General features: G+C 69.7%; 68 protein-coding genes and 5 pseudogenes. 46 read left to right on the top strand and 27 right to left on the bottom strand.

Features of this window, described 5'->3' with window-relative positions; translation table 11 throughout:
- The 10 genes and pseudogenes from tnpA to ACFY3J_RS33810 form a co-directional block, all read left to right on the top strand.
- On the top strand, positions 1-246 hold a 246-nt coding region (gene tnpA, locus ACFY3J_RS33765), incomplete at its 5' end, for an IS200/IS605 family transposase (protein ID WP_390842422.1).
- A gap of 379 nt (positions 247-625) precedes the next feature.
- A complete protein-coding gene (locus tag ACFY3J_RS33770; protein ID WP_384187776.1) occupies positions 626-1,714 on the top strand; it encodes a sulfite oxidase in 1,089 nt (362 codons plus the stop codon).
- Between the two features lie 52 nt (positions 1,715-1,766).
- Positions 1,767-2,378: a TetR/AcrR family transcriptional regulator gene (locus ACFY3J_RS33775; RefSeq protein WP_390842423.1), complete on the top strand. Its 612-nt coding sequence runs from the start codon at positions 1,767-1,769 to the stop codon at positions 2,376-2,378.
- A gap of 115 nt (positions 2,379-2,493) precedes the next feature.
- Entirely contained in the window at positions 2,494-3,201 is a 708-nt protein-coding gene (locus ACFY3J_RS33780) for a cysteine hydrolase (protein ID WP_390842424.1), read from the top strand.
- Between the two features lie 217 nt (positions 3,202-3,418).
- Positions 3,419-3,958: pseudogene (locus ACFY3J_RS33785) on the top strand (GNAT family N-acetyltransferase); the annotation flags it as partial.
- A gap of 427 nt (positions 3,959-4,385) precedes the next feature.
- A complete protein-coding gene (locus ACFY3J_RS33790) occupies positions 4,386-5,363 on the top strand; it encodes a DUF4129 domain-containing protein (protein WP_390842425.1) in 978 nt (325 codons plus the stop codon).
- Complete coding sequence (locus tag ACFY3J_RS33795; RefSeq protein ID WP_390842426.1) at positions 5,360-5,896, top strand: hypothetical protein; 537 nt, start codon at positions 5,360-5,362, stop codon at positions 5,894-5,896. The genes ACFY3J_RS33790 and ACFY3J_RS33795 overlap by 4 nt, the downstream gene beginning before the upstream one ends.
- Before the next feature lie 109 nt (positions 5,897-6,005).
- Positions 6,006-7,013 carry an AAA family ATPase gene (locus ACFY3J_RS33800; RefSeq protein ID WP_384187803.1) on the top strand — a complete coding sequence of 336 codons (1,008 nt, stop codon included), beginning with the start codon at positions 6,006-6,008 and terminating at the stop codon, positions 7,011-7,013.
- Entirely contained in the window at positions 7,010-8,356 is a 1,347-nt protein-coding gene (locus ACFY3J_RS33805; protein WP_390842427.1) for a DUF58 domain-containing protein, read from the top strand. The genes ACFY3J_RS33800 and ACFY3J_RS33805 overlap by 4 nt, the downstream gene beginning before the upstream one ends.
- The gene (locus tag ACFY3J_RS33810) at positions 8,353-8,955 is read left to right on the top strand and encodes a hypothetical protein (RefSeq protein WP_384187793.1); all 603 of its coding nucleotides are present in this window, start codon (positions 8,353-8,355) and stop codon (positions 8,953-8,955) included. The genes ACFY3J_RS33805 and ACFY3J_RS33810 overlap by 4 nt, the downstream gene beginning before the upstream one ends.
- Before the next feature lie 298 nt (positions 8,956-9,253).
- On the opposite strand, the gene ACFY3J_RS33815 is transcribed toward ACFY3J_RS33810, so the two are convergent.
- The 3 genes from ACFY3J_RS33815 to ACFY3J_RS33825 form a co-directional block, all read right to left on the bottom strand.
- Positions 9,254-10,048 carry a carbon-nitrogen hydrolase family protein gene (locus ACFY3J_RS33815; RefSeq protein ID WP_384187795.1) on the bottom strand — a complete coding sequence of 265 codons (795 nt, stop codon included), beginning with the start codon at positions 10,046-10,048 and terminating at the stop codon, positions 9,254-9,256.
- 310 nt (positions 10,049-10,358) lie between these two features.
- On the bottom strand, positions 10,359-11,033 hold the full coding sequence (locus ACFY3J_RS33820; RefSeq protein WP_384187798.1) for a pyridoxamine 5'-phosphate oxidase family protein: 675 nt from the start codon (positions 11,031-11,033) through the stop codon (positions 10,359-10,361).
- A gap of 326 nt (positions 11,034-11,359) precedes the next feature.
- Positions 11,360-11,578 (bottom strand): hypothetical protein, encoded by a 219-nt coding sequence (locus ACFY3J_RS33825; RefSeq protein WP_390842428.1) that lies wholly within the window; start codon positions 11,576-11,578, stop codon positions 11,360-11,362.
- Positions 11,579-11,779: 201 nt separating this feature from the next.
- Here ACFY3J_RS33825 and ACFY3J_RS33830 point away from each other — a divergent pair, with 201 nt between their 5' ends.
- Positions 11,780-12,367 (top strand): histidine phosphatase family protein, encoded by a 588-nt coding sequence (locus ACFY3J_RS33830; RefSeq protein ID WP_384186660.1) that lies wholly within the window; start codon positions 11,780-11,782, stop codon positions 12,365-12,367.
- A gap of 137 nt (positions 12,368-12,504) precedes the next feature.
- Here ACFY3J_RS33830 and ACFY3J_RS33835 read toward each other — a convergent pair.
- Both ACFY3J_RS33835 and ACFY3J_RS33840 read right to left on the bottom strand, forming a co-directional pair.
- Positions 12,505-12,624, bottom strand: a pseudogene (locus ACFY3J_RS33835) (IS5/IS1182 family transposase); the annotation flags it as partial.
- A gap of 99 nt (positions 12,625-12,723) precedes the next feature.
- Positions 12,724-14,265, bottom strand: coding sequence for a PstS family phosphate ABC transporter substrate-binding protein (locus ACFY3J_RS33840; protein WP_384186663.1), 1,542 nt, complete (start codon positions 14,263-14,265; stop codon positions 12,724-12,726).
- A 575-nt stretch (positions 14,266-14,840) separates the two neighbouring features.
- Here ACFY3J_RS33840 and ACFY3J_RS33845 point away from each other — a divergent pair.
- From ACFY3J_RS33845 to ACFY3J_RS33865, 5 genes are all read left to right on the top strand, one after another.
- Positions 14,841-15,962 (top strand): ABC transporter substrate-binding protein, encoded by a 1,122-nt coding sequence (locus ACFY3J_RS33845; RefSeq protein WP_384186666.1) that lies wholly within the window; start codon positions 14,841-14,843, stop codon positions 15,960-15,962.
- Positions 15,963-16,271: 309 nt separating this feature from the next.
- Complete coding sequence (locus tag ACFY3J_RS33850) at positions 16,272-18,620, top strand: polysaccharide lyase 8 family protein (protein ID WP_390842429.1); 2,349 nt, start codon at positions 16,272-16,274, stop codon at positions 18,618-18,620.
- 592 nt (positions 18,621-19,212) lie between these two features.
- On the top strand, positions 19,213-19,743 hold the full coding sequence (locus ACFY3J_RS33855; RefSeq protein WP_384186672.1) for a (2Fe-2S)-binding protein: 531 nt from the start codon (positions 19,213-19,215) through the stop codon (positions 19,741-19,743).
- Positions 19,730-20,719 carry an FAD binding domain-containing protein gene (locus ACFY3J_RS33860; protein ID WP_384186674.1) on the top strand — a complete coding sequence of 330 codons (990 nt, stop codon included), beginning with the start codon at positions 19,730-19,732 and terminating at the stop codon, positions 20,717-20,719. Before ACFY3J_RS33855 ends, ACFY3J_RS33860 begins: the two co-directional genes overlap by 14 nt.
- Positions 20,716-22,923: a xanthine dehydrogenase family protein molybdopterin-binding subunit gene (locus tag ACFY3J_RS33865; RefSeq protein WP_384186677.1), complete on the top strand. Its 2,208-nt coding sequence runs from the start codon at positions 20,716-20,718 to the stop codon at positions 22,921-22,923. Before ACFY3J_RS33860 ends, ACFY3J_RS33865 begins: the two co-directional genes overlap by 4 nt.
- A gap of 67 nt (positions 22,924-22,990) precedes the next feature.
- Here the strand turns inward: ACFY3J_RS33865 and ACFY3J_RS33870 are convergent, their stop codons facing one another.
- The 3 genes from ACFY3J_RS33870 to ACFY3J_RS33880 form a co-directional block, all read right to left on the bottom strand.
- Positions 22,991-24,295, bottom strand: a complete 1,305-nt coding sequence (locus tag ACFY3J_RS33870) for an MFS transporter (protein ID WP_384186680.1) — start codon at positions 24,293-24,295, stop codon at positions 22,991-22,993.
- A 378-nt stretch (positions 24,296-24,673) separates the two neighbouring features.
- Positions 24,674-26,518 carry a glycoside hydrolase family 76 protein gene (locus ACFY3J_RS33875; protein WP_390842430.1) on the bottom strand — a complete coding sequence of 615 codons (1,845 nt, stop codon included), beginning with the start codon at positions 26,516-26,518 and terminating at the stop codon, positions 24,674-24,676.
- A 39-nt stretch (positions 26,519-26,557) separates the two neighbouring features.
- On the bottom strand, positions 26,558-28,873 hold the full coding sequence (locus tag ACFY3J_RS33880) for an AbfB domain-containing protein (protein ID WP_384186801.1): 2,316 nt from the start codon (positions 28,871-28,873) through the stop codon (positions 26,558-26,560).
- A 521-nt stretch (positions 28,874-29,394) separates the two neighbouring features.
- Here ACFY3J_RS33880 and ACFY3J_RS33885 point away from each other — a divergent pair.
- A complete protein-coding gene (locus ACFY3J_RS33885) occupies positions 29,395-30,600 on the top strand; it encodes a S8 family peptidase (protein WP_384186686.1) in 1,206 nt (401 codons plus the stop codon).
- Between the two features lie 372 nt (positions 30,601-30,972).
- A complete protein-coding gene (locus ACFY3J_RS33890; protein WP_390842431.1) occupies positions 30,973-31,428 on the top strand; it encodes a GNAT family N-acetyltransferase in 456 nt (151 codons plus the stop codon).
- A gap of 21 nt (positions 31,429-31,449) precedes the next feature.
- On the opposite strand, the gene tpg is transcribed toward ACFY3J_RS33890, so the two are convergent.
- The gene (gene tpg / locus ACFY3J_RS33895; protein WP_384186692.1) at positions 31,450-32,007 is read right to left on the bottom strand and encodes a telomere-protecting terminal protein Tpg; all 558 of its coding nucleotides are present in this window, start codon (positions 32,005-32,007) and stop codon (positions 31,450-31,452) included.
- A gap of 112 nt (positions 32,008-32,119) precedes the next feature.
- Positions 32,120-34,252 carry a telomere-associated protein Tap gene (tap, locus tag ACFY3J_RS33900; RefSeq protein ID WP_390842432.1) on the bottom strand — a complete coding sequence of 711 codons (2,133 nt, stop codon included), beginning with the start codon at positions 34,250-34,252 and terminating at the stop codon, positions 32,120-32,122.
- 476 nt (positions 34,253-34,728) lie between these two features.
- Here tap and ACFY3J_RS33905 point away from each other — a divergent pair, with 476 nt between their 5' ends.
- A complete protein-coding gene (locus ACFY3J_RS33905; RefSeq protein WP_384186698.1) occupies positions 34,729-35,448 on the top strand; it encodes a dienelactone hydrolase family protein in 720 nt (239 codons plus the stop codon).
- A gap of 179 nt (positions 35,449-35,627) precedes the next feature.
- Here the strand turns inward: ACFY3J_RS33905 and ACFY3J_RS33910 are convergent.
- Both ACFY3J_RS33910 and ACFY3J_RS33915 read right to left on the bottom strand, forming a co-directional pair.
- Positions 35,628-35,873, bottom strand: a pseudogene (locus tag ACFY3J_RS33910) (transposase); the annotation flags it as partial.
- A gap of 165 nt (positions 35,874-36,038) precedes the next feature.
- A complete protein-coding gene (locus tag ACFY3J_RS33915; RefSeq protein WP_390842433.1) occupies positions 36,039-36,500 on the bottom strand; it encodes a pyridoxamine 5'-phosphate oxidase family protein in 462 nt (153 codons plus the stop codon).
- A 334-nt stretch (positions 36,501-36,834) separates the two neighbouring features.
- On the opposite strand from ACFY3J_RS33915, the gene ACFY3J_RS33920 reads away from it, so the two are divergent.
- A complete protein-coding gene (locus ACFY3J_RS33920; protein WP_376541851.1) occupies positions 36,835-37,155 on the top strand; it encodes a DUF6191 domain-containing protein in 321 nt (106 codons plus the stop codon).
- Between the two features lie 316 nt (positions 37,156-37,471).
- Here the strand turns inward: ACFY3J_RS33920 and ACFY3J_RS33925 are convergent, their stop codons facing one another.
- Together ACFY3J_RS33925 and ACFY3J_RS33930 are read right to left on the bottom strand one after the other, a co-directional pair.
- Positions 37,472-37,600, bottom strand: coding sequence for a hypothetical protein (locus ACFY3J_RS33925; protein ID WP_384186704.1), 129 nt, complete (start codon positions 37,598-37,600; stop codon positions 37,472-37,474).
- Positions 37,575-38,900, bottom strand: a complete 1,326-nt coding sequence (locus tag ACFY3J_RS33930; protein ID WP_384186707.1) for an OFA family MFS transporter — start codon at positions 38,898-38,900, stop codon at positions 37,575-37,577. The genes ACFY3J_RS33925 and ACFY3J_RS33930 overlap by 26 nt, the downstream gene beginning before the upstream one ends.
- A gap of 298 nt (positions 38,901-39,198) precedes the next feature.
- Here ACFY3J_RS33930 and ACFY3J_RS33935 point away from each other — a divergent pair, with 298 nt between their 5' ends.
- Both ACFY3J_RS33935 and ACFY3J_RS33940 read left to right on the top strand, forming a co-directional pair.
- Positions 39,199-40,812 carry a right-handed parallel beta-helix repeat-containing protein gene (locus ACFY3J_RS33935; RefSeq protein WP_390842434.1) on the top strand — a complete coding sequence of 538 codons (1,614 nt, stop codon included), beginning with the start codon at positions 39,199-39,201 and terminating at the stop codon, positions 40,810-40,812.
- Positions 40,813-41,289: 477 nt separating this feature from the next.
- Positions 41,290-43,479 carry a phosphocholine-specific phospholipase C gene (locus tag ACFY3J_RS33940; RefSeq protein ID WP_384186713.1) on the top strand — a complete coding sequence of 730 codons (2,190 nt, stop codon included), beginning with the start codon at positions 41,290-41,292 and terminating at the stop codon, positions 43,477-43,479.
- A 103-nt stretch (positions 43,480-43,582) separates the two neighbouring features.
- Here ACFY3J_RS33940 and ACFY3J_RS33945 read toward each other — a convergent pair whose 3' ends face one another.
- Positions 43,583-44,650 (bottom strand): LacI family DNA-binding transcriptional regulator, encoded by a 1,068-nt coding sequence (locus ACFY3J_RS33945; protein WP_390842435.1) that lies wholly within the window; start codon positions 44,648-44,650, stop codon positions 43,583-43,585.
- A gap of 79 nt (positions 44,651-44,729) precedes the next feature.
- Complete coding sequence (locus ACFY3J_RS33950) at positions 44,730-46,658, bottom strand: DUF2264 domain-containing protein (RefSeq protein ID WP_390842436.1); 1,929 nt, start codon at positions 46,656-46,658, stop codon at positions 44,730-44,732.
- A gap of 311 nt (positions 46,659-46,969) precedes the next feature.
- On the opposite strand from ACFY3J_RS33950, the gene ACFY3J_RS33955 reads away from it, so the two are divergent.
- From ACFY3J_RS33955 to ACFY3J_RS34025, 15 genes are all read left to right on the top strand, one after another.
- Complete coding sequence (locus ACFY3J_RS33955) at positions 46,970-48,310, top strand: ABC transporter substrate-binding protein (protein ID WP_384186720.1); 1,341 nt, start codon at positions 46,970-46,972, stop codon at positions 48,308-48,310.
- Positions 48,307-49,278 carry a carbohydrate ABC transporter permease gene (locus ACFY3J_RS33960; RefSeq protein ID WP_390842437.1) on the top strand — a complete coding sequence of 324 codons (972 nt, stop codon included), beginning with the start codon at positions 48,307-48,309 and terminating at the stop codon, positions 49,276-49,278. The genes ACFY3J_RS33955 and ACFY3J_RS33960 overlap by 4 nt, the downstream gene beginning before the upstream one ends.
- On the top strand, positions 49,275-50,156 hold the full coding sequence (locus ACFY3J_RS33965; RefSeq protein ID WP_390842438.1) for a carbohydrate ABC transporter permease: 882 nt from the start codon (positions 49,275-49,277) through the stop codon (positions 50,154-50,156). Before ACFY3J_RS33960 ends, ACFY3J_RS33965 begins: the two co-directional genes overlap by 4 nt.
- 116 nt (positions 50,157-50,272) lie before the next feature.
- Positions 50,273-51,256 (top strand): hydroxyacid dehydrogenase, encoded by a 984-nt coding sequence (locus ACFY3J_RS33970; protein ID WP_390842450.1) that lies wholly within the window; start codon positions 50,273-50,275, stop codon positions 51,254-51,256.
- 650 nt (positions 51,257-51,906) lie between these two features.
- A complete protein-coding gene (locus tag ACFY3J_RS33975; protein WP_390842439.1) occupies positions 51,907-52,812 on the top strand; it encodes a LysR family transcriptional regulator in 906 nt (301 codons plus the stop codon).
- A 413-nt stretch (positions 52,813-53,225) separates the two neighbouring features.
- Positions 53,226-54,791, top strand: a complete 1,566-nt coding sequence (locus tag ACFY3J_RS33980; protein ID WP_384186731.1) for a 4-hydroxyphenylacetate 3-hydroxylase N-terminal domain-containing protein — start codon at positions 53,226-53,228, stop codon at positions 54,789-54,791.
- Between the two features lie 96 nt (positions 54,792-54,887).
- Positions 54,888-55,823 carry a VOC family protein gene (locus tag ACFY3J_RS33985; RefSeq protein WP_384186734.1) on the top strand — a complete coding sequence of 312 codons (936 nt, stop codon included), beginning with the start codon at positions 54,888-54,890 and terminating at the stop codon, positions 55,821-55,823.
- Positions 55,820-56,572 carry a dimethylmenaquinone methyltransferase gene (locus ACFY3J_RS33990; protein ID WP_384186737.1) on the top strand — a complete coding sequence of 251 codons (753 nt, stop codon included), beginning with the start codon at positions 55,820-55,822 and terminating at the stop codon, positions 56,570-56,572. The genes ACFY3J_RS33985 and ACFY3J_RS33990 overlap by 4 nt, the downstream gene beginning before the upstream one ends.
- Before the next feature lie 3 nt (positions 56,573-56,575).
- On the top strand, positions 56,576-56,998 hold the full coding sequence (locus tag ACFY3J_RS33995; RefSeq protein ID WP_281154397.1) for a cupin domain-containing protein: 423 nt from the start codon (positions 56,576-56,578) through the stop codon (positions 56,996-56,998).
- 57 nt (positions 56,999-57,055) lie between these two features.
- Positions 57,056-58,606 carry an aldehyde dehydrogenase family protein gene (locus tag ACFY3J_RS34000; protein WP_390842440.1) on the top strand — a complete coding sequence of 517 codons (1,551 nt, stop codon included), beginning with the start codon at positions 57,056-57,058 and terminating at the stop codon, positions 58,604-58,606.
- Positions 58,607-58,617: 11 nt separating this feature from the next.
- Entirely contained in the window at positions 58,618-59,019 is a 402-nt protein-coding gene (locus ACFY3J_RS34005) for a RidA family protein (RefSeq protein ID WP_384186745.1), read from the top strand.
- 159 nt (positions 59,020-59,178) lie between these two features.
- Complete coding sequence (locus ACFY3J_RS34010) at positions 59,179-60,558, top strand: purine-cytosine permease family protein (RefSeq protein WP_384186748.1); 1,380 nt, start codon at positions 59,179-59,181, stop codon at positions 60,556-60,558.
- A 100-nt stretch (positions 60,559-60,658) separates the two neighbouring features.
- Positions 60,659-61,258: a flavin reductase family protein gene (locus ACFY3J_RS34015; protein ID WP_384186751.1), complete on the top strand. Its 600-nt coding sequence runs from the start codon at positions 60,659-60,661 to the stop codon at positions 61,256-61,258.
- A complete protein-coding gene (locus ACFY3J_RS34020) occupies positions 61,255-62,514 on the top strand; it encodes an acyl-CoA dehydrogenase family protein (protein ID WP_384186754.1) in 1,260 nt (419 codons plus the stop codon). The genes ACFY3J_RS34015 and ACFY3J_RS34020 overlap by 4 nt, the downstream gene beginning before the upstream one ends.
- Before the next feature lies 1 nt (position 62,515).
- Positions 62,516-63,334 carry a fumarylacetoacetate hydrolase family protein gene (locus tag ACFY3J_RS34025; protein WP_384186756.1) on the top strand — a complete coding sequence of 273 codons (819 nt, stop codon included), beginning with the start codon at positions 62,516-62,518 and terminating at the stop codon, positions 63,332-63,334.
- A gap of 102 nt (positions 63,335-63,436) precedes the next feature.
- Here the strand turns inward: ACFY3J_RS34025 and ACFY3J_RS34030 are convergent, their stop codons facing one another.
- Entirely contained in the window at positions 63,437-64,519 is a 1,083-nt protein-coding gene (locus ACFY3J_RS34030; RefSeq protein ID WP_390842441.1) for an MBL fold metallo-hydrolase, read from the bottom strand.
- A gap of 1,155 nt (positions 64,520-65,674) precedes the next feature.
- On the opposite strand from ACFY3J_RS34030, the gene ACFY3J_RS34035 reads away from it, so the two are divergent.
- Positions 65,675-66,160, top strand: a complete 486-nt coding sequence (locus tag ACFY3J_RS34035) for an alpha/beta hydrolase (RefSeq protein ID WP_390842442.1) — start codon at positions 65,675-65,677, stop codon at positions 66,158-66,160.
- A 106-nt stretch (positions 66,161-66,266) separates the two neighbouring features.
- Here the strand turns inward: ACFY3J_RS34035 and ACFY3J_RS34040 are convergent, their stop codons facing one another.
- Positions 66,267-66,851, bottom strand: a complete 585-nt coding sequence (locus ACFY3J_RS34040) for a helix-turn-helix domain-containing protein (RefSeq protein WP_390842443.1) — start codon at positions 66,849-66,851, stop codon at positions 66,267-66,269.
- 118 nt (positions 66,852-66,969) lie between these two features.
- Here ACFY3J_RS34040 and ACFY3J_RS34045 point away from each other — a divergent pair, with 118 nt between their 5' ends.
- From ACFY3J_RS34045 to ACFY3J_RS34055, 3 genes are read left to right on the top strand one after another with little or no spacing between them, the layout of a single operon-like run.
- Positions 66,970-67,806, top strand: coding sequence for an EamA family transporter (locus tag ACFY3J_RS34045; protein WP_384186766.1), 837 nt, complete (start codon positions 66,970-66,972; stop codon positions 67,804-67,806).
- 38 nt (positions 67,807-67,844) lie between these two features.
- A complete protein-coding gene (locus ACFY3J_RS34050; RefSeq protein WP_384186769.1) occupies positions 67,845-68,492 on the top strand; it encodes an FMN-binding negative transcriptional regulator in 648 nt (215 codons plus the stop codon).
- 40 nt (positions 68,493-68,532) lie between these two features.
- Positions 68,533-69,240: a B3/4 domain-containing protein gene (locus tag ACFY3J_RS34055; protein WP_384186772.1), complete on the top strand. Its 708-nt coding sequence runs from the start codon at positions 68,533-68,535 to the stop codon at positions 69,238-69,240.
- A 72-nt stretch (positions 69,241-69,312) separates the two neighbouring features.
- Here ACFY3J_RS34055 and ACFY3J_RS34060 read toward each other — a convergent pair whose 3' ends face one another.
- Both ACFY3J_RS34060 and ACFY3J_RS34065 read right to left on the bottom strand, forming a co-directional pair.
- Complete coding sequence (locus ACFY3J_RS34060; RefSeq protein WP_384186775.1) at positions 69,313-70,710, bottom strand: M1 family metallopeptidase; 1,398 nt, start codon at positions 70,708-70,710, stop codon at positions 69,313-69,315.
- 182 nt (positions 70,711-70,892) lie between these two features.
- A complete protein-coding gene (locus tag ACFY3J_RS34065; protein WP_384186778.1) occupies positions 70,893-72,434 on the bottom strand; it encodes a M28 family metallopeptidase in 1,542 nt (513 codons plus the stop codon).
- Between the two features lie 270 nt (positions 72,435-72,704).
- Here ACFY3J_RS34065 and ACFY3J_RS34070 point away from each other — a divergent pair, with 270 nt between their 5' ends.
- Together ACFY3J_RS34070 and ACFY3J_RS34075 are read left to right on the top strand one after the other, a co-directional pair.
- On the top strand, positions 72,705-73,553 hold the full coding sequence (locus ACFY3J_RS34070; RefSeq protein WP_390842444.1) for an arylamine N-acetyltransferase: 849 nt from the start codon (positions 72,705-72,707) through the stop codon (positions 73,551-73,553).
- An 8-nt stretch (positions 73,554-73,561) separates the two neighbouring features.
- A complete protein-coding gene (locus tag ACFY3J_RS34075) occupies positions 73,562-73,891 on the top strand; it encodes a hypothetical protein (protein ID WP_384186784.1) in 330 nt (109 codons plus the stop codon).
- Here the strand turns inward: ACFY3J_RS34075 and ACFY3J_RS34080 are convergent.
- Positions 73,816-74,058 (bottom strand): annotated as a pseudogene (locus tag ACFY3J_RS34080) (Tn3 family transposase); the annotation flags it as partial. The gene ACFY3J_RS34075 and the pseudogene ACFY3J_RS34080 overlap by 76 nt on opposite strands.
- Before the next feature lie 276 nt (positions 74,059-74,334).
- Between ACFY3J_RS34080 and ACFY3J_RS34085 the strand changes: the two are divergent.
- Positions 74,335-74,850, top strand: a complete 516-nt coding sequence (locus ACFY3J_RS34085) for a DinB family protein (RefSeq protein WP_181647239.1) — start codon at positions 74,335-74,337, stop codon at positions 74,848-74,850.
- Between the two features lie 160 nt (positions 74,851-75,010).
- Here the strand turns inward: ACFY3J_RS34085 and ACFY3J_RS34090 are convergent, their stop codons facing one another.
- Positions 75,011-75,241: a hypothetical protein gene (locus ACFY3J_RS34090; protein WP_390842445.1), complete on the bottom strand. Its 231-nt coding sequence runs from the start codon at positions 75,239-75,241 to the stop codon at positions 75,011-75,013.
- A 559-nt stretch (positions 75,242-75,800) separates the two neighbouring features.
- Between ACFY3J_RS34090 and ACFY3J_RS34095 the strand changes: the two genes are divergently transcribed.
- Complete coding sequence (locus tag ACFY3J_RS34095) at positions 75,801-76,085, top strand: hypothetical protein (RefSeq protein ID WP_390842446.1); 285 nt, start codon at positions 75,801-75,803, stop codon at positions 76,083-76,085.
- Positions 76,086-76,347: 262 nt separating this feature from the next.
- Here the strand turns inward: ACFY3J_RS34095 and ACFY3J_RS34100 are convergent, their stop codons facing one another.
- From ACFY3J_RS34100 to ACFY3J_RS34120, 5 genes are all read right to left on the bottom strand, one after another.
- A complete protein-coding gene (locus tag ACFY3J_RS34100) occupies positions 76,348-77,439 on the bottom strand; it encodes a hypothetical protein (RefSeq protein ID WP_390842447.1) in 1,092 nt (363 codons plus the stop codon).
- Positions 77,436-78,212, bottom strand: a complete 777-nt coding sequence (locus ACFY3J_RS34105) for a tyrosine-type recombinase/integrase (RefSeq protein ID WP_390842451.1) — start codon at positions 78,210-78,212, stop codon at positions 77,436-77,438. The genes ACFY3J_RS34100 and ACFY3J_RS34105 overlap by 4 nt, the downstream gene beginning before the upstream one ends.
- Complete coding sequence (locus ACFY3J_RS34110; protein WP_390842448.1) at positions 78,100-78,837, bottom strand: hypothetical protein; 738 nt, start codon at positions 78,835-78,837, stop codon at positions 78,100-78,102. Before ACFY3J_RS34110 ends, ACFY3J_RS34105 begins: the two co-directional genes overlap by 113 nt.
- Position 78,838: 1 nt before the next feature.
- Complete coding sequence (locus ACFY3J_RS34115) at positions 78,839-79,372, bottom strand: RNA polymerase sigma factor (RefSeq protein WP_390842452.1); 534 nt, start codon at positions 79,370-79,372, stop codon at positions 78,839-78,841.
- Between the two features lie 274 nt (positions 79,373-79,646).
- On the bottom strand, positions 79,647-80,354 hold the full coding sequence (locus ACFY3J_RS34120; protein ID WP_390842449.1) for an SMI1/KNR4 family protein: 708 nt from the start codon (positions 80,352-80,354) through the stop codon (positions 79,647-79,649).
- Between the two features lie 323 nt (positions 80,355-80,677).
- Here ACFY3J_RS34120 and ACFY3J_RS34125 point away from each other — a divergent pair.
- A pseudogene (locus ACFY3J_RS34125) lies at positions 80,678-81,022 on the top strand (hypothetical protein); the annotation flags it as partial.

Consider the following 81,022-nt stretch of genomic DNA (forward strand, 5'->3'; position numbering starts at 1 on the left):
TTCAACGGCGAACGTGATCACGTCCACCTGTTGGTGCACTACCCGCCTAAGGTCACCGTCTCGAAACTGGTCAACAGCCTCAAGGGCGTCTCCGCCCGCCGGATACGGCAGGAGTTCACCAGCCATATCAACCGCGCCATCATGCACGGGCATCTGTGGTCACCCTCGTATTTCTCCGCATCATGCGGCGGAGCACCGTTGGCGATCGTCCGCCAGTACATCGAGCAGCAACAACGTCCACTCTAAAGTGCACGTCAGAGCAGCCTTGAGATGCGTTCATCCCCGGCGTGAACGCCGGGGCTTTCTGCAAGAGTCCCGGTAAGCCGTCGACGAGAATCGCTTGCGTCCACCAGTCGCCTCGTCGACGCGGCCGCCATGCTCACCGCCGCCATGCAGGCACCGGCCGACGCACTGATCGACCAACGACGACCTCGCCGGATCAGGACAGGTCGGCTGGTGGCCGACCGGCGAGGCGGTCGCGGGTGGACGTGCACCTGGAGCTGGGCTCGTCGTACTCGGCCGTCTGTGGTTCGTGGGCTGGTTCGTAGGCCGGCGCCGCCGTGGGAGACGGCTGCGACGCGCTGCGTGTGAGGTTCGGCTGCCGGTGGCGGGTACTCGGCTGAGCATGGGCCTTTGGGGCAAACGGGACGACATGGTGGTGCACGAGCGAGAGCCGTTCAATGCCGAACCCCTTCGAGCGGCGCTGGCTGGGCGGCGAGAGACGCCGGTCGACACCTTCTACAGCCGCAACCACGGCCCGATCCCCGAATGCGACCCGGCGGTATGGCGGCTGCGGGTGGGCGGCCTGGTCGCGCGGGGGCTGGAATTGTCCTTGAAGGACCTGCGGGCACGGTTTGACGAGGTGGAGGTCGTGGCCACGCTGCAGTGCGCCGGAAACCGGCGAGCGGGCCTGGCCGCGGTGCGGGACATCCCCGGCGAGGACCCGTGGGGGCCCGGCGCCACGTCCACCGCCCGCTGGAGCGGAGTACGGCTGGCCGACGTGCTGGCCGCAGCGGGCCTGCGGGCACAGGCCACGCACATCGCCTTCGCCGCCCCGGACGTCTCGCAGCTGGCCTACCCGCCCCAGCCCTACGGCGGCTCCATCCCGACCACCAAGGCTCAGGGTCCGGAAGTACTGCTGGCCTGGGCCATGAACGGCCGGCCGCTACCCCCCGTCCACGGCGGCCCGCTGCGTGCGGTGGTGCCAGGCTGGATCGGCGCCCGCAGCGTCAAATGGCTCACCGGCGTCACCGCTCAGACCCAGCCGTCCGACAACTACTTCCAGGCCACCGCCTACCGCATCCTGCCCGCCGAGGCCGACCCCGACCAGGCCGGACCCGGCGACGGCATCTCCCTCGGCCCCATCGCGTTGAACTGCGACATCCTGAGCCCCGACGACGGCGCGAACCTATCGCCCGGGCCGACCGAGATCACCGGCTACGCCCTGGCCGGCGACGACCGCTCCGTCGCCCGCGTCGACGTCTCCCTCGACGAAGGACTCAGCTGGCGTCAGGCCGAGCTGGACCGGCCGGACAGCCCCTGGACCTGGCAGCTCTGGCGCATCACCCTTGACCTGCCCGTCGGCGAGACACAGGTGATCGCACGGGCATGGGACTGCACCGGCGCGGTCATGCCCGAGTCCCCGGCCCATCTGTGGAACCCCAAGGGCTACGCCAACAACTCCTGGGCCCGCGCCCGCGTCACCTGCCGCTGAGCAGTCCCTGCGCGAACACGACGATAGTTGACCGTTCGGCTATTATCGAAGGATGCCACGACCAGCCAATCCGCTCGTCCGTGAACGCCTCCTTGCCGCGGGGCTCGAGCTCATGCACACAAACGGCTTCAACGGGTGTGGCATCAAAGAGATCACCGACAGCGCCGGTGTGCCCAAAGGGTCGTTCTACAGCTACTTCGCCAGCAAGGAAGACTTCGCGGTCGCAGTGCTCGAACACTACTGGGCATCCATCGACCGTGACTTCGGCTTCAATCTGCGAGACGCATCCCGGCCGCCCGTCGAACGCGTCACCGCCTTCTTCCTGGCCATGACGGACCACAACGCGCAGCGCAACTTCGCGCTGGGGTGCCTCGTCGGCAACATGTCTCTCGAGCTGGCCGACCACAGCGCAGAGGTCAGGGAGAAGCTGGACCACATCATGGACCGGTGGACCGGCTTGATCGCCGCATGCCTCCGAGAGGCCCAGCTGAGCGGCGACATCCCGGGTGACCCGTCACCGGAGGAACTCGCGTTCGCGATCGTCGAGTCGTGGGAGGGGGCTGTCATGCAAGGACGCATCAGGCAGCGACGCGATGCGTACGAGAGGTTCGCAACTGTGGCCATTCCGCGCCTCCTTGGAACGTCGACTGCCTCGGTGAAGTAACAGACGACTGTTGCTCCAGCTGAGGAGGCGGTACTCTGATCCCAATAAAAAGACGACCGGTCACTTATTATTAGCCAGTCGTCAGCCACCCCCCTCGTGAGGAGCGGTCCCACTCATGTCCGACAGCAGCATCTACGCCGAGCCCGCCAACCCCGCACTCCCCGGAAGTGGGTTCACACTCGACCCCGCACGTGCGGCACTGGTCATCACCGACCCGCAGATCGACTTCCTGAGCCCGAAGGGCGCTACCTGGTCCGTCTTCGGAGACAGCATCACCGAGAACGGCACCGTCGGCCACATCGGCCGGCTTCTCGCCACCGCGAAGGAGGCGGGCATCACGGTTGCCGTGTCACCGCACTACTTCTACCCCACCGACCAGCAGTGGAAGTTCGGCGACCCGATAGAGCAGTTCATGCACAGCGTCGGCATGTTCAGCCGCACCGGTCCGCTCACCCTCGACGGCTTCACCGATTCCGGCGCCGACTTCCTGCCGGAGTACAAGGAGTACATCCTGGACGGGGGAACGGTCATCGCCTCCCCGCACAAGATCGTGGGGCCGGAGTCGAATGACCTCGTCCTCCAGCTGCGCAAACGCGGCATCTCGCAGGTGATCCTGGCCGGCATGGCGGCCAACCTGTGCACCGAAGGGCACCTCCGGGAGCTGGTCGAGCAGGGATTCGAGGTCGTCGTCGTCCGTGACGCCACCGCCGGGCCCCGGCTGCCCGAAGGTGACGGATATCTGGCCGCCCTCATCAACTTCCGTTTCCTGGCCAGCGCCGTGTGGTCGACCGAGCAGACCGTCAGTCAACTTCGTTCGGCCTGACGGCAAGCAACCCCCGGAAGGCGGGGCGAGTGACATGAACAGAAGCGAAGTCACCGAACGGGTCGTGGAGCCACTGCCCCAGGAGCGACCCGGTTTCCGCACAGGCCGGGATCGGCGGCGTGTACGGATACCGCCTCTGATCTGAGCGCCGCTACACCAGCTGAGACGACCGCCTATTGGTTTGTCGCCGGCCGACCCGGTCGGATAGGAAGCTCGCATGCTGAGAGGCGGCAAGGTCGGGCTCAGGGTCCGGCACGAGGAGGACGTCCCGATCCTGCAGGCCGAGCTCTACGACGACGTGGTCAACTCCTCGCAGGCCAAAGGCGGGCCGTGGCGGCCGATCACGCCCGGCTCGAAGGATCCGCGGCTCGTGGTGGACGACAAGGAGGAGGGGCGTGTCCAGTTCTCCGTGGTGGAGTTGGAGGGCTGCACGCTGGTCGGCACCGCGGAGCTGTGGGGCATCGACAACCACAACCGGTCCGCGCACATCGGGCTGGGGCTGCTGCCGTCCTCCCGCGGCAAGGGTTACGGCACCGACGTGGTCGCGGTGTTGTGCAACTACGGTTTCGTCGTGCGCGGCCTGCAGCGGCTGCAGGCCGAGGCGCTGTCGGACAACACCGCGATGCTGCGCTCCGCCGAGCGCAACGGCTTCCTCCGCGAGGGCGTGCCGCGCTCCTCGGCCTGGGTGATGAGTGAGTTCCTGGACGAGGTGCTGCTCGAGCTTCTCGTCCAGGACTGGAAGCCGGAGTCGAAGGGCTGGGCTGCCGCCCGGCGGTCAAGGGCGGGTCGTGGAGCCGACGCGTACGGCCGAGGGCCAGGACGGCGACGCTGTGAGGAAAGGGCCAACGCCTTCGTTGCGTCCCTCCTGACGGGTGAGCGGCCACGGCAACCTGATGGCTCGCGTCCAGCAGCAGCCGCCCCAGTCCCGTGTAGGGCGCGACGTTGCTCATGAACAACGAACACCGCCAAGTCGGCATGCTGCTCATAGCCCCGACATGCGCTGTCAAAACCGGGACGACGACGCCGGGATGTCGCAGCACGGGCTGCAGGGCACGCACAACGCGACGTGTCGGACGGTACGCCGGTCGCTGGATGCCCCGCCCCGTTCCGCCCCACCGGTGAACCCCTGCTGGCACGCCGGCGACCGGTGTGCGAAGCTGCCGGTCGCGACGGAGGGGTGTGGCGTGGGGCGGGTGCGTACGGCGGACGGGCGACAGCGGCACGGCACGATCGGGGCCGCGCAGGCCGCGTTGACGGTACTGGTCGTGGGCTTAACCGCCCTAGGAGCACTGCTGCTGCACCCCGGCACGGGTCTGTTCGTCAAGGGCCGCGGGCCGCTCGGCGGCAACCCCGTCCTCGTGCTCGGCATCGCCCTGCTGTCACTCCTCGGCGGCATCGCACTGCGCGGGAAGCACCTGGAGCAGGTCAGCGCCTGCCAGAAACTCAACCCGGTGGAGGAGCGGTTGATGGACGGCGTGGGCCGCGTCCTGCTGGCCGCACCGCTGGTCCTCCCGCTGCTCATCCTGGTCCTGCACCAGTTCGGTCCGTCCGGCGGCAGCCACGGGGACGGCCACGGGCCCGTCCGGCTTCCCCCTGCGCGGCAGGACCCGGCGAGCACCCCGCCACCCACACTGCCTGCCGAGCACAGTGGCCACAGCATGCACTTCGGGCTGACGCGCATCCTGTTCGGTCTCGGCATCGCCCTGCTCGCCGTGGCCCTCGTGCTCGCCGGGGTGTACCTGTGGCGGTATCTGACCCGGCCGCCGGCTACCGAGGTCCCGGCGACGTACGCGACGCTCGACGACGAGCAGGAACGCCTGGCCCAGGCCGTGGACTCCGGGCGCCGCGCCCTGCTGGACGGAACCGACACCCGCGCAGCCGTCATCGCCTGCTATGTCGCCATGGAGGAGTCGCTCGCCGACTCCGGCGTGGCCCGGCGTGCCTCGGACAGCCCGCAGGACCTACTGGAACGGGCCGTCGCCGGCGGCCTGCCCGCGAGAGCGGCCGCCGTCGAGCTCACCACCTTGTTCCGCGAGGCCCGTTACTCCACGCACCCGATGGACGGCGGCCACCGCGACCGGGCCGCGGCCGCGCTCGCCGAGATCGCTCACGGCCTGCGCTCGCGGGCGCGTGGGCCCGAAGCGGAGGCGGGTGCCACGTGAAGGCGCTCACACGGATCCGGACCTTCGTCAACTCCGTGCTGGGAGCGCCCGGTTCCATACGGCACTCGCTGGCCGTACTCGTCACCCTCGCCGTCGCGGCCGAAGTGCTGCTCGCCCTGGCCGACGGTGTCGCCGCAGCCGCCACCGGCCTCGCCCTCATCACCGCTGTTGCGCTGGCCCTGGGGCGCTATGCCGCGGGCGGTGCCGCCCAGGACAACGGACACCGCAAGCCGGTGCGCCTGCTGGGCAGGCGGGTCCCGGCGCTCGGCGGGTGGCGGCGCATCGTGGCCAACACCCTCGCGGACGACAGCGAAGTGCACCTCCGCACCGTCATGCGGCCGCAGTTGCAGCGGCTGTTCGCCGCCCGGCTGGCCCAACGGCACGGCGTGGCGATGTACCGGCACCCCCAGCGGGCCCGGGCCCTGGTCGGCGCCGAGCTGTGGCCGTGGATCGATCCCGAGGTGACCGCTCCGCAGCCCACTCTCCCCGAGCCCGTCCTGCGCTCCCTGCTCGACCGCCTGGAAGCCCTGTGACCGGTGGCGCTGCGGCCGACCCCGCAGCCCGCGCACCCCGACCCCGCCCCGTGAGGATCCGATCGTGACCAGTCCGCGCACCCCGACCCCGCCCCGTGAGGATCCGACCGTGACCAGCCCGCAGCCCACCCCGGACCAAGACATCCTGACCCCTCGGCAGGCGGGCGAACGGGCCGCGGCCGTGCTCGACGAGATCCGCACGGCCGTGGTCGGCAAGGCGGAACCGCTGGCGCTGGTGATGCTCGGTATCCTCGCCGGCGGCCACGTCCTCATCGAGGACCTGCCGGGACTCGGGAAGACGCTGCTGGCCCGCTCCTTCGCCACCACCCTCGGCCTGGACTTCTGCCGCATCCAGTTCACCCCCGACCTGCTGCCCTCCGACGTCACCGGCGCTCCGTTCTACGACCAGCGGAACGCCGACATGGTCTTCCGTCCCGGACCGGTCTTCACCCACCTGCTGCTCGCCGACGAGATCAACCGCACCCCGCCCAAGACCCAGGCCGCGCTGCTGGAGGCGATGGCCGAGTCCCAGGTGTCCATCGACGGAAGCACCCGGCCGCTGCCGGAGCCCTTCGTGGTCGTCGCCACCGCCAATCCCATCGAGTACGAGGGCACGTACACCCTGCCCGAGGCTCAGCTCGACCGGTTCCTGCTGCGGGTGCGGATGGGCTATCTGACGGCGTCCCAGGAGGCCGGCATGCTGCGCGCGCGTGTCGATCGGGCGGTGCCCGAGGCTGTGCTGCGCACGCTCAGCGGGCCGGGCGAGGTGCTGGCCATGCGGGCCGCCGTCGAACGCGTCGAGGTGGACGACGACCTGCTGGATTACGTCGTCGCGCTGGTCGGCGCCACCCGGGCCCACCCGCACATCCAGGTCGGTGCCTCTCCGCGCGGTGGCCTGGCCCTGGTGCAGCTCGCCCGTGCCCGTGCCGTCCTGGACCTGCGGGACTACGTGACCCCGGAGGACGTCAAGTCCGTGGCGGTGCCGGCCCTCGCGCACCGCGTCACCCTCAAGCCGGAGCTGTGGGTCCGGCAGATCGACGGCGACGACGTGATCCGCGAGGTCATGCAGTCCGTGCCCGCCCCGCAGACCCTGCCTCGCGCGCCGGTCGTGTCATGACGGAGCCGATGCCGGCCCGCAGAGCGTCCGCCGCCGCCCAACGGGCCCTGAACGGCCCCCAGGACGTGACCGCCGAACCCTCGCCACCACCCCCGCCCGGCTGGCGCACCGGTGAACGCGCGCTGCGGCTGGGCACGTTGGCCGTTTTCGCGCTGACCGCCGCGCTGATCACCGGGCGGCCCTGGGTACTTGCTCTCGCCACCGCGCCCCTGGTGCTGCTCGCCCTCGCCCTGCCGAGCGGGCCGCGCCCGGACGCTGTGACGATCGAGGTCGAGGTGGAGCCGCGGCGGTGCTTCGAGGGCGAGCAGGTGTCGGTGCGGATCGCGGTGGCCTACGACGGTGAGACCGGCCGCCTGGACCCCGGCGTCACCCTCGGTCACGGGGTCCGGCTCGACCACCTCGCGGTCGGCCCGCACCGCGTCGAGCTCGTCCTGACCGCGCAGCGCTGGGGCCGCTGGACGCTCGGCACAGTCGACGTCGACGTCTACGACCGCGGCGGGCTGGCCCGCCGCACCGTGCGGGCCGAACTCGGCGAGATCGCCGTCTTCCCAGTGCCCGAACACGCCGGACTCACACCCATCCCGGTCCGGCTGCCGGAACGGCTCGGAGAGCACACCGCCGTGCAGCGCGGCGAGGGCGTCGAGGTCACCGGCGTGCACCCGTATGTGCGCGGCGAACGGCAGCGCCGGATCCACTGGCCGGCCACCACCCGCCGTGGCACCCTGCAGGTCCACCAGTTCGCCGCGGAGCGCACCGCCGACACCGTGGTACTGCTGGACGTGCTCACCGACGTGGTCGACCCGGTCACCGGCGCGTCCTCCCTCGACGAGACCTTCCGGGCCGCTGCCGGGCTGGTCCGCGCCTACCTGCGCACCCACGACCGGGTCGGCGTCGTGTCGGTCGGTGGCGTGACCCACTGGCTGCAACCGGGCAGCGGCCATGGGTACTTCTACCGCATCATCGAAAGCGTGCTGGAGGTCCGCAAAGACCTCGCGTTCCGCACGGAGGGCCTCAGTCTGCTCCCACCGCCCGCATTGCCCGAAGGAGCGCTGGTGTACGTCATCACGCCGCTGACCGAGCAGCGGATTTTCGACATCCTGCACCAGGTGCGCGGGCGGGCCAACCCGTTGGTCGTGGTCGAGATCCCCACCGGCGACCCGGTCGTGGAACCCGGCGACTCCGAGGGCGAACTCGCGCTGCGGCTGTGGCGGGCCGACCGCGACGCCATGCGCTTCGCCCTCGTGGAACGCGGCATCGCGCTCGTCGCCCACCGGCCCGGCGAGACCCTCGACCTCGCCCTTGCACCGCTGCTGCGCACCCGCATCCACGGAGGGACCCGATGACCCCCGCCTCCGTCCGGTTCGCCCGGCCAGGCCCGCGCCCCGCCGGCAGCCGAGCCGCCCGGCTCATCGAACGGCTCACCTCCCGTATCACCGACCGACTGCTCGGAACGGCCCTCGCCGTCGCCGCCTGCGACCCGCCGGCCGCCCTGCACGCACCGCCGCTGGTCAGGGTGCTGGTGCTCGTGGCGGCGGCAGCCGCGTGGTGGGCCGCTCCGATGGTCGACGCGCGCCCCGTCCTGACCTCCATGCGCTGGCGGACCGTCGCGGCCCGTCGCAGGACGACCCTGCTTCCGGCCGCGGCGATCGCGGTCGCGGCGGCCACCGGCCCCGCGGTCTGGCTGGTCGTCTGCATCGCCGCCCTGCTACTCGCCTACCTGCTCGTCACCGACGCATGGACAGCCGGTGTCACCGCCCCGCCCGGCCAGCCGCAGGCGACACCCGCACTGGCGGCCGCCGCCGCGACCGCGGTGGTCCTGCTCGCCGCCCAGGCGCCGGTCGCGGGCACCTCATGGGCACGGTTGCCCGCCGCACTCGCCATCGCCGCGACCACGGTTTGCCTGGTACTGGCGCTGCGCACCCGTCGCCGCCCGGCCGGCTGACCGCCGCACCGGACCGGCCTGGATCGCTTCAACGTATGACCCCTCACCAAGCCGGTCCCGCCCCGTCATCGAACCGAAACGGCGGCGTGAGCCAGCGGATGGATGATCCGCGTCGTGCTAGGGCGACCCCTCCCCAGGGCGCAGAGTGCGGGGCCACCCGAGCCCTGTGTCCTGTCAGCGCGGGGCACTCTCCGAACGCTAGGACCCAGCTCCCGGTTTCGCCTCCTCCGGCGCGTCGGCCGAGTGAGTACCGGCCACGGGCTACGGGCTGCCGGCTGGACCCGGTCCGGCCGGCCCCTCAGACGAAGTCGACCCGGAACCTCCGGTTCGCCAGGCTCGGGTTCTCGGCGCGGACGGCCTCCACGCGCGCCGCGTCGACGACGGCGGACGCCACCCCGGGAGCCTCGCCCGCCGATGCCGCCACATGGCCCATCGGGTCCACGATGAGGCTGTGGCCGGTGCAGATGGGGCCGGTCTGACCGCAGGCAAGGACGTAGGCGGTGTTCTCGATCGCCCGGGCGCGGACCAGCGTGGTCCAGTGGTCCTCCTTGGCCGGGCCGACCACCCAGGCGGCGGGGACGACCAGGGCCGTGGCACCCGCGTCGATCAGGAACCGGGCCATCTCCGGGAACCGGAGGTCGTAGCAGGTCATGACGCCGAAGGTGACTCCCTCCAGGGTGAAGAGCAACGGCGAGGGCGTATGGGCCTGGACGTGGTCCGACTCGCGGTACCCGAAGGCGTCGTAGAGATGGACCTTGCGGTACACCCCGAGCGGATCGCCCTTCTGGTCCACCGCGAGGACGGTGTTGCTGGGCCGTTCGCCCTGGACTGCCGGCGTCTCGGTCATGCCCGCCACGACGGCGATGCCGTGCCGCCTGGCCAACGTGCCGATCGCGGTGACGAACGGGCCGTCGACCTGCTCGGCGTGCTGGACGATGTCCGCCTCAGGGTCGGGGTTGAAGTACATGGCGTTCTCGGGCAGTACGACGAGCTGCGATCCCTGAGCGGCCGCCTGACCGATCAGGGCTGCGGCGGCCTCGAGGTTGGCGGCCTTGTCGGTGGTGGCGTTGAACTGGCCGACGGTGGTGAGCATGGTCTGCCTCCTGGCGGTGCTGGTACAGAGCGGCGGTCAGTGCGGTCGTCTCGGCGAGGGGGCCGCCCCGAGGCCGGCCACGAGGGAGCCGGTGGCTGGTGTGGCGGCCTTCCCCTGTGGCGGTGTCGTTGCCACTCAGATCGCAGAGCTGGGTGCCTGGCCGCCTTCGCCGGTGGGCCAGGGCGGGAGTGCGCGCTCGGCCGCCCCGGCGGGTGCCAGGGCACGAACGGCCGGCCACAACTCCACAGTGAAGGAGCGGATGAGGCTCATTACCCCTGAGTCCCACCCTCCCGAACGTCGGGATAACCACTCAGCCGTGCCGGGTTCCCTCCCGGCATGCGATGTGCCCTGGTATGGGGGTGCCGGTAGGCAGTGCTGGATCGGGGACGGGCTCGCCCCATACGGAAGTCAGGGGCAGGATCCCGGCCCACAGCCCGAGTCCCGCGTCGGGCCCGTCACCGTCCTCGGGTGCGCCGGTACGGATCTTGACTGAGGCTTCTTCCAGGGAGAGGGCGAGCAGGGTGGTGGCGGCGAGTTCTTTGCGGTTCGGGCGGCGGGCGTAAGACCACTGGCCAGGAGCCGAGTGCTCGGTGAGCCGGCGCAGCCCCGCAAGTTTTTCCTCGGGGTCGGTAACCTTGCGAGCGTCGCCGTGGATCACGGCGCTGCGGTAGTTCACACCATGCTCGAAGACGGACCGGGCGAGCACCAGCCCGTCGACGTGTGTGACGGTGACGCAGACGGGGAGATCACCGGTCAGACTGCGACTGGCTACGGACCCGTGCAGATACAGCCACTGCTCGTCCCGCCCGTACACCGTGGGCAGGACAAGTGGCCGCCCTTCGATCACCACCCCCAGGTGACAGACGAACCCGGCGTCGAGAACCGCCTCCAGATCGGTCCGCTCCAGGCTGGCCTGTTCACGTAGGCGCCGATGCCGGGTGCGATCGGTAACGGGGAGTCGGGGCGGGAGGGGTTTCGAGACCATACCGCCGAAGGTAGCGATATCACACATAGCCGTCTAGATGTCTTCTGATCTCATCGAAGAGTCGGCTACCGAACAACGAAATCCGCAGAAACGCCTCCTCGCAGAGCCATTCCCCCTCCGTGATCGTTGCTCGGAACAGTCAGCTAGGAATGTGAGCGCAGCCCCAACGCGCCGTGCTGAACGAGCCCAGCGGGTGCATTGGCAGAGCCCGACTTCCGGCGCGTCAACTCCACCAGCTTCGAACGGAGGTCAGACGCCGGTTCGCCGAGCACGATGACACTGAGCACCAACTCAAGCATCAGGCAGTCGTAGTCGTCGTCCCTGCCTCAATTGCGCTCTGGATCACGTTCAACCACGGCACGCGCGATCCACCATCCACCGTCGGCCTCCACGTGGGAGAAGCCCTCCAGACCCTGGAGGCAGGCCTCGCCGAAGCGCTCGTCGATGGTGATCGTGCTGCGGACGGCACCCCAGTTGTCCGCGTGCTGGACGTCCGTCCGGTTGTTCCGGACCGTACCTATCGGTGTGATCTCGCAGCTCGGCATGGCCAGAGGCTCTGCCCGCCGCACCCGTGCCGGCATCGAGGCGATCGGCACCGGCGTCCGAGGACCAGCACCAAACTTCACCAGACCCGCTTGGAGGTCATCTCAGTTGGTGAGTCAGCCGTCGCAAATGAGAGTGCGGGCGGTGGCGGCGAAGGCGAGGAGTGGTCGGCCGTGTCGCATGGTCAGATATCGTGCGCGGCCATGGGTGAACTGATAGTGATCAGGCATGGCCAGACCGAGTGGAGCCTGTCGGGCCAGCACGCCGGCCGTACCGACATTCCACTGACTGATGCGGGTGAGGCCGCGGCCAAGGCGCTCGCTCCGCGGCTGGCCCGACGCCATCTGGTGGCGGTGTTCAGCAGCCCGCTGAGCCGCGCCATGCGGACGGCCGAACTGGCGGGCCTGGCCGGCGTCCGGCCCGATCCCGACCTGATGGAGTGGGACTACGGCGGCTACGAGGGCCTGACCGCGGCGCGGATCCAGGAGATGAGGCCGGGTTGGGACCTGTGGCGGGACGGCGTCATTCCCGGCGGCGACGACCATCCCGGCGAGCAGCTCCAGCAGGTGGCCGCGCGCACGGACGCGGTGCTGGACCGGATACGGCCGCTGCTGGACGAGGGCGATGTCGCCGTCGTCGCGCATGGTCATCTGGCGCGCGTTCTCACGGTGCGCTGGCTCGGCCTCGACGCCTCCGCAAGCCGGCTGCTCGGCCATCCGCATCCAGGCACTCTCAGCTTCCTGGGCATCGAGGACGGGCAGCCGTTCATTGCCGCCTGGAACGTCCCGTAGCGGCAGAGCCGCTGCCTCATGCCTGCCGCGAGAGGTGCCGGAAGCACATGAGCGCCGCGGCGATCCCAGCGAAGGCCAGAAAGTGTTCCGCTTTGCGTTCATAGCGACGGTGCAGGCGGCGGCACCCGGCCCTGGCCGTCATGGGTGTTGGCGGCGGAGATCCCGATGGAGAGCGGCAGACCGGTCCGCTCGGTGACCAAGGGGATCTTTGAACCTTTCTTGCCGCGATCCACGGGATTCGGACCCGTCAGGTCCCCCCTCAGCCCGGACAGCGTGCGCTCGACCACCCGGCGGTGTCCGCCCAGGCAGCCGGAGTTCTGTCGCCGGCGCAGTCAGCTGCGCGGCTTGCGCGAGGTTCAGTCGGCCGCGCCGCAGACCCGCAGTCCCACGGGTGTTCCGCATGGGAGATGCCCGTGGGTGGCGACCACGCCCTTGCCGGTTCCGTTGTCGACGGCGTACGCGAGGAAGCTGGAGACCAACGAATCGGCGGGGGGACGGCCGTAGGTGTAGGCGTACTCGATTTCGCGGTAGGGGTAGCCGCTCGACTCGAGGCGGTCCAGGTCGGGGGCGTGCCCGTCCAGATCGAGGCGGTGCAGCCCCTTCGGTCGTTCCGGAGGGGAGGCGGCGCGCAGTTCGCTGTAACCGATCGCGCCCGGAGTGCGGGCCACGGTGTCGAGGACCTGCTCCGTCGAGTCGAGCTCGCAGCGCAGCACGGGCGTGCTGCGGACCGTGCGGTTGACGCAGTCGTCCGACGACGCGGGTGGTTCGTCCGTGCCGCCGAGAACGCGGCTGATCAGGGCGGAGCGGGTGCCGGAGCCAGAGGTACGGCTGACCAGGACGACGGGCAGGTCGGGGCCGTCGAGCTGCGACCAGTTGCGGATCTCGCCCCGGTACATGCGGCGCGCATCGGCCACGGACAGGTTCGTCAGGCGCACGTCGTCGTGCACGACCAGCGTGAACAGGGAGACCGCGACGCGGCTCTCGCTGAGCCGGGTGTAGCTCGCCGGGCGCGGACCGTCCGAGAAGGCGATCACCGGCGCACCCTGCTGGCGCCGGCCCCCGGACAGGGCAAGTTCGCGCACTCCGGTACGGCTGCCGTGGGTGGCCACCGTGATGTCCGGCTTTCCGCCGCAGTGGTCCCGGTACTTCTGTGCCAGCTCGTTCATCACCGGCGCGAACGCCGTCGAACCGGTCAGTCTGAGGCTGCCCGTCTCGCAGTCGTCGGGCAGCGGGCCTGGCACAACGAGCGGCAGGGTGGCCGCCGCGATCAGCGCGAGGCCGAGGACGACGGTGGTCCAGCGAGCCTGCTTGCTGAACACCGGTGGCTTCTCATCGGGCGTCAGACTGTGGTTCTCGTGGAGCGTGCCGTCCTTGATGTCGCCGGTGACGACGACCGGAGCACCCTCCTGGCCACCCGTCAGGAGCACCAGGATCTTGTAGTAGGCACCCGGCTTCAGCGGGACGCGCGGGATGCGCAGTGTGCACGGGCCCGCGACGAACAGGCCGGGCTGGTTCTCGAAGTAGCCCATCAGATTGGCGTGTTCATCGGGCAGTGTGACGTCCTGCGCCTGGATGCGCCGCCCCGGGAACTCGGCGCTGAGCCCGTACTGCGCCGACGGGTCGATGTAGTCGGATTCCTCGACGTGCCGCGACCCGTCGTTCTCGATGCGCAGCAGCACGAGGGTGGCATCGCGCATCGTGGGCAGGTCGTTGAAGAGGCCGAGGCGCGGGTCCACCCCGCCGACCTGGCCGTTGTGACCTATCGCGATGTCCATCTGCTTGCGGAAGCCGATGCGTCTGCTGCGCCGGGCCCGCCGGTCGGCGATGAACGGCGTAACGATGGAGACGGCGCCAAGCACCAGGCCGGCGGCCGTGAAGGTGATTTCGAGCCATCCCACGAGGCCGACAGTACGGACCCGCCGGGCGTTTCGGCGGGGGCGGCGACGATCGCCTCCGACTGTTCGTCGGATGTTCAATTCGACGTGCGGGTGACACGGGTTCACGGTGAACCCGGCCGCCGACCCGACGCGATATCAGGAAGCTGCCCTGGTGAACGGATTGGACGTGCCTGCGTGTGTGTGCGCGTGCGTGCGGGGGCCGCCGACGCCAGACGCAGCCCTTCAGCGCGATAGGGCCGGCGCTTGGGCGCCTCTGCACGACGTCCGCCGGTTGCTGTGCGCTGCCGGCCCGCGTCCGCAGACGCGGCAGCCTACCGACGCGGGCGTCGCCCCGAGCCGGCCAAGCTCGCCCAACGGCCCGCCCTGCCAAGGTTTCTTGAAGCCCCGCAGCTCAGCGAACGAATAATCGGTTGCCTGTCGGCGATGGTGGTGGATGCAATGTGCGGCATGGTCCCCCAGGTGCGCCCGTCACGACGAGGTGAGACGAACGCGTACTACCGGGGGGCCTTGCCACTCCGCACTCCGGGCACACTGCAACCGAATCGCCCGAATCGTCAATCGGAAGACGCCAGCTCATGAATACGCCGCCATCGCCACTGTCGCCCCCTGGAGCGGAGCGGACTGACGGGTCATCCGTCCGGATCGGCGCTCTTGTTCCGCTCACTCGGCCCGGCTGGGTCGAGGCAGGCCAACACTTGCTCGCTGGACTTGAGTTGGCCGTTCGCGACATCAATGACGCCGGCGGGATCATCGGAAGACCACTCGAGTTGGTGGTCCGAGACACCGCGGCCGATCCACAGAAGGCCACGGAGGCCGTAGAGGAATTGGCTCGCCTGGGCGTGGCCGCCTTGGCGGGGGAATATCACAGCGTCGTCGCTCGCGCCGCTGCCGCCAGGGCCGACGCCCTCGGCCTGCCGTTCCTCTGCTCCTCAGCGGTTCTCGACGCCCTCACCGAACAGCCAACGCAATGGGTCGCGCGCCTCGCCCCGGCCCAGTCCCACGGTTGGCGGGTCTACGCAGACTTCCTCCTCGCCATGGGCCACCGTCGCATCGCCGTAGCAGCCGAGTCGAGTGTCTACTGGGCATCCGGGACCCGCATTCTGCGGGACTACCTCGCTCCACGTGGCGCCACCGTCATCGAACTCGACCTGCGCGCGCTCGCCCCCACGGCCGTGTGCGACGAACTCGTCGACAATCGCGCGACAGCCCTCCTTCTGCTCGTCGGCCACCCGGAGCCGGCAGTGTCGATCGTCAAGTACGTGCGCCGCGACCAGCGCCTCGCCGAGATCATGATCGGCGCTCCGGCCGGGCAACCGGAGTTCACCGAATGGGCGACGCTGCTGGGCGATGACAGCACCGCGATCCCGTTCTTGCGCTACCTGCCCGAACGCCTCAGCCCACTCGGTGCACGAGTCGAGGCGGCCCTCCGCGAGCGCCTGGCCGAAACGCCCTCCTTCGTCGCCTTCGAGGGCTACGACACGGTCGCCGTCCTCGCCGACGTGCTGCGTTCTCACGGCACGGACCGGGCGCGCACTGCCGAATCCTGGCCGCGTATTGCAGTCGAAGGCACCCGCGGGCAGATTCATTTCTCCCGCACGCCAGGCATCAGCGTGTGGCAATGGGCTTGGCCTCCCATCCAAGTCGTCGATCGAGATCCGGCGGAACCCGATCGCTTTCGGATCCTCCATGCCGGCTGAGAGAGCACGGAAGTGACTCGACATCGATCGCAGCGCCAACCGCGGTTCCACTGATCCCTGACGCCGTGGAGTCCCATGAGTTCAGGGGAGCTGAGGTTTCTCGACGGCGGCCTGCCCCAGCAGCGCCGGATGAATGTCCGCGCCCAGGGGATGCGGACCACAGCTCCCGGGACGAACCACTGCGCCCGGGCCGCGGCGATGTGCACCCCCCGGCCTGGGCGGCCTCCAGGGACACGGTCGCGGTCCGGGCGCGCGGGTGAGGCCTTCCCGTCCGCCCCATAGACAGCGCTTTCCGTCGGCTGGTAGGGCATGTTCATGACTCCAAACCGCCGTACGTTCCTGATCGCCGCAGCCGTGGCTGCTGCCACAGCTCCCTCGCTCACCATGCCCGGTACGGCGACCGCCGCACCTCAGGGCGACGAGTACGACACGCTGCGGCAGCGCTGGCTGGAGATCGCCCTCGGTACCGGCTACGACGCGACCGCCGAGCCCTACGCATCCCGGCTGCGGGAGACCGGCGCCCTCGCACGCGACTTCCGCGCCACCATGACGCCCGCGGCGAACTCCCTGTGGCCCGGCCATGCCTTCAACCCGCCCGCCGGCATCACCCAGAGCTACAGCAGGCTGTGGACCATGACCCAGGCCTACGCCCAGCAGGGCACCGGCCTGACCGGCGACGCCGGGCTCCTCGCGGACGTCCTGCGCGGCCTCGACCACCTCGCGGCCACGGTCTACAACCCCTCGACCACCCGCTACGGCAACTGGTGGGAGTGGCAGATCGGCAGCCCGCGCCTCCTGATGGACATCGTGGCCACGCTGTACGACCACCTCACCGACACCCAGCGCGGCGCCGCCTTCGCCGCCGTCGACCACTTCGTCCCCGACTCCATGCTCGGCGACTACACCGGCACCTCGACCGGCGCCAACCGAGTCGACCTGTGCCGCTCCGTGGCGCTGCGCGGCATCCTCGGCCGGGCCCCGAAGAAGATCGCCCTCGCCCGCGACGCGCTCTCGCCGGTCTTCCCGTACGTCACCGAGGGCGACGGGCTGTACACCGACGGATCGTTCATCCAGCACACCTGGATCGCGTACTCGGGCACCTACGGACAGGTCATGCTCGACGGGCTCGGACGGCTCTTCGCGCTGCTCGCCGGGTCGACCTGGGCGGTCACCGACCCGGGCCGCCAGATCATCCTCGACAGCGTCGAGCACGCCTACGCGCCGCTGATCTTCGACGGCCTGGTCATGGACAGCGTCAACGGCCGTGCCATCAGCCGTGGTCATCTGCTGAGCGACGACCAGCACATCATGCGCAGCGACCACTTCCACGGGCAGGGCATCATCGCCGCGATGGCGCTGCTCGCGGGTGGCGCGAGCGCGGCCGAACGTGAGCGCTGGTACGGGCGCATCAAGGGCTGGATCGCCCGGGACACGGTCACCCCGCTCCTCAGCGCACCGCAGTTCGGCGTCGCGGACCTGTCCCGGCTGCACGCGGTCGCCGACTCGGTGGTCGCGGCGGCTCCGGAGCCCGTAGAGCACCGCCTCTTCGCCGCCATGGACCGCGCCGTCCACCGCAGACCAGCCTTCGCCGCGAACATCTCGATGTCCTCCGAGCGGATCGCGTACTACGAGTGCGGAAACGGCGAGAACCCGCGCGGCTGGCACACCGGCGCCGGGATGCTCACCTGGTGGGCCACGGGTGTCCGCAGCGACCAGTACACGGACTGGTTCTGGCCGACCGTCGACTGGTACCGGCTGCCTGGAACCACCGTCTCCACCAAGCGACTTGCCGACCTGGCGGGCGGCGAGTGGGGCGCGTCCCGGCCCTCCGTGCAGTGGGTCGGCGGCGTCACCGACGGTAAGTTCGCCGCCCTGGGTCAGCATGTCAAGGGCCTCGGCTCCACGCTTCAGGCCCGCAAGGCGTGGTTCTGCGCCGACGACGCGATCGTCTGCCTCGGGGCCGGAATCACCGCCACGGACGGCGTGCCCGTCGAGACGATCGTCGACAACCGCAACCTCGGCGAGGGCGGCACCCAGGCCTTCGCCGTCGACGACCGGCCGCGGCCCCGCTGGGCCCACCTCGAAGGGCACGGAGGCTGGGTCCTGCCGGGCGGCGCCGAACTGCGCACTCTGCGCGAGGACCGCACCGGCGCCTGGTCCGACATCAACACCACCAGCTCCACCGAGCGCCGCACCCGCCGCTGGCAGACCCTGTGGCTCGACCACGGCACCGACCCGGTGGCGGGCTCGTACGCCTACGTCCTGATGCCGGGCGCCACCCGACGCGCCGTGACCGAGCGCGCGGCCGAGCGCGACTGGCTGCGGATCCTCGCGAACGACAGCACCTGCCAGGCCGTCACCATCGACCGCCTCGGACTGACCGCCGCCACCTTCTGGCAGGCCGGCACGGCGGGCCCGCTCACCGTCTCCGCGCCCGCCGCGGTCCTGTTGCGCCGTCGGGGTCGCAGCGCCACGCTGTGCGTCAGCGAGCCGCCCCGCTCCGGCGCCCCGGTGGAGATCGTCTGGAGCCGGCCGGTGCGTCGCGTCGTCGAGAGCGACCCGTCCGTTCAGGTCCTGGAAACCGGCCGTAGGCTGCGGCTCAGGGTCACCCCTGGGACGGCATGCGTAAGCCATCGGTGTGAGCTGACTTTCAGCTGACGAACTGCAGGACGCGGTTCAGGCCGGCCGCCACTTTCCAGGCGAGCGCGTCCCAGATCTCGCGCGCGGGTTAACTTCATGCCCCGTATGCCGAGTTGGCTGAGCACCAGCAGTGTGCTGCCGGAGCGCGAAGCCACGTCGCGCCGAGTCTCCGTTCAGTGCGTCCGGCCGTCAGTCGGGCGACTGCCGGTGCGGGACCGCTCGGCGCGAACTCGGCCGGTGCGGGGGTCAAGTCGTGGAGTAGACCGTCCGCGACCAGCGCCGGCGCAGGAAAGCCGACGAACGGCATGAGCGCGGCCGTCACGGGTCGGCGGCAGGGCCCGGGTCCGGTGTGACGAGCGTCCGTTTCACCGCGTGGCTCGAGAAGCCCCCGTTTCGCTGGACCATCGGCACATCCGTCTTGGTGGCGGCCAGGGTGGCGGAGCCGGTGGCCCCGTGCCGGAACGCCCATTCGGCGTATATTGAGGGGAAAGGCGGATGTATTGACATCAAAAGGTCGATCCCGCCTTTCATGGCGCCTGACGAACCAACTCACCGGATCCGCCCCCAGGAGGGGCTTGCGTCGTATCCGACCCGTCCGGAGGAGGACGCGATGAGGGACGTGGCGAGCAAACGGGACGTGGACGAGCGTCCCATGGTCACCGAGCGGGTCGTGACACTCACAGTGAACGGCCGGTCCTACACCCTGCGCCTGGACACCCGGGTCACCTTGCTGGACGCCCTGCGGGACCGGCTGGGCCTGGTGGGCACGAAGAAGGGCTGCGACCAGGGTGCCTGCGGCGCGTGCACGGTCCACCTGGACGGCAGGAGGGTGCTGTCCTGCCTGACCCTGGCGGCCCAGGCCGAGGACCGGGCGATCACCACCATCGAGGGCGTTTCCGGTGCCGACGGGCCGCATGCGGTGCAGCAGGCGTTCATGGAGCACGACGGCTTCCAGTGCGGCTTCTGCACGCCGGGGCAGATCATGTCCGCGGTGGCTCTGATGGCCGAGGGCCGGACCGGCTCCGACGAGGAGATCCGGGAGTTCATGAGCGGAAACCTGTGCCGCTGCGGTGCCTATCCCAACATCGTGGCCGCGATTCGCGAGGCGGCGTCCGGGGGAGGTCCCGATGCGCGGCTTTGACTACGTACGGGCCACCGACACCCGGGAGGCGGTACAGCTGCTGGCGGACGACCCGGCGGCGTCCTGCCTGGCGGGCGGCACGACGCAGCTCGACCTGATGAAGGACGGGGTCCTGGAGCCGCCGCGGTTGATCGACATCACCCGGCTCCCGCTGCACGGCATCGAGCGCCGCGGCGAGTCCCTCCACGTGGGGGCGCTCGCCACGATGGAGGAGCTGGTCGCCGACGCCACGGTGATCGAGCGGCTGCCCATGGTGCGGGAGTCGCTGCTGCTGGGCGCGTCGGTGCAGCTGCGGAACATGGCTACCATCGGGGGCAACCTGCTGCAGCGCACCCGCTGCCGCTACTTCCGAGACCCGACGGTCGTCGAGTGCAACAAGCGCACGCCGGGCTCCGGCTGTGCCGCGGTGGAGGGCGTGGCGCGTATGCACGCCGTACTCGGCGTGAGCGAGCGGTGCATCGCGCTGCACGCCTCCGACCTCGCCGTCGCCTTGGTGGCGCTCGACGCGGTCGTGCACATCCAGGGGGTGTCGAGGCGTCGGACGGTCCCGCTGACGGAGTTCTACCTGACGGCCGACGAGAGCCCCGAGCGTGAGAACGTCCTGGAGCACGCCGAGCTGATCACCGAGGTCGAGATCCCGCTGCCGCCGCCGGCCGCCCGGTCGGGCTACCTCAAGGTCCGCGACCGGATGTCGTACGAGTTCGCCCTCACCTCGGCCGCGGTGCTGCTCGTCGTGGACGACGGCACGATCCGCCAGGCCCGGGTCGGGCTGGGCGGGGTGGGGTCGAAGCCCTGGCGGGCCTACGAGGCCGAGCACGTGCTGACCGACGCGCCGGCCACCAGGGCCACGTTCCAGGAGGCGGCCGAGGCCACGATGCGCGACGCCTGGACCGTCCCGGGTACGGCGTTCAAGGTGCCGCTCGCCCGGCGCACGCTGGTGCGCCAGCTGCAGACAGTGTCAGGAGTGACCGCATGAGCACCGTCGAGAGCAGGCCGCTGGTCGGCGCGGGCATCAACCGGGTCGACGGCCCGCGCAAGGTCACCGGCACCGCCCCGTACCCCATGGACTTCAGCGTCCCCGGCCAGGCCTACGGCGCCGTGGTGCAGAGCACCATCGCCGCGGGCCGGATCGTCCGCGTGCACACCGAGGCCGCCGAGAGCTCCCCGGGTGTGATCTCCGTACTCACCCACGAGAACGCCCCGGAGGTCGCGACGGGACCGACGACGGTGCTCGGGGAGCCGACGCCCGCACCGCTGCGGAGCGACCGGGTCCTCCACCACGGACAGCACATCGCCTTCGTGGTGGCCGAGACCCCCGAGCAGGCCGCCGCCGCGGCACGCCTGGTGCGGGCCGACTACGAGGCCTCGGAGCCGCTGCTGGACCTCCAGGACCCCCGGGCCGAGCAACTCGTCGACCCGTGGGGGATGGACCACTCGCGCGGCGACGCCGCCGCGGCGCTGGAGACCGCGGAGGTGACCCTCCGGGCGACGTACACCACGGCGGACAACACCCACAACCCGCTCGGGCTGTTCGCCACCCTCGCCGTGTGGGAGGGCGACACCCTCACCGTCCACGACACCAGCCAGTGGCCGTCGATGGTCCGCACCACCCTCGCCATGGTCTTCGGTATCCCCGAGAGTTCCGTGCGGGTCCTGGTGCCTTATGTCGGCGGGGGCTTCGGCGCCGGACTTCGCGTGTGGCCGCACGTGATCCTGACCGCCATGGCTGCCCGGGCGCTCAACCGCCCGGTCAAGCTGGTCCTGACGCGACCGCAGATGTTCACCTCGGTCGGGCACCGCCCCAGCGGCGTGCAGTGGCTCGGTGTCGGTGCCACGCGCGACGGCGAACTGGTCGCCCTCGACCACCGCAGCCTCAGCTCCCTGAGCATGGAGGGCGACGACTTCGAGCCCTTCGCCTCGGCAACCGCCTTCGCCTACCGGTGCCCCAACGTGATCACGCGGGACCGGCAGGCGCGGATCAACGTCGCCGTGCCGACGTCCATGCGCGCCCCGGCCGAGGCGCAGGGAAACTTCGCGCTGGAGTCGGCGCTCGACGAACTGGCCTGCACCCTGCGCATGGACCCCTTGGAGCTGCGGCTGCGGAACCATACGGACGTCGATCCGCGGAACGCGCTGCCCTGGTCCGGCAAGGCGCTCCTGGAGTGCTACGAGGTGGGCGCCCGACGCTTCGGCTGGTCCGACCGCAATCCCGAGCCACGCTCCATGCGTGACGGGAACTGGCTCGTCGGCTACGGCATGGCGAGCGCGCTGTTCCCCTACTTCGCGCAGCCCTGCGCGGCGCAGGCCACCGTCAACAGCGACGGCAGCGCGCTGGTGCGCAGTGCGGCGACCGACATCGGCACCGGCACGTACACCGTGATGACCCAACTGGCCGCCGAGGAACTGGGCCTGCCCCTGGACCTGGTCCGCTTCGACCTGGGCGACTCGGACATGCCGAACTCGATGATGGCGGGCGGCTCCGGCCTGACCGGTGCGCTGGGCAACGCCGTGCACGACGCCTGCCGGCGGCTGGTGCGCTCAGTCGTGGAACTCGCGCGCGGCGACGCCGACTCGCCCCTGCTGGGCGCGTCGGCGGACGACGTGGAGTCCAGCGGCGGGCGGGTCCACCTCGCGGGCCGCCCGGACCGCGGGGAGTCGTACGTCGACATCCTCGCCCGGCACGGGCTGTCCGAACTCACGGCGAACGGGACCAGCACTCCCCCGGTCGCCACCGAGCTGGGCATGTCTCTCGCCGGCGCGTACGGCGCGAAGTTCGTGGAGGTCCGGGTCGACGCCGACCTCGGCCTCATCCGGGTCGCGCGGGTGGTCTCCGCGATCGACGGCGGCCGCATCCTCAACGCGAAGACGGCCAGGAGCCAGATCATCGGCGGGACGGTCGGCGGCATCGGCATGGCCCTGTACGAGGACACCGTCACCGACCCGCGCACCGGGCGCGTCGCCAACGGTACGTTCGCCGACTACCTCGTCGCCGTGAACGCCGACGTACCCGAGCTCGACGTGGTCTTCGTCGGCGAGCCCGACCGCGGCACCGCGACCGGCACCAAGGGCGTGGGCGAGGTCGGCCTGGTCGGCATCGCGCCCGCGATCTCCAACGCCGTGTACCACGCCACCGGAAAGCGCCTCCGCGAACTGCCGATCACCCTCGACACCCTCCTCTGAGCCGGCGTCGCCGGCTGCCGGTACGTCGCCCCGTAGAGCCTGGAATGACCCGCTGCGACAGAAGCCGTCACGCAGCCGGGACCGGAGGCTCCGGCGGGGCGGGAAGCGTCCGTCCCAGGCGGGCGAGTGGGGACAGGGCCATCAGTGCCGGCGACAGCAGCATGCCCGCGGCTGTCACCAGGAGGCTGGTGCGCGTCCCCCACACTTCCGCGAGAAAGCCGCCGAGCAGCGAGCCGAGCGGGGTCAGACCCATGCCGACAAAGTTGATCGTCGCGGCCGCGCGGCCTTGCATCCCGTCCGGAGTGACGGTCTGGCGGACAGCCATGACCGTGACATTCACCAGCTGGCTGAAGGTCCCGAAGACGAAGTTGACCGTAAGGAGCGCGGGAACCGTCACCACGGAGGAGCCGTGCAGCGCAGGCACAAACAGGAACACGCCGTCGCCGAGTGCTGCCGCGGACACGAGCACAGCGCCGTGTCCGAAGCGGCTCGGCAGGCGGGCGGCCAGCAGCGAGCCCAGGAGCGCGCCCGGCCCCGTCGCCGCGAGCGCCAGCCCGACGGTGGCGCCCGACAGGTGCAGGTCCCGTGGCAGGAACAGCAGATAGACGGTCATCACCGCCGCGAAGAAGAACTGGAAGGCGGCTGATGCGAGGCACACGGTCCGCAGCGAGGTGTCGCCGGCGACGAAGCGGAGGCCCTCATGGATCCGCCGCCAGACCCGAGGAGGACGTTCCGAGCGTTCCGGGATGGATTCGCGGCGACCGATCCGTCGGATCGACAGGAACGACAACGCGAAGAACACTGCGCTGGAGGCGGCAGCGATCGGCGCCGACAACACGGACACCAACGCACCGCCGAGGGCGGGACCGCCGATCTGGGCCGCGGACCGACTGCCCTCGAGCGCGCTGTTGGCCCGAACCAACTGATCGCGTTTCACCAGCCGTACCAAAGACGCCTGGTACGCCACGTCGAAGAACACGGACAGAGCCCCGACGGCGAAGGCAACCACGAGCAGCGCGGGCAGGCCGAGCCCACCGAGGAGGCCGGCCACGGCGGCGGCGCCCAGCGCCAGGGCCCGGCCGGCGTCCGTCAGCACCATCAGCGTGCGGGTCCGCCACCTGTCCACCCACGCGCCGACGAAGAGCGACAGCAGCAGGATCGGCGCCTGCCCCACCGCGCGCAGGGCGCCCAACTGGCCGGCACCGGCGTTGAGCGTCAGGACGGCGAAGAGCGGCAGAACCACCAGACTCGCGTGTTCGCCCAGTTGGGAGGCCGTCTGGCCCACCCAGAGCCTGCGGAAGTCGCCGTCCCGCCACAGGCTTGACGGAACAGGTCGACCGGAATCGGATACGGCGGAGGCAGAGGACGGCACAGGGACCCCTCGGATGACCGAAGACGAGACCCGCCAATCGGCGCACGACAGGTGCACCGACCATCTCAGGCAGCGGGAAAGGAAGGCTCGCTGTGCCGCGCGTCATGGGCAGCACGCGATGACAGGCCGCTCACGGCCTCCAACGTCAACGCGTGCTCGGACGACCGACCATGTCTTCGCTCCTCGTGAATCACTCGCTGCGCGAACACTAGCTCCCGCTCGGCAAGGCACGAAAGGCGATTAAGGGCGGGGCAGACGGCGGGAGGAGTCCGTCGGCATCGCCGTCGCGCTCCTCGCGGCGGCCGATCGCCTGCGCGGCCCGTCCCAAGTGGGACGGACCACGCCGGCCGTGGTGTGTCGGCGGTCGCCGAGCGGGCCCTACTGCGCCGCGGTGAGCGCCTCCAGGGCGCTGGCCTGGGTACGCCAGTCCGACGGGTTCGGGCTGGTGCCCGCCCAGCGCTGGCCGAGCCGGTTCAGCGGGTCCCGGTCGGTGCGCCACAGGGAGTCGGCCTGCCTGGCGATGTACGCCAGGTAGGCCGCCGAGCCGGTGGCGTCCGCCAGGTCGGCCAGGTGCCGGGCGAAGATGCCCTTGAACTGCTTCTGGTTGTCGTCGCACGTGCGGGTGCCGGTGTCGCAGGACTCGGTCAGCACCCCGTCGCGCGTCAGCTCCGGCGCCGACAGCGCGGCGTCGGCCAGGCGCTGCGCGGTGGTCAGGTACCGGCCCTCGCCGGTGCTGCGCCAGAGCTGGGTGAAGGCGCCGATGGCCAGGCCCTGGTTGTAGCTCCACACGGTCTGGCCGTTGCTGGCACAGCCCGTGGTCAGCCCGTCGTTCACGAGACCGGAGGCGTTGATGAGCCCGCTGTTCAGGTACCAGTCGGCGGCCGTGCGCGCCCGGCCGCCCCACAGTGTGTCACCGGTGAGCCGCTGGTGCAGTGCCGTCGTCAGCCACACGTACAGGCCGTTGGTCACCGCGTTCTTGTAGGTGCGCTCGCGGTCCCACCAGACACCACCGCCGCAGGTGCCCGGGTCCCAGTGCTGCTGGACGTAGGACGTGATGGTGACCGCCTCGTCCAGATAGCGCCGCTCATGGGTGTGGTCGTAGGCCGCCACCCAGGCCACCGCCCACCACGCCGCGTCGTCGACGGCCCGGCTGACGAAGTGCCCCTCGACCGGGTCCGAACTGCGCCCGCCCGCCGGGAAGACGCCGTTGTTCTGTTCGAAGGTGCGCGCGACGGCCCAGTCGTAGTCATGCCGCCCGGTGCTCTGGGCGAAGTCCACCAGTGCGGTGAGCGCTACCGCCGAGTTCCACCAACTGCTACGCCACCAGCCCTCGTTGGTCTGATACGAGGCCATGAGCGCATCGGCCGCCGCGCCGGCCCGGGTGGGCACCGGCCTGGCCCACGCCGTGCAACTGCCCTCCTGGTGCGCCGCCTCACGGCCGCAGGCGCGGACCGCACCGCCGTAGATCAGGCCGCGCGGGTCGCGGGTGGCGAACATGGCCGTCCGGGTGCCCGCCTTCCCGGACGGCACGGAGGTACGGCCCAGGGAGGAGCCCTCGGGCCAGGTCGCGCCCTCGTCCCAGGAGCGGTCCAGCCAGATCTCGTCGCCCGCGCCGCCGTTGTCGATGGCGCCCCAGGCCATGCCGTTGCGCTGGTCCATGTGCAGGCTGATGGCGCGCCCGAACAGGGACGTCGCCGGCACCGGCTGCTCGTCGCCGGCCGCGGTGACCGGGTCGGCGCCGTCGCAGGAGGCGCCGTCGCAGACCTGCGGGCGGAACCAGTCGGTGCAGGTGACCGCGTTGGCGTCGCCGCAGGCCCGGATCCAGCCGCGCCGGTGACCCACCGGGTCGGTGACGTTGTACATGAGGGTGCGCGTGCCGGTCCAGGTGCCGGGGATGGCGGCCTTGCCCAGCAGTTCCTCCCAGGTGGCGCCCCGGTTCCAGGAGCGGTCCAGCCAGACCGAGTCACCGGTGACACCGTTGTCGATGCTGGCCCAGGCCATGCTGTCGGCCTCGGAGACGTGCAAGCGCAGGATCCGGCCGTTGATGTTCCGGTCGGAGACGGGGAAGGTCTCCTGGGCCGCCTTGGAGGGGTCGAGAGTGTCGCAGGCCAGCGCGCACACGGGCGTCGCGGCCCGTGCTCGGGAGGGCAGGGCGAGCAGCCCGGACAAGGCGAGCACCAGGGCCACCAGCCCGCTCAGCATGCGGTGTTGACGTACTGACATGTCGGGTCCGTCCTCTTCGCGTCGGGGCGGCGGCCGGGCTCAGGGGGCCCAGGGCGCCTCGATCGCCCAGGTGGTGTCCTCGGTGAAGGTGGCCGGGTTGTCCCAGGCGTGCGAGCCGCCGGCCTGGGCCAGCCACAGTTCGGCGTTGATGTGCCGCAGGTATTGCCCGGGGAAGTTGGATGCCGCCAGCCGGATGCCGCTGCCGTTCCGGACGGGACACCAGGTGGCGTCCTCCCGGTGGACGGTGTCGCCACCGCCCTCGCGCCGGACGCGGAAGTCGCGGTGGCGCAGGTACTCGCCCGGGTAGTTGCGGGACTCGAAGGAGTAGCAGAGCTTGTTCGCCAGCCCCGGTGTCACCTTCCAGGTGGCGTCCTGCTTGAGCACGGACCCGCTCGCCGCGTCCACCACCTCTGTGTAGCCGAGCCCGTCGTAGTGCCTGACGTAACGGTTGGTGTAGCCGCTGGTGGTGACGCGGATCGACACGTACTGCCCCACCGGCAGCCCGACCGGCGGGCCCGCGGTGCGGGAGGCCGCGATGAGCGCCTGGTTGGCGGCGCGGACGCGGGCCTGGTCGACCTTGACGACCTGCCGGTCGTACGTCATCAGGCCGTTGGTCTCGTTCTCGACGTCGGTGATCTGCGTGTAGACGGCCGCCGAGAGCCCGGCCGCGGGCATGGAGTTCTCCCGCATGCCGTCCAGCAGCCCGACCAGCCGGTCGTTGAGGGCGGCCTGGCTCGGCTGATCCTCGTAGCCCCAGCCGCCGCCGGGGTACCACTCGTGGCCGGAGACCCGGTATCCGAGGCCGCCGTACTCGCCGAGCACCGAGGCGCGCACCGGTTCGGTCGGGGTGTTGCCGGGGCCGACGTAGTTGTGGTTGTCGATGACGTCGCCGTTGCCGCCGTCCTGGGCCGCGCAGCAGTTGACGCCGCTCATGTTGTCGACCAGACGGGAGGGGTCGTAGGCCTTGACCATGTCGGCGATGCGGGCCTGGTCGTACTGGCCCCAGCCCTCGTTCTGGTCCACCCACTGGATGAGCGCCGGAGAACTGCGGTGCTGGTCGGTGATCGCGCGGTACTCGCTCTCCCACTGGGTGCGGGCCGCACCGTCCGGGCTCTTGGAGCTGTCCATGGAGGGCATGTCCTGCCACACCAGCAGCCCGAGCCGGTCCGCCCAGTAGAACCAGCGCTGCGGCTCGACCTTGATGTGCTTGCGGACCATGTTGAAGCCGAGGTCCTTGTGTTTCTGGAGGTCGAACCGGAGGGCGTCGTCCGTGGGCGCGGTCTGGATGCCGTCCGGCCAGAAGCCCTGGTCCAGGGTGCCCGTCTGGAAGACGAACTGGCCGTTGAGGACCGGCCGGCGCACACCGTTCACGTCCTTGACGGCGATGGACCGCATTCCGGTGTAACTGCCGACCCGGTCGCCGCCGGCGCTGCCGGTCAGCTCGGCGGTGACGTCGTAGAGGAAGGGGTCCTCGGGCGTCCACAGATGGGCGGCGGGCACCGGCACCGCGAACTCGGCGCCGACCGTGCCGGTGGCGCTGCCGACGGGCGTTCCGCCGGAGGAGACGGTGACCTTGACGCTCGCCCCGTCGGCTCCGGCCGCGCGCACGGTCACCCGCAGGGTGCCGTCCTCCAGGCGGGGCACCATGTCGAGCCGGGTGATGCGGGCCGCCGCGGTGGGCTCCAGCCAGACGGTCTGCCAGATCCCCGACGAGGCGGTGTAGACGATGCTGCGCCCGGCGTGCGGGGTGACGTCCTGGATGCGCTGCTTGCCGATGGCCTGGCCGCCGGTCTCGGTCGGGTCGTACGCGGAGACGACGATCGTGTTGGTGCCGCCGTTGAGCAGGGGGGTGATGTCGTAGGTGAAGGCGTCGTAGCCGCCGCGGTGGACGGATCCGGCCTGCTGCCCGTTCACCCGGACGGTGGTCTCCCAGTCGGAGGCGCCGAAGTTGAGCTGGACGCGTCGGCCGCTCCAGCCCGTGGGCACCGTGAAGGTGCGCCGGTACCAGAGCCGGTCGTTCTGGGTGATCTTGCGCTGGATGCCGGAGAGCGCGGACTCGGGGACGAAGGGGACCCGGATCTGTTCACCGAAGACGGCGGGCTGCGCGGCGTCGCGGGAGGTGATCGCGAAGTCCCAGATGCCGTTGAGGTTGAGCCAGTCGGGGCGGGTGAGCTGCGGCCGGGGGTATTCCGGCAGCGGAGCGTCGACCGGGACCTGGTTGGTCCAGGGCGTCGTCATCGGCGCGGGCTTGGGGGCCCAGGCCGCGGTGGCGGCACGGCTGGGCGCCGCGCCGTCCACGACCAGTACGGCGGCGGCCGCCACCAGCGCCGCGCCGCAGGCGATCAGGCGCCGCAGGGCCCGTCGCGGGCGGGGAAGCGGGAACCTCCAGGGGGTTGGGCGTCTCGCCACGGTTGTCACTCCCGTTGTGTCCTGTGGGGGGTTGATGTCCTGTGCGTTGTTCTGCGCATGACATGCCGTGCGCGACAGGTCAGCCCACCCCCGCGCGGCGGCGAAGGCCCGGACTCGCCGGAGGGGTTTCCCTGTCTGGGTCGTGATCCCGCCCGGTGCGGTGCAGGTAGAGATGCAGGAGGCTTGGGCGGACGCGGTGTGAGAGCGCTCTCAAACGGTAGTGCTGAGCACAAGGGGCGTCAACGCAACGGACACGCACCGGAGTTGACGAACAGGCACGTGGATTTCATGGGCATGACACCTATGTGACAGTCCCTCAACTCCCTTGCCTCTGCGGCTCGTTTGCCACACGCTTATCTCGTCCCTGGGCGGAACGCAACGCTCCAGGGGCGAGTGCGCCTTGGCGTGCGCACCCCCCACAACGCGCGCCACACCCCGGCGCGCCTGCCTGAGGAGGACTCCCTCACATGGCACCACCGCGTAGCAGGAAGATCCGCTTCGCCGCCCTCACCGGCGTCACAACCGCCGCTCTCCTGGGCGGACTCACCGCGCTTCCCGCCCAGGCCGCCCCGGCGGAGGGCAGAGTGCTCGCCGCCGGCTCACCCACGGCGGTCAAGGACAGCTACATCGTCACCCTCAAGAAGAACGCGGGCTTCACGTCCGCTTCGAGCCAGGGCAAGGGCCTGATCACCAAGTACGGCGGCAGCGTGAAGAAGACGTTCGGCAGCGCGCTGAACGGCTACACCGCGCACCTCTCGGCGACCGAGGCCAGGAGGCTCGCGGCCGACCCGTCGGTCGCCTCGGTGGAGCAGAACCAGACGGTCCATCTGACCGACACCACCCAGAGCAACGCCCCCTGGGGTCTGGACCGCATCGACCAGGCCTCGCTCCCGCTCTCCGGCACCTACACCTATCCGGACTCGGCGGGCAGCGGCGTGACCGCGTATGTCATCGACACCGGTGTCCGCATCACGCACTCCCAGATCAGCGGGCGGGCCTCCTACGGCTACGACGCCGTCAGCGGCGGCACACCGTCGGACGGCAACGGCCACGGCACCCATGTCGCCACCACCATCGCGGGCTCGACCTACGGCGTCGCCAAGAACGCCAGGATCGTAGCGGTCCGCGTGCTCGACTCCAGCGGCTCGGGCACCACCGCCGGTGTCATAGCCGGCGTCGACTGGGTCACCAAGAACCACACCGGTCCCTCGGTCGCCAACATGTCGCTGGGTGGCGGAGCCTCCGCCTCCCTGGACACGGCCGTACGCAACTCGATCGCCAGCGGCGTGACCTACGCGGTCGCCGCGGGCAACTCCAGCGCCAACGCCTCCTCCTCGTCCCCCGCGCGGGTCACGGAGGCGATCACCGTCGGCGCCACCACCAGTACGGACGCGAGGGCCAGCTACTCCAACTACGGCTCGGTCCTCGACCTCTTCGCCCCCGGCTCCTCGATCACGGCGGGCTGGAACACCAGCGACACCGCCACCAACACCATCTCAGGTACGTCGATGGCGACGCCGCACGTCGCGGGCGCGGCCGCGGTCTACCTCGCGAGCCACACCTCGGCCACCCCGGCGCAGGTCTCCACGGCCCTGGTGAACGGCGCCACGTCGGGCGTGGTCACCAGCCCGGGCACCGGCTCGCCGAACAAGCTCCTGAGGATCGTGCCCTGAGTCTCTGAGTCTCTGAGTCTCTGGCCGAGTGTTTCCCGGAGCCGTCCGTGGCTCCGGGAAACACATGTCCGCCGCGACCCGACCGCCTGCTTACGCGTACTACTGGACTGTGCCGCCCGACCCTCGGCCCTGGCTGCTCGGCCTCCACGATCGAGCTGCTCCTGGCCAGGAGCGGCCTCGGGCACGGTCACAGTCCGGCGTGCCGGTCCCGCCCCGGATCGCCTGTGTCGAATACGCTGCGAAGACGCCCGGCCGGGCCTCCCCGATACCGCGTACGCACAAGGGAATGCCGCTCAGTGGCGGCTCTCCGCGTCGGCCCGGACGGCGCAGCCGGCGGATACAGGAAGAGGGTGTGGCGTGAGGTCCCCAGGCGTGCACCTACTGGAGATCACCGACGACAACCGGGATGCCGTTCGTGCCCTCCGCGTCCGCCGTGACCAAAAGCAGTTCGTCGCCTCCGTGTCCAAGTCGCTCAAGGAGGCGGCAAAGACGCCGGAGGCCAATCCCTGGTTCCGCGCCGTGTACCGCGGCGACGAGCCCGTCGGCTTCGTGATGCTGTCCTGGAAGCCGCCGACTGGTCCTTTCAAAGGGCGGCACTTCCTCTGGCGCCTGCTCATCGACAAGCGGCACCAGAGGCGAGGGATCGGCCGAGAGGTGCTCACCCAGATCGCCGCCCTGGTTCGCGCGGACGGCGCCACCGAACTACTGACCAGCTACGACCCCGGCGACGGCGAACCGTGGCCCTTCTACCAGAAGTTCGGGTTCGAGCCCACCGGTGAGATCGACGACGGCGAGATCGTTCTGCGGCTCACCTTCCCCGCTCGGTGAGATCGCACAGGAAGCGGCGGCTCAGAAATCCAGGTCGAGGTAATCAATTTCGTTGATGGCCACGTCCGACAGTCCCATGGCGCGTACTCCGCCGTCCTGGAAATAGACCTCTTTGAATCCTTCGGCGATGATTTGGCGCATCTGCTGGTCGCCGGCTCCCGTTTCGCGGGCGTCGAACAGACGCTGCGCGTAGGACGGGGGGAGGTGCACGGTGAGGCGGCGGAAGCGGCCGTCGTCGGTCGTTCCGACCGGCGCGGTGTACCCGAATCGGGCCCGCGTCTCCACCGTGATCCCTCCGGTGGCGGCGGCCTGCTTGCGCCGTCGCTTGCGGACCTGCGGCTGCCAGCGCGACCGCACAGCCGCGTCGATCTTCTGCTGGATCTCCTTCGGCGGGTGCTTGCGGGCGCCCCGCCGGTAGCGGTTGACGGAGTCGGCGGTGACGCCGAGTTCCGCGGCGACGGCCTTCGCGGACTTCAACTGCTTGAGCAGGAAACCGATCTGGCCCTTCAACGTCTTGGGCGGCTCCCGCGTGAAAGCCTCCCGGTCGGCACGCTCGATCGCGTCCTCGATCTCTCCCACAGCGTCAGTTCCCTTCGGAGGCAGAGTCCTTGCCGTTGGAGCGGTTCAGCGTCCGCTCCAGGTCGGTGTCGGCTTCGAGGTGCGGGGTGACGATGCTCGTGCCTGCCACGGCCTACTCGCCTTCGTCCAGGACGGCGTCGCCACCCTTGATGTGCCGGGCGGGGTTCAGGCCCTGCTCCATCAGGTCGACCGCCCACGCCATCTCCTGCACTCCTTCGACCTTGGCCAGGCCCGGGGTGGATCCGACGCGGAAGGCGCCGGGGATCGGCTTGCCGCTGGTGCTGTAGGGCAGGAAGTCCAGCGGGCTGCGGCCCGGCGAGGGGTAGACGACGCAGTCGGACAGTACCGCGAGCGGGTACAGGCCGGTGAACTCCGCCATCTTGAGCATCTTGCGGTGCATGTTGACCCGGGCCTTGCTGATGACTGCGGCGCGGATGTCCGGTCGCCAGGTGGGACGTTCAAGGGCCGGCCAGCGGTCTCCGTCCTTGTACTGCCGTCCCTGAGGGCGCTCGCGCAGCTTGCCCACGCCGCCCTTGACGGTCGCCTTGATGGCCGCGAGGACGGCCGCCGAACCGGGGTCGGCCTGCTTGTGCCGCTCCATTGCCGCAAGGAATTCGGTGTCGCTGAGGTCCTTGGTGACGCCCAGGTCGGCGAGGGTGTCGACGTAGGCGGTCTTCAGCCGGTCGTGCCACGGGTCCAGGTACGCGCCGGTCTCGCGCCGCAGGAACGCCTCGGTGGGCCGGACGTTGCAGCCGAGCTCCTGGGCGTAGGCGACAGTGTGGGTCTGGTACCAGGCGGGTCCCGTTGGCCGGAGGCCAGAGGGGGTGAACGGCGAAGGCAGGCGCGGGTCCAGCTCGATGTGGGACAAGTCCACGAGCCATGCGCCGGGGATGCGCTTGTCGAAGTGCGGATGCCGGACGTGCTCCGGGCCGGACAGGCCGACCATCAGGCGGCCCGCGGCCGCGAGGAATGCGGTGTTCAGGTCCAGTCCGACCACCCACGGAAGGGCTGCCTCCTCGCCGGTGAGCAGGTCGAGGTCGCGCACCCACTGGTACGCCTCCTCATCCAGGAAGCCGCCCTTCCAAGCGGAGTTGACGACGACGGGGTGCTCCTGGGTGGCCTCCGGCGGCGCCGGGTCGACCGGCTCCGTCCCGAGCGATCCGGGGTTGTGGCCGGAGACCCAGTTACCGGTCGCGCGGTCCTGCACTGCCCTCGTGGGCGGGCGCAGCGCAGTCATCAGCTCCAGCCCGGACACGGCCGTAGAGCCGCGAGGGGTGATCACGCGCTGGGCGTAGATGCCCAGGACGCGTGCGATGTCGGCAGGCTCCATCTCCGCGACTCCCGGCCAGGCCCGGGTGTCGAGCGCGTCCCACGACAGGACGGCGAGCTGCACGCACTGCCGCTGCCCGGCCTGCGCGGGGCGGTAGATCCGCGCCCACGGCCCGAACCCGCGCTGCGTCAGCTTCCACTTCGCGCGGGTGACCTGCTTGACCACGGGATGGTCGTCCGGCAGACGCAGGGAGCGGCGCTGCTCGTGGCCCTCCAGGCGCTCCGGCAGCCCGAGCTTCACGGCGGCCGCCGCGGTGAGCACGATCAGCGGGTCGCTTTCCTTCCCGTTGCGGTGCAGCTTCGGCGCACCGAGCCCGGACTCGCGCAGCGTCCACTCCACCAACTGAGGGATGGTGGTCGCCGGACAGTCCCATACGATCCCGTTCACGCCGTAGGCGGAGCCGTCACCGTCCAGCACGGCGAGCGGCCCGTGCGGGAACCGCGGGTCCAGCACGGGCAGGGCGGCCTTCTTCCTGGCCGGGCCGCGCGACGACGTGACCGGGCGACGCGCGGCCGGACGCTCCGGCGCGGCCGGGGCCGCGGGTGCCTGCACCGATGCGACGGTCCCTGCCTCGGGCTCGGCCGGGCCGGTGAACGCCTCCGGAACCGGTGCCGGCCGGGGCGAGGCGGCCGGGGCGGTCGTGGCAGTGGCACCGCGGGCGGGGTGGGCGGTGTGCTTCGCCGCCCAGCCCTTCAGCAGCCGCTGGTAGGCGGACAGGCGCGGCTCCTTCGGCTCGGAGCGACCGTTCTCCCAGTTCTTGACGGTCTGCGTCGACGTCTTCAACGCGACCGCGAGGCGGGCCTGCGTGATCCCGGCGGCCTCACGCAGCCGGGCTCGCTCCGGGGGAGGCGGGAGCTGCGGCTCCTCCTCCAGCAGTGCGTCGACCGAAGCGAACAGCTCTTCCTCGGTTGCCATCTCCATACCTCCACCCCGACACTAGCATCATTTAGCCTTGTTTTTAGCCAAGTTGTTTAACTCGATCTGATGATGCATCGACTCCTCATGTCGTTTGTCAACCCGGTCCGGTTCGGCGTCATCCAGGCGAGGAGGTGACGGTCACGGTGACGGACCGGCTGCGTAGCCGCTCGGGACATGAGAAACGACAGCGCCCCCAGCGCCCCCCTCGCAGGGCCTCACCTCGGGAAGCCGCGATGAGGCCCCGAGTAGCTCTGCGTAGTGTTCCGGCTCCGTGGCATTCGGCCACGGAGCCCGCGCAAGAACCCGTTTGGCGGACCACGGCGACGACTGCTACGTTTCCGGAGGCCGTGCGAGAGAACGAGGAGGTGGTACCCGTGAACGCAGTATCGACATGGGTGCTCTCCTCTGGGGTCACGGTCGGGCGATAGGTCGTCCGGGAGCGCCGTTCAAGAGCCCTCCCGAAAGGCACGACCATGCAATTCACTTCTGAACAGCGCCTCGATGACGGCGTCCTCGAACGCGAATTCACCCTCGGCGAGATCCCCGGCACCCTGTGGACGCCTGGGTCCGCACCGGCTCCGCTGATCCTGATGGCGCACAACAACGGCCTGCCCAAGGGGGAATCCCGGCTGGTGGCCCGGGCCCGGCACTACGCGGCGCACGGCTACGCGGTGGCCGCCATCGACGCCCCCGGGTGTGGTGGCCGGCCCCGTTCCGCCGCCGACGAGCAGGCCCGCGCCGACCTCCGCCGGGCGATGCAGGCCGGCAAGCCGGTCGATGAGATCTTCGAGTCCTTCATCGGCCCCCTGGTCGAAAAGGCGGTCCCGGAATGGCGGACCACCCTGGACGCCCTCCTTTCGCTGCCCGGGATCGGCGGCCCGGTCGGGTACTCGGGGTGGACCGCCGTCGGCATTCGGCTGGCGGTGGCCGAGCCGCGCATCGCGGCCGCCGGTTTCTTCGCCGGGGGTTACGTGCCCCGCGCCCAGCGCGAGGAGGCCCGGCAAGTCACCGTTCCGCTTCTGTTCCTGCTGCAGTGGGACGACGAAGGGAACCCCCGGCAGCGGGCCCTGGACCTGTTCGACGCCTTCGGCAGCAAGGAGAAGACGCTGCACGCCAATATGGGCGGGCACGTCGGCACCCCGTGGTTCGAGGTGGAGGACGGGGGCCGGTTCTACGACCGGCACCTGAAGTGAGGACGGGCCGTCAGGCCGGCAGCGGAAATTAGGCGATACCGGCCAGGATGCCGCTCAACGAGGACAGGCCCCGGCCCTCCTCGGCCCTCTACACCACGGGCCCCTGCCAACTCCGCAGGGGCCCGTGCTGCCCGAAGCCATGGACTGTTCGATTGTGTACAGGTGCTGTCGGTTCTCGTGACCAAGTTGACGCGCCGGCGGGCGAGGGCGAGGACCGCTTGGGTGTGGCGCTTGCCCTCGGCTCGTCTGCGGCCGTAGAAACGGCGGGACTCGTCGCACCGTCGGATGCTGAACAGCGCGGAGGTGTAGAGGACGCGCTGAAGTCTGCGGCTGTATCGCCGGGGGCGCCGCAGGTTGCCGCTGGTCTTGCCGGAGTCGCGGGGGTCGGGTGCGACGCCGCCGAAGCCGGCGAGGCGGTCGGGGCCCCTCACCCTGCTGACCGGCTACCGGACCCCGGCCGCCCGCCAGCGTCGGTGAGGTCCAGTACCCGCTCCAGACCGGGGAAGATGCCGCACAGCTGTGCCCGGAGCCGGTTGATACTCCAGGTGTAGATCGTGATCCGAGAGAGGCGCGTCGGCGAGGGACGGCCGTTATTCCAGCCACAGCCCGTCGAGCATGATGACTCTCCCGCGTAGTTCTGGCTCGCCGCGCCAAGCGCGCACAGTCCTCGGGACCACGCGTACATACAGAAAGGAACCCTCTTCCACGCGTGGATCCCACCCGAACTTGTCGGCGAACGCCTCCGCTGCGCCTCCGGGCACCTCCTGGTCCGGGAAGCACTCCGCCTCACCCTGGAGGAGCACCACGTCGAAGGTGTCCGGCAGCGACAGGCGCACGCGCGGCTCTTTGCGGACGTTCCGCGCAGTCACGGAAGTGGCGCCGGTGCACATCCACACTGCTCGCCCATCCCACAAGAACCACAGCGGCACCTGGTGCGGCCCGTGATCAGGGTGAGCCGTCGACACCCATACATCCCGCTCGGTAACGAGCCGCTCCAGAGCGTCGCGCATACGCTCCGCCGTCCGGCGACGAACGATTCCTGTGGTCTCCATGAGGACCGACCCTAGCCAAGCAGGCGCGAAGCGCGCCTGAGGCGCAGGACCTACTCCCAGCGACCGATGAACCCCTCAGCTTTTGGCTCGGGGCTACCAACTTCGGTGCTCAGGGTGGCCAGCGGAAGCGCTCCGTCACACTGGTCTCCGGAATTGGCAGCCGAGTCGTCGTGAGACGTCGGGCGGCCAGTCGTTGGAAGCCACAAGCGGCTGAAGGTTGAAAGCCACACCCGACGCCCCTGGGTGGGCCACCCATACGAAGGGCTCGCCCGCTCCCGCAAGACAACGTAGGGAAGGTTGAGCGCGGCAACGTTACTCCCCCCACAATGGCCGTATGGCATTCGTCTTCTTCATGACCCTGCCCGGGCTGGTCGTTGCCCTGACCTTGGTTGCCTTTGTCGACCAGCTGCTGTTGCGCGCGGGGCGGGCCGGAGTGTTGCCGTGGCGAAACGGCGCGCGACAGGGTCAGATTTCGGCGACCGGGTTCGAGCAGCTCCACGCGAGTCTTTCGCCGGGCAAGCAGAACGAGCTGAAGGAGCGGCAGTCGGCACTGGTCATGCCGGACAACGAGGATGACGGGGCACCGCCGAACAGGACAACGGTGGACCTGGACGGAGGAACTGCGGTCGTCCGGATGCCTCGCCTCGGTCACTAGGAGGCTCGCTCGAACGTCGACGGCACGAGCTCAAGGTTCGCTGTCACGGGACAGCGTGTGAAGGTACGTTGCACCCCGGCGTTGCGCCCCGGCGTCGATTGCGGCACGATCATCGAGCTCTCCTGAGCATCAAGTCGCACCGAACCCCACCAGCCCCTGACCACCGAGGTGCCCGGCACTCTGCCGGACGTCTGCCCAGCGGTCAGCGTTCAGTGGTCGAAGAGCCGGCTCGGTCCTCCTGGAGCGGGACGCCCGTGGGGTCGGCTTCGCGCCGGCTCTCGGGCGCCCGGGCATCTCCCGTACGGCGCCGGTGGTCTCACCCGGTGAAGAGCTGCTTGGCCTTCAGGACGAGTTCGTAGAGGCCGTAGCACAGGGGCGCCCCCACCCACAGCCAGGAGAGGGTGATCAGTGCTCGCCGGTCAGGCGGGCTGGTCGCGTCGGCCATCGGCGGCCTCCTTCGGTGCGGGAATGTGGTGGCGGGGATGGACGGGTCGTACGAACTCGTTGGCGATGAACCCGATGACGAGCAGTCCGATCATGATCATGAAGGAGAGACCGTAGAGGGACGACCCGTGCTTGCCGGCCTCCTCCTGGCGGTCGGCGATCCAGTTCACGATCAGCGGGCCGAGGACGCCGGCCGTCGACCAGGCGGTGAGCAGCCGGCCGTGGATCGCGCCGACCTCGTAGCTCCCGAACAGGTCCTTCAGATAGGCGGGGATCGTCGCGAACCCGGCGCCGTAGAAGGAGAGGATCACGAGCGCGCACAGGATGAACAGCGGCTTGGACGAGTCGCCGAACGACGCGATGAGCAGGTACATGAGCGCACCGACGCCCAGGTAGACGCGGTAGATGTTCTTGCGTCCGATCAGGTCCGAGGTCGAGGACCAGCCGATGCGGCCCGCCATGTTGGCCGCCGACAGGAGCGCGACGAAGCCGGCGGCCGCGAACGCCGACACCGGGGTGGAACTGTCCGCGAAGAAGTCCGTGATCATCGGGGCGGCCTTCTCGAGGATGCCGATGCCGGCGGTCACGTTCATGCAGAGCACGAGCCACAGGCACCAGAACTGCGGGGTGCGCACGGCGCTGCGGGCGGAGACCTGGGCTCCGGCGAGGGCACTCGGCCCGGTGCCGGTCGGCTTCCTGGCGCGCGGTACCCGCACCAACAGGACGCCCAGGGACATGAAGACGGCGTACGTCAGCCCGTGCACGAGGAAGGCGAGGGCGATCCCCGAGTGATCGGTGCCGAACGAGTCCAGCATCTGCGCCGACCAGGGCGAGGCGATCAGCGCGCCGCCGCCGAAGCCCATGATGGCGATGCCGGTGGCCATGCCGGGCCGGTCCGGGAACCACTTGATCAAGGTGGAGACGGGTGAGATGTAACCGATGCCCAGTCCGATGCCGCCGACGAACCCGTAGCCGAAGACGATCAGCCAGTACTGCTCGGTCTGCGCCCCCAGGGCGGCCAGCAGGAACCCGGAGGAGAAGCAGACCAGGGCGACGGTCATCGCCCAGCGCGGTCCGTTGCGCTCCACGAGCGTGCCGCCGAACGCGGCGGACAGACCGAGCATCACGATGGCCAGTTGGAACGGCAGCGCGCTTTCGGTGCCGTCGAGGTGGAGGGCGGACTCCAGGGGCGGTTTGAACACGCTCCAGGCGTAGGCCTGGCCGATGGAGAGGTGGACCGACAGAGCGGCGGGCGGAACCAGCCAGCGACTCCATCCCGGGGGAGCAACAGGAGGACTCATGATCCCGGACCGTACGAACCCCGCGCAGGGTTGACCACCGCCCGGTCGACCGTATGCGGTAAGCGGTATCCATCGTGCGGCGAACGGTTCTTGGGGGCCAGAGGTCTGATCGAACGATCACCCACGACCCGATCGCGCGGTCTCTCGATCATATGGCGATCGAGGTGTCCATATGGCTTGACCGGGATCAGTCAGTCGGCCACCCTACGGTGAGGCACCACTCGGGGCTGAGACCCGTCGCACGACGCGTACGTGGCCTGCCCCACCCCACGCCGCTCCCTCCGCAGAGAGGACCCACATGCCCCACCGCCCCTCCGGCGTCCGCCTCGGCGCCGTGCTCGCCGGTACGGTAGGAGTCGCGCTGGCCGCCACCGCCACCGCGTCCCCCGCCCTCGCCGACGGTGCCCCGCACGGACATCGCTACTACCTCGACTGCTCCGCGGACGGCGGACCGGGCGACGGCAGTCACGCGCACCCCTGGACCTCCCTGGCTCAGGCCGGCGCGCATCGCTACGGCCCTGGCGACCAGTTGCGCATCGCGCGCGGCACGACCTGCACCGGCACCCTCGCCCCGACCGGCGCCGGCTCCGCCGCCGCGCCCGTCCGGATCGGCGCCTACGGCACCGGTGCGCTGCCGCATCTGGAGGGCGGTGGCCTGCACGACACAGTGCTGCTGCGCAACATGGAGTACGTCGAGGTCCGGGACCTGGAGATCACCAACTCCGGCGGTACGCCCGGCACCGAGCGCAACGGCGTCCGGCTGGAGCTGGCCGACCACGGCATCGGCCACCACTACGTGCTCTCGGGTCTGGACGTGCACGCGGTGCGCGGCGGCGACTTCAAGACCCTCACCGGTTCCAGCGGCATCCAGATCGACGTCGCCGGCACGACGACCGCGAGCGCCTTCGACGACCTGCGGATCACGGGGAACCGCATCCGGGACGTGGACCGGGAGGGCATCTACTTCAAGTCGACGTTCTCCCGTCGCGACCTGGTGGGCGACCAGCAGGACCCCAAGGCCTACCCGGGCCCGTGGACGCCGAGCACCCATGTCCGCATCGACCACAACACGCTGACGTCGATCGCCGGTGACGCGATGAAGCTCGACACCACCTCGGGGGCGGTCGTCGAGCACAACCGGGTGGACGGCTTCCAGCTGCGCTCCAGGGTCGCCAACGCCGGCATCTGGACTTTCAACACCGACGACACCCTCATCCAGTACAACGAGGTGTCCGGCGGCGGCAACAGCCTGGACGGCATGTCCTTCGACGCCGACGGCGCCTCGAACCACACCGTGTTCCAGTACAACTACAGCCACGACAACAAGGGCGGCTTCCTGCTCAACTGCCCGTACAGCGGCGCGAAGACCGTCGACGTCGTCGCCCGCTACAACATCAGCCACAACGACGGCGCCCGGCTGCTGCAGAACTGCTGGGGCCCGATCCTGAACACGCAGATCTACAACAACACCTTCCTCAACAGGGAGGTCGTCCCCACCTACCTGGTGCAGGACGACGCCGGTTCGCCTGCCACCACCCAGCACGAACTGACGATCCGCAACAACATCTTCGCCGGTCCGGGGGACACCACCGACGGGTCCTACCGCTTCAAGAACCCGACGCCGGACCTGCACTTCGACCACAACGTGCTGTACGGCGTCCCGGGCGGCGTGCCCGCCAACACCGACGGGAGCGGCACGAACCCCGGCGGCAGCGCCGCGGACCCGAGGCTGATCGCCGCCCTGGCGGGCGCCGACACCTCCGACCCCGGCTCCTTCCGCGTCGCCCGGGAATCCGCCGCACTCGGCCTGGGCGTGCCCGTGCCGGACGCCGGCCGCCACGACTACTTCGGCTTCCCGATCCCGAAGCGGCATCCCGCCGCCGGCGCGTACCAGGGACCGCCGGTCCGCTGACCCCGGAGGGCGCGGGGACCGCCGGTCCGCTGACCCGGAAGGCGGGCTCGCGGGCCAGTTCGCAGCACAGCAGGCTCTCTCGGCGAGTCCGCCATGGGCGGCGCAGGGGCGGAACGCGGCGATGAACTCGTGACGTCCGGCGGCCTGCGCCTTCTCTCCACCCGTGTACGGGCGACATACCTGAGGCGTCCACACACCGCTCCCGCCCGGGCGGGAGTGAACAATGCGAGACAAGTCGGCAACTTGTCTTGCCAGGTTGGCCGGACTGTCGGAATGCTGCAGGCGCCATCGATCAGTTGCCGCCGCCACGCTCCCCCACCGCAGGCGGACCTCCACCCGCTCGTTCCCACCGTGATCTCGGACCTTCCCGCTATGCGTCCGATGGCTGCCGCTTCCGGTCACCCCTGCCCCGAGGGGCCGTCGGCCCGAGCTGCTGCCGTGCTCCGGTCCGAGTGCCACATCGAAAGGATCATTCGCATGTCGCATGCCGACGAGCCCACCGAGCACCTTCCCGAGACCAACCCCGACGGCTCGCTGGCCGGCACGACCGGCCGCATCCCGCGTGGCGTTCCCGCGTCCCTCTTCGGTTCGGGACTGAGCCGGCGCCGGCTGCTCCAGGCGGCCGCGGCGTCGGCGACGGCCGCGGCGACCACCGGCCTCACGGCAGCGGGCACCGGCAAGGCCGCTGCCGCGCCGGCCGACACGGCAGCGGTCGCCACCGGACTCACCGGCACGATCGCCGATCTCAAGCACGTGGTGATCCTCATGCAGGAGAACCGTTCCTTCGACCACTACTTCGGCATGCTCCCGGGTGTCCGCGGCTTCGGCGACAAGCAGGCCCTGCTGTACCCGGACGGCACCACCGTCTTCCACCAGCCGGACGCCAAGCGGACCGACGGCGGCCACCTGCTGCCCTTCCGCCTGGAGACGGGCAAGTACAACGCGCAGAACGCGGGTGGCCTGCCGCACGGTTGGGCGGACGGCCACAACGCCTGGGCGATGGGCAAGAACAACGGCTGGATCGCCGCCAAGGGCGAGCAGACCATGGGCTACTTCACCGGTGAGGACATTCCCTGGCAGTACGCCCTGGCGTCCGCATACACGGTCTGCGACCACAACCACTGTTCGATCGCCACCAGCACCAGCCCCAACCGCATCTACATGTGGTCCGGCGGCATCGACCCGACCGGCGCGAACCACGGACCGGCCATCAACAACGGCGGGGACTACGGCTACCGGTACACCTGGGAGACCTACCCCGAGGCCCTCCAGAAGGCCGGGGTGTCCTGGCAGATCTACGTCAACAACGACACCGACAGCAACTGGCTCGGTGACTACACCGACAACACCGTACGCTCCTTCGCGTCGTTCAACCCGGCGCAGTCCGGTGCCGACACCTCGCCCGACGGGCTGCTCGCACGCGGCAACGTGCTGCGGACTCACACCAAGCCGACCGGGCCCAACTCCAACCAGAACGTCGACTACGTCCTCAAGGACTTCATCGACGCCTGCAAGCCCGGCGCGGAGCGGCCGCTGCCGGAGGTCTCCTGGATCGTCGCCCCGTACCTGTGGTCGGAGCACCCGGCCGGCGCTCCCGACTACGGCGCCGTGTACGCCGACCGGGTCATCCAGGCGCTGCACGAGAACGAGGAACTGTGGAAGTCCACTCTGCTGATCCTCACCTTCGACGAGAACGACGGCTACTTCGACCACGTGCAGGCGCCGCTGCCGGAGCCCGGCACGGAGGGCGAATTCGTGCAGGGGCTGCCGATCGGTCCGGGCGCGCGGGTGCCGATGATCCTCGTCTCTCCGTGGACGCGCGGCGGCTGGGTGTCCTCGGAGGTGTTCGACCACACCTCGCTCGTCCAGTTCCTGGAGCACTGGACCACGAGCCTGGGCAAGCCGGCGCTCTGTGAGAACGTCAGCGAATGGCGCCGGACGGTGTGCGGTGACCTGACCTCGGCGATCGACTTCTCCTCGGCCGACACTTCACTGCCCGACCTGCCGTCGGTCGACGTGCTGATCGCGGCGGCGGAGCACGACGGGACGCTGCCGTCGATCGCCAAGGCGATACCGGCCACGGGGCAGCAGTCGATGCCGGTGCCGCCGTCCGGCCGGCTGAAGGCGAGGCCCGTGCCCTACCAGCAGCACGCCACCGTGGCCGTCGACCGCTCCAGCGGCAAGGTCACCGCGACCCTCACCAACGAGGGTGCGCGGGGTGTGAGCATGCAGGTGTTCCCGGACGCCTACCGCGACTTCGAGGCGACGCCGTTCACCGTCACCAAGGAGGGCGCCAAGCGCTACGTGTGGGACACCGCGACGACGGACGGGAAGTACGCCTTCAGCATCTACGGCCCCGACCGGTTCGTGCGGTCCTTCGCCGGAAGCGTCGTCCCGGGCGGCCGGAACGCCGGTGCCGTCCCGCAGGTCGAGGCCGAACTCGTGCCCGGCCACCGTACGCTGCGGCTCCAGCTGTCCAGCGGCGGACGCGACCAGGTCCGCTTCGCCTTGGCGGCCAACGACTACGAGGGCGGCCACAAGACGGTGTACGTCGGTCAGGGCAAGCCCGCGGTCGTGGAATGGCCGACCGACCAGGACGGCTACTACGACGTGGTCGTCACCGCGGCCGACGGCTTCCGCTACCGTTTCGCGGGCCGGATCAGCTGACCCGCGGCCCACAGACCCGGCGGGCTCTCCCACGTCGCGTGAGCTCGCCGGGGCAGCGGACGATCTGATCCGAGAAGTCACGTGCTCCAGGCGATGCGGGCGCTCAGGCGGTGCCCTGACGGCCGCAGGAGGCACGTACCTTCAGTTCGGGGAGCAGTTCCACCCGGTGGATCGGGAGAGCCGAGCCGTGCCGCAGCCGCCTCAGCAGCAGGTCGACGGCGGCGGCGCCGACTGCCCGCTTGGGCGGGGCCACGGCGGTCAGCGGCGGGGCACCGAGAGCCGCGAAGACGTCGTCGTAGCTGATCAGGGCCAGGTCCTCGGGGACGGACAGGCCGCGTGCGCGCAGCAGTGCCGGAAGCTGGATGGCGTCCTGGTCGTTGTGCACGAGCGCGGCTCGCACGCCCCGGCCGACGGCCTCGGCCAGTTGGCCGGCCACCCGCTCGGGGGCCGTGGCGGGATCGTCGATGTCGATCACCGGCTGCGGTGTCAGGCCGAGGGTGGCGCAGCCTTCGGCGTAACCGCTGCGCACTTTCAGCGCCGTCCAGGTGTCGCGGCGGGCGGCGAGGGCGACGGCGTCGTGGCCGAGCGCGGCCAGGTGGCGCAGGGCGAGCAGCACGCCGTGATGGTGGTCTGAGCTGACCGAGTCGAGTTCCGCGGCGGCCGTGCCGACGGCGGCCCGGCGTTCGACCAGCACGGTCGGGACCGGCAGTTCGTTGAGCCAGAGGCGGTCGTCCGGATTGCTCGTGGACATCCAGTTGGGCGTGAGCATGAGTCCCTCGGCGCCCGACTTGAGCAGTTGTTCCGCTTGGCCGCGGTCCGCGCCGGGGTCATAGGACGAGATGCCGAGCACCAGGTGGGCTCCGGCGTCGGCGGCTGCGGCGCGCGCCCCGGCGATCACCTCGTCGAAGTACTGGCTGACGGTGTGGCTCACCGTGGGCACGATCAGGCCGAGAGTACGGGCGTCGGCCTCGGCGCCTGCTCGCTCGTCCGGTACCGAGACCGAGCCGTGCGAGCGGCGCAACAGGCCTGTCTCGGCGAGGGTCGCCACATCCCGGCGCACGGTGACCGCCGGGAGGTCCAGACGGGCCGCGAGGTCTGTCACCCGGACCGTGCCGAGCTTGCGCACGATCTCGAGGATCCGCGTCCGGCGCTCGTCAGCCGCGATCGACATGACGGTCCCCCTCTCCCTGATCTGACTCACCACGAGTCTAGCGTTCGATACATTACTGATCTATTGCTCAGCATTTTGATCAGTCCTCGTCGGAGGTGACGGTCACCTCGTCCGCGCGGATGAGGGCCTCGCTGCGGCCGCCGTCCGGCCAGTGGACGCACAGCCGGTGGCCCGTCGGGGCGGCCTCCACCGCGACCCGAGCGGCCGGCGGCGCGGTCCCGGCTCCGCTCAGCCGCACCGCCGAGACGAACAGGCACTCCTCCCCCGTGACCGTGCCGGTCAGCACCGGGAGCGCCGCCGCGGGCCCGAACGCGGTACCCGCAGGCACGGGCTCGGTCGTGGCGGCGTCCAGGCCGTGCAGGGCGACCGCCTCGGAGACCAGCGCGGACCCGGTGACCCGTACCCGTGCTCCGCCGCCGGTCACAGCCGTCTCCACGGCGCTCCCGGCCACGGCCCATCCCGTGTGCCGTACCCCGGTCCCGCCGACGGCGCCGGTGACCAGGTGCGCGTGGATCTCCTCGGCTCCGGCGGCGAGCACCAGGGAGGTGACGCCGACGCCCGGCACTTCGGCCCCTCCGATGCGGGGCCGGTGGGCGGAGGCCGCCCAGCCGGGTCCCGTGCCGAGCGGGACGATCGGGCCGCGCTCGGTCGCCCCGCCGCCGTCCAGCAGCGCGAAGTGGTTGTCGGCGGTGCCCTCGAAGGCCGGTCCGGTGGCGGTGGAGTAGGCCAGGCGCGCGTACAGCGGGTCGTCCGGCAGGACCTCGTCGGCCGGCTGGTTGTCGCTGCCGTGGTTGTGCACGCGTACGAGTCCGTCGGCGGCCGTGGACTGGATCAGCCAGCCCGCTCCGCGCACCGGGACCACGGCGTCGTCGCGCTCGGCCGGTGCGGGTTCCTCCACGGCCGTCCACACGGGGTGGCCGGGCGGCAGCAGCAGGCCGAGGAAGCCCTTGCTCGCCCAGTACGGCGAGGCGGGGCCCGAGTACGGCTGCACCAGCGCGGGGCAGGAACCGAACCAGCCGAGCGTGAGCAGGCCGTCGTCGTCCAAGGCGCCGTGGTCGAGGAAGTGGCGCAGGGTGCCGGAGGCCAGCCGTCGTGTGGTGCCCGGACTCAGCGGGGTGTGGCCGGTCAGGGCGCCGGCCCACGGTGCGGCGGCGGAGGCGAACCGGTAGATGAGCGAACGGCCCTGGTGCAGCGGGGCGCCGTCGCCGCCGAAGGTGTGCGCGTACTGCCCGAGGTGGGCGGCGAGCCGAGTGCCGTAGCGGTCGAGCAGCCGTCTGTCGTCCGCCAGGTGGGCGTGCAGGACGGGGTAGAGGTGGAAGGCCCACCCGTTGTAGTGGTCGACGGCGCGCGGCCGTCCGTCGGTGTACCAGCCGTCGCCCAGGTACCACTGCTCGATCCTGGACAGGCCCTGGGCGACGGCGCGTTCGGCGGCCTCGGTGTGGTGGCCGGTCTCGGCGAGGAAGCCTCCGACGGTGACCTGGAAGAGCCACCAGTTGTTGTCGACGGGGGTGTGGCGCAGTGCGCCAGCAAGCCAGTCGGCGGCGCGGGTGCGGGTCCGCGCGGGGAGGCGGTCCCACAGCCAGGGCCGGGTGAGACGGAGGGCGAGCGCGACGGAGGCCGCCTCCACCATGGCCTGTCCCCGGTCGGTGACCACCGGCCAGGCGGCCGGGTCGCGACCGGTCAACTCCCTTTCCCCGGTGGGGCGCCACGTTCCCGCGGCCAGCCCCTCGGCGTACCGGTCGAGCAGTCGCAGCGGGTCCTTCCCGTCGGCGCCCGCGACGCGCAGGGCGGCCAGCAGGAAGGTGCGGGCGTAGCCCTCCAGCGCGTCCGACCGCGGGCCGGACCAGCTCGGGCGCGGGCCGGGCAGCGCGATCAGGGCGTGGCCGGGCCCGGCGTGCCGCAGCGCCGCGGTGAGCAGCCTGTCCGCCGCGGCCTCCCAGTGGGCGCGGGTCCAGCCCGTGTACGGGCTGAGCGAGCGGTCCTCGGGTGGGAGGGACGTGCGCGGCATGGCGGGGCTCCTTGCTCGGGGTGCCGAATCTAGAAGTCGCCCGATCGATCGTCAATGCGATCGATCGAATGATCTGAACAAGAGACGTCCACATCTCGCCAGCGCTACAAATCCGCAGAACATCCTAGATGCACACCCCCTTCCCTCCTGATCATATGAGATCGTTCGATCGAAAGGTATTGACTTCGATCTGAAGCGTTCCCAAGATGTGCGGTACCCGGGCCCGACGGCCCCGGAGCCCGGCCGGCCTCGCCGTCGCCGGCTCCGCACCGGGCACACTCCACCCGTCCCGTTCCCCCAGGAGCCGAGCCATGTCCGCTGCCCCCACCCGCAGTCGCACAGCCCTCCGCGCCGCCGCCGCGCTCACCGCCGCCGCTCTGTCCGCCACCCTCCTCGCCGCCTGCGGCAGCGACGACGACAGCCCGACGTCCGGCGCGGGCAAGCCCGTCGACATCACGTTCTGGGGCTGGGCGAAGGGCACCCAGCAGGTGGTGGACGCTTTCAACGCCTCCCACAAGGACGTGCACGTCAGCTACGAGGAGATCCCCTCCGGTTCGGCCGGCGGCTATGCGAAGCTCTCCAACGCGGTCAAGGCCCACAACGCCCCCGACGTGTTCAACGTCGAGTACCCGCAACTGCCGGACTTCGTCAGCCAGGGGGCCGTCCAGGACATCGGCAAGTACGTCGGCGCCGACCTGAAGGCGAAGTACCTGCCGCAGGCGGTGCAGCTGACCACTCTCGGTGGTGCCACGTACGCGCTGCCTCTGGACGCCGCCCCGCAGGCCTTCTACTACCGCAAGGACCTGTTCGACAAGGCGGGCGTCAAAGTGCCCACGACCTGGGACGAGTTCCGCACGGCCGCCGAGAAGCTGAAGAAGGCGGAGCCCGGCAGCCGTATCGCCACGTTCTTCCCCGACGACCCGACCACCTTCGAGGCGATGGCCTGGCAGGCGGGCGCCCAGTGGTTCGGCACCGCCGGGGACACCTGGCAGGTGAGCCTGGAGGCGCCCGAGACGAAGAAGGTCGCCGACTACTGGCAGAAGATGATCAACGACGACCTGGTCCGGGTCGAGCCCTCGTTCAGCCAGCAGTGGACCGCCTCGCTGCAGAAGGGCCAGACGGCCGGCTACCTGGGGGCGTCCTGGGGCGGGGGTGTGCTGAAGGGCACCCTTCCGAAGGACCAGGCCGGAAAGTGGGCCGTCGCCCCGCTGCCGTCCTGGAACGGCACCCTCGCGAGCGGCATGCTCGGCGGCACCACCTTCGCCGTCTCCAAGGACAGCGAGAAGGCGGAGGCCGCCGTCGAGTTCGCCACCTGGGCCACCACCACCGCCCAGGGCATCCAGGCCCGGATCTCCTCCGGTGACTCCTCCGCCTTCCCGGCCGACCCCGCGCTGGTGCCGGTGGCCGCGAAGGCGTTCAAGGCCGACTTCTACGGCGGGCAGGACATCTACGGTGTCTACAAGAGCGCCGCCGGGTCCATCGAGCAGAAGTGGACCTGGGGTCCGGCGATGGGCGTCACCAACAACTCCCTGAAGGACTCCTTCGGCAAGCTCTCCTCCGGATCCGGCACCATCGCCCAGGCCCTCGCGGCCGCGCAGAAGGACACCGTCGCCGAGCTGAAGAACCGCGGTCTGAAGGTCTCCGCGCCGTGACCCCAACCGCTCCCACGGCCACCCGCACGGCCGCCGCCGCGCCCTCGCGTACCGCTGCCATCCGGCGGCGGCGGTACGGGGCGCCCGCCGTGCTGCTCGCGCCGTTCTTCGTGCTCTTCACCGGCGCCACGCTGGTGCCGGTCGGCTACGCCGTCTACCTCAGTCTCTACGCCGAGCACCACTCCGGCCTCGGCTTCGGCGGCAGCGAGACCGTCTTCACGGGCCTCGGGAACTACAGCCGGGCGCTGGGCGACGCGGCCTTCCGCGGCGGCTTCCTCAACCTGGCGCAGTACTGCCTGCTCTACATCCCGCTGATGATGATCCTGGCGCTGGTGCTGGCCCTGCTGCTGGACTCCGCCCTGGTCAAGGCCCGCCGGTTCTTCCAGCTCGCCCTGTTTTTGCCGCACGCGGTGCCGGGCACCATCGCCACCCTGGTCTGGATCTACCTCTACACGCCCGGCATCAGCCCGGTGATCGGCGCCCTGAACTCGCTCGGCGCCCACGCCGACCTGCTGGGCCACCCGCTGCCGGCCGTCGTCAACATGGCGGTGTGGGAGTGGACCGGCTACAACATGGTGATCTTCTTCGCCGCGTTGCAGGCCATCCCGCGCGAGGTCCTGGAGGCCGCCGTGGTCGACGGTGCCGGGCCGCTGCGCACGGCGCTCAGCGTCAAGATCCCGCTGATCCGCTCCTCGCTCGCGGTCGTCGGCCTGTTCACCGTCATCGGCTCCCTCCAGTTGTTCACCGAGCCGATGATCCTGCACGGCACCACCCCCAGCGTCGTCTCCACCTGGTCCCCCAACATGTACGCCTACACCGCGGCCTTCGAGCGGCACGACTACGGCCTGGCCGCCGCCTCCTCGGTCCTGCTGGCGCTGGCCGCCGCCGCGCTCTCCTTCGTCGTCACCCGGGCCACCCGCGCCCGGGGCGAGGACCGGCCCCAGCCCGCCACGGAGGCCGCCGCATGACCACCGCCACCGCACAGCCCGGCGCCGCACGCGTGAAGGGCCGTCCCTGGTCACTGTCCAGGGCCGCCGTCAACGGCGCCCTGGTACTGGCCACCGCCTACACCCTGCTGCCGCTCGCCTGGCTGCTCACCGCCGCCGCCAAGAACACCGGCGACCTGCTCGGCGGCCGTACCCTCACCCCGTCCACCTGGCACCTCGGCGCCAATCTCCACGCCCTGGCCACGGCCGGGGACGGCATCTACTTCCGCTGGTACGTCAACTCCCTGCTGTACGCCGGGATCGGCGCCCTGCTGTGCGCGCTCGTGTGCGTCTGCGCGGGGTACGCCTTCCACGTCTACAGCTTCCCCGGCAAGGAGAAGCTGTTCGGGCTCGTCCTGCTCGGCGTGCTGGTGCCCACCACCGCGCTCGCGCTGCCGATGTACCTGCTGGCCTCCAAGCTGGGCGTCGTCAACACCTTCTGGGCCGTGTTCGTCCCCAGCCTCGTCAACCCCTTCGGCGTCTACCTGGCGCGCGTCTTCTGCGCCGGATACGTACCGGGCGAGGTGCTGGAGGCCGCCCGCATGGACGGCGCCGGCGAGCTGCGGACCTTCTGGTCGGTGGGGCTGCGGATGGTGATGCCCGGACTCGTCACCGTCTTCCTGTTCCAGTTCACCGCCATCTGGAACAACTTCTTCCTGCCCCTGGTGATGCTCTCCGACAACCGGCTGTTCCCCCTCAGCCTCGGCCTGTACAGCTGGAACACCCAGACCCACGCCTTCCCCGAGTACTACCCGCTGGTCGTCACCGGCTCCCTGCTCGGCATCGTCCCGCTGGTGATCGCCTTCGTCGCCCTGCAGCGCCACTGGAAGGCCGGCCTGACCGCGGGAAGCGTCAAGTGACGTCCGCCCCTGCCACACCCGTACCGGAGAACCGAGTGTCCAACCCCCCGACCGCACCAGCCGCGCCGCCGAACCCGGCCGCCTCCGGACGGCGGCGTCCACGCGCCCTGCTGGCCATGCACGCCGATCTCGCCGGCCGGCTGATCGACCGCGCCACCCTGGACCGGCTCACCGCGCTCGCCGACCTCGACCCGGCCCTCGTCGTCGACGACTTCGGCGACCCGCGGGCCGCCGCTGCCCTGCGCGAGACCGAGGTCATCGTCAGCAGCTGGGGCTGCCCCCCGCTGGACGAGGACGTCCTCGCCCGGGCGCCCGCGCTGCGAGCCGTCATCCACGCCGCCGGATCGGTCAAGCATCACATCACCGAGGCCTGCTGGCGGCGCGGGATCCAGGTCACCTCGGCGGCCTGGGCCAACGCCCTGCCCGTCGCCGAGTACACCGTGGCGGTGATCCTCCTCGCCAACAAGCAGCTGCTGCGCAGTCGGGACGACTACCGCGCCCGGCGCGGCGTCGAGCACGACTGGCTGGCCGCCTACCCCCACGTCGGGAACTACCGGCGTACGGTCGGCGTCGTCGGCGCCTCCCGCATCGGCCGCCGCGTCCTGGAACTCCTGCGCCCGCACGACCTCGACCTGCTCCTGCACGATCCCTACGTGGACGCGCCGGAGGCCCAACTCCTCGGCGCCCGCTCGGTGGAGCTGGACGAGCTGTGCGCGGCCAGCGACGTGGTCACCGTCCACGCCCCCGAACTCCCCGCCACCCGGCACCTCATCGACCGCCGCCGGCTCGCCCTGTTCCGCGACGACGCGACCTTGGTGAACACCTCCCGTGGCTCCCTCGTCGACCAGGACGCCCTGGTCGACGAACTCCTCACCGGCCGCCTCAACGCGGTTCTCGACGTCACGGTCCCCGAAGTTCTGCCCGTCGACTCCCCGTTGTACGACCTGCCCAACGTCCTCCTCACCCCGCACGTCGCCGGCTCCCTCGGCGGCGAACTCCACCGCATGGCGGCAGCCGCCGCCGACGAACTCGCCCGCTACACCGCCGGCCTTCCCTTCGCCCACGCCGTGCTCCACGAGGAGACCACCCGCTCGGCCTGACGAGGCCGCACCTCTCACGACCCATCCCGGTCCCGCGCGCGGGTCCGTGCCGCCGCCGGGGAACCGCACCATCGCAGCGGGGGCGTCTCCCGGGGACGCCCCCGCTCCTGACTTCACCGACGGCCACGTAGACGGATACCACCTCGGGGCCTGCGTCGGCCGGACGCCCGAGAAGCCAGGCGGGCAGCAGCGGCACCGTGGCGCTCATGGCACGGCGGGGCCGGTTACGGCCGCCGCCGCGCACCGCATCGGGCATCCGTCCGGCCGTGCGGTGACGGTGACCGTGTCCGACGACAGCGGATGGCTCGCCGAGGGGACGGACGAGAACTGCCCCGACCCGTGAGCGCGGATCCGTGCCGCTGCGACACCCGAGGTGACCCACCAACTGAGGCTCGGCGGCACTGAGCCGTGCTCGTTACTCCTTCTGCCCGGCACCGGAATTCGTTCGGCGGTGAATGGGATGGACGGCTGTTCAATACCGGCGGCGGGCTCGGACCGGACCGGGTCGTTTCGGCCGGCGGCACGCCGTAGCGGGCCAGACGCGACCTGATCGTAAGAGCGCCGCACGCACGACTTCATCCGATCACAGCCTTCCCCAAGCAGGTTGCTCATCTGTTGACATTCCGCAGAAGTCGTGACATCCAGAGGGCATGGATTTTCGCCAACTCGAGTACTTCGGAGCCGTCGTCGAGGCCGGCTCGGTTTCACAGGCCGCCAAGAATCTGCGCATGACGCAGCCGCCGCTGAGTCACGCCATCGCGAAGCTGGAGCGGGAGCTCGGAGTGAGTCTCCTCGAGCGAACCGCGAAAGGCGTGCACCCCACCCAGGCGGGCCTCCACCTCCTCTCCAGGGGCGAACGTCTGATAGCGGACCGGAACCGAGTCGTGGAGACGCTGAAATTGATGGGAGGGGGCGCAATCGGCGATCTGCACATCGGTGTGGAACCCATGGTCATCAACGAAATCATCGCGGACGTACTGGCGGAGTTCCTCGACCAGGCCCCCAAGGCACGCGTCACGCTGGCCGATGTCACTCCCGACCTTATTGTTCAGGGTGTTCTGTCCGGCGATCTGGACATGGGCTGCGTCCCGTTCGGGTCCACGCAATTCGCCAGATTCGTCGCCGAGGGCTGTGACTGGTGCCCCATTATCGACATCAATGTCAAGCTCGCTGTGCCACGGTATCGCGCCATGGAATCCCGTCCTGACGGCAAGGGCTGGGGCCGGTGGATCCTGCCGTCCCGGCTTTCCGCGTTCTGGGGTATGCCGGACGCCGCGGAGAAAGCCTTGTCGGGCGACGACTCCTTCGAGGTCATCGAGGTTTCCACGCCGCAGACGGCAGTTGCCTTCGTTGCCGCCGGACTGGGTGTCGCGCTCGTGACCGAGCGCATCGCCGGATCGAGTGATTCGGTGGCGCTTCTCGACCCCCCGGAATGGCTCCGGTCCATGCAGGCGACCCTGCTGTGGAAGCGCGGAGGAGATATCACCCCGCTCATGGGTCGCTGGCTGCAGGCCACTCGGACCGTTGCCGAGCACCGCCGCGCGCTCGGACGGTGAGAGCAGCCATACGCGGAACTATGCACCCCCCTGCTGCGCCCTATATGGAAAGGGAGGGTGAAATCAAGAGCACATCCCCGCGATCGACCACCGAATCCATGTGACGTGCGCCACATTCGAGCCGGCATCCGACCTGCGGCGGTACCCGCGCCAACGCTTGAAATGCCTGCTCAGAGGCAGTTTCCGGCTCGAGCGCCGATCGGCCTGGAGGCCGGTGGCCGACGTACTCGAGCGTCGTGGGGCCCTTCCGCTTTCTATTGCCCGTGCCGTGCGGCCGTGTCAGTCTTCCGGGCAATTCGACGGCGCGGGCCCTATCGATGAGAGAAAACACCGCTTGCGATTGCTGCCCGCGCCCTGGCTGCACGAACCGCTGGCTCGGCCCGGTTCCGTGAACGACAAGAAAGGGCCGGTCAATGACGGCGGGAAACACGAATCAGTCGGCACAGAGCCCTGCCGGCCGTGAGCATATCCCCTTTACCGGAGATGAATATCTCGAAAGCCTCAACGACGGCCGCGAGGTCTGGATCTACGGGGAGCGGGTGGAGAATGTCGCCGAACACCCCGCCTTCCGCAACTCCGCTCGCATGATCGCTCGCATGTACGACGCCCTGCACGACCCCGCGCGCAAGGACATCCTCACCGCGCCCACGGAGTGGGGAGGTTTCACCCACCGCTTCTACCAGGCGCCCAAGAGCGTCGAGGAGCAGGTGGCCTCCCGTGACGCCATCGCCGAGTGGCAGCGGATCACCTGGGGCTGGATGGGCCGCTCGCCCGACTACAAGGGGTGTTTCCTCGGCACTCTCGGCGCCAACGCCGAGTTCTACCGGGGGTTCGAGGACAACGCGCGCACCTGGTACCGCAAGGCCCAGGAGAAGACCTGGTACATCAACCACGCCATCATGAACCCGCCGGTCGACCGCGGCCTCGGTCCGGACGCGGGCAAGGACGTGTTCATCCGGGTCACCAAGGAGACCGACGCCGGTTTCTACGTCACCGGCGCCAAGGTGGTGGCCACCGGGTCCGCCCTGACGCACCACACCTTCGTCGGTCACGTGGGCCAGGTCGCCGTGCAGGACCCGGCCTTCTCCCCGGTGTTCATCACGCCCACCAACGCTCCCGGCGTCAAGCTGCTCTGCCGCACCTCGAACGAGTACCGCGCCTCGGTGCTGGGCAGCCCGTTCGACTACCCGCTGTCGAGCCGACTGGACGAGAACGACGCGATCCTGGTCCTCGACAACGTGTTCGTCCCCTGGGAGAACGCGTTCATCTACGACGACCTGGAACAGGCGAACAAGTACAACATCCACTCGGGCTACCTGGAGCGCGCCTCCCTGCACGGGTGCACCCGGTTCGCCGTCAAGATGGACTTCCTCGTCGGCATGCTGTCCCGCGCCCTCGATGTCACCGGGGCCGGTTCGTTCCACGGGGTCATGTCCCAGCTCGGCGAGGTCATCGCCTGGCGCAACACCTTCTGGGCGCTGTCGGACGCGATGGCGAAGAGCGCGGTGCCGTGGAAGGGCGGCATGATCCAGCCCGACCCGCAGTTCGCCGGCGCCTACCGCGTGATGAACCAGCTGGCCATGCCGAAGATCAAGAACATCATCGAGCAGGTCGTGGCCAGTGGACTGATCTACCTCAACTCCCACGCCAACGACTTCAAGACCGCGGAGATCCGGGGCTATCTGGACACCTACCTGCGCGGTACGGGGGGCATCGACGCCGAGGAGCGCGTCAAGGTCATGAAGATGCTCTGGGACTCCATCGGCACGGAGTTCGGAGCCCGTCACGAGCTGTACGAGATCAACTACATCGGCAGCAACGACGTGACGCGTCAGACCAACCTGTTCGGCGCACGGGGCAGCGGTCTGCTCGACTACTGCAAGGAATTCGCGCAGAGCGCCATGGACGAGTACGACCTGAACGGCTGGACGGTTCCGGACCTGCGCAATCCCGACGACGTCAGCATTCTCAAGGGCTGACGACCCCGCGCGGCTCCCTGCCGAGAGGGAGCCCCGGTCATTCGGCGGCGCCGGAGCGTACTCGTCGCCGTGCTCCCACCCACCCCAGGAGGACCCGTGGCTACGGCTATTGATGCTGCCCAAGTCACCTACGAGGCACCGGATCTCGAGGTGATGGAGAAGTTCCTGACCGCGTTCGGCATGGTGCCGGCCGAGGGCAGCGACGACCGGACCCTGTACATGCGGGGAACGGGCACCCAGCATCACATCCATGTGACCCGCAAGGCCGACAAACAGCGCTTCGTCGGCGCATCGATCGAGGTCGCCACCTACGACGACCTCGTCGAGCTCGCCACGAGATCGGGGTCCTCCCCGGTCCGTGAGTCGACGGAGCCCGGCGGCGGCCACGAGGTCGCGATGACCACGCCCGACGGCTTCGAGATCCGGGCGATCTGGGGCCGGCGCAAGGCCGAGCCGATCCCGGACCGGGAACCCTTCGCGATGAACAACATCCGCGACAAGAACCGGGTGAACGCCGCCGTCCGCCAGCCCGTCGCGCCGTGCACCATCGCCCGCCTGGGTCACTTCGTGCTTCATGTGAAGAACCACGACGAGACCATGGCCTGGCTCAACGAACGCTTCAACTTCCTCCCCTCCGACTACTTCGTCCCCCCGGGCGAGGAGGGGCCTGTCGTCGGCACCTTCGTCCGGCTGGACCTGGGCGAGCAGCTCGTGGACCACCACTTCATGCTCGTCCTGCAGTCGGACTGGGCGGGAATCCACCACAGCGCGTTCGAGGTCACCGACATGGACGCCGTCATGTCGTCGCACGACTACCTCGTGCAGCGGGGATACTCCCTCGACGTCGGAGTCGGCCGTCACCTGCTCGGCAGCCAGATCTTCGACTACTGGAAGGACCCCTTCGGCTTCCGTATCGAGCACTACACCGACGGCGACATCGTCGACCACGACCACCGGCCGACCAAGTTCAACGGCACCGCCGGCGACACCACCCAGTGGGGGAACCGCCCGCCCCTGGAGTTCTTCCAGTGACCGCCGCAGCGAGCGCGGACCTCGCCGGACCACTGCCCGAACCGATCCGGGCGCAGCTGACGCGGGCGGGCTCGGCCACCGTGGCCAACATGCTGCTCCGGCGCGGCCTGAGGAACGTGATCATGGCCGCGGTGCGGCCGCTGGCGGCCGGCCAGCAGCCGCTGGTGGGCCCGGCCTACACCCTGCGGTTCATCCCCGCACGCGAGGATCTCGACACCCTCGCCACCTACTCGAGCAGCGACAACCTGCACCGGCGGGCGATCGAGGAGTGCCCGCCCGGCGCGGTGCTCGTGATCGACGCGTTCGGCTGCACGGCTGCCGCGTCCATGGGCGACATGATGGCGGCGCGGCTGAAGCACCGCGGTGTGTCCGGCGTGGTCACCGACGGCGGCTACCGGGACTCGGAGGCCATCAGGGAGACGGGTCTGCCGTGCTACCAGCGGGACAACGCGCCCCGAGCGACCCCCATCGCCCTGCATCCGGTCGCGCTCGACGAACCCGTCGGGTGCGGTGGAGTGGCGGTCTACCCCGGCGATGTGCTGCTCGGTGACGGCGACGGCGTCGTGGTCATTCCCCGTGAACTGGCCCCGGAGGTCGCCGCGGAAGCCGCCGACGCCACCGCGTACGAGGAGTTCGCGGCTCGTGAACTCGAGCGGGGCCGGTCCCTCTTCGGACTGTTTCCCGCCACACCCGAGAGCCGCCAGGAATACGAGACGTGGGTGGCAGCAGGCCGCCCCGGATTGGAGTGAACAGTGGACATCAACCCCGCGACCATGAAGTCGCTCGAGGTCCTGATCCATGCCGCCGACCTCAAGGACGAGGACTGGATCGACTATCCCGACTACGGGTTCCGTCAGTACTTCCTCTACAAGAACCCCGACACCGGCGCCAGCATCGCCCTCCTCGAGTACCAGCGGGGCGGCACCATCCCGACCAAGCACACGCACGCCTCGAACCAGTTCATGTACTGCCTCGAGGGCGACTACGAGTACACCGACTCCGGTCTCCGGCTGCGTCCCGGGTCGTTCTACATGAACCCGAAGGACCATCCGCACGGTCCGACTCTGGCGCACGAGCGCAGCGTGCTGATCGAGATCTACGACGGCCCGCACTACTACGAGAAGCCCGAATACCACACGGACGAAACGATCGGCGACTTCCTTGCCAAGGGGTGAGGCGCAGACCCGTCCGACGTATTCCTGCCGAACTCGCGACGTTGATGGAAAGCGATGATGAGCGAAACCACCAAGACTCTGTTCGACGCCGGCAAGGTGCTGGCTGAATTCGGCCTGGACCAGGTGCATTCCGGCACCTACGCGGACTCGCTCGGCTGGGGAGCCGTCGAGTGCCGCCCGGTCATCGAGGCGCAGTGTCCCGCAGACGGCGAGGTCGTGGGCCGGATCGCGGCCTCGGACGCACAGGACTACGAGACGCTCGTGGCCGCCGCCGTCGAGACACAGAAGAAGTGGCGGATGGTACCGCCGCCGCGGCGTGGTGAATTCGTGCGCCGGATCGGCCAGTTGATCGAGGAGAATCTGGAAAGTCTGGCCGCTGTCGTCTCGCTGGACACCGGCAAGTCGACAATGGAGGCCAAGGGCGAGCTCCGCGAGGCGATCGACATGTCGACGCTGGCCGCCGGCCAGGCGCGGATGATGTACGGCTTCACCCAGCAGTCCCAGCGTGCCGAGCACCGCATGTACGACCAGTGGCTGCCGCTGGGCGTCGTCGGGCTGATCAGCGCGTACAACTTCCCGGCCGCTGTCTGGGCGCAGAACGGGTTCCTTTCCGCGATCGCCGGCAACACGGTGATCTGGAAGCCGAGCCCCAAGGTGCCGTTGACCGCCATCGCCGTGCAGAAGCTGGTCAACAAGGCGGCGGCGGAGATGGGTTGCGAGGGTGTGTTCTCCCTGTTCATCCCCGACGACAACGCCGTCGCCGAGAAGTTGGTCTCCGACACCCGTGTCGCCATGATCTCGTTCACCGGTTCCACGACGGTGGGGCGCAAGGTCGCCGAGATCGTCGGCTCGACGCTGGGACGCCGGTACCAGCTGGAGTGCTCGGGCAACAACGGCTGCATCGTCGACGAGACCGCCGACCTGGAACTCGCCGCCAGGGCGCTGACGTTCGGCGTGGTCGGCACGACCGGCCAGCGCTGCACGAGCACGCGCCGTGTCATCGCCCACGCGAGCATCGCGGACGAGTTGGTCGAGCTGCTGAAGAAGGCCTTCGACCAGATCACCATCGGTGACCCGCGCGACCCGGACACCGTGGTCGGCCCGCTGATCGACCAGCGTGCGGTGGAGGACTACAAGAAGGTCCTCGCCTGTGCCGAACGTGAGGGCGCCACCGTGGCGTACGGCGGCAACGTGATCGACCGCCCCGGTCTGTACGTCGAGCCGGCCATCGTCACAGGTGTCGAACCGCACTTCGAGATCGCCCAGTCGGAGACCTTCGTGCCCATCGTCTCCGTGCTGACCTACGACGATCTCGAGGAGGCCATCGAGATCCACAACGGCGTCGCCCAAGGTCTCGCCTCGGGCATGCACAGCACGAACCTGACCAACATCGAAACGTTCCTGTCGGCTCGGGGCAGTGACTGCGGAATCGTGCGCGTCAACATGGGCACGACGGGTGCCGACGTCGGTTCCGCCTTCGGTGGCGAAAAGGAGACCGGCGGTGGTCGTACAGCCGGTTCGGACGCCTGGAAGGGATTCATGCGCCGCCAGTCCGTGTGCGTGAACTGGGGCGGTACGTCCGCGTGGGACAACCGCATCGACCTCTGAGGACAACAGCGATGAAGAAGCAGCGTATCTACTCCGCCGCCGTGCGGGAGCCGGCGGACAAGATGTGGTCGAACTGCCTGAGGATCGACGACCTCATCATGGTCTCCGGAATGACCGCCCGCGGGCAGGACCGGGAGACCGTCCTCGGCGAGACCTCCTACGAACAGGCCAAGGTCGTCTTCCAGAAGATCAAGGACCTGGTCGAGGCGGCGGGCGCGGTCATGGACGACATCGTCAAAATGACCATCTACGTCACGGACATCGGTGACAACGCCGATGTGTGGAAGGCCCGTCAGGAGTTCTTCTCCGGCGACTTCCCCGCCTGCACGCTGGTCGAGGTCTCCGCCCTCGCCAAGCCGGAGATCCTCCTCGAAATCGAGGCCGTTGCCGTAGCGGGTTGCAGCGCGGACTGATCCCTCGCGGCCACATCGGGCGGGTCCGGCCATGGAAATTCCGCCGCGGGCGCCGCATTTCTCACAAGGACAGGAACCACCGTGTCTTCATACACCAGGAATCCCAGACCGGCTGATTCGTCACTGGCGGCTGCGGCGGAAGACCATGCCCTGGTCAGCGTGCCGTTGGCAGAGCGCAGGAGCGGCTACCAACTCGCCCTCAGCCCGGTCAGCGTCGCCACCGCCCTCGTCGTCTTCGCCATCGCCGGCTTCACCGTCGTGCTCGCCGGCTTCACGGTGGGCCTGATCGTCGGTGTCCTCGTCGCGGCCTTCGCGGTGGGCCTCGGCAAGGCCCTGGGGCGGATGGCCTTCGAAACCGGTATGTCGAGCACCATCACCTCCCGGTTCTTCGGATTCGGCTTCAACGGCTCGGCGATCGGCTCCATCGTCTTCGCGTTCATGATTCTCGGCTTCCTCGCCGTCGAGGCCGCCCTCCTGTACCAGGGCACGCTGTTGATGTTCGGCCTGCCCGATTCGTGGGGATGGCGCATCCTGATCTACGGCGGCATGACGCTGCTGTGGATCGGGCTCGCCGTCTTCGGCATCAAACTCGCCCTGCGAGCCACCGGCGTCCTGATCGCCGTCACACTGCTCGTCACGATCTACATGATCGTGGACATCTATGTGATCCAGGGCGCCGACCCCATGGACGTGTTCGCCTACGCGGGAGTCGTCCCCGGAGGCCTGTGGCCGCGATTCGAGTCCGCGGTCTCGGTCATGGGCGCCACGGCGGGAACCATCGCTCTGGTCACGACGGACTTCGCCCGTTACTGCCGCACGCGGCGCGACGTGACGGTCCTGGCCGTGGCCGGCCCGGTCACCCAGAACATCGTCATGACCGTTCTGGGCTCCCTCGTCGTGATCGGCGGCATGCCCCAGGTCATCGGCTACCTGCTGGCCCACGACAAGGGCATGAGCCCGGAGGCGGCCGCTGTCGCCGGCAACACGTACGTCATGCAGAACACAGGTGCCTTCTTCGTCATCTTCGCGGGCTGGATGGGCTTCGTCACCATCTACGCGGCCCAGGCCAAGGCCCAGGCGATCAACGCCTACTCCGGCTCGCTCTCGCTGGTCAACCTGATCGACTCCCTCACCGGCAGAAAGCCGGGCCGGGCGGCGATGGTGGTCGTCGGCAACATCATCGCCCTGGTGATGATCGCTGCCGGAATCCTGGAGAAGTTCACCCAGTACCTGGCGTACCTGGGCGCCATGACGCTCGGCATGTGCGGCGTGATGATCGCGGACTACTACCTGGTGCGCCGGGCGCGGTTCGACAGCGCCACCCACCGGGTCGAGAAGTGGAACTGGGCCGGAGTCGTCACGCTGGTCCTGTCCGCCGCGGTCGGCATGGTCCTGATGGCCACCGACGTCTTCGCCCTCGGTTTCCTGGTGTCCTTCGTGCTGGCGCTCGCCGTCTACCCGGTGCTGCGGAACTGGCTGCCCGAAGGCACGGGCACCACGTTCGTCGCGGGCGAGGAAGCTCTCGAAGAGGCCCATTGACCCCGCAGCCGGCAGCCACGGACCACGGTACGTGGCTGCCGGACCCCTACCCCGGCCCTGTCCCAGGACGGGACCCACGATTCATCCAGGAGGCTTCGGGATGACCGAGATCATGTGGGACTCGGAGATCTATGAGAAAGCCGCTGACGCCAGGACCCTCGCGTCGAGCGCGGCGGTACCAGCGCTCGCCGATCCTCGTCAGCTGCGCAACACGCTGGGAAACTTCGCCACCGGAGTCGTCGTCCTCACCTATCAGTCCGGCGACAGCTACTACGGGGTCACCGTGAACTCCTTCACGTCGGTGTCCCTGGACCCACCTCTGGTGCTCGTCTCCATGCAGCGGACCTCGCGCGCACTGACCTACCTGCTCGAGCGGCCCTTCGCGGTCAACGTGCTCGGGGACAACCAACTCGCCACCGCGCTGCAGTTCGCGGGCAAGCCACAGGACACCCACCGCATCGAATGGGTCGGCGACGACGTGGCGCCACGGATCAACGGCTCGCTGGCGTACTTCCAGTGCACGCCGTGGGCGGGGTACGACGGCGGCGATCACGTCCTCGTGCTCGGGCGTGTGCTGTCCTACGGCCAGCAGGACGACACCCGGCCCCTGCTCTTCTACCGCGGCCAGTGGGGCGCTCTGGCCGAGGACGCCGAGCGCGGCGCCGGTGAGGGTGCACAGTCCGAGAGGGGCCGACGATGACGGTCGATACGCAGGTGAACGAGGAAACGGGCAGACTGCTCGCGGAGTTGACGGACATCTACCCTCTCCTGCAGAGCGAGGCCGAGGACAGCGAGCGTCTGCGGCGGCCGACACCGGTGGTCCAGGACGCACTTCGCGACAGCGGAGTCTTCAAGCTGATGGTGCCGGCCGAACTCGGCGGCCTGGAGGCTTCCCCCCTGCAGATCCTGCACGTGATCGAGAAGCTGTCGCACGCCGACGCCTCGCTGGGATGGCTGGTGCGCGCCCTGACGAGTGAAACGGCGGCAGCGGCCACCTACTTGAGTGACGAGGCGGTCGGCGAGCTCTTCGCCCACGACACGTACCCGCTGGTGGCGGGACAGTCGACCGCGTTCACCGGCCGGGCCGTACGGGAAAACGGCGGCTATCGGGTGAGCGGTGTCTGGAAGTTCGCCCCGGGGGTGTCGATGGCCACCCACCTCAATCTGGCGGTGACGGTCGAAGGCACGGGAGAGCGGCTGGTCTGCCTTGTTCCCCGGACGGCCATGCGGATCAGTGACAACTGGGACATGCTGGGGCTGCGCGCGACCGCGAGCCTCGACTACCGGGCCGAGGAGGTGCGGGTCGAGGACAAGTACGTCTTCGGCATCGGCCCGGAGAACGCCCGACGAGGCCGCCGCATGAGCCGGGTGAGCCCTGCCCTGCTGGCCGGCCTGCACCAGGCGGCCTGGTCCCAGGGTGTCGGACGGCGCATGCTCGATGAGCTGCGCGACCTGACCCGGCGCAAGGACCCTGCCGAGGGCTCCCCCGTCACCAGTGACGAGTTCTTCGCGGAGTTCGCACGTCACTTCTCGCATGTCCGGGGCACCATGGCCCTGCTGCGTGAGACCTGGCGCGACAACGAGTCGACGCTCGCGACGGGAGCCCAGCTGAACGACGAGCAGGAGACGATGTCGCGGCTCGCCTGCAGCCTGGCCACCCGGACCGCGCTGGAGATCAGTCAGCTCGTACACCGTTTCGCGGGCGCGCAGGTCATGCGGAACGGCACGTTGCAGCGGTTCTTCCGCGACAGCCACGCCGGAAGCCAGCACCGGGGCTCCTCGCACATAGTGACGCAGAAGTGCGGCCGGATGCTGTCGGGCACCCTGCCCGCCGGGTCGCACTGGGGGTTCTTCGATCTGGTGGTTCCCGAGCCGGCGGCCGTCGGCGTCCGAGGCATCGGACCGAGCGCGAGTTCCGGCGCGGGCAAGGGCGTCGGCGCGACAGGAAAGGAATGAAGTGAGACTGGCAACCGTGCGCACCCGCCAGGGGACATGCGCAGCTCGCCTGGACGGCGATGAGTTCACCGAACTCCCCGGTCATGCCGACGTCGGTTCCCTGCTGGCGGACGAGGACTGGCACCGGATCGCGCGGAACGCCACCGGGCGCCGGCACCGCAGGGGCGACGTCGATGTGCGGACCGTCGTACCGCGTCCGTCGAAGGTGCTGTGCGCCGGCCTCAACTACACGAGCCACATTCAGGAAATGGGCCGGGAACTCCCGGCCCATCCCACCCTCTTCGCGAAGTTCGCCGACACCTTGACCGGCCCCGCTGACGCGGTGCCGGCCGTGGCGGAGGATCCGGAGATGGACTGGGAGGGAGAGCTCGCCGTCGTCATAGGACGGACCGCCTACAAGGTGCGTGAGGAAGAGGCGGGCCAGTACATCGCCGGCTTCACGGTGGCCAACGACATCTCCATGCGGGGATGGCAGTACCGCACGACGGAGTGGCTGCAGGGCAAGATCTGGGCACGTTCCACTCCGGTCGGCCCGGTCCTGACCACGCCCGACGAGTTCGATCCCGCAACCGCCGTTCTCCGCACCACTCTCAACGGCACCCCGGTCCAGGAGCACAGGATCGCGGACCTGTTGTTCACTCCGGCTCACTTGGTCGCGTACGTGTCGACCATGGTGCCCCTGCACCCCGGAGACCTGATTCTCACCGGCACCCCCGGTGGAGTGGGGAGGGCTCGCACGCCGCAGAGGTACCTGAAGCCCGGGGACCTGGTCGAGGTGACCATCGACGGTATCGGCACGGTGTCCACCCCGATCGTCTGAGCCCCTGTGTCGCCCGGCCCGGTGCGCCCGATCAGCGGTCGCACCGGGCCGGGCCTGATGAGTCGAGAGTCGTGGGCCGGCCGACGACCTCGGCAAGCCGGGTCAGGCCAGCTTGATCCGCTGGAGGTCCTCGCCGACGATCACCTTGCCGCTGTACCCCCGCTGTGCCCACTTCTTCCATTTCCGGACGTCGATCGGGTTGCGGGCGACCTCGGAGATGTGCGAGAGCACGAGCATGTCGACCTCGGCCCGCTGTGCGATCGGACCGACCTTCTGGACCTCGACGTGGGATTGCAGCAAGTGGTCGACGAAGACCGCCGGGGCGTCGAGCCCCTCGACGCTGATCGCCTCGTGTACCAGCACGTCCGAGCCCTTGGCCAGGGCGATCAGGTTGTCGCTGTACGTCGTGTCGCCGGAGAACGTGACCGAGCCGTGGTCGGTGTCGAAGCGGAAGGCGAAGGAGGGGAACACCGGTCCGTGCGGCACCAGGATCGCGGAGACCTTGACGCGGTCGTCCTCCATCACGACGAACGGCTTCATCGCGGGCGCGGTGTTCTCGTAGGTGGCACCGACCCTTGACACCTCGATCTCGTGCACATCGGCGAGGGCCCGGATGTCCTGGATGCCCATGTCACGCAGGAAGACGTTCGTGCTGTAGGCGAACGCCGCGTGGCAGTCGTCGGTCAGTGCCTTCAGGCCCGGCGTCGGGCTGTCCGGGTTGACCGTCGGCGCCTGTCCCCCACCGAACTTCGGCGGGAGCCCGCCGGCCGGTCCGGGACCGTAGACGGGGACGGGGCGGGTGAGGTTGTCGTGCTCCTGGTTGGGGACGCTGCCCCCGAGCAGGAAGAAGTTGTAGTAGTCGGCGACGTGGTCGGCGTGGAGATGCGTGATGAAAATACCGCTCAGGGACGCCAGCGTGAGGCCGGACCGCACGTACTGGGTGGCCGCCGAACGCCCGCAGTCGATCACGTACGTCGCGCCGTCGACGACAAGCGCGGTGGAGATCCCAGCCCGCAGCGGGTCCACCGGAGGGCCCGCCTTGGTCCCCAGCAGCACCAGTTCGAACGCGCTCGGCGAGCCCTTGCCGGGCCCCCGGCCCGAGGGCTCGGTACGGGTTTCCGCCGCCGCCGCTGTCGCGCCGGGGAGGCTGAGGACCACCGGGGAGATACCGAGGGCGGTCAGCACGGAGCGCCGAGCGACCCCGCTTCCGGCATCGGCAGGAGATTCAGGACCGCACAGGTTGCACATGATCATCCGCCTTGGTGTGTAGTGGACTGGTTGAGGTTGTGGACTGCCATTGACAGTGCGCAATATGGACGTTGCGAGATTGCAGTAGCCGGAAGCGCTCATTCGTCGAGCAGCGATCCGGGTCCGAAACAGCCTGCGGCGTCGAATTGCCGGGAAGACTCGCATGACCGTTTGACGCAGAGCAATAGGCGCCAGAAGCCCTGATATGCCGTCTGCGCGCCGGCCAGTGCTGCTCCAGGAAACCGCAATGCAACCCGAAGAGTGCCTTTGACCTGCCGCTTCAGGTCGCGGTGGGAGGGTGGAACAAGGCGAGATCCAGCCCGCATGTGATGCAGGTCACGTCAATTCCTCATCGCTCCGCGAGACCTCCTCCGGACTTCCCTTCCCGCTCCCATACAGAAACTGATAGGGGGCGGCAAAGGATTTTGTATGGCTCGGCTCTTGAAGGGACCGACGCGGGCGCGTGCAGCCTCAAGAGCGAATAGTCACTCCGTCCATTTTCTCAGGCGCCTTTACGGAAGCGCTCGCTGAGCTTTCTGCCCTGCGCAGGCGTGACGGCGCCGGAGCGAGGCTCGCCGCCGAGGGACCGGGCCGGCTCATCGCCTCCCGCGCGGCAATCACGTCGGTGCGGCAGGTTTCCGGCAGGAGCAGCCACAACCGGGGCCAAGTGAAAGGCGCGTGTCACGGCTCGCAGGACATCGCCCAGCCGTCGCGCGGCGGGCGGAACGTCCGCAGGCGGTCGTGAACTGGGCGCCTTACGTCCATGTGGGCCCGTGACCGCCACCACAGCGCTGGAACCACCAACAAGCGGCGCAGGGCGAAGCGTTCTGCCCTCGGCCAAGTCTGTCGCGCCTCCCATGGCATGGCCGACAGGATCGTCACATGCAGCCGATCTTCATTCTCGTGCACAGTCCTTCTGTAGGTCCCTCGACCTGGCGTCCGGTGGCCGAACACCTGACAGCGGTGGGATACCAGGTACGGGTGCCATCCCTGCTGCACGCAGGCGCCGGCGCTCCGCCCTTCTGGCCCCGCGTCATCAGCGCCGTCCGCGATGACCTCCGGCAAGTCTCGGCCGGCAGCCCCGTCACCTTGGTGGCACACAGCAACGCGGGCTTGTTTCTCCCCTCGATCCGCTCGGGCCTCGACCACCCGGTGACCAGCTCGATCTTCGTCGATGCCGCGCTGCCGGCCCGCATCGGACCGACCCCCGTCGCCACACCCGAGTTGCTGGAGTTCCTCCGTCCGATGGCAGTGAACGGCAGGCTGCCGCGCTGGACCGATTGGTGGGACGAGGCAGACGTCGCACCCATGTTCTCTGATCCGGAGGTGCGGCGGGCAGTCGTCGAGGAGCAGCCCACCCTGCCGCTGTCCTACTACGAGCAGCACATCCCGGTCCCCGACGGCTGGGACGACCATCCCTGTTCCTACTTGCTGTTCGGCCCTCCATATGACGACATAGCCGAGGAGGCGCGGGAACGCGGTTGGCGTGTGGCACAACTGCCCGGCTCACACCTGCATCAGATCGTCGATCCGGCCGGCACAGCCCGGCACCTCCTCGAACTCGCCACCAAGGGTTGATCCACCTCCGACCGGAACGCATGCTTGGCATTCGTCGCCCCCGAGGACGGTCTCCTGCCGGCGGCACCGGAGTGCGCTCACCGCCAAGCTGTCGCGCGCGTGCCGGTCAGGTTGTGGAGCCGGGGCCGGGCGGGATGTGAACGGTCATGATCAGGTGGCAGGTCCCGGTGCCCGAGCCTCGGTAGGTGTGGGTGGTGTCACCGTCGAAGGCGGCGGTCTGTCCGGCTTCGACAGGATGCTCGGCGCCGTCGACGATCAGTGTCATCCGGCCGGACGTGACGCTGACGGTTTCCACGACACCGGCCTGGTGGGGGTGGCTGGGGTATTCCTCGCCGGGCTCCAGTTTCCAGCGCCAGACCTCGACCGGAGCCGGTCCCGAGGTGGTCAGCATGAGCCGGGCCTCGCTGCCCCGCTCCCCGGCCCACAGAGGCATGACGGCGTCAACGGACACCACTCGGACGCGGCCTTCGGCCGGTCCTTCCATCAGTGCGGACACCGAGACACCGAGGGTGTCGGCGAGGCGGACCAGGGTGGCGAAGTTCGGGTTGCCCTGGGCCTTCTCCAGCCCGACCAGGGCACCCTTGCTGACCTTGGCGCGGCGGCCCAGTTCGTCCAGGGACAGGCCCGCGCGTGTGCGTGCGGCTCTGACGTTGTGCGCGAGCGTGCGCAGGGCTGCTTCTGCCTCGGGCACTTGATCACCGTCCTGACGAGTGGAGCACTGGAATGGACCGTCCGGTCATTTGGTTGACAACAGGCGGTCGTTTCATTGTACGGTCGGGTCGTTCCATTGTGAAAGTTAGGGAAGTGCCGTGCTCGCTCTGCTGCTGGCCCTGGGCAGCTCTCTCGCCTACGGATGCGCCGACTTCCTCGGCGGCCTCGGTGCCCGTAAGGCGCATGTGCTGCGCACCGTGCTGGTCGCGGCGCCGGCCAGTCTCGCCGTCGAGCTGCTGCTGTGGCCCGTCCTGGGGGCCACGTTCACCCGGGCAAGCGTCGGGTGGGGCGCAGCCTCCGGGGTCGCGTCCGCCGCCGCGTTCGCCCTGCTGTACAAGACCCTCGCGATCGGCCCGATGAACGTGCTCTCGCCCATCACCGCGCTGGTGTCCGCCGCGCTTCCGGTCGCGGTCGGGCTGCTCCAGGGCGAGCGCCTGGGCGTGGCCGGGCTTGTGGGTCTGCCGCTGGCGCTGGTGGCGGTGGTCATGGTGAGCGCCGGGCACGGAGCGCGCTCGTCGCGTCCGTCCCGGACGGCGCTGCTGCTGGCCTTCGGCGCGGGTGCCGCCATCGCCCTTCAGCTCGTCTTCCTGCACCAGGCGCCCTCCGACAGCGGTGTGGCCCCTCTGATCATCGGCAGAGCGGTCTCCTCGGCCGTCACCCTGGCCGCGGCCGCGGTGATGCATCGCCGGCTGGGCCCGGAGAAGCCCGCCTACGCGATCTCCGCGGCCGCGGGCGTGCTGGACTCGCTGGCGAACCTGCTGTTCCTGCTCGCCGCCCGCAGCGGGGACCTCACCGTCGTCGCCGTGATCACCGCCCTGTATCCGGCCGGCACGGTGCTGCTCGCCCGCGGCGTACTCGCCGAACGCGTCCACCGTGGCCAGCTCGTCGGCCTGGGCACCGCCGCCGTCGCGGTCGGCCTCCTCGCCCTCACCTGAACCGTCCCGTCCGTTCTACCGCCACCAAGGAGAGACACATGTTCATCCAGCCCTGGGATGCCGGCCTGGACGATGACGAATGGCAGACCTGGATCGCCGACGGCCACGACTTCGGCCAGCTCAGTGTCAACGGCCTGCCCGGCCAGGCGCCCATCGTCGTTCCCACCCACTTCGCCACCGACAACGGCCGACTGCTGATCCACCTCGCCCGGCCCAACCCGGTCTGGAAGGCGATCGAGCACGACCCGCACGTCACCTTCACCGTCATCGGCGACTACTCCTTCGTCCCCGGACCCTGGCGCGCCAAGCCCGGCATCCCGCCCACCGACGGCGTGCCCACCAGCTACTACGCGGCCGTCCAGTTCACCTGCCGCGCCCACGTCGTCGACGCCCCCGAGGCCAAGGCCGACCTGCTGCGCCGCCAGATGGCCCACTTCCAGCCCCACGGCGACCACGCCCCCATCGCCGTCGACCAGCCGCCCTACGGGCGAATGCTCCCCGGCATCCGCGGACTGCGCCTGGAGGTCACCGAGGTGCGGGCCAAGTTCAAGTACGACGACCACAAACCCGTCGAGCACCGCACCGCCGTCGCCGGCCGACTCACCGAGCGCGGCCAGGGTCTGGACGTACCAGCCGCACGCCAGCAGCTGCGCCGCCTGGACCGCATCGGCCCCTGGAAGCCCTGAAGCCGGCCGCCGGCACACGCACGAGAGGAGGACCTCGCACATGACCGCCTTCCGCATCAGCCCCGCCGTCTCCGGTGCCTTCCCGGACACCCTCGTCGCCCTGGTCAGCGCCACCGGCCTGCGCGGCCACGAACCCTGGTCCGACACCACCACCGCTCTCGAAGACCTGGAGCAGCAACTCGCCCTCGGCATATGGCAGCCCGCCGACGAGAGCGACCCTCGTATCGAGGCGTGGCACATCGCCTACCGCTCCTTCGGCACCAACCCCCGCCGCATCCGCCCCAGTGTCGACGCCCTCGGCCGGCGCATGACCAAGAAGGGCGTGCTGCCACGTATCAACCCGGCGGTCGACTCATACAACTCCGTCTCCGTCCGCCACGGGCTGCCGGCCGGGGCCTTCGACCTCGGCCACGTCACCGGCGACGTCGACATCCGCTACGCCGACGGAAGCGAGGAGTTCACCCCGCTCGGCGAACCCGACGCCGTCGAACACGCCAAGCCCGGCGAGATCATCTACGCCGACACCACCGGCGTCCTCACCCGCCACTGGAACCACCGCGACGCCCACCGCACCCGCGTCACCGAGGACTCCGCCCACGTCGCCTTCGTCCTGGAAACCCTCCACGCCACCCGGGACGGCGACATCCTCAAGGTCGCGGCAGACGAACTGCAGGGCCTGCTCGTCCCGCACGCCGAGCGGACCGCGGTGCACTACCTGAGCCCCGCCCACCCCAGCGCCGATGTCTGAACGCCTCCGCTCGGCGTGGAGGGCGTACCGGCACGGCGGCAAGGAGGCCTCGCCGCGGGTGGGTCAAGGTGTTCACCGGATGCGGTGCGTCTTCCAGAAGGACGTCAGGTCCTTGTCGGTCATGGACTGGGCGGCCTTCTTGAAGTCGGCGGTGGTGGAGACGCCGTACCAGTGGTCGTGGGCGTAGCGCTTGAGGAGTCGTGCCATGGTGGCGCTGCCGAGGGTGCGTTCCAGGTCTGCCAGGGCGCAGGGGCCGGCGGTGTAGATGAGGTGGTACGTGCCGCGGTGCTGCGACCAGTAGGCCATCGAGCTGGTGAGCGCGGCGTTCTGGTCGGGCCACTCGTCCGGGTTCCAGCAGCCACGGGTGTCCAAGCCGTAGAAGCGGAAGTTGGCGTACTGGGCGAAGCTCTCGTCCAGCCAGGGCGCACGGTATTGGTCGTTGCCGACGATGCCGTACCACCACTGATGGGCCAGTTCGTGGACGACGGCGTTGCCTTCCTCGGTGGTGCCGAGCAGGACCAGGCCGGGGTATTCCATGCCGCCGCCGAACTGCGGGGTCATCACCAGGTCGAGCTCGCCGTACGGGTAGCGGCCGTACTCCGTGCTGAACCGGTCGACGGCGGCGGCGCCGTCCTGGCGTGCGAGCCGCACGCCCTCGGCCGGCGTGTCGGGTGCCCAGTACGATCTGACCCGCACGCCGCCGGGAGTGGTCTGGTCCGCGGTGCGGAACGGGCCTGCCGCCCACGCGAAGTCCCGTACCCGGTGCGCGAAGCTGTGCGTGAGAGTGCGCCCCGGCGTGCCGGGGTTGGTGCGGGTGCGGCCGGTCGCCGGGACCTTGAGGGCCGACGGGTGGTCGAGCGTGACCTGGAAGTCACCGGCCAGGGTGTAGAAGCTCTCGCCGGTCGACACGTACGGATCCAGGTGCCATCCCGTCGCGTCGTGCACGGCCAGCACGGGCAGCGCATTGCCGAGGAAACGGAACGCACCCTCGCGGCCGAAGCGGTCGTTGCGCCCGGGCACGGTGAGGGACACGTCGAAGGAGACAGTCGTGCGCCGGCCTCGCTCGAGAGGTGCGGGCAAGGTGATATGCAGCGCTGTGCAGTCCACGCTGAGCCGCCCCGCCGTGCCGCCGCGTACCCGGGACACGGTGACGGGGGAAGGGCTGCCGGGAGCGCCGCAGGCGTCCACGCCGTTGCCCCACAGCCGCAGGTACACCTCGCGCAGGGGCCGGTCGGAGGCGTTGCGGAACGACACGCGCTGCCGGCCCTTCCAGTGGGTACCGTCGGCGTCGGCGCGCAGGGTCACGTCGTAGCGCGGGTGATCGGGTGTCGCGACCTGGGCGCTCTTCGGCGCGTCCGTGCGTTTGGGGACGGCGTCGGCAACGCCGGCACCGGCTCCCACAAACAACGCGAGCAGGGCAGCGAGCAGACGGCGAGGGGTCGTTGACGGCCACGCGGGCAGAGACGGCATGGCAGCCGATCGTGCCACAGCGCCCCCGGGATACGCCCTCCTGCGCGGGAAGTGAGCGGGCCGGTTCCGTTTGCCGCGACGAGCACGACAACAGGCACGGCTGCTGGACGACGTTCGCGGTGTCTGCTGGATGGCAAGGGTAGGGCCGGGCAGTCCGGCCCTCCCCCTGTGTGTAGCGGGAGTTACTCGGTGACCTCGTGGTCGTGACCCTCGTGCAGGCCACCGCCGCTGCCCGCGGAGCCCTTGGTGTTCTGCGGCGCCACCGGCTTGCTCAGGAGGCTGGTGTCCCAGGCGTACTGGCCCACCGCGTTGGCGATGACGTCGATGTTGACGTCGAACGCCTTCATGTTGATGTTCTTCAGGTTGTCGCAAGCGGCGTGGTAGCAGGCGTCGTACGCGACACCGGCCTTACCGCCGTACACCTTTGCCTGCTGGGCCGTCTTGACGCCCTCGGCGCCGGTGAAGGTGCCGCCCGAGGGGATGCCCACCTCGATGAACGGCCCGTAGTCCGACCGGCCGGTGAAGTCGGTGCCCTCGTGCGGGATGCGCCGGCTGTCCAGGTAGTCGGTGATCTGCCGCTCCAGCTGCGCCGAGCCCTCCGGGCCGGGACCGGCACCGACCTGGTCGGAGTCGTCACCGTCGTAGACGAACTGGGCGTAGTTCGGCGAGGCGATCATGTCGAAGTTCAGGTACAGCTTGACCTTCGCACGGTCCGCCGCCGAGAGACTGTCGACGTACGCCTCCGAGCCCAGCAGGCCGAACTCCTCAGCCGACCACCAGGCGAAACGCACCTTGTTCTTGACCTTCTCGTGGGCGAGGTTCAGGGCCACGTCGAGGATGCCCGCGGAGCCGGAGCCGTTGTCGTTGATGCCCGGGCCGGCCGCCACCGAGTCCAGGTGGGCGCCGAACATCGCCACGTTGTCGGCGTCGCCGCCCTTGGTCTCGGCGATGACGTTGTAGGTGCGCCGCATCTCCGCGAAGGTGCGGATCTCAAGGTTGACGGTCACTGCGCCGGAAGCGGCCTTGGCCGCCAAGGCCTCACCGTCCGCCTGCGTGACGCCACCGGTCGGGATCTTCGCGACGTTCGGGTCTCCCAGGGTGCCGTTGAGCGCGCCGTCGGTGTTGTTGTAGATGATCGCGCCGACCGCGCCCGCACCGGCGGCGGCCGCCTGCTTCTCCGCGAAAGTGCAGCCGCCACGCTTGATCAGCGCGATCTTGCCGGTGAACGTCCCCGGCGCGTAGTCCCCCGGCTCGCAGCCGGTGGTGTCGTCGACCGGCACCACCGCGACCGGGGCGGTGATGCCGCCGGTGGGGCTGTTGGCGGAGTACGTCATGGCGATCAACGGAACGTCCTGCTGCTGCGGCGACACCACCCGCAGGCTCTCTGCCAGCGTCTGGCTGAACTGGTAGTCGAACTCGTTCCGGGTCACCGAGTACCCGGCCTTCCGCAGCAGGCCCTCGACGTACTCGGCCGACTGCCGGTGCCCCTCAGACCCGGCCACCCGGGTGTTCCCGTTCTTGTCAGCGATCCGCTGGAACTTCTTCAGATGCTCGTAGGCATCCTCGGCGTTGCTCTTCTTGACGAGCTTCTGTGCGAGCTTGGCAGCCTCCTTGGCAGGGTCGCTGTGGGCGGAGGCGGTGCCCGATCCGATCAGCAGCAGCGGCGCTATGAGCCCTGCGGCGGATACGGCGGCTACCGTGGTGCGGCGGTTCCGAGCGTTCAAGACGCTTCCTTCCGGCAGTCCATCAGAAATGGGCGTAATGGCCGAAAACAGGCCGAACGGGCGTCCGGCTGTACTCCGGGGCAGGCAGGGACAGCCGGATCGCTCCACCCCCCTGCCACCGGCAAGGAGAAAGGTATCTGCTCAGTAAACGCTTGGTAATGGGTTGAAAGGAATCTTCGGCGCCGGCGCCGCCCGTGCCGAGCTCTCCGACCGGTCCGTGATCCAACCGAAGTTGACTGGAAGTCACCGGTGCTGACTAGAGTCCAGTGCATGCCGAAGGTGGATGTCGACCGCTATCTGGAGCGACTGGGTGTCGCGGCTCCTGAGGCGCCGTCCGTGGCGGGGCTGCGGGCGCTGCACGCCGCACATGTGGCGCGGGTGCCGTACGAGACGTTGGAGATCCATCTGGGGCGGGCGACCACGGTGGATCCCGAGGAGTCGGTGGCCCGGATCCTCCGGGGGCGCGGCGGCTACTGCTTCCATCTCAACGGAGCCTTCGCCACGCTGCTCGACGCCCTGGGGTACGCCGTGACATGGCACCGCGGCGGAGTCCAGGGCAGTCAAACCGCCCAGCCTCCCGGAGCGAACGCCAACCATCTGGCCCTCACGGTGGTCTGCGAGGGCGAGCCCTGGTTTGTCGACGTCGGGCTCGGTGACGCGCTGTACGAGCCGCTGCCGCTCCGTGCCGGGGAGTACCGTCAGGGGCCCTTCGCCTATCGGCTCTCGCGGTCTGCGGTCGAGCCCGATGGGTGGCGCTTCGACCACGACCCCCGCGGCTCCTTCGCCGGGATGGACTTCACCATGGCACCCGCCGGGCCGGACGACTTCGCCGCACAGCACCGGGAGTTGTCCACCTCGCCGAGTTCGGGGTTTGTCCGGGTCGTCTCCGCGATCCGCAGGGATGCGGCCCGCACGGACGAACTCCGGGGCTGCGTACTGGTCCGGACGGACAGTAACGGGCGGTCGGAGCGGGAACTGACCACCGAGGCCGCCTGGTTCGGAGCCCTCGCGGAGGTCTTCGGGCTCACCCTCACCGACGTCGGCGAGGAGGAGCGTTCCGCGCTCTGGGAGAGGGTGCGGTCGGCCCACCGGGCGTGGCTCGCCGCCCGCACCGGCTGACCGGATGAGTGACGCTGTACGACCTGATCAGGGGATGCCCGGCCGCCCAGGACCTGGCCCTGGGGGCGCGCCCGGACGATCCCCGCATCACCCGGGTTCTGGACCAACTGCGACCGAAGGAAGAGCTGGTCGCCTTGATGTGGGCCCATCCCTCCGTCACCACGTGGGCCGAGGCGGCGTTCCTGGCCGAAGCCACCGACCCAGTCGCCTTCGGTGAGCGGGTGCGCCGCAAGCTCAAGCGGCTCGGCGCCCGGCACACTGCCTCGAGTTCGACTGGGTCCGGGTCGCGAAGCGGGCGTAGGGCGCCGCCAGCCGGGGTGGAGGCGGTGAAGCTGTAACGGCCCAGGACGTTGAGGTTGCGGTGCTTGAGCGGGGACAGGCGGGCGATGTCCTCGTCCCGGATCTCGTGTCCCTCGGCACGGAGCCGGGCGACGGCGGCGTCGATGTACCGGGTGGTCCAGAGCACCACGGCGTTGAGGACCAGGCCCAGTGAGCCGAGCTGGTCTTATCCGAACTAGCCCAGCACAACGGAGAGTTGTCGATTCCTCGGGCTCCGTAACGGAACGCGACTTTAGGAAAGTTGGGCTTCCGCGGCTCGTCGGGCGTGTCGCGGAAGCCCCTTGTGGTGTTACTGAGGTTTGATGGGCGATGTCGCTGGGTCGACGCCTTGAACTGCGAAGACGAGGGCGCGCCCCGCGGCATCATTAGAAGATCACCAGTAAATCGCGGACGAGCCCTCACCCAGGTGCCCCTCCCGACCGCTCTGGTAGCGTGCGCCGCCATGTCATCGGAACTGGAACGCCCCCCGCGCCAAGCGGATGAACGCACTGCGCTCATCGGCTGGCTGGACCTGCAGCGGCAGATTCTGCGCTGGAAATGCGAAGGGCTGAGCGACGAGGACGCGCGCCGCCCGGTCATCCCGACCTCACCGGACATGACGATGGCCGGTCTCATCTCACACATGCGCTGGACCGAGCACATATGGCTGGAAGTGGTGTTCCTCGGCGGCGACAAGAAGCAGAACCCCGCATTCGACGAGTCAAGCAAGAACGCCGACTGGCACACCGACGGCCGCCCCCTCGCAGAGCTCCTTGCGGAGTACGAGGCCCAGTGCACCCGCAGCAACGCGATCATTGCCGCGGCCGACCTGGACGACACCGGCCGCCACCCCGACTTCCGCGACGGCAGCGCCAACCTCCGCTGGATGCTGATTCACCTCGTCGAGGAGACGGGGCGACACGCAGGGCACGCGGACATCGTCCGGGAGCTACTCGACGGCACGAAGGGCTACTACTAGCGCAGCTCCGCGAAGCGGGGCTTCACTCAGGAGCCAGGCCAACACGCCGCACGACCCATCCGGGAGAGCCCGTTACTGGTGATCTTCGCATGATGCCGCGCGCGGCGAACCCTCGTCTTCACAGTTCAAGACTTCGACCAGCGACATCACGCATCAAACCTCAGTAGCCGCTGGCCGGGTCGGAGGTGAGACGGCCTGCGCTGGTTCGGAAGTCGGGCATCCCGAGGTGCACGGTGGTGTGCCGGGCGGACACGTCGCGCATCGCGGTGAGCTTCTGCTCGGCGGCGGCGAGGCTTGCCTCGATCGCCGCGACCTCGCCGAGCCAGCCCTGTTCCTTGGCCTCCTGGAGGCGGTCGACCAGGTTGGCGCGGATCTCCTCCAGCCTGGGCATCTGCTCGGGGTCGGGCCGCAGGACGGGGCAGCGGATGCACGCGTGTTCGTGGACGCAGGGGGTGCCGAAGTCGCGGGCGCAGGTGCCGAGGGCGACCTTTCGCAGTTCGAAGTGGGCCAGGAAGTCCTGCCACTCCTGCGCGGTGGGCTCGCGGTACTCCTCTCCGGGCCGTAGCGACCGGCGTCGGGCGATGAAGGCCCGGTGGTGGTTGATGACGTCTTCGGGGTAGATCGCGGCGTATCCGAGAGTCGTGTCGACCGTCCGGTGGCCGCAGATGCGGGCGGCGATGTGCGGGGGGCAGGCCGGTGCGGAGGGCGTCGGTCACGAAGATTCTTCGGAAGTCGTGAGGTGTATATCGAAGCGGCATGTCGCCGGGCCCGGTCAGCCCGCTGGCGACGAGGGCGTCGCCCAGGCAGGTGTAGATGTAGTTGCGCGGGATGGCTCGGTTCTCCGGGCCGTAGCGGCGTTGGAAGAGGAAGGGCATCGGTGCACTCGACAGACGTTCCAGAGTGTCGTAGGCGGAGACCAGAGGCATGGCCGCCTGTCCGCGCCGGACGCGGTGAATGACCGCCGTCAGTACCTCGCCGAGTTCCGGGGAGACCAGCAGCAGTCGTTCCTGGTCGAGCTTGGAGGGGGCGACCTGCGACATGGGCACGATCTCGCCGGTGGTGGGGAGCTGGTAGGCGACGAAGCTGTGGTGGGTGAGCTCCAGCGCCTCCTCGATGCGCATGCCGGTGTGACGGAGGACCTCGACGATGGCCCAGGCCCAGAACGCGCGTTCCTCTTCCATGGTCAGATCCCGCCGCCGCCCGGTGGTGGGGTCGTCCGCATAGACGCGGGTTGATACCCCGGCCCGGCGGAGGAGAGTCTCGCCGGCCGGGGTGATGAACGTGGCCCCGGCTGGAGTCTCCCGCCCCGCGGCGAGACACCTCTCGGCGTCCTTGAGCTGCCGTTCGACAGCTCTGACCAGGGCCGGAAGGGCAGGCAGCAGGGTGCGGGTGCGCTGGTCCATGGCTGCCTTGCATCGGAGCCGGACCCTGCCGTGATCGGTGTCGCTGTCGCGGATAGGACACGGCGCCACCCAGAGGCCCCAGCGTGCCGGCTCATCAGCAGCCCCAACGGGCGAGGTCCTGATAGAACGCCCTGACCCAGGTGAACACGGTGTGCACGTTCACCCGCGGGCGGAGGGGAATGCCGTGCCGGTCGCGGACCATCCGGACCCGTTCCCGCCAGGCGGTGACGGTATCGGCGTCCAGCCGGAGCGAATCAATGCCCGGGTGGTGCTTCTCCAGGTCTCGCCAGAACAGTCCGGCCAACGCGCGGGCCATGTCCTCCAGCGTGGTGTAGTCGATGTCGACCGCGCGCTCGGTGAGGTAGTCCACCAGCAGGTCGCGTATCGCGGTGCAGGCGATGCCGTGCCGGTCGACCAGGGCCGCCGGCGTCAGCTGCCCCGGCAGCATCACTGTCTTGAGCCGTGCGGGGGCATCAGGTCCGAATACTCCGACTGCCGCGAGGAGAGCGTAGAAGAGGTGCTTGCCGTGGTAGCCGTTGGTCTGGTGTTCGCCGATGGCGTGCTGGAGCTCGACGCAGTCGCCGATGGTGATGTCCCGGACGGTCCCGCCCTTGCTGGTGACGATCCAGGTGACCCGGTTGAGCGCGTTGTTGCAGTCGTTGGACCCCGAGTGGCCGGTGGCCGAGTACTGGTCCTTGAGCGCCGCGAACCCGTCGGGATCGGTGACGCTGCGGATGTGCGCCAGCAGTTGGGCAGGCCGCTGTCGCAGCAGCCACGGGTAGGCGGGGCGTACGACCTGTCCGCCCAGCAGCGGGATCATGCCGCAGGACAGATCTGCGCGGTCGTACTTGCGTTCCCGATGACGTTCGGTCAGCCACTGCATCGGCAGACGGGTCCATTCCCGGCCGGCTTCCTCGGCCCCGCTGGCCAGCCAGCGCTCCTGCCAGGTGTGGCCGGGCTGGTCCTCCAGCCAGTCGAGCAGCTTGACCAGACCTCGTCGGCGTGTGCGCTGGTTGGTGTCGGTGTCCGCGGCGAACGGCAGGGCGACCGTGCGTTCCAGTACTTGCTCACGCGTCTCCTGCGTCTGCCACCAGATCGTCGGCACCTCGCGCGGCTCCTGCCCCGCCGGCAAAGGAGCGTGGCGGATGGGGGCGGAGGGCCGGACGGCTACTGTCTCGGTGGTCATGCCGGGCCTCCGCCGAGTGCGGCGGAACCGAGCAGTGTCTGGAGGACCTCGGAGCGGTAGCCCGGGGCAGGCATCACCGGCTTGACCGGCTCGGCGGCCCGTCGGGCGTGGTGGGCCAGCACGTGCGCGACGACTTCGTCCTCGGCGGGTTCGAGGTACTGCTCGGTGGTGCTGATGTGGAGGTGTCCGAGGACCCATTGGACGTCGGTGAGTGACAGCTTGGGGTCGCGGATCATGCGTTTCGCCGCACTGTGCCGCAGGTCGTGGAGCGTCCAGTTCGCGCCCGAGGTGTCGTTGGCCCGGGTGAACACCATGCGCGCGGCGTCGTAGCTGAGCGGCCGGAGCGGGCGCCGCAGGGTCCACCACAGCGGTTCCTCTGGCCCGTCGAGGGCCTGCGGGCGGATCTGCTGCTGGTAGAGACGCAGCCAGACGAATGCGTCGCTGGAAGCCGGGATCCATTGCAGAGCCTGGGAGCCCTTGCGGATGACGCCGATCGTCTGGTCTCCGGGGCTGACCCGGTCGCGGGTCACGCCGAGCAGTTCCGAGGGCTCGTGGACCGGCGGAGATGTAGAAGGCGACCAGGGCGCGGTCGCGGTGCGAGGGCAGGGCTGCGAACAGCTCGTTGAACGCCTCGTGCTGAGCGCTGTGCGGGGACGGTGGTCAGTCGGAGGAGGAGGCCTGGTCGCAGGTGAGCGTGCGGGACTCTTTGAGCCCTGCGAGGATCCAGGCGCGGTCGTGGGCGATCCGCTTTTCGCCTGTGCTCCAGAGGTCAGGGCTGCTTGCGTGTCTGGGGATGGCGATGAGGACATGGTCACCGGGCCGAAGGCGGGGCGAGACGTCGTGGTCCATCAGGAAGGTGATCCGGGCGGGGCCCGTTCGGGGCTTGTAGCGGCGGTTGACGGCAAGTTCGATCCGGTCCTGTGTGGTGCCGGGCTCGGGGGCGACCTGGGTGACCGTGCCCTCGACGATCAGCCGGGCGCAGGCCACGTACCCGCCGGTGGTGACCTTGGCATCGGCGGTGCCATCGGTCGAACTCGTCCCGGTTTGGCCCACGGTGAGGAGCCACGTCAGCCCGAACACTGAGCAGACGAAAAGGGCCGCCACAAGGCCGCCCGCCGCGACGGCCCGGCGGCGACGCGCCCGCCGGGGCGGCCTCGGCTGCTGCGGGTGTCCGGCCGCACCCCTGCCGGGGGGCTGCGCCGGCTCCTGGGCGGTGAGCGCGTTGGCGATGAAGGTGAGCTCTTGGCGGAGCGTGGCGAGGTCGGCGCGGGCCGCGCGGTACTCGGTCATGCGGTCGGCGTCAGAGTACGCCGGGCGGGGCATTGGTTCGTCCAGGATCGCGGCCATCAGCGGGTCCGCCTCGCCGTGGCCGTCGGCCCGCGTGTGTTCGGCGGTCACGTCATACCACCTCGTCCTCGTGGAGCCGTTCGCGCAGGGCGCGGACGGCGGTGTGCAGTCGGCTCTTGACCGTGCCTTCGGGGATGCCGAGCTGTTGGGCGATCACCCGGACGGGCAGATCGGCGTAGAAGCGCAGGATGAGGACCTGGCGCTGGGCCTCGGGCAGTTCGTCCAGGCCCTGGGCAACGGCGAGGGAGAGCAGCCGGGTGTCCTCGCCAGAGGAGGTTTCCCCCTGCCGCAGCGAGGCCAGCCGCTCGCCGAGGCGTTCTTGGCGGTGTTTGGCGCGGTGCCAGTCCATGGCGAGGTTGGAGGCGACGACCGCGGCCCACGCGGACACGTTGCGAGGCGCCTCCTGGCCGCTCGCTGCCCGCTCCAGCAGCCGCAGGCGGACCTGCTGTACTCCGTCTGGCAGGTCCGCCTGCGGCACTCCACCGAGTGCGAGTACCGCCCGCACTCGGTGTTCCTGGGCCGCGTCCAGCGGATCGTCAGCGCCGTGGTCCGTCTCCCGGCTGCGGCTCGTCCTTCTGCGTAGCAACACGCCCTCCCCTCCCGCCCCTCCCCACGCGTTTCCTCTACGACGCCGCAGCTGTGCGGAACGTTCGACCGCCAAGGGAAGGGAAACGGGGCTTCCGGCTTATCTAGGGGGTGAGGGACCTTTGCACAGGTCAGGCACGTGATCGGTGACTCAGACAGGTAAGGCACGTGGCCGGAAGTGTTTCGACCGAAACGCTTTCTGGACTCTCGTTCGGCCGCGACGGACAGCGTTTCTGTCGAGGCCCGCCGCAGCCGACTTCAGGCCTGGGAGGAGGTCAGATGCCGCCTTTGGGTACCCACGTCCAGGCGTCGCCGCCGAGTTCGTCGAATGGATCGCTGTCGCTGTCCGGCCAGCCGAGCGCGCCGCTGGCATGCAAGGCGGGTCGGTAGCCGAAGGCTGTGCCGCCGCCGTTGAGCGCGGCCGCGATCTGCTCGATGTAGTCGACAAGAGTGCCGATCTCGAACTCCACGTGCCCCGCATCGCCCCATGCCCCGATCTGCCCGTCTTGGGGATCGAGGAAGAAGCCGGACATGGATGAGTCGAGGGTGTCGGCGGCGAAGGGGATGAGCCGGTGGTACTCCTCTTCGATGCCCTGATGCACGGGATGCTGCATCATCACTTCGTTGAGGGGGAACCATGCGAAGCCGGTGTGGATGCCGGGGCCGGGCAAGAAGAGAGCGGCGGCCCATTGCGCCTCCCAGATGCGGGAAGTGTCGTCGGCCGGTGCGGGCAGCGGTCCCTCGACGTGCGGGTGGTGCCCGAACTGGTCCTGGTCGTACCCTCGGCTGCCGTCATGCAACAGGTAGAGCGCCCTGAGAGCCGGGGGAAGGAGGAAGCCCATCGTGGCCTCCCAGCGCTCGATCCGGTCCGGGGCGGCGGGCGGGTTGAGCATGGCGCGCGAGGCGGGAGCGTGGCGGCCCATCCACATCTCGATCTGCTTCCATGCCCGCTGTACGCGTATGAAATCGTCGCTGCTGGTCACACCGGGGAGCGTATCGATCGTGGCTGGGGCCGTACGTCACGCACATGCCGAACATGCCTGACCAGCTCGCAGATATCTGTGAGGCACGGGGGTCCGAGAGGTGCTTGCCTTACATGCCTGATAACTCCGGCTGCCCCCGACCTACTTTGCGGCTGGTATCTCGGCTGGGGCTCCGGGGCCTAGACGGCGCGGCAGCCCTTACGCCGAAGCACCAGGGCCGCCGCGCCGTTCCTACGAATGGGCCCTGTGTGACGCGTACGCGCACTGCACAGACGTCCGCCCTCGAGGACCGGGCCGCCGCCCGCAGTTCCTAAAGTGGCGCCATGAGCAGCAACACGATCCTCACCCCGGACCCGTACGCGATCCTCGACGGGTGGCTGTCCGGGGTGTACCGGCGGCCCGACGGACAGGAAGTCCGCGGCCGCGCCTGGGACGAGGACACCCGCTACCGCTACGGGCTGCTGCTCGCCGGGATCGATGCTCCCGCCGACTGGCGCGGCGACTGGTTGCGCTACATCGGCGACGCGGTCTGGCACTTCGAGCCGCTGCACATCCAGGACTGGGCCTCCCGCCTCACCAACCTGGACGGCACCCCCCTGGCGGCCGCCTCACGGGGCCGGGCGGTCTCCGCCGTCCGCAGCTTCTACAGGCACTGCGAGGAGGATCTC

Origin of the sequence: Streptomyces sp. NPDC001231 (assembly GCF_042896885.1) — a bacterium.
Lineage (GTDB): Bacteria > Actinomycetota > Actinomycetes > Streptomycetales > Streptomycetaceae > Streptomyces.

Excerpts from the sequence above, each read along its gene's own strand:
- ACFY3J_RS34060 (WP_384186775.1), bottom strand. The coding sequence starts at position 70,710 with ATGCCGTCTCTGCCCGCGTGGCCGTCAACGACCCCTCGCCGTCTGCTC.
- ACFY3J_RS33905 (WP_384186698.1), top strand. The coding sequence starts at position 34,729 with ATGCAATTCACTTCTGAACAGCGCCTCGATGACGGCGTCCTCGAACGC.
- ACFY3J_RS33975 (WP_390842439.1), top strand. The coding sequence starts at position 51,907 with ATGGATTTTCGCCAACTCGAGTACTTCGGAGCCGTCGTCGAGGCCGGC.
- ACFY3J_RS34015 (WP_384186751.1), top strand. The coding sequence starts at position 60,659 with ATGACCGAGATCATGTGGGACTCGGAGATCTATGAGAAAGCCGCTGAC.
- ACFY3J_RS34005 (WP_384186745.1), top strand. The coding sequence starts at position 58,618 with ATGAAGAAGCAGCGTATCTACTCCGCCGCCGTGCGGGAGCCGGCGGAC.
- ACFY3J_RS33770 (WP_384187776.1), top strand. The coding sequence starts at position 626 with ATGGGCCTTTGGGGCAAACGGGACGACATGGTGGTGCACGAGCGAGAG.
- ACFY3J_RS33855 (WP_384186672.1), top strand. The coding sequence starts at position 19,213 with ATGAGGGACGTGGCGAGCAAACGGGACGTGGACGAGCGTCCCATGGTC.
- ACFY3J_RS33920 (WP_376541851.1), top strand. The coding sequence starts at position 36,835 with ATGGCATTCGTCTTCTTCATGACCCTGCCCGGGCTGGTCGTTGCCCTG.
- ACFY3J_RS33970 (WP_390842450.1), top strand. The coding sequence starts at position 50,273 with ATGCACGCCGATCTCGCCGGCCGGCTGATCGACCGCGCCACCCTGGAC.
- ACFY3J_RS33945 (WP_390842435.1), bottom strand. The coding sequence starts at position 44,650 with ATGTCGATCGCGGCTGACGAGCGCCGGACGCGGATCCTCGAGATCGTG.
- ACFY3J_RS34000 (WP_390842440.1), top strand. The coding sequence starts at position 57,056 with ATGAGCGAAACCACCAAGACTCTGTTCGACGCCGGCAAGGTGCTGGCT.
- ACFY3J_RS33805 (WP_390842427.1), top strand. The coding sequence starts at position 7,010 with ATGACGGAGCCGATGCCGGCCCGCAGAGCGTCCGCCGCCGCCCAACGG.
- ACFY3J_RS33865 (WP_384186677.1), top strand. The coding sequence starts at position 20,716 with ATGAGCACCGTCGAGAGCAGGCCGCTGGTCGGCGCGGGCATCAACCGG.
- ACFY3J_RS34050 (WP_384186769.1), top strand. The coding sequence starts at position 67,845 with ATGTTCATCCAGCCCTGGGATGCCGGCCTGGACGATGACGAATGGCAG.
- ACFY3J_RS34055 (WP_384186772.1), top strand. The coding sequence starts at position 68,533 with ATGACCGCCTTCCGCATCAGCCCCGCCGTCTCCGGTGCCTTCCCGGAC.
- ACFY3J_RS34090 (WP_390842445.1), bottom strand. The coding sequence starts at position 75,241 with ATGCCCAGGCTGGAGGAGATCCGCGCCAACCTGGTCGACCGCCTCCAG.
- ACFY3J_RS33830 (WP_384186660.1), top strand. The coding sequence starts at position 11,780 with ATGGGTGAACTGATAGTGATCAGGCATGGCCAGACCGAGTGGAGCCTG.
- ACFY3J_RS33860 (WP_384186674.1), top strand. The coding sequence starts at position 19,730 with ATGCGCGGCTTTGACTACGTACGGGCCACCGACACCCGGGAGGCGGTA.
- ACFY3J_RS33935 (WP_390842434.1), top strand. The coding sequence starts at position 39,199 with ATGCCCCACCGCCCCTCCGGCGTCCGCCTCGGCGCCGTGCTCGCCGGT.
- ACFY3J_RS33780 (WP_390842424.1), top strand. The coding sequence starts at position 2,494 with ATGTCCGACAGCAGCATCTACGCCGAGCCCGCCAACCCCGCACTCCCC.
- ACFY3J_RS33845 (WP_384186666.1), top strand. The coding sequence starts at position 14,841 with ATGAATACGCCGCCATCGCCACTGTCGCCCCCTGGAGCGGAGCGGACT.
- ACFY3J_RS34020 (WP_384186754.1), top strand. The coding sequence starts at position 61,255 with ATGACGGTCGATACGCAGGTGAACGAGGAAACGGGCAGACTGCTCGCG.
- ACFY3J_RS33925 (WP_384186704.1), bottom strand. The coding sequence starts at position 37,600 with ATGGCCGACGCGACCAGCCCGCCTGACCGGCGAGCACTGATCACCCTC.
- ACFY3J_RS33815 (WP_384187795.1), bottom strand. The coding sequence starts at position 10,048 with ATGCTCACCACCGTCGGCCAGTTCAACGCCACCACCGACAAGGCCGCC.
- tap (WP_390842432.1), bottom strand. The coding sequence starts at position 34,252 with ATGGCAACCGAGGAAGAGCTGTTCGCTTCGGTCGACGCACTGCTGGAG.
- ACFY3J_RS33825 (WP_390842428.1), bottom strand. The coding sequence starts at position 11,578 with ATGCCGAGCTGCGAGATCACACCGATAGGTACGGTCCGGAACAACCGG.
- ACFY3J_RS34070 (WP_390842444.1), top strand. The coding sequence starts at position 72,705 with ATGCCGAAGGTGGATGTCGACCGCTATCTGGAGCGACTGGGTGTCGCG.
- ACFY3J_RS33950 (WP_390842436.1), bottom strand. The coding sequence starts at position 46,658 with ATGCCGCGCACGTCCCTCCCACCCGAGGACCGCTCGCTCAGCCCGTAC.
- ACFY3J_RS33930 (WP_384186707.1), bottom strand. The coding sequence starts at position 38,900 with ATGAGTCCTCCTGTTGCTCCCCCGGGATGGAGTCGCTGGCTGGTTCCG.
- ACFY3J_RS34085 (WP_181647239.1), top strand. The coding sequence starts at position 74,335 with ATGTCATCGGAACTGGAACGCCCCCCGCGCCAAGCGGATGAACGCACT.
- ACFY3J_RS33820 (WP_384187798.1), bottom strand. The coding sequence starts at position 11,033 with ATGGTCTCGAAACCCCTCCCGCCCCGACTCCCCGTTACCGATCGCACC.
- ACFY3J_RS33915 (WP_390842433.1), bottom strand. The coding sequence starts at position 36,500 with ATGGAGACCACAGGAATCGTTCGTCGCCGGACGGCGGAGCGTATGCGC.
- ACFY3J_RS33980 (WP_384186731.1), top strand. The coding sequence starts at position 53,226 with ATGACGGCGGGAAACACGAATCAGTCGGCACAGAGCCCTGCCGGCCGT.
- ACFY3J_RS34100 (WP_390842447.1), bottom strand. The coding sequence starts at position 77,439 with ATGACCACCGAGACAGTAGCCGTCCGGCCCTCCGCCCCCATCCGCCAC.
- ACFY3J_RS33940 (WP_384186713.1), top strand. The coding sequence starts at position 41,290 with ATGTCGCATGCCGACGAGCCCACCGAGCACCTTCCCGAGACCAACCCC.
- ACFY3J_RS33955 (WP_384186720.1), top strand. The coding sequence starts at position 46,970 with ATGTCCGCTGCCCCCACCCGCAGTCGCACAGCCCTCCGCGCCGCCGCC.
- ACFY3J_RS33850 (WP_390842429.1), top strand. The coding sequence starts at position 16,272 with ATGTTCATGACTCCAAACCGCCGTACGTTCCTGATCGCCGCAGCCGTG.
- ACFY3J_RS33810 (WP_384187793.1), top strand. The coding sequence starts at position 8,353 with ATGACCCCCGCCTCCGTCCGGTTCGCCCGGCCAGGCCCGCGCCCCGCC.
- ACFY3J_RS33875 (WP_390842430.1), bottom strand. The coding sequence starts at position 26,518 with ATGTCAGTACGTCAACACCGCATGCTGAGCGGGCTGGTGGCCCTGGTG.
- ACFY3J_RS33775 (WP_390842423.1), top strand. The coding sequence starts at position 1,767 with ATGCCACGACCAGCCAATCCGCTCGTCCGTGAACGCCTCCTTGCCGCG.
- ACFY3J_RS33965 (WP_390842438.1), top strand. The coding sequence starts at position 49,275 with ATGACCACCGCCACCGCACAGCCCGGCGCCGCACGCGTGAAGGGCCGT.
- ACFY3J_RS33885 (WP_384186686.1), top strand. The coding sequence starts at position 29,395 with ATGGCACCACCGCGTAGCAGGAAGATCCGCTTCGCCGCCCTCACCGGC.